This is a genomic window from Viridibacillus arenosi (genome assembly GCF_001955655.1).
In the GTDB taxonomy this organism is placed as follows: Bacteria; Bacillota; Bacilli; order Bacillales_A; family Planococcaceae; genus Viridibacillus; species Viridibacillus arenosi.
In genome coordinates, this window is record NZ_MSPW01000001.1 from 115,344 (window position 1) to 230,686 (window position 115,343).

A 115,343-nucleotide genomic window follows, 5' to 3' on the forward strand; every position below is an offset into this window, starting at 1 on the left:
GCCTATCTATGAATTTAACAATGAATATTGCAAATCGAACAATTGATAAACTTGTAGATGCTTTGTAAGGACACAAGCATTAATACACTCAGATCAAAAATCCTCCCCTCCCCATACAGAAAGCAGAGTTAATTCTGAAACTTATTTTACTATTACAATTTATGTTTCATATTTATTTTATCGGGAATAAGTACAGCATGATTATAGGGAGGTTTACATATGTTTAGTTTTATTTGGTATCTTATTATTGGTGGGATTTTAGGTTGGTTAGCAGGTTTAATTCTTGGTAAGGATATTCCAGGAGGAGTTATAGGTAATATTATCGCAGGTATTATTGGTGCCTGGATAGGAGGAACATTATTAGGACAATGGGGTCCAACATTAAGTGACTTCTATATTATCCCAGCTTTAATTGGGTCTATCATATTAATTTTCTTCGTAAGTTTCATCATTAGATTAATGAATAAATAAAAATAAAGACCTGGGCTCATTGCTCAGGTTTTTATTCTCTCCCGAATATTCATGTCTATAAGAAAAGCACCATAATCAAGCCTTGACTACTTTTTACGTTTAGATGGTTAGTTTATACCGTTTTCGCTTTTCTTTTCTTATTAATATAGAAAGAAAAAAGATATCCAGCAGTCCAACCAAACACCATTAAAATAAACAATTCAAAATTGAATTTACCATAATAAAGCGATTGAACAATTAATACTACCGTTATAAAAATAAGAGATATGAAATAGTTTTTTATTCGAGGCAATTAAAACTACCTCCTTTTAAATTTTATTTAACAATGTACTTTTTAATGATACCAAACTAAATCATACATTGAAAAGACACTTGATGTATGTAATAAAAAAATGATATCCGTAACAACGTGAAATTTTATTAATCAAATAATCAATTAAAAGTGAACTATAGCAGCTCAGAAGATTCATCCAAATCTATTGTAATCTTTTCCACTTCCTTTACAGTATAGTATTTGTGAGCTAATCATAAACTATTTCAATAATCTTTATATTATTATCTCATATAATACTCCCTATATTTTCATCAAAAGTAAGTCTCTCACTCAAACAAAGAATTATATTTTTTTTTAAAAAAAATAAATAATTTCTTTATTTTTAGTCATATTTTCCCTTTGTCTCGAATATATGAATCATATGGTGGTTTTTGAATCATCCTTGCTATGGATAAAGACTGTAGAAAATGAAGCACTTAGGAGGAGTTAAGATGAAAGCAACGATTGAGAAACGTTTAGGTTTGAAGGAATTAGCGGACAAAGTTGTTTCTGCCGAAGAAGCTGCAGCACTAATTTCAGATGGAGATGTAGTTGGGATGAGTGGATTTACTCGTGCAGGAGACGCGAAAGTTGTGCCATTAGCACTAGTAGAACGTGCCAAAAACGAAAAATTCCAAATCGATGTTTATACAGGTGCTTCTCTTGGCCCTGAAGTAGACCGTTATTTAGCTGAAGCTGGCGTTATTCGTAAGCGTGGACCATATCAAGGTGAACCTGCATTACGAAATCTCATTAATAAGGGTGAAGTTCTATATGTAGACGGTCACCTTTCTCATGTTGCTGAATTAGTCCGACAAAATATTTATGGACCTATTAAATTCGCTATCATTGAGGCATGCGCTATTACGAAAGATGGTTATTTAATTCCTACAAATTCGGTTGGAAACTCACCAATCCTTGCAGATTTTGCAGAAAATATTATTGTTGAACTAAACATTTCATGCTCAGAATCTTTCATTGGTATTCATGATATTTATGTGCCTGAAAAGCAAGGTGATCGTGGTCCAATCCCAGTAGTAAGCGCTACTGATCGTATTGGAGAAATTGGCATTAAAATTGATCCTAAAAAAATCAAAGCTATTGTCATTTCAGAAAACACGGATGCCCCTTCTTTAATTGTGCCTCCTGATGAGGAAACAGATATTATGGCCAATAATCTACTTAATTTCTTACGAGATGAAATTAAGGCAGGTAGATTAACTTCTAAACTTGCTCCAATTCAATCTGGTGTTGGCTCAGTAGCAAATGCTGTCTTACAAGGATTCCAAGATTCAGAATTTGAAGATTTAGAAATTTATTCTGAAGTTCTACAAGATGCTGTCTTCCATCTAATTGATGCTGGAAAAGTAACATTTGCATCTGCTACTTCGATTACATTATCTGAGGAATTAGGTAAAGAAGTATTTGAAAATATGGACAAGTACGCTGATAAACTGTGCTTACGACCACAAGAAATAACTAACCAACCTGAAATAATTCGTCGTTTAGGTTTAATCTCAGTCAATGCGGCACTAGAGGCTGATATTTATGGGAATGTCAATTCAACACATGTTTCTGGTACACGAATGATGAATGGAATTGGCGGATCCGGTGACTTTGCCAGAAATGCAAGATTAGGTATTTTCGTAACAAAGTCTTATGCTAAAGGTGGCACTATCTCATCAATTGTTCCCATGGTCTCACACGTAGATCATACCGAACATGATGTAGATGTTTTGATTACTGAGCAAGGTGTAGCTGATCTACGCGGTTTAGCTCCGAAAGAACGCGTGCCTTTAATCATTGAAAACTGTGCACATCCCGATTACAAAGAACAACTATGGGCGTATTATAATGATGCTGTAAAAAAAACAGGTAATAGCCAAACACCTCATAATTTAGAAAAAGTATTTTCTTGGTACGTCAACTACGCTAAAAATGGAACAATGGTTGAGTAATTGTTCCGCTTGGTACACATTTAAACCAATCCTTTAAATAAAGAAAGAGCGCCTTTCCTGTAACAGAATAGTTGTCTTACTTCAACGCCCTTCACGTTAAATCATGAAAAGCTATATATCAATGATGAATGATATTTTCTGTATGGCTATCTCTTTCATTACCGCTCATTGCTAGTGGGGGACTTGGGGGACTATTTGGGGGACCCATAAAATTATAAGGGGTTGGTAAATACAAAGCTGGCAGGCGCGTATACAACTCTAAAAATATATTTAAAAAGAGCGATGGCCTCTAGGCTATCGCTCTTTATTATATTCTAACCCTAGTCGCATTTTTACTTCCTCATTCACTTTATTAAGTAAAGCCACTTTAGAGTAACGCAATTCTTTATCGTTTCCTCGAATTTCAACAGTGTAAGCAACAAAATCAAAACTTACTTTTGGTGTATTAGCATCGCCGGCAATTTGTGGTTCATATTAATTTCCACCAAAACTCAATAATCTATAACTATCTTTACTACTATTATGCATAAGAGCATATTTGCCTTTAGGATTTCTTTGAGTTACTTTTTTAGAAGGAAGAACTTTTTTCCCTTTAGAATTGCCACCTTTTGTGACCGTTAATTTATAATTCTTGGAACTTTTTTTCAGCTTTTTTACTTTTGAATGAAAAGCTTTCGCTTTATTTAAATAATCTTCAATGTTTACTGCTTGTACATACTTATCTTTACCATGTTTTTTATAATGAAACTCGATAGAAGCTGGTGTAGAAACGAATGTTCCTTTATTCCAGTTAGAATATTTATTTTTTTTAACATGATAATACCCTGTTGAACTACCTTTGTTTAAATCACCCTTTTTAGTTCTTGCTGTAATTTCAAATTTATATTTTGTATTTAAAGATCGTACAGGTAAATCAACAAAGGCAATTTGTTTATTTGTCCAAGGTTGAACATTATAAAATGTTTTCACTTTCTTCGTTATCCCTTGATATGAAACTTTCCCGGTTTTTGAATCAATACTTCCGTTAGTTCCATAAGCGGTAATTTTTACAGTCACTTGTTGCATAGCGGAACCTTTTGTTGAAACTCCTATTGAAATCCCTCCAGCCAAGGGATAACTATCTACTGTCAATAAATATGCTTTTGAAGACGAAGTCTTCAATAATTTTGCTTCATCACCATTATGTACTTTTATGTTTATATCCTTTTCTTCTACTAATTCTTTTGCAGATACACCTAAATTATTCGGAATAAGATAAAATAATAAGAACATAGTGAATACAACAAAAAACTTACAAAAAGTATTAATTTTACTTTTATTCAATAATTCCACCTCCAAAGCTTTATATTACTATTTATATAATAAAAAAGCGTTAAAAATAGTGAAATTAGAACATTTTACATAATCCACACACTTATCAGTAAATTCTTATACCTATAAACCTATGAAAAATAAAAGGTATTTACCTGTTTTTAGTTTTTCAATACACTCTAATCCTTTTTGTAAATTAAACAAAATCTCTTGTTTATCATTTATTTCTCCCCATTTATCAAAACGAATGGGTTCCTCTTCCTTTTCAATTGATTGTCGCCATTTTTCCAATGTATCATTTAACAAAGGCACAGACTCTTTCACAAAAATATTAACACCAGCACAAAAATAATGTGTATCCGCCTCTAAAGTATCACTAGGATAACTCGCTGCTGGTACCCTAGCTAATAAATGTTCACCATAATAATCAACTAGTTCATCTGCAATTTTAAAATAATTCATCGAGCCCTCTAAAACCCCACTATGTAAAACTTCTAATGTTTCATTTAATACTTCTTCAGGGTCTTTTTCTATTGGAAAAAGAACAAAATCATAATAATCCATAATCATAATTCCTCTCTTCTATCTTTTCGTTGTAAATCATTTGTTATTGGATATTACAATTTTACTTCAATAATTGTTTTCCCACAAAGTAAATATACAATGATTATATAACCTCTCTTTTATCACTTTAGCTGTATTCTGTTTATGAGGTTGTAAGGAAAGATAATGGATATTAACAATTATATGACTCCAACTGAAGCTGCTTATCGTTGGGGCATATCTTATAACACCTTACAAGAACGATTTAAAGATAGTAGACGAAATGAAGAAGAAATACAGGCATTTATTAATGAAGGTCTATTAAAGTATTTCGTTAAACCTGAAGGAAAACGTGGCGAATGGATAATTTCAACCACAGCTATGGAGAAGTGGTATGGTGAGGAACTCTTTTTAGGATAATTAATTTAAGGCTTTACGAGTCTGTGCAATTTCGAACTGTTTACTATGCAATTCTAAAGAGTTTAGGGATTAATTCGTTCTTGAACTTATGAAGATATTATGTTGTACATGATTTAATTTTGGCTGAAAGCTATCTTATCAACATATTGTTATAGATGGTTCATGATATAACACAAAAAAGGACAAACCTCAATTTGGTTTGTCTTTTTCTCTAAAAATTTTGTGACCCCATCGAACGACTTGTTAAGCCTGTCGGAATTTGATTGTGTTTGATAGCCTTGATATCAAAGGCATTCGCCAAAACAGCATTGCATTAATTGGTCAACCCGGTGTTGGTAAAACGCATTTGTTGATGGCAGTGGCTAACAACTCGATGAAAGCGTCTATGGTATCAATAGTTACCCAAACTTTTTTTAACTCTTATTTTTTCTATTAGCGAATAAGAAAGCATATCCCTCGATTTGTAATGGTTCTTATTTAGATAGTAACGGATAAAATTGTTCGAAAAATGTATTATCTACCGTTCGAATATACGCCGTACTTCCGATGACGCCCATTTGATTCCGCATTTCTGCATATTTATTATCATATAAAATAAACGTCATGATTTCATCGTTTTCATCACTTCTGAAGACAAGTTTGTAATGTTTTTCCGTTTCCTTTATGTCTAGCACAGCAGCTCTAACTTCCATTTGTAATAATTGTTCTAAAAATTGCTGTACTTGCTGTTTATCCCTTGTTTCAAATAAATCCAATGTTGGATACTCCACTAGTAACATGTAATCTAGCGATTGTTCGTCTATAATTCCAGTGTTGAATGTTGAATCTGTGACTTCATACAATGACTTGGTTAGGAATGTGGCATATAATTCACGACTAATATACGCTATGAGCAATACTAAACCAAGACCAACGATTATTTTTTTCACACGAATTCCTCTTTCTGCTTTTTTCTTAACTAAGAGCAAGCGGTTCTTCTTTTATCACAGAAAATTATTAAACAAACTCTATCAATAGTATTTTTGGTTATAGATAGTCAAATATCAACAATGTCATTAAATGGAGCCAATAAAAAAAGAAGAAATGTAATTGAAATAAGACAACAATCTTTGAAGTTATATTACTCTATTACTCATAATGATTAACTCACCATGGCTTCCCATGATTCTATCCCCTTCATCAACAAATCCACATTTTAGATATAAGCTTTGAGCGGCAATATTCTTTACATTTACAGCCAAAACAACCTCTGTTATTTCCGGAAAATTCATTTTCACAAACCTTGGTAGTTCTAATAATGACTGTTTCGCATAGCCTCTTCCTTGGTAGCGATAATCTGTAGAAAATGTTCTAAGTAATATAGCTTTTTGATTATTAGAATAAGGAGTGACCCCTTCATTCATATGTAGAACAAAGTACGACACTATTTCTTCATCATCTAAAACTAAAATCGGATAACGATCCTCATCACTTTTTGCTACGAAGATAGATTCTACTGGTGATCCTGTAAATTGTAATTGTTCATCAGTTAATTGATAACACTCAATTTGTGACATATATCTATCGCTATATCTTTCTAAATAAACGCTCATCTCTACCCCTCCCAATCAAATAGTAACAATAATTGGTATATATTTCTATAAACAAAATCTCTATCTTTGTATGACTATTTTCTTTTTTACTAGTTCATAACAAAAAAAGACCTTTCATATTATCGATTAATCGATAATTGAAAGGTCTTTTTCTACTAATGAAACTTCCCTGTAACTCTAAAGCCGATTTCAGCAACTAAAGTAGCTAATAAGAATGTTCCAGTATAAACAACTAAAGAAATAACAACGATTCTCCAACCAAGCTGTTTAAACTCTTTCAAGTCTTTACCGAAAGACAAACCAGCATAAGCTAGGATTGGTGTTGCTAATGCCATGAAATTAATTTGACTTGTTGCTTTTACAATTGTTTCATTTCCCGGAAAAATTGGTGAAGTCACTAACAAGGCAAGAAATGAAACCCAAATAACTACTGGCAATTTAATTGGTAATATTTTTTCAATTGCAAAACCACAAACCGTAATTGCAACAATAATAAGCATACCAGGTAAGGCATCAATAGGTGATACATCATAGCCTACCCAGTTTCCTATAATTGCAATTGCACCGATGATTATAAATGTATATATTTTATCTAACATGAACATCCGTTCCCCCACTTCTAAAGAACTTAAGCTTTGTTTTCAGCTTTTCTAGATCTTCTACCCAAAATTGGTTCCAATTTTCTGTATAGGTAATTGGTAACTGGTAGTGAAAAGAAGATACATACATAAGTTCCAACAATTGTTGTAATTAAGTTTGCAGCACCAGCAAATAGCGCAATATCATTAGCGGATTCTGGGAAAATAATAGCAAGCGCACCAGTCATTGCAGCCATCATACTTCCTGAACCTACACCGGCACCCATTGCTAGTGAAATTGGATGGAACCAGCCAGAATTAGCTAGAACACTAGCTAAAATAGTTAAATAAATGGCACCAAATAATGTACCACACACATAAACACCTAATGCTCCACGACCTTCAGGAGAATCAGCACCATATTTTTCAGCAATAATTGCAAGGTTTGGTTCACGGTCAATTGAGAAGGTAGCACCTACCGCTTCACGTTTCATCCCCATTAACAATGCAATTGGTAAACCAAACACGATTGTCCCAAAGAAATGCCCTACTTCTTGTAGAGTTAAAGACAATCCAGCATCCATTAGTTGTGGCAATGAAGGTCCCATCAAAGTTCCAAGTTTAGCCACGAATAACATAAATGAAATACCTAAAATGTTAGCTGCGATATTCATATCTTTTTCGCTTAACAACTTCAATTTAGGTAAACTAATAACTGCACCGATTATTAATGCATAAAGCATAGGGAAAAGTGCAACTACTCCAATACCAATGTCAAAGTTCTTAATCCCAATAAATTCAGCTACAACTACAAGTGCTAATACGATTAACTGTATTTTCCAACTTAATAATTTTTTCAAGTTATCCACCTCTATTTCTCTTTTATCACCTTTGAATCTCCACTACTGATAGCCACCGATGCTAATTCTTTCAATGTTTGACAAGCAGCTGTTGCATCTAGATTTCTTTTTACTGTTGTTTTAGCAGATTCATATATTTGAAAGCCGATAGATCCAATAAACGATAGTACTCCTAAAATAGTGTTTTTCTTGTAGTTAACCAGTTATACTTGTGTATTGGTCAAAAACAAATAAAACATTATAATATTTGTTGTTCAAATATCTCCCTGGAATATTTAATACACGGTTAGCTGTGCCTATTATTAACACTTTCGCTACTTTTCCTTGTTCGACTCAAACTGTTTAGTAATAATCTAAGCTTCTACTAAACTATCTTCCTCCGAAGGATTCTCCATATTAAGACAAATTTCGCAATTTACCCATAACTGTTTTCACCTATGTAAAAATTTCTTCACCTAACATAATAGTAAGTGTACCGTTATCTGCACCAGCAGTTTCGCCAATAGTCTGACAATAATAAACCTAATTCATCAGCTGGTATTGCCAAATCGATTGCAGTTTCTGCATCTGTTGTACTCATATCAATAATAATGGAACCTTTTTTCCAAATTTTAAAAACTCCATTTTCCCCTATGTATGATTGACGTACAATATCAGTCGTAGATACTGAAGATACCACAATATTCACTATTTCGGCAATGCTTTTTAAAGTTTCAGAGAGAAAAAAACCTATTTTATGTATTAAAAGAACACTTGATTGTTCGGTTAGTAGACCAAATCACTTTAGCCTACTTTTACAACTTTTTTTGGATACTCCCTTTCTCGTTGTGCTTCAGCGAGAAGTGTAGCTACTTCGTTTTTCAAATCAATAATATTCCTCAATTTTATTTTATCGGTATATAGTTATAGCAGTACCTCTCTGAATACTCTCATTCATTTGAACATATATTTAAATTCGGTTCTTAATTACTTCATGAATGATAGAACTAGTACCTGCCAAAAATAAGTAACATTGGCTTATAAAGATTGTAAATAATGTGTTTTCTACTACCACATCAATTATATTAATTTCCTCAACAATATACCTCCCTTCATCAAAAGATAAAAGGAGGTTTTCACTTCACTAATCAACCGTTATCTTTTTACGATTAACAAATAACGACACTAACCCATATATTGTACCTATCAGAGAAATCCCTGAGATCACTAGATAGTAATGTTGACCTGTTAGAGAGTTATATAGGAAGCCACCTGCATATGATGAGACGATACTTGATATTCCGAAGAATAATAGTGCCAAAACCGTTTGCCCTGTCGCTCTCCACTCTACCGGTACAATACGATATAAATACTGAATCGCTGCTGTATAAAAAATTGGGAAAGTAAGCATTTGTAGTAATTGTACAAGTGCTAACATTTGTGGGTCTGTAATCCACGCTGATACAAAGAATCGTACAAAAAAGAAAAATGCTGCTATCGTTATTATTAGTAGTTCTTTTCCACTACGAAGCCACCAAAAGCTAAGAGCAAAGATGATAATTTCACTTGCCGCAGAGATGAAAAATGCTTGTCCAACTAGTTTTGTACTTCCACCTAATGACAGAATATGTACGCCTAAAAACGTTTCATTCATACGAGCAGGTACCGAACAGATAAATACTAATAATAAAAACGATAATGTTTGTTTATTACTTAAAAAACTCTTCAAACCTGCAATGGTAACTGGTTTAGAAGAAGTTGGAGCATCGGGCATTTTCCATATAATAAGGAATCCAATAATCCCTAATATAACAAAAAGGATACCGACACTGTTATTGCCAAAGTAAGACATAATATATCCGGTAACAAGTGCTAATACCGCATAACCTAATGCTCCATATGTACGAATTGAACCGTAACTAATTTTTGCTGCTTCTGCTACTGTAAAATTCAAACTTTCCATTAACGGGTCGATCGGCATTAAGAAGAAGTAGACGAACATCGCAAATACGACTAATAGCAAGAATCCATCAACGCTAAACAAGAAATAGCCAAATAAACTAGCTAAAAATAATAACAATAATAATATTTTTCTAATCGTCTTCGTCTTATCACTGATGAATCCCCATAATGGCTGCGTAAATATTGTTACAAATCCACCCGTACCTACCACAAGCCCTATCTCACTTGGCGATAAACCTCTCTCACCTAGATAAACTGGTAAAAACGGAACAAATAGCGCAAGCATTCCAAAGAACAAAAAGTTAAATACTTTTAGTCTATGATGTAATTGCATATTTAACATCCTTTCAAATTAAATCTTTGTTTTACTAGGTATTTGAGGCTTATCACTATCGTTCAAAAGATAGGTTCCTTTTACCGAGAAAAGCTATCATATCATATTTATAGTCACGAAGTTATACCTTTTTAAACATTTTTATACAAAAATAGAAAAACTCCTAATCTACAAATTAGGAGTCACAACTTATTTTCAACTTTATAAAGATAATGCACCATATCGCCATTGTAATATTGCTTAATAAACTCTTCTTCAATGTGCATGCCAATTCTCATAGCTACTTTTTGAGAAGCAATATTATCATCTTTTATTATTGAATATACTTCTGGAGCTTTTAAAATATTAAAAGCATATTTTCTACAAGCATCTGCCATTTCAGTTGCATACCCTTTATTCCAAAAATCATGTTTAAATAAATAACCAATTTCTAACACTTCTCTATTTCCAACTTGTTGCATAGTTAATCCAGCTTGTCCAATCACTGTATCTGTTCCTTTTAATAAAATCGCCCATAATCCAAATCCATTTTCTTGATATCTTGATTGCTGTCTAACCAGCCAATTTTGAGTATCTTGATCATTAAATGTATGTTCATATGCATACATGACTCTCTCATCTTGTAAAATATCCGCTAAATCTTGAAAATCATTTTGTACTAGTTCCCTCGCATATAATCTTTCGGTTTCAAGAATAAAAGCTTTATTTTCCAGTCGATTTCTCCTTAATTTCATTCATGTGCTAAGCGTTTTTTTATTACAGTATAGTCTCAAATTGCATACTCTTATTGCAATGCCCGTTTGACTGACTCAATTGCATGAATATTAGTAGTATCAAACAAAGGTATCTTAGTATCCTGTTGTTTTATGAGTAGACCTACTTCTGTACAGCCCAAAATAATGCCTTTTGCTCCTTCTTGGACAAGTCGATCGATGATATCTAAATACTTTTTCTTTGAGGATTCTTTTAAAATCCCTAAACATAATTCATCATATATAATTTGATGGACAATAGCCCGTTCTTCTTCTTCTGGTACAATGACCTGAATATTATATGTCTCCACACGTGACTTATAAAAATCCTGTTCCATCGTAAATTTGGTACCAAGTAGACCAACTTTTTGAATACTATTTGCTTTAATCTGAATTGCAGTTGTATCTGCAATATGTAAAATTGGTATTTGAATCTTTTCTTCTATCAAATCAATGACTTTATGCATTGTATTCGTACATATAACAATAAAGTCAGCTCCTACCTTCTCTAAAGAGATTGCTGCATTTGCTAAAACAAGCCCCGCACTTTTCCAATCCCCTATTGATTGATACCTCTCTATTTCCTCAAAATCAACACTAAATAATATACATTTCGCTGAATGTAAACCACCTAATTGATTCTTTACTTCTTCATTAATGAGCCTATAATATTCTGCTGACGATTCCCAACTCATGCCGCCTATTAATCCAATGATTTTCATATATTACCTCTCCCTCTTTAAGCTATTATTAATCAAGAAATAAAATAAAAGAAGATTGCTCTGCTAAGCATCTACTTTAAATTTTATTACTTTTTTTATCAAAATTACGATAGATCTTCATTTGCATACTTGACCAGTCTTTCATTAAATCTGCTTCCTTCTTGATTTTCCAAGCATTGAAAATGGTTTGTCCTTGTTTATTGAAAAATAGGTTATTGCCAACATAGTACGATGCATGTTGGATTACTTCATCTATATCGACCCATGCGACTACATCACCCGCAATTAGCGTTTCATCCTGTTCATACACCGTATAGCCAAGCTGCTCCAATCCATTTAAAAAGGCTTGCTGGTGGACCCATTCTTGCAATAACCATTCACTTTCTTTATCACATACTGCATATAATGCAGCCGCTAAACAATTGGCACCTGCAGTTGTCGCATATGTATTAGCATAAGGCATTAAATGCGGCGGTAGATCTTCTGGCACTTCTTCGCAAGCACCATCCTCCCACCACTCAGCAACTTTTTTAATTATCATTTTCTTATTGCTTTGAGACATGCCTTCCCACATACTACGTTGTAAAACAACTAAGTCATCTATTATGTAAGCTTCAGGCACTACCGTTAAATCTGCAATAAAGGTTTTTGGCAGCACCATACCTCGTTCTATTTTAACTTGACACTGTAACAAGAACGTCCTAATTTCTTCAGCCACCCCAACAATCCAGTCTGGTTGTGCCACAATCACGTGTGATGCATTTTTTATGTTCCAATATTCATAGCTATTCATTAATTCAATTTGTGTATATGACGTATGATTGAAAAATTCTGTTGATGGCATAATAAGTACATTTCGCAAATGTCCTAGGTGTTTCTCAGTATCACCTTCTGCTATAAAGAATAAGTCTTTTTTAGGTACATAATCTTCAACCCACTGCTGTAAAATTTCATTTGAAGGTACAATAATCAATTTTTTCTCTCCTTTTTTGACCTTTTAATTAAGAGCTGCAATTTAATACATTTACAAGTATCTGTTCTTCAAAGTTGCTTTTTAAAGTTAGTATCAATGATAAACGTTCATATACCTTTATTTCTCCAATTTTAGAGAATTTTTTTTTCATAGAAATTTACGGTTGGGAAATTTTTAGAACCCGTTTGTCACGATTATTGTTTTGATACCTTCTATATTGCATTCAATGAAATCCAATAACATCTTGACAATGCCTTTTCTAAAATATTTAGGGTGTACTATTAATCGATGAATATCCATTTAAGTCATCTATTATGCATGTATTAGGTACTACCGTTAAATCTGCAATAAAGATTTTTGGCAACACCATACGAGAAAAGCGCCCTTTAAACAGGGCGCTTCATTTTTATCTAATGACTAATATTAGCAGTTGGGTATAACGTTGTTCCTCCAATTGAAACCTTTATTTCATTTGTTAATGGAACGTTTTGTTCATTAATAATTGTTCTCCACCATTCCCATGCAAGACCAGTACATTCTCTCGCTACGACTTTTACATTTTTTGAATTCGGTGGAAGCGGTATAACGGTAGAGTAATGAGCCGTTTTGTCTTTGCCGCTTCCATCCCATGTTTTATGTGTTAGTACTTCTTTCCCGTTTTCATCATATGAGAATTCATCCCAAGATACATCAAATTGAGCAACATATGCACCGTAATGATCAAGCGTCATTTTAGCACTTGAATATTCTGTAGTTGTAGTCTCAATATAATCTGTATTGTTATGAACGGCAGCCGTTGCATTATCTTTTAAGAAAGTGCTTGTATATGAAATTGGGTATGCTGGATTTTTAAGACTTAATTCCGCATTATCTTTAATAATATTTCGGATTTCATCAAAATCTTTTGTAACAACCTTGTTATGCTCTTTCGCATCTCCGCCTAATACTACAGCAGTAAAGGTACTTTCTTCAAAAATATCTTTATACTGTCCACTCGTTTCGACGCTATTATTCTTAAGTAAAGCTTTAAAGGCAGCTTGTACATCTTTGCTCTTAGACGTTGTTTCTAATTTCACATAAATTGTTCTACCATACGCTACATTTGACACCATAACAGGCGGGGCCACATTACTTACCCCTTTACGAGTTAACTCATCAAAAGTAACACTATTATCAAAAAGATCGGATGGATTGTTAGGTAGTTCAGCACTTACGGTATAAAATATTTGCTTATATGCCGCAACCATCACTTTTTTCTCTCCATTTGCAACCGCATTAAAATCAATGTTCAGCCCATTATCAAGATATTTAGCGTTAACATTAAGAGCACTTGCGATTTGTGATTTACTATACACCATAGATTCTGTATACTGCATTCTTGCAGGTAACGAATGTGTTGATGCATACTTTTCATTCCAAGTAGATACTAAATCATCTACTGCTCCAGCCACATTGCCGTATGTCGGATTTTGGACAGTTACTGTATTTTCTTTTCTCATGCCAGGTAAGTCTATACTAATAATCAAAGGTTTTCTCTTAGCCACTAATAAACTAGGCTGATTATCTGCAAAAGCTTTATTTGCAAGTTGTACGGCTCCTGGATAAGTGCGATTAGCCACAGAATCAATAATCGAAATATCGACTGGTGAAGTTGTAAGTGATTTTTTCTCACGTTCAACAACTACAAATTTACCATTTGAATTGATACTTTCTTTCGGAACAAAACTCTCTACTTTATCACCATTTACTGCTAAAACCTCTTGATTATTGTACTTTAGATTCGCTATTCCAGTATCAATACCACTAGGATTTTTTGTTGCATCAGCTGAATTATCTGTTAGTGTTTCCGCGGAGGAAATAAATGAATAATTAATAGTGCATAAACTAACTAATAAACATGCTAGTAATTTTATTCCTTTAGCATTTTTTATTATTCCCAAAAAAACCAACTCCTTCCTTAAAAATTATATCATCATATTTAGATTTTTGTATATTGATGAATTTTTTTCACGTACTCAAATTAGATAGTTTTTAAGCTACTTTCATGCACCCGGTCTTTTTTACTTCTTAACATTTTATGCCTATATCATCATTTTGGGGGCTTCATCCCCCCTGGTCTATCATAGTAGTCAATAATTTCAGCCTCTACCTTGTACGAAGAGATTTGAATGTTCACGCAATTTTCAGATTAGTAATATCAATCTTTTTTATCATTACATTACCTCGTTTTATTATTTCTCTAATTCATACTTTTCTCACAATCGTCTCGCATTTTATCCATATAATCTAAATTACATGGATACAATTATAAGTCCTACCATTAAAACACCAATTCGATATAACATATAATACCATTTGTGCAAATTTCAATAAAAATGACTTACTATTCTCATTGAGAAATATATAGCCCATCAAAATCTAAAGTAGATGCTATGCCGTTTAGATAATAAGTCATATGTTGATCTGCTTCTTCAAAAGACATCCATTTAATTTGTTGTATCTCATCTGGAAAATTCACCACTATCTCCCCGCTATATGCTTTTACTTTAAACGTAAATAACAATGCATGATGATTCCGATCTTCAAAAAACTTTTCTCTTACATCGATGAGTGTACCCATTTCAACCTGTAGATTCGTTTCTTCATATACTTCACGAATTAGTGCCTGCTCAAGTGTTTCGTTTTGTTCAACTGCACCACCTGGTAATGTCCATATCATATTTTCATTTTGTACCATTAATATTTCATCGGTTTCCTCTTTACAGATTGCGGCATATACAACATCTACTCTTTTCATTGATATTCCCCCTTATTCATCCTCAATTACTGTATTCACTTCAGTTTTCTTATAAATACGTCGATAATCTAATAATCTAGCTTCCCTTGAGCATCCATATGGATATTTGTAAATGGACTATCATCAGAAACGTACAGCCAATGCTTTCGATGAGTCAAAAACTTCAATACATTTTCCCTTTTTAATATCGCTTCTATTTGGAAATATAAATTTAGTTGAGATTCTTCATTTGACTGTACCTTAATATCATTCATTATTCTTGAGTCAAAATCGGATTTATTAGACAGCCCCTTTATTTTTTGGTTGTTTTACAAGTGAATAATTTATAATTTATTTCGCCGTTATCTATCAATCATTCTTATACAACTCATATCAAAAATTATGCCTCAATTTCTTTCGCTAAAGCCGTCAACTTGTTCATCGTTTTCCAATTACGTATTGTTACTGGAACACCAAGCTTTTGCACATTGATCGCCAGCTTGGAATTACGAATGCTTTTTCTTAATAAGAGATACACTTCACGGCCTTCAACTTGAAAGTCTTCATATTCGGTTCTAAAGGCACTCAGCCTTTCAATTTTTTCCTGTGAAGGAACTTCGAGTAGTAAAGCAACATAAAGACTCTCCCCTTCTGACGATGCTTCCGCAGCCATAATCGCTTCTTTCGAAAAAGGACATTCCTCAGTAATCCGTTCCAACTCGCTGAAAGTCCTTAAAACAACACTAATTGCAAACCCAAAAACCGCCTTAATTTCATGCTCAATGTGCTCGTGTATAAATTGTTCTTTCTCATCCGATTCGAAAAGGACATTGCCACTTTGTATATACGTTTTTACTCGTTTGAATCCCATTTTCTCAAACATTTGCTTTAGTTCCGCCATTTTAATCTTATTGTGGCCACCTACATTAATACCTCTTAAAAAAGCAATATAAATTGTCATCCCTATCCCCTTCTATCTTGCTTCAAAGTATAATTTGAACCATTCATTACTAATTAGTATATTCGCTAAATTAACTTGAAATAAATAATCTCAGGATCCCCATCATCTAAATTTTCAACGTAGCCACTACGTACAAATCCATTAAATTCAAACACCTTTTGCATATTGGTATTTGATTGGTTTGTTGAGGAAAATATTTTTTGAGTTGGTGCAATGTTTTCAAAAGAGCTGATTAAAGCTGTTGCATATCCCTTTCTTCTTGCCGACTTAGAAACAATGATTAACGATATAAAACTACATTCAAAAAAATTTGTATCAAATAGTAAAAACGCTTGAACTTCGTCTTCCTCTTTAATAATTAAGCAACGGCCTTCTCCTACGATTTTTTCGATATGTTTCCTTCTACTCATATTGCCTATGATTTCGCAATCGAGCTTTACTATTCCCTCTATATTTTCTAAATTTGCTGTGGTAACAGAGTTCAAGTAATCACTCCTTTTTGACAAGGTACATGACTGCAATGTTGCTTCTTATCACATTTATTTAAAAACTCATCAATTTGTTGAAAGTGATGTAAATCATGTACTATCAGACCTTTAAAATATGCAGTAACAGTTAATATACTTGTGCCTATATTCAATTCTTTATTAATTTCACTTGCAGGAATCTTTATTATCTCATTTACTAATTTTAATCTTGTCAGTATACATTTTTTAATACCTTCATCTTTAGATATATTCAGACTCTCTAACGCTGCAATTTGATTCATCTCTAGAACATTTGGGCTTTCTAATTCTTGTTTTAGATTTAGCAAGTAAGGTAATCTTTTTTCCATTACGAACTTGTCCCATGGCACTAAATGCCCTACAATTTCACAAACTGACCATTTACTTTCTGCAATAGGTGTAAGCCAACAATCATCAGTTAACCTTGTTAATTTCGCAATATACTGGATTGAATTTTCATAGTGGTTCAAAATCAATTTTTTTGATTCTATTGCACTCATCTCCATAAAAAATATTTCCATCTAAGTATTGCTGGAGCTCACAAAATGAATTGCCTCACCCAATATCATCGTAGCCAATTCATGATCATCAATGATATAAGGAATTTCAGATGGCTCTACCCATATACGTGCAATACCTTCATTTTCACGTAAAAATGGATAGCATTCTTTAACATTCATTCTGTAAAAAGATTGATAGCCTATCATTGGGTATTTACCACCCGGGACAAATGATTGGTTCTCGTCATGATTGACTTCAATTGCACCTAGGTATGTAATATCACCTTTAACATAAGCTTCTTCATACACTTCACGATGTATCGCTTCTTCAGTAGATTCGCCACTTTCAATATGACCACCTGGATAGCTAAATCCTCTGTCTTTAATTTTAGAAAGTAGCACTTTGTTATCTTGGAAACAGATTGCATGGACACTAGTTACGATGCACAACTCATCTAGTTGAAAATTTGGTTTCCATGTGAGTTTCACTCTATGACCGTTCCAATAAACTATAACTGTCTTCATAGGAGCCTCCTATATTATTGAGATACTATAACTCTTTAAAGTTTACCTAGGAATTCGGTTGGCAATTGTTTCTCTACAACTTTATTTTCAAGTATGACTTGATACGCTTTTGCTTTAGGTCTTGAGCTAACAATTTTAGCTATTTCGTCATCAATGTAATGTATCGCCACACCGTCATCAGCTGCTATGCCTGCTTTGATGAGTTGTGATTTAATTAAATGATGGTAAGATGGTCTTCTATCTTTTTCTCCATCATAATGTGGGCAATGACTTCCATTTAAAAATCCTAAACATTGAATTGGTTCAAGGCCATCTCCATACGAATCTGTAATGCTTTCTTCAAACCAGCAAATAGCTCCTGCACTAATACCAGCAAGAACAATACCCTTTTCCCATGCTTTTTTTAAGATTTTATCTAGACCCCATTCTCTCCATAGAACCAATAGGTTTTTTGTATTTCCTCCACCTACGTAAATAATATCTTGCTTTAATATGAAGTCTTCTAAATCTCTAGTTGGTGGATTAAACAAAGATAAATGAGTTGGTTTGCAATTTTGAGTTTTAAAAAAATCATAAAACCTTGCTATGTAATTGTCAGCATCACCACTTGCTGTAGGTATAAAGCAAATTTTCGGATTATCCTCTTTCGACTGACTAAGAATATAAGAATCTAATAATGGGTTTTCAGGCTCCATTGAAAATCCGCCGCCCCCAAGTGCAATTATCTGTTTCATAGTTTTCATCCTCCATTCAACTATTGTTAGTAACCTCTAGGGGTAGCAAATTTCATCCTGCACATTGAGAAACTTAATGTCGAATGTAGAATTTCATCATGAAGTTCCCACAGACTTTCTGCCGTTTTTAGTTCTACATTTCGTTTAGAAAGCGCTTCAATCAAATCGGTTATTTCCATACAGTTAATCGGAACTTGTTTCTTTTCGCTAACATAATATCCTGCATTTTCATCAAGTAAGTTAAATTCCATTGAATCAAATTCATATAAATATAGCTTTGTATCTCTCATTTTTTGTAGCCATTTGTTTTCAACAACTACTACATGATTGCTGGAGCTAGATGAAAGATATCGAGTTTTATCTTCTTTTGTTGTTTCTGCATTAATATGAAAACAAACACGGGGGCAATTCCTTGGCGTCAAGAAATTTGGTAGACATTTTTCATTAATTGCCCAAACGAGCCCTTTTGTCTGATCTAAATCCTGACGGGAAGGTATTCTAGGCTCAAAAACTCCGATACTTCTTTCTTCACTTACATGAAAAAGTCTCATATTAACCTCCATTAAATTTTAGTAAAAATATTCTATTTAGCCCTATTATTAGAATATCATAATATGGGGGTGAATGAGTTGGGATATGATGCCCAGTCGAAAAAAGTAAAAATTTCTACAGATCGCGAGATTAGAATTCCTGAAGAGTTTTATGAAGAATTTTCATTAATTGATGAGGTTCAAATTTCTAAGGTGAATGGTGCACTAATAATTACGCCCATTATTGATCCTGTTTTCGAGAAATATAAAACGCTCATTATGGAGCAACTGACAAAAGCAGGTTATACCGGTCAAGAGTTAACGGATAAGTTCAACGAGTTACGAAAGCAAGTACAAGTGAATGATGGATTTACTCTTTTTATGAACGTTAAGCCAGACTTTAAAAAGCAAGAATAAGTAAAATCAGGTAGCTTTATTCATACAAGTTCCATTTTATCGCTTATTTCATCAAAAAAACGTAGCAAGATAGGTATGTTTTCTATCCTATCTTGCTACGTTTTTACTTGGTTTTGTTAGTACCTACCCTCGACTTCATACGACTAAAGTATTACAAACAGGTTGCTACTAATTAAAAAAATATCAACTGAATGCAAATAGTAAAGACTAAACCATTTTGGCTTAGTCTTTTTCATTATCTACTATTAACTTTTTAGTTAAATGTATTAATAATTATATTTCCTCACATTTCATATACCCAGGAAACGGAGGTAGAACAGAGGATAACAACTTTTTAGAAACAGGATTTGCTAATTGTTCAAGCTGCTCCATATCATCTAGCCTTTCAACAATCTCGCCTTGATGCATCACAACTAAACAGTCAGCTATGTAATTGACCGCCTGTAAATCATGAGAAATAAAAAGATATGAAAGTTGAAATTCTTCCTTTAATTGTGCCAAAAGATTTAATATCTGTATTTGAACGAGGGCATCTAATGCACTTACAGCCTCATCAAGTATGATTAACTTTGGTTTAAGGGCAATTGCTCTAGCAATATTGATTCTTTGTAGCTGCCCTCCGCTGAACTGAGAAGGGTATTTATGTATGTCTTCCCGCCTTAACCCGACCTTCTTCAAAAGCTCCAGCACTTGCTTTTCCTCTTCTGCCGACGAGAGCCTTTTGTAATTTCTTAATGGCTCAGCAATACTTTCACCTATAGTAAGTCTTGGATTAACCGCACTATAACAATCCTGAAAGACCACTTGGAGATTTTGGCGTAACTCTTTTAATTCTTTTGAGTTCAAATTATGTAGATTCTTCCCTAAAAAACAGACTTCTCCCTGATCCGGCTTTTCAAGTCCTAAAATAATCTTTCCTAATGTACTTTTGCCTGACCCGCTTTCTCCGACAATTCCTAAGCAAACTCCCTGTTCCAAAGTAAGTGAGATATCCTTAACCGCTTCTATCGATCTACGTTTCTCAAAAACCGAGTTCTTGAGAAAGAATGATTTTTTTATATTTTTCAATACTAGTAAACTCATTCTTCAATTACCTACACTTTCATGTATCTTTACACAGCGTACAAAATGATCTTTTTCATACTCTCTATACTCAAGATTGTAACTTGTACACGAATGATTTGCTTCTTCACACCTATCTAGAAATGGACATTTTTTATCGTTATTTTTTGAATATGTACTTAAAGGGCTAACACTTTGTATCTTTTTTCGTGTTAATCCAAGCCTTGACTCTAACAAGACTCGAGTATATGGGTGCATTGGTTGATTGAATAACTTCAACACTGGTGCCTTCTCAACGATATAGCCACCATACATCACAGCTACTTCATCGGCCAATTGAGCAATCACCCCTAAATCGTGGGTTACTAATAAAATACCTGTATTATATTCTTTCTTTAACTTATCCAATTGTTTCAAAACTTGAAGTTGATTTGTCGCATCTAAGGCAGTAGTCGGTTCATCTGCAATGAGGATAGATGGTTTTAAAGACATGGTAATCGCAATCATTACTCGTTGCAGCATTCCACCACTTAACTGAAATGGATATTGCTTTAATACTGCCTTTGGATTAGGAAGGTCCGTTTTTTCAAGATATTCTACAGCTACTTTTCTCGCTAGTCGCTTTGTAATAGGTAAATGCGTTCTAATTGTTTCAATAAAATGACTTTCAATTGTTCTTACAGGATTAAAGGCGATCATAGGATTTTGCATGATCATAGCAATATCATTTCCCCGTACTTTCCTAATGTCTTCTGCTGAACATTCTAAAAGGTTTTGATTTCTATAATTAATACTTCCAAACTCAACTTTTACATTTTCAGGTAAAAGTCTTAATAAAGACATACACGTTAACGTTTTCCCTGATCCACTTTCTCCAACAATACCTAACACTTTCCCGGACTGGAGCGCAAAATTAACATCACGTACCGGATGAACCACTTCAAGAGGTGTTGAAACAGATATATTCAAATTATTTACAGTCAAAATCGGTTGATGCCTCATTCTACGCCCCCTCCAGCCCTTTTCATGTCTAAAGCATCTTTCAAAGCTTCACCAAACAAATTAAAGGCAATAACTACAATGAAGATCATTATCCCAGGGTACAACATCAAGGAAGGATAATTTCTAAAAAATGACTTACTATCATTAATCATCATGCCCCACTCTGCCTCTGGTGGTTGAATTCCAAGACCTAAAAATGAAAGACTAGAAATAGCTAAAATAACTCCTCCAATGTCCATAAAAACTAAAACAACAACTTGAGAAATGATAGCGGGTAAAATATGTTTCATTATAATAACAAACTTTGGTGTACCGCATATTTTGGCTGCTACTATATAGTTTTGTTCCCTAACACTGAGTACCATTCCTCGAATGACACGAGCATAAAAAACCCATTGAACAAGAACCATTGCTAAGATCAAATTAAAAAGACCTGGTCCCAAAATCCCTACTAATGCCAATGAAAGCAGAAAACTTGGGAATGCCATTAGAATGTCACAGATTCTCATAAATAGATAATCTACCTTACCACCTATAAAGCCCGCAATTATGCCAAGTGGAACACTAATAATCATCATGAATCCCATAACAAGGATAGCTGTACCCAGAGAGGTCTGAGTTCCAAAGATTAATCGCGATAATATACATCTCCCTAGATGATCCGTTCCTAAGGGAAACTGAGATGAAGGACCATGTAGTTTTTGAGCGATATCAACAAGGTTTGGGTCATTAGGAGCCAAAAAAGAAGCAAAGAGTGCAACCCCAATCATACCTAAAATAATGATACTACTAATTATCATGAGCTTATGATTTAGTAGCGTTCGTTGCATCTTTATATTTAATTTCATTTCCCTTCCTCCAATCGTATACGTGGATCCAGGAAGGAATAAGTAACATCCACAAGGAGATTACAGAACACGAAAATTACACTCATAAACAATACACAGCCCTGAATCATAGGATAATCCTGATTTAAAATAGAGGAGACGAACAATTGTCCCATGCCTGGCCAAGCGAAAATCGTTTCAACAATTACTGCTCCGCCTAACATATTCCCAAAACTCATACCAAGTGCGGTTACTACAGGTAGGATGGATTTTTTTAAAACATGCCTACTAATAATTTGCCTTTGCCGCAAACCTCTCGCTCTAGCATATACAACAAACGGCTCATTCAAATTTTCTAGCATACTAGCTCGAAGTAATCGTATATACGTGCCGATATAGCCAAAAGCGAGTGTTAAGGAAGGAAGGACTAAATGCGCTAGTGTCCCCCTACCCAAAACAGGGAAAAAGTCTAACTTTACGGATAAAAAATAAATCAAGAGAAAACCAAACCAAAATGTAGGCATTGAAACACTAACAAAAGCTATTATTCTACTAAATTGATCTATCCATTTTCCTTTGTAGATAGCCGAAAGCACTCCAATTGGTAAGCTAATAACTACAATAAAGAAAAGCGCAGTAACTGTTAGCTGAATTGTAGGTACTAGATGCAACAAAATTTCGTCCGAGACTGCATTTTTGGACAGATAAGAGATCCCCAAATCCAGTTGAATCACCTTTACCAACCAATCAAAATACTGAATATATAAAGGGTTATCTAATCCGAGTTCGAGTCGCAAGTCAGTCACAGCCACGTCGGTTGGGGGAATATTCGACAATCTTAAATAAGCTACTGCTGGGTCTCCAGGAATTAAGTGCAATAAAATAAAAGTAATAATGGAGATTCCTAATAATATTGGAATTAGACTTGAGAGACGTTTAACTATAAACCAACTCATGTAGCACTCCTTAAGTTATTATTAATAATTCTTGCTTCATTTAACATCAATTGTAGTTAAAGGTACCTCAGCTTCTTGAGGTAAAAAATCTAATCCGCTAATATTCTTGTGATATACAGCTACATTTGATTGGTACGATATCGGTAAGTATACTGCTTGATCATGTAATGTTGATAAAATATCTGTATACATCATTTTTCTTTCTTTTTCATCTGTAGTTAAAAGTACTTTTTTAATCTTCTCGTCTATTTCCTTCTTTTCTGGTAATCCCAATAATGCAGTATAATCTGGACCACCATTTTCCGAATCTGTAGTAATTGAGGCTAAATAAGAATGCGGGTCAAAAGGTACGGCCCATGTTGATGTAAATAATATATCGTAATTACCTTGGAATGCAGTTGTCCAGAAAGTATTCGTTTCCTGACTAGTTAACTTAATATCAATTCCTAGTTTTCTAAAATCACCTTGTACAAATTCAGCAATCGACTTTTGGATGTTATCAGTACTATTAAATAAGAATTCCAGTTGCAGCTCTTTTCCATCTTTTTCTCTAAATGCTTTACCCTCTACTTTTTTCCAGCCTGCTTCATCTAATAACTGTTCTGCTTTCGCAATATCATAGTCATATGGATTTATATCAATCTTTGTGTAATCCAATACAGGTGGGAACAGTGTATCTGCCTTTTTTTCCATACCATAAAAAATATTATCGATTACTGCCTGTTTATTGAAAGCATAATTGAGTGCTAAACGCACTTTATGATCTTTAGTTGCTTCTTTGTTTGTGTTAAATAGTAACGTTCTTGTAGCAGTAGGCTCTGATAATTTAGTTTCATATTTCCCTGAATCCTTTAAAAACTGGAAAGAATCCTGACTAATGACTCCATTACCAAAAATAAAATCAAGTTCGTTTTTCTCAAAAGCTAATACTCTAGATTCTCCGTCTGTAATGACTTTGACAACTACCTTTTCTACTTTAGGTTTAGTACCCCAATACTTTTCATTTCTTTTAAAAACCGCATACTCATTCTTCTTATATTCGCTAAGTACCCACGGACCTGTACCAATCTGAGATTTAAGTCCATCTTTAAATGTGTCTTGGCTGTCAGGAAAAGCAGCTTCTCCAACAAACCTCAAAGGTCTTATGTAAGTTAATTCTTGAAGCGTTGGATAATAAGAATTGTTCAATGTAAGTTTAAAAGTATATTCATCCAATGCTTCTGTGTTTTTGATTTGGTTGATTAACTCTACCCATTCATGTTGTTTGCGATTATCTAAAATTGTATCGAAGTTTTTCTTTACAATTGCTGCATTAAACTTCGAACCATCAGAAAACTCAACATCTTTTCTCAGATGGAATACATATTCTTTGCCATCTTTCGAAATATCCCAGCTTTCTGCTAACCAAGGTTGAATTCCCCCTCCCTTCCCGTAGTAAACAAGTGATTCATATACCATAGCTTGGGAGAAAAACTCATTTGGAAAATATGTATGTGGATTTAAGTCGCCTATATCTCCAGTCATGGAAAATGTAACAACTTTTGATTGATCTTTAACAGACGCATTATCTTGTTCTTTTGCTTTGTTACTACACCCAGTAATAAAACTCGCGAAAATTACTAGTAGAACAAGAAAATTCCGTAGTATCTTACTTTGTTTAATAAACATGTTTAATCACCTTCATTTTTAGAATTTAAACTATTAAAAATACTGAAATACAAAAAAAGCATTCCTAACCCAATTAAAAAGGTTAGAAATGCTCATAGTTTTAGATCAAATTTATCTCCTAGCACTCCAACACCTCCCTATCTCCCGTAGGTTAACAGCATTTTTAGAACAGGCAGGTCTTCTGACTTAGGTTCATCGCTCCAATGCGTCTTCCCGGATATTCCAGTGACTTATTTGCATGAGGCTCACCCTTACAGCGGCGGGACCATGTCGGATTTTCACCGACTTCCCTATTAAGTATTCGCTATTAAACGAACACACCTATTCCAATACTATATGTAATTTTTTTGTGGAAATAAAAAAAGTTTTCCTAATATAAAGTATATTCGTTATTACTACTTAAAGCTATATCAATTTAAAGACTTAATTTTATACAAAAGTTTTACCACAAAAATTTGCACGTTTTTTTTTTATATCGTTGCTGGTTGTAAACGTTACATTGCCATACACCTAAAGTGAAAAATTCCAAATTTATGCTTAACAATAAAAAATAACCTGATTATAAATAACTGGTTCGCTTTTAGAGTACTAAAACTAATTAGAGTATCAATTTTGGATTCAAAAGTGACACGATAACGTATAGCGAATAAACGAAGTGCCGATTTCTATTAAAGTGAAATTAGCACTTCGTTTATTTTATCATTTCAATTCAAATAAAATTGAAAAATTAAGTAACTCAAATTTAAAGACAGAGATTGTCCAAAATGCAAATCATTCCTTGGATATTGAAGAATTCGATACAACAAATTCAATATTAGCTTTATCAAGGGTAGTGGAAAAACTTCAGGAAGCATTAAAGACAATTCAGTGCAATAATGAGATTATCAAAAGACAACCAATTTAGGTCTAATTTAATCGCTAAAACAGATGATAAAGAGGTGCTAATTGCACCCCTTTTTTAATGGTTATTTACATTTTTGCTCCTCAATTCCGAACCCGTTAATAACCCAACAGACCGTTTACATTTGAATCGTTTGAAGTTTCTTTTTATCAATTTTCCCTACATGTGTTTTTGGTAGTTCAGGGATAAAATAAATATTCCGAGGGATTTTATAACTACCTAGATGACTTCTACAAAGGTCTTGAATTTCTTTAACATTATTAAATGCATCATCAGATACGATAAAAGCCGTAACGATTTCACCCCAGTGACAATCAGCAATTCCTATAACTGCGACCTCTTTCACCTTTGGATGAGTAATAATACATTGTTCCACCTCTTGAGGATAGACATTTTCCCCCCCTGAAATAATCATTTCTTTTACTCGTCCTACGATATAAATATCTCCGTCCAGATCCATCTTCGCTAAATCACCAGTACGAAGCCATCCATTAATAATAGTTTTAGCTGTCTCTTGTGGATTCTTCCAATATTCGCTGAACATATGCTTTCCTTTAATATATAGTTCTCCTACTTCATCACGTCCGCATTCTCTACCATTCGGAGCTTGAATTTTAACTTCATTAAATTGCATACACTTTCCAACAGATCCTAGTTTTATTGCGGCCTCCTCTGGTTGAATAACAAAATTATTGGGACCAGCTTCGGTTAATCCATAACCCTCTTTAAATGGTACTCCCTTTTGTAAGAAGGTTTTATGCACAGTGATGGGACATGGAGCTCCACCTGATAAAAATACTTTTATACTAGGAAAACTTGTTTTCTTGAATTCTTCTGTATCAATCATAGATTGATACATTGTCGGGACAAATAACGAAATTGTTGTGCTGTAAGTATTCAATGACTGGATTGCTTCTTGAGGATTGAATTTATTTCCTATTACAACTGTACCTCCAGCCATTAATATCGGAATTGATAATGCATTCAAGCCTCCCGTATGAAATAATGGCATATAATTTAATGTGCAATCATCACTACTAATATTCCAACTAATAATAGTATTGAAGGCATTCCAATTTACCGCATCATATGATAAGATTACACCCTTTGGCTTTCCAGTTGTCCCACCAGTATATATCATTAACCATGCGTCTTTCGAATTCCAATTATTTGTTGGTACATCGAAGTGCTCTGCTAAAATCTCTATTGTAATTGGGTATGCTTTCATATGTGGGTTATTAGCAATAAGCTTCATAAATTGATCTTCATATAGTATTAAGGCTGGTGTACAATCGTCAAGAATATAGTCAAGTTCTGAATGACTTAATCTCCAGTTTAAGGGAACATAGATGTAACCACCGATGGCACATGCAAAAAGAATGGCAAATAGATCAATTCTATTTTCCGCAATCACGGCGACCCGATCACCTTTTTGTAGACTGCAGTTTTTTAGAAACATAACCCACTTTTTCACTTCATAGCCCAATTGTTTATAGGACCAGCTTCTGTTGGTAGCAATATCAATCAACGATGTTTTTTTGGGGGTAATGGCAGCTCTTTTTAATATCCATGATTGCTCACTATGCATAACTTCTCCCCCCTTACATCATAATTCCACCATCAACCTGTAATACATGGCCTGTAATATAGCTTGCTTCTTCTGAAGCTAAAAATAGGTAAGCATTGGCAATATCTTCTGGAGCCGCTAAACGTTGTAAAGAAACGATGGATTCCATTTTCTCTAATACTTTAGATGGCATTTTTTCAACCATTGGTGTTCTAGTAAAACCTGGTGCAACTGCATTGACATTAATTCCTTTTCTACCTAGTTCTTTTGCCCAAGTTTTAGTCATCCCAACAATAGCTGCTTTTGTAGCTGCATAATTTGTTTGACCAACATTGCCGTAGACACCGCTGACCGATGATGTGTTAATAATTTTCCCATAGCCTTGTGCTACCATAGATGGCGTAACTGCTTGAGTACAATTGAAAACACCTTTTAAATTTACATCGATTACTTGATCAAACTGTTCTTCCGTCATTTTTGAAAGCATTGCATCATTTGTAATACCCGCATTATTTACTAAAATATCAATCTTATTATATTTGTTAATCACTTTTGCAATTACATTATTGACACTCTCACGTTTAGTTACATTGATAGGATAGAAAGCTACATCATAGTCATTTTCAAGGTATTTCGCTTCAACTTTATATCCGGCTTCTTCGTTGTAATCCGCAATAATAACTATTGCTCCTTCTTCTGCAAATCGTTTTACTGCTGCTAAACCAATTCCACTAGCTCCACCCGTAATCATTGCCACTTTATTTTGTAATCTCATTCCAATTCCTCCATTATATAAATAGTTCAATCTGATTAACTAGTTGTGTTAAATCATCTATTAATGGTGAATGACCACTGTCGTTCAGTTTTACTACTTTTGCACGTCCCTCAAAATCTTCTATTATCTCTTTTGTCATAGTCTCAGGTACTACGTAATCACGATCACCATAAATAATTAGTGTAGGTATTTGGATTTTCGCTACTTCGTTTTGTCCATGACTTACTTCATTCTTCTTAGAACTAATATTGAACGTATTTAACACATGATATACATCTGCAAGATTACGCTGTGTCAACATATCATCTATATAGGCTTCATACTGCAGTTCTGATGGTTGCTCATGCGTATAAATAAGCGCATTCCAAACTGCTTTTAATCCCTCACGATTCCCACTATCATATAAATTTTGCATAGGTACAGTTTTTACAGAATCTTTTTCAACTTCTTCTAGAGTAAGTAATCTCTTTAATAGATTAGGTGAACCATCCGGATTCGACGCATAAAATGCATAACCTCTTGTTGAAGCGGAAGCAAGTAGGACTAATTTATTACATAATCCGAGATAATCTGCACAAAATTGCATTGCAACAGCCCCCCCAGTAGACCAACCTACTAAAGTAAAATCTTTTAACCCGAGAGCATCTACCCATAGCTTTAAGTCTTCGCTAAAGTCACGAATATGTGACACTCGTTTATTATAAGATGATTGACCGAATCCTCTTAAATCTGGTGATAGAATTGTAAATCGTCCATCAAGTTCTTCCATTAATACATCCCAATGTTTTGAAGATGTCATATTGCCGTGAACAAGAATTATAAGCTCATCTCCACCAGCTCTTTCACGATAAGCTATCGTTTCTCCGTTAGATAACAGCACTTTTTTTAATACGTCTTGTTGCAATGTCATACAATCTCCTCCTCATGAGTTCCCCATTGAATTGTTACTGCCCCCCATGCATAACCAATACCTGCGCTAACAAGCGTGATAATATCTCCGTTTTTTATTATCCCTTTTTCTAAAGCTAACTCTAATGATAAAATTTGATCAATCTGACCAATATGTCCGTAATGTGATAAATAAATTGACTGTGATTCGTCTAGCCCTAGTGAATGAAGTACATAATCATGTGCTGACTTTTTCATATGAAGCATAGCAATATAATCCAATTGAGATTCGTCATATCCACTCTTCGATAAAGATTGGCGGATTACCTTTAAAAAGTTACTCAATGACTTTTGCTCAAGACGTGTCTTCATGCCTTCAGGGTCTAGCACATCTAATTTATATGCACCTGCTTGTAGTAATTCAGGGGTCAATGGTTTTTTTGTTCCACCAACAGGTACAACTACATCTTCTGAAAAAGATCCGTCCGTTATCAAATCACTTTCAAGAACGATATTTTCTTTCACATCTTTTTGTAGAATCATAGCTCCTCCACCAGCGCCTAAGTTATACATGAACCGTGTTCGATCATTTGTATAATCGATGAAATCATGATTTCTATATCCTCCTGCAAGTAAGATAGTACGAACATCTTCATTAGCTAGCATTAAGCTTTTTGCAACTTTCATCGCCATTATCGTCGTTCCACATCGAAGCTGTACATCAAATGACCATGCATTTAAAGCACCAATTTCTTCTTGGATTTTAATAGCTGCTGTCCACAGTGGATATTCTTTATGCTCCTCACCGATATAAATAATGACATCAATATCTCGAGGGGATAAATTTGTCTTTTCTAAGGCTCTTTTGGCAGCCCAAACTGCCATTTGCACTGTATGATCTTCGTGTCCAGCAATCGTCTTTTCAATAATCCCCAATTTTGTTTTAATAATATCAACTGGAATATTCGATTTTTGACTAATCTCTTCAAAGGTCATACGATTTTTAGGTAAATAGATTCCGGTACTTACAATCCCTATATTCATTCAAATCGCTCCTTATCCTTGACCAAAGGTACAGATTGCGTAGGCAGTTGGGGTTTGGCTTTCTTCGATTTCCAAGTCAAATATTTCACATATACAGTACCAACAATGCCTTTTGGGAAGAAGATGACTGCTAAAATATAGAGCATCCCAAAGAAGATAATCCAGCGTTCAAAAATTGGGTAGTCATTAGCTAAACCTGATAGATAATGTTGAGCAGTTTCAATCACTAGACTGCCAACAATTGGCCCGATAAGTGTGCCAACACCACCAATTATCGTCATTAACAATGCATCTAATGTTATATCCATTGACATTACACTTGTATTGACGAAGCGGAGAGATATTGCATAGAGTGATCCTGACAGACTAGCAACAACACCAGCTACAACTGAAGCCGTCACCTTATAGTGTAATGTTCTAAATCCTAGTGATCGTGTCCTTTGTTCGTTTTCACGAACTGCAATTAGTACTTTTCCTAATGGAGAATTTACAAATCGTCTAAGTACAAGGAATACGACAACAAGACAGACTAAGACGAAGAAATAAAAGATAACACGATCTCTGAATACATCCGGAGCTCTGAAAGTAAAGCCGTCATTCCCCTTTGTAACAGTACGCCATTTCTCCGCTACAACTAAAAACAAACCTGAAATCGCCAATGTCAACATGGCAAAGAAATGGCTCTTTAAACGCAGTGTCAGGAGCCCAACTAGGAAACTAACAATACCAGCAAAAATCATACCTACAATAATGGAAATGAGGAAAATCATCATAGTATTGTTATAAGTACTAAGTAAAATGGCCGTTGTATAAGCGCCTATTCCAAAAAACATAGCATGCCCAAACGACACAATTCCTGTATAACCGAGTAAAATATCATAACTCATGGCTAATATACTGAAAATAAATATTTGGGTCATTAGTATCGTTAACGTTCTAGAATCTGCAACATAGGGAAAGAAAATGAGAGCTATTATAATTATCAAAAATGTCAAATTTTTAAAAGAAAAGTATTTTTCATGTCTCATTTTTAGCCCTCCTTCGCATTTGTGAATAAGCCTTGTGGACGGAAGATTAATACAATAGCCATCAAAATCATATTGACCGCTAATGATAAATATGGAACATAGTACGCCATGAAACTACCCGCAAGCCCCACTAAAATTGCTGCCATTAATGAACCAGAGAAACTTCCCATCCCACCTATTACTACTACGATAAATCCTAAAATGGCATATTCCATTCCCATCTCTGCGTATATTACGCCCGAGTACGGAGCCATAAGCATTCCGCCGAATGCTGCCATTGCTGAACCGGTCATGAAAACGAATAAAAAAACACGTTTAATATTAATACCCAATACTTGCACCATTTCTTTATCCATCACACCAGCACGTACGATTAAACCGATTTTTGTTTTCTTTAATACATATTGAAATATTCCGAAAATAATAAGCCCAATAACGATAATAAAAATACGATATTTAATCACAATTACTTCACCGATTTCCCAGCTACCTGCTAAATATGAAGGTACATCTACAGGAATACTATTAGGTCCAAAAACAACCTTAATACATTCTGATAGTACTAACATAAATCCAAGCGTTATTAAAATTTGTTGTACATGATTGCCATATACGGGTGTGATGATTAATTTTTCCGTGATCCACCCTAGGACAAACCCTGTTACAATCGCACCTAGTATTCCGACTATAAAACTGCCTGACCATGTATAAACGAAGATTCCAGAATAAGCTCCCCAAACAAAAAGTCCCCCATGGGCAAAGTTCAAGACGTCCATTAATCCGAAAATAAGTGTCAATCCAGCCGCTAATAAAAAAATCAACATACCTGTGGCTAAACCATTTATAAATAAACTGATAAATAAATCCATACTCGATTCCCCCTAACCAATTCCTAAGTATTTCCGTTTCAATTCTTCATCTCCAATCAATTCAGCCATAGATCCTGAATGAACAGTTTTTCCATCATCTATTAATGTATAGGTATCACCAATCCGACTGGCCATAATAAAATTTTGTTCAACAAGAATAATCGTTGTTTTCTTTTTCATTTCTGTAATAGCTTCCATTACTTTTTCTACAACGATTGGAGCTAATCCCTTTGAAGGCTCATCTATCAATAAGAGTTTACTGTCATTTACAAATGCTCTTGCCATAGACAGCATTTGCTTCTGCCCCCCAGATAAATGCCCCCCAGCCTTTTTCCAAAACTTTTTCAAATCGGGAAATAACTCTAATATATATGCCTGTTTTTCATATACTTCATCTGTCTCTTTACGGATTGCAACTTTCATATTTTCTTCCACTGTTAAGTCCTTAAAAATACCTTGATCTTCTGGAACATAACCAATACCTAGATTGGCAATATCATAAGGCTTTCGTTTTGTAATGTCTTGCCCATCATAAATAACGTTTCCGTGGGAAGCAGGTGTCAAACCCATTATGGTTTTTAAAGTAGTTGTTTTACCCGCTCCATTTCTACCAAGCAATACCGATACTTTCCCTTCTATTGCTTCAAATTGAATCCCTTGTAAAATATGATATTGTCCAATATGTGTTTGAAGCTGATCAAGGTTTAATAAGCTGTTCATCATATAGCCCTCCTAAATACGCGTTTTGTACAGTTTCATTGTCCATAATTTCTGAAGGCGTTCCATCTGCTAAAAGCTTCCCATTAAAGAGCACCATGATTGAATCTGAAAGATCTAAAATCATATCCATCTTATGCTCAATGAGCAGTATGGTTTTGTCTCCTTGTTCTTTTATTGAACGTATTACCTCTAAGATAGCCGGTACTTCCTCTAAAGACATACCAGCAGTTGGTTCATCCAATAGTAAAATTTCAGTATTTAGAGCTAGTAACATTGCAATTTCTAGTTTACGTTTTTCACCATGAGATAGTTGACTTGCAACTGCATTCACTTTGTTATCAAGCAATACTTGACCCAATATTTCTACTGCTTCGTTGGTAATCGATTTATACTGCAAATAGTGTTTATAAAAATTAAACCTTACCTTTTCACGAGATTGCACTGCAAGTCTAACATTCTCCAAGACTGTAAGATTTGGAAAGACATTTGTGATTTGAAAAGAGCGACCAAGTCCTTTTCGTGTACGTTCGATAGACGAATCATCTGCTAACGATTCCCCTTTCAAAAAAATTTCTCCCTCTGTTGGTTTCAATTCACCACTTAGTAGGTTGAAAAAAGTAGTCTTTCCTGCACCATTTGGACCAATAATTGATTTGAAATGCTTTGCCTGCATTTGAAAATTCACGCCATCAACTGCACGATGCCCCCCAAATTGAATACTTAAATTTTCTGTCCTAATGATAGGTTCCATCCTCATTCCTCCTAAGTCTAGCTCTCTTAAAAACTTCTTATGTAAAAAGTTTTTAAGAGAGCCAGGCCAAATTTATGGTCTGAACTCTCGTATATTTATTTTTTATTTTGAATTGGCGGAGCTGTTTCGTCAGGTGTTAGTTCACGAATTAATACCGGAACAGGGTAGTCAACACCTTTTTGTTCTTCAAGTTTAATAGAATACATAGGCTGTAATGCTTGGTGATCCTCTTTACGGAACGTCATTTTTCCTTTCGGTGTCTCAAAAGACATACCTTCCATTAATGGAATAAGCGTATTACCATCTGCATTACCATCTGATTTTTTTAACGCCTCAACAATAGATACAGCAGATGAAAATCCACCTGGTGTAAATAAGTCTGGCACTTCATTGTTAAAACGTTTTTTATGCTCTTCTACTAACCAATCATTCACTTTGTTTTTTGGTAATGTATGATAATATACTGAGAATCCTTCCATGCCTACAAGGGGCTTCATCAATTGAAGAGCGGTAATGTCAGGTGCACCTGTCGAAATTTTTATACCTTTTTCTGTTAACTTAAGATCTGCAATTTGATTCCAAGGTGAATTTGTACCAGCCCATACAACAAATAGATATTCAGGTTTTGCCTTCACAACTTTCTGTAAGTTAGATGTGAAGTCTGTTGCAGCTGGATCAGCATATTCTTCTAAAATAACTTCTGCTCCTAACTTTTCTGCAGCTGCTTTAAAAGCCTTAACTCCATCCCAACCGAAAGAATAATCCGGTGCAAATGTTGCAATTTTTGTTCCTTTTTTAGCAATCGCCGCTGCTGCTGCATAAGCGTCTTGAGAAGAATTTCTTGCTGTACGGAAGATAAATGGGTTGAACTCAGCGCCAGTAATACTATCTGCAACAGCTGGTTCTACAATCATAATTTTCTCGTATTCTTCAGCTAGTGGTAAGACAGCTAATGTATCTCCAGAACTAGATGAACCTACTAAGAAATCTACCCCATCATCTTCTAATAACTTTGTTGCTTTTTGCACTGCTACTTCTGGTTTAGTTTCAGTATCCTCCCAAACAACTTCAATTTTCTTACCTGCAACTTCCATCTTTCCATTTGTTGCATAATCTAGCCCTAGTTCAAAGCCTTGTTTTGTTTGTTTTCCATAAGACTCTAATGCACCAGATAAAGAGGCCAATACACCAACTTTAATTGTCCCTCCTTCTTTTTCACCCTTTTCCGAAGAGGATCCACTTGTTTTCTTGTCACTTCCACATGCAGCGAGTAAAAGCGTTACTGCTACTAATAGAATCGCCAACCATTTTTTCATTTAAATACCTCCCTCTTATTTTTTAAAGCGCTTTCATCTTGCTGTAGAAGTATCATAACTAATCCTAGTTACAAATTAGTTACAAAGAAAAAGGACCCTACGTTTTCACAGAGGGCATGCACTCCAATCAACTAGCTTATGGAGCTTCGAAAAGCGAGAACGAATAAAAAAGACGTAGGTAAAAATCAAACACAAACGTATTACTTTGACATAGAAAAATGTAAGGTTTGTCCATTACAAGATGGCTGTTATAAAGACGGTGCCAAAAGCAAACGGAATCAGTTTCCATAAAATCAACCGAACATGAAGAGCAAGCAGCTTTTCAAGAAACGGAAAGATTCAAAGACTTAGCAAAAAAGCGCTATAAAATTGAAGCGAAGAATAGTGAGTTAAAATCCGCATGTCTACAATACGGCAAAATCGACGGGTTTATTTGGCCTGGAAGTCCAAGGAGCTACAACAATATTTGCAGTGAATTTGAAACGTATCTGGAAGCTATTAAATGAAGAATAAGGAAATACCAAAAAAACACCGGCTTTCTGTTCAAAATCGAACAAAAAGTGCCGGTGTTTACTATTGAAGAACATTACATTTTAAAAACGTAAGTTTTTCAGTGCCCTCCGTTTTCACATAAGGTCATTTTAAAATCATCTCATACATCTGTATGGTTGTTTCCATTGGTTCAATATTCAATTCGTCTTTTAATACTTGTTCACATTTTTCAAACCATCTGACAGCCTGAGTACGATTTTGAAGTTGAAAATATCCATACATGATTAGGCGATATCCTTCTTCCCAAGTATTATCTTGCTTCAACAAGTGCTCTGCCCAATACACTGTTTTGCTAAATTCTTTTAATCGGACATAATTCTGTGCTAAGCGTTCAATTCCTTCCATATAAATATATTTCAATTCTTCTCGTATATCTTGAAGCCATTCTGATTGTTTCTTATCCGCGATAAAATCACCTGTGTATATTCGGATTCCTCTTAAAAGCCATTCATTCGAAAGATTAGGATTTTTCTGTTGCATGCCCAAAGATATAAATTGTCTGAAAAAATATAAATCACTTTTCATACACTGCTGTGTAATGAGCTTGTACATTGATTGCTTTCGAACAACGTATGCACTTTCTATTCTGGGAAGACGATTTGGTTCTAGCACTTTTAATAATGCATTATAGGCAACTTTGAAATCTCTTGTCATCGTTTCCTCAGTAGCTTTTGGCCATAGTACATTAATTATTTCTTCTTTGGAAACAAATCTCGTACGATTTAGATATAGGTAAATGAATAATTCCTTTGCCTTTTCTCGTTGCCACTCTTTTTCTACTATTACTTCACCATCGCGATATAGAGTTATAGCTCCAAATAGCTGAATAGTATACATATGCGCTGGTACAGGTATATCAGCATCTATTTCTATCAATTTATAAAAGTGTTTTGTTTTAACAGCTGATTTTTTTAATGTATTCCAATGATGCATCATTTGCCACCATACTAAATTATGTTGAGGACCAAAGATATGTTGGTCTCTTACAAAGAAATCATATTTTTTCTCTACAATAGTTGCCATACATAATTCAAAATTTGAAGTAAATTCAACTTCATCATTTTGCATATAAGCGATATAAGCACGCCAAAAGCTAACAATTGTCAGTCCAAAATAATCTTTTGAGTTTTTAAACTTACTTTCTGCGCTCTTAATAGCTTCTTTTGCCTCTAGGTAATGTGCATGTTCCACATAAACTATTGATAAGGCTACATAAAGTAAAGCCGAAACCCAATGATCATGCACTTTTTCCGTTTCTTTTAACCCTAATTTTATATTGAAAAGTGCTTGCTCAAGTTGTTGCTGTCTACTTTTTACAATTGCTAGTCCCATATAGGACTCGGCTTTTGCACGTTTCACATCCATACTATCCATTATTTCGATGGTCTTTTCATAATATTGTTCCGCTTCACCAATATCTGCCGGATTCAAAACCAATAATGTATGTCCTTTACGAAGATAGGCTACTGCTAGAATGTACTGTGCATGTTCATTTTCCTTTTTCAAGATGCTTTTATTTGCTGATTCTAGTGCTGTTACATAATCACCTAATAAGATTAAAATAAATGAATATAAAACATCGGTCTCACGATAAGTATCTGAAATAAGACTATATGAATCTAAACGATTTTCTAATAAGCTTCTTGCTTCCTGAAGTTTGCCTTGCCTTAATAATATTCTTGCATCCAAATTTCCTTGCCTAACTACACGAGAAGAAAGACCCACATCCGAAACCCACTTTTCTGCTTCATACGGTTTGCCTAAGTTCACTAGATTTTCTGCATATTGTTTTTGTATAAATTGCAGATAATCTTCTTCTAACTTCGCTTGTTCCACCAATTCAAGTGCTTCTTGTAAATAAGTTTCAGCAAGTGACGGTTGAATAGTATCCAAATAGATATGTGCAATCCCAGCCTTGGCTCTTAATAAATAATCATAAGACAAGCATTCTTTTGCGCATATAATACATTTTTCATACGCTTTTTTTGCTTTTTCATACTGTGCACGATATCTTTGACTTTCACCTTCATAATAATAAAGTTGAAAATGGTTTGCCATTGTACTAGCTGATAGTTCACGAATACGTTCGATAAACCAATCGAATTTTCCTTCTTCTATAAACTGATTTGCAAAATAAGCTAAAGTAGATGCAATCAAATCTTCATTTTTTGTTTTCATCGCATGATGAACGGCTTTTACAGGGTTTCTTTGTTGAGTAAAATATTTTGTAGCCTTTAAATGCAACGAGTGATAAGTATCTAAATCCTGTTCCATCAGTTTCAATTCTAAAAATTGCTGAAATAACACATGATATCGAAACTCTGTGTATCCACTTAATGGCTGGATAAAAACATGTTTATTGACTAGAATTTTAAGCTGCTCTTCAAAAACCTCCCCGTAGAATACTTCTATTAATTCATACGAAAATGTTTCAAAAATGCTAAATTTCATAATTGCATCCTGTTCGAAATCATTTAGCCCCTCAAATACTTCATACGATAAATAAGTAAAAAAGTCATTTGACGAAAGATTCTGTAATTTATCTATAGATTTCTCTAAATCAATAGATTGAGTGGCGAGAAATAAAATAGCAATAGCCCAACCTTCTGTTGTCCGGAGAATCTTGGCCACTTGTTCCTTTGTTATATAATGTTGAAAGTAATCTTCAAAGAATACCTGGATTTCTTCTGCAGAAAAGACAAAATCTTCTTCTACACATTCAACCAATTGATGATTTAACCTTAAATTCCGTATACACCCCCAAGAAGGATATGTTCTTGAAGAAATAATTAGATGAACATTTGGTGGTAAATGTAATATCAGTTTCTCCATGATGTAATGAATATGAAAAATATGATCCACTAAATAGTAATCATCTAATATTACAAAAAATGGTTCTCGCATCTTGCAAAACTCATTTACAAACATAGTAAAAAGCTTATTTAACTCTTCAACTTTAGGAAACATTGAAAGCTGATCCCAACCAATCATTGTTTCTCCAAAAGAAGGATATACTTTCCGCACACTATAAAACAAGTGACGTAAAAATGGCAAAACATCGTCATCATCTTCTGTCACTTGATACCAAGAGAAAGCATTGGATTGATCTGCTAAAAATTGTGCCAATGCGGAACTTTTACCAAAACCTGCTCCACCATGTAAAATAGTAAGCTTTGTATGATGACTTCGTGCTAACTTTTTCATGACCTTTGCTCGTCTCATATAATGTATAGCAGGTTCTGGTGGAATAAGCTTAGATATCAATATGTTGTCTTCCATATTGTACCCCTTTCTCATTCTCATTGATTTACATTTCTATATTAAAAGTGCTTTACTCCATTGATGATAAAACACACTAATCGTTTCAAAACGATGTGAGGGATTATTTTCTAATGCTTTTGAGCAAATATTATATAGATCTATTGAAGCCTCCCACATTTCGAAACTTTTATCACTTCGTCCTCCTATAAACGCATATGCTAAACCTGCTAAAGTATATACATTTGTAGCACTTGTAATTTCAGCGTTTAATCGATATTCTTCAGGTGCTTTATACCGACTAGAACCCCAAAAATCCTCACCAATATCATTAAAGACAGGTGCTTTTTTAAAAAAATCAATGTCGCAAATATGCAATTTATTATTTTTGAAATTATATAGTATGCTACCATCATAGAAATCAACCATCACATATCCTTTATCTTCTACAAAAACCGCAAATTCATATATTTGGTTCAATATCGAAATACGTTCTTTTAAAGATAAACTCCTTAATTTCACAAAAGGAGAATCAGGAGAATTGTACTTTTCAAAAGGCGTAAAATCCCAATGATTATGCATACATTCTCCTTCTACCCATTTAAATTTCAATCCGTAACCATTTTCTGTCTGAAATGTCCCTATGCATTGAATTAATAAGGGGTGATCAATATGTTGATAAACTTTCTTTGCTTCTTTTAGGCGTTTAATCGCTGACTTTATATCTCCAGTATATTCTAAATTTCTTGCACCTGCATATTTAATGAAATAACGTTCGTCATTTTCTATAATTCCAAAACAAATGTTTCCTGAATCCTGCTGATCAAAAATAGTAAATACTTTTACTGCTTTAAGCCAATTAAAATCATGATATTCTCTTAACTCTAATAATAATTTATTGCTTCCAATGCATACTTTAACCAAATTTTGCTCCTTCATTGAGCTTACGTAGTTTATAGAGGGGTGATACGTTTACTCAAAATTGATATACCTCTAAAATGTTTGGCGAATTTTTCATATAACATCATACCTTTCAATATATTTCCATTTAGTAAAGTATTCGAAAACCGAATATTCTTATATTAATTGTACAGTAATTACTAAAAGCCTACACTAATAAATTCTTTGCAAGAGTACGTAGTATTTATGTTTAGTTTTTTGGCACACTTACGGAGACGTGAGCAAGATTGGTTATATGTTATTCAATAAAAGGACAGTGAGATTTAAAAGGGGGGTTTAGGAATTTGCGAGAATACATAAAACTATACATGAAAATGCTTTACTTGTTCCCGTAGCTTCGCATGAGGTAAATGAGAAGAAGGCATAAGAACACTACTATGTTATTAATTAAGCTTTTTCTTAAATAGCCATCCACCACCAACAGAGATTATAATTCCACAAATAAAAGCAGAGCAAACGAACATATCAATCTTCCCAATCGCAAACAACAGAATAGGACAAATCAACAAGAAAATCCTCCAACTAATAACAAGCTTTTTTAATATTCTTCCCCCATCACAACCTTAAATATATACGCTAGCAGTTTGTTAAATATCACTATAATGATTAATTATTTTCTTTTTATTGTTAATTAATAGGAGGTGCTGATTTTCGAATACGCCCATTTTATTAAGTTATAGAAAATCAACAGTAAAATAGCCAAAAATAAAAAAATGTATGCAACTGAAATTACTTAGTAATGTAATTCATTCATAATATGTGTAACATATTATGAATGAATTATCATGTACAATTACTTGTCTTTAGTGTTACAGAGTAGAAGGTCTCTTTTCCCCATGTAAATCACTTTGACGCAAGTTGAATTTTTTCAGTGTTTTGTATGAACTCATTGTAGGTATTATTAATTCGAATAATCGTTTCAGAAGTATTAACTGCTTTGTTTGTTAGAAGTGCTTTTTTGTTAGCTTCACTTAGCTTATTGTACGTAATATCGTATTGTGAGCCTGGACCACTGTTTTTCCAAGCCATAAACTGAATCGTTCTCCCCACAGTAACAAAAGTATTGTTTTTAAATGTTGGGTTAATTGCGCCACTAGCTAAAATCCCACGAGTACTAGCATTACCATTCGCTACATTCCGGATTAAATTTTTTTCAATAACAGAATTCGTCCAATTCATGACACGAATAGCATCCAAGCGTGTTTTGTCAATTTGATTATTACGAATGATAACTTTATCATGATACATTTTACCTGAATATTTATGGGTACCTATAGCTCGATCAAGATTCTTAAATTTATTGTTTTCAATTGTTATATTTTGATTTGGCGTTTTATCATACTTGCTCCATTTTTGACTCCACCCTGCTGTCGTTTTATCCGGTGTATCAATATTAATGGCTTCTTTGTTCTTGTTTGCTGATGCTTTGGAATTTGTAAACGTATTTTTTCGTATAACAACATTCTTAGAAGCATCTAGTTCGATAAAATGTCCAGAATACATATTCTTAAATTGAATATTTTCCACTTTTACATTTTGGTTATGCCCCATGATCAAGGCAATGCTATCTTTCTCGTAATTCATATCAATTGTTACTTTACCTTCACCTATAAAGGAAATATTCTTTTCACCATTATATTTGCCATATACACCCGATTTATTGGCTTTTGATGGTTTGATTAATTGAAAAATTGATTTTGAAGCTTTAAATTTGCTTGTACCCGTTTTCTGACCTTTAACAATACTTACGCCATCCTTCATTTTTATTGTTACATTCGATGGAACATATAGCGTATTACTAATTATGTAAGTTCCTTTTTTTAATACGAGCGTTCCGCCACCTTTTTTCTCCAATTTCTCTAGATAGGAACGTAGAACATAATAATGCTTAGTATTACTATTATATGTAGTGTATTTCAACATCTTTTTATCTACAGGTACTGTTTTTGGTGAAATTGTATAAACACTCTTTGTGGCAGCTTCTACAGAATTAGGTGTAACCCCTATCCAAATACTCAGCATCAACACAGTAGCAGCCAATAATGAGCCCATTCTCTTTAATTGCATAATCATGTTGTAAAATTCTCCTTCTCAAAAAATGATAATAATATGGACAGATTTTCATATACTTTTTTGCAAAACCTCTTATCACCCTATTCCAATACGTATTCACTATACATTGTTTTTTATACGAACTCTACATGGAATGTTACAACTTAATGTAGAATATTATATTCATATTAAGTTATTAGAAACATTTTCTGTTTTCACACCACTTGGAAAGGAAATTGATAAAAAAATGAAACTTTTCTCATTGAATTTCAATCTTACTTAAAAAATGAAAGATAAATGAAATTTCCCAAAAGAAATTCTTTGTTAAAATAAAAAGCAACAATACTAAAAAGTGTTGTCACATGAAGAAAAATGTATTCTTCAAGATATAGTGGAGGAAAAAATGAGATTAGAAAAACAATTAATCAAAAAGATATATTATGAAACATTCCTAATAGACAATGAAACACATCCACCTCTTCAAGTACTTGGGGAAGCTTATTTAAACGAACAAAAAAATGAGATTTCCGATGGATCTTATATTCGTTTTGCACAAGGTGAATTTTATTATCACCATCAAGATTTTGAATCAGCTATTTTTAAATGGGAGAAAGTTAGTAATGAATTAGCACCATGGGCACAAAAGAATATTGCGGATGCTTACTTCGAACTTAACCAATTATCAGTTGCTGAAAATGTTTATACCTCCATTACTACTGATAACAAAATACTTATGACTGAAATTGTACTGCAATTACTATCTCTTTACATCGAGCAAAATAATCTTGATTCAGCTTTCGCTGCTATTAAAGAAGCGGTTTCTTTAAATCCCGATTATCCAAATGTTACAAAAATTGCACGTTCCTTTTATGAAGAACAGCGAGATTTTGACAGTGCAGTAGAGCTTGCTGTGAATGAGTTAATTCGAACAGAATCTTCTCCTTGGTTTGAGGTTCTAAAAGAATATATCAATAATGGATTTACTAAAAATATTTCACCAGACTATTTTTATGAAGTATTAGTTACATTAAATAATGTTGATCAAGTACAATTTACCCAAATTGTTTCATCACTTTGGCACAGCTATAAAAATGAACAAAATTACTTATTATGGCTCAAAACAATAAATGAATTTTTCTTACTAATCGAAATCCATTCTTCCGATATATGGGACAACATTTCTTCTCTTTACGAAGAAACGTACTTTGAATTAATCCAAGGTCAATATATGCTCAGAGAATTACACGATATCATTCCAAATCTTTTAACAAATTGGTTAAAGGTAGCCAATCCGTCTCATTCTGTATTTCCATCTGCTGCAGTTTTGGCATGGGATGAGATTTTCCCTTCCGAAATAGATTCAGCAAATATAAAACATGCGGAAAACCTACTGTCATATTCTATTAATCATGTGAATGGCTTAGAGTATAGTTTACATCTTTTTGAATCTATTACACAGTGGGCACAAAAACATGATTTAGAAATAGGTCATCGATTTAGATGGTTAGTTAGCGAGCTTGCAGATTTAAGAACAAATCGCCTTTTAGTGACTGGAACTTCAGGAAACGGAAAAGCTTCATTTATTAACTCTATACTTGGTGAAAATATATTAGAAAACTCAGTCTCAAATGTAGTTGTCTTTAATAATGAAGCTCATACAGAAATTAACGCGATATCAGATTCAGCAATTACAACAACTGAGAATTTCTCAGATTACCATAACATGATGTCTCTGCACCCTCAATCAGATAGAGATAGAGCATATGTTGAATTTAAATTACCATGCAGATTTTTAAGTAAAAATAAACTTACTTTGGTTGTTACACCAAGCTTTAATAGGAACAACGACACTAGAGATGAGACATTTGAATATTTAAATTCTGTAGACGAATTATTATTCGTATTGAATGCGGATTCACCTTTTACTGACAAAGAACGTGATATTCTATTAAGTATTCAAGAACATACACCAAATCTACAAATTCATTTCTTATTAAATAAAATCGATAACATTTACAGTGAAGCAGAAGCAAAAAGAGTTTTAGATGATACGCAAGTGAGAATAAACGCATATTTCCCGCATGCGCGAATTTTCCCTTACTCTTCGTTATATACAAATAGTCAACAACTAAACAAATTATCTGAGTTTATTCATTCTAACTTTAACCATAAAAATATCGATGCAGAACGTACTGAAAAGCTATTGTTTTTCATTCGAAAAACAATTTCATATCTTTTGGATAAACGCATCGAGATGGAAAATAACCTAGTGGATTCTATTAATTGGAATGAAGATATGTTAGTTAAACTAAATGGTTTTATTAATAACCTTACTGCTTTTGAGAAGGAAAAAATTCATTTAATTACAGAATCATATCGGACAATGAAATACGAAATTGCTAATGATCTTACAGAACATATTCCGAAACTATTACAGAGTTGTTCTGATTTAATTAGTGAAGAAAGCGATTTTGGGCACATTGACATTGAACTAAATACAGCGATGAACGAAAGAGTTCAAAAATATCTAGAAAAAACTGTGTTACCTAATCTTGCTCGCTCTATGCAAAATTGGATTGCAACTTCTAATAATGAGTTCCTTCAAAGTCAATCGTACTTAGAAGAAATCAGTGAAGAACTTAATTCTTTATATGGAGAAAATCGAATACAGCTAGAATGTGACTTTAAAGTGCTTGATGACTGGCGGAGAGATACCGATAGAATGACAACTAGAATACAAATGGAAGAAGTAAATATCTTGCGCAGATTTACACCAGCACAATTTTTACTGAAAAGTGCCGGTAAATTGTTTGGCGTTCTTCCTAAAAATAAAGCTATGTTATATAACAAATACAAACAGTATTTAGAAAATGAAGATTATACTGATGTAACGGATTCTATTATGAACAAATTTTTCTTGCAATTTGAGCTATTTGAAAACGCTCAAGCGCGGGATATTAATATATTCTTTAGAAGTCCATTTGGCGAGTTGGAACAAGCTGTAGAAAACACTCATATAGAAATACAAGAAAAACAAGATACACTGCATAAAATGAAATCAAATCCTGAAGTTTATCATGATCCTATAACGCTCTTTGAATTAAGATTACGTCAATGTGAAGTCATCTTAAATAAAGGTGAGGATTATTCCTATACAGATTTAACTTTAGAAACAAACATAGAGTAAAAATAATATAACTCCAAAATCAACAATAAAAGTTGATTTTGGAGTTATTATTTGTTAGCTTCACTTTTTTTCGGTACCTTGCAACTAGAACTAGATGGTGTTGACCACGGTAAAATTTTATCAATTCCCTCTTTATTTATTGAAGTGCACCGTTTAAAATCTGCAATAACTTGTTTATCCGGAGGACTAATCACTGAAGGTAATGAATCCATTTTAAAAAATTTCAATTCCATAACTTCCGATAGATCTTCTTTTAATTCACCACTATATTCATCACAAATATATGTACTAGTAACATTATAAACCTCGTCACCATGCGGATATTTATAGTAAAGATTTTCTCCAGAATAAACATTAAATAATTGCAGTTTTTTTGTAATTAGTCCTGTTTCTTCTGCTAATTCCCGTCTTGCTGCATCTTCTAATTTTTCTCCTAATTCTAATGACCCGCCAGGTAATCCCCAACATTGGTTATCTGTTCTTAGTTGAAGTAATAGTTGTTTATCTTTATTTACGACCAGTACACTGGCGCCTACCATTAATAGTGGCCTAGTGCCTACTATCTTTCTCAAATCCATAATATATCCCAAGTCTATCACTCCTATATTTCCATTGCCTTATCATTATTCTTTATCAACTATCTTATACTTCAATCGATTTATCATCTAACATTAATATCTCTTCGCATAGTAAACCATAGTTAAAAATACGGATGATATATATACCGTCATCATGATTGAGAGTAGATTGTATGCTTCTATTTGTAAGTTACTAACTGGATTAAAGACTATCATTAATATTACAACTACTGCTATAAGGATAAAATAATTCACATAAATGGATCGCTCTCTTATTTTTTGTGCTCGTTCATCTTTTGCAGCAAGATGTTGCACTAAGAAAGCTAAGCAGAAACACATAATGCTAATAGCAATTAACATTAGTGAAGATGGAAATTTATTTACACTTAATGAAACACCATTCATAAATAAAGCCAGAACACCAAATATAATGCCCATAATGATATAGCCCATCTGTGTTTGTTTCATTCGTCTTCATTCCTTCCAATTTAAAATTAAAGTCTATTGGGATTCTCAATGTTTAATGCAATTGCTAATAAAAAATTGGTTATATTAACCATAATACCCATCATTATATTGTAAAGCAAGCTTTACAATTGAATATTCCGTAACTTATATATTCAAAACTGAAATACTGCTTGCTCTTTCATAAATACCGTAATACTTCTATCAATATAATTTTCACTCAACAAAATTTCACTTTAATTGATCCGTAATGACTTAAAGCGTGTCAGTATTAGTGCTTTCCATCAATAATTATAAAAACAATACTAAACGCCTTAATTAATGAACAAACAAAAAGAGTATGTTTTAAATTTCACTTAAAACATACTCTTTTCTTTTAAGTTTATTATTTCTTTTTTAATTTGCCATCAGCTTTCTTTTTATTCTCAGCAGCTCTGAATTTAACTATCTCACTTACTAATTCATAAGGAATCGGCTTTTCTAGTGGAAACTGCACTGCTCCCTTTGAACTTTTATAATCCGATAATTCATGTTCAAAAGCAACAATCCCGCTAGAAGTTGGATAAAATCCTATATGTTTTTTATAGGCAGCAAAATGTACCAGATTGCCATGTAAAGCAAAGGTAGGCATTTGATAACTAATTTTTTCTTCTGCCTCCGGTACTGCATCTTTTATAACTTTTCTTATCGTTTTTAGTTTTTCCTGAACCTCATGAGGAAATTGTAAAATGTATTCATCAATTGAATTAGACTTATTGTTCCCCTCCATGATTTCTCCTTTCATACTCAGCTATCCTTAAAATCAACTTTGTACTCTTTTATATATTTTAAAAAATTAGATGTTACTATTATATTACAAACACTGTTAGATTAAAGGTTCATTGACAGGCGATTTATTAAAAATTTAGTAGCCTTTCGCGTAATGCAGTATAATTTTGCTTAAATATTTTCATTCCCTCTCCTCCTTTATTATTATTGTAAAGAAGGAGAGGTATAAATTAAATTTATAAAAAACTAATGATACTCGTTGGTTTTGCTTATGACACTTGAATAAATTGAAATTAGTTACCCAAGGTCATACTCACTATTATTCAAAGATTTGTTTTCAATGCAATTCTTAATTTTAGAAATAAAATCATCAAGCTGGACTTCCAATGAATTCTCCTGACCATATTGTCTTAAGTTAACAGATTTATTTTCCATCTCATTATCCCCCACAATAAGTATAAATGGAATTTTCTTCATTTGAGCTTCACGTATTTTATACCCTAATTTTTCTTCACGTAAATCAAGATTGACTCTGATTTCCTCTTGTTTTAAGCGCCTAGTAACTTCTTCAACATACTCTTTATGCATTGAGTTTGATACGGGTATCACTTGAACTTGAATAGGTGATAGCCAAATAGGGAATGCACCACCAAAGTGTTCAATCAATATTCCAAGGAAACGATCAATTGATCCAAATACTGCTCGGTGAATCACGACTGGCCTTACCTTCTGATTTTGTTCATCAATATATGTTAAATCAAACTTCTCTGGTAGTTGGAAATCAAGTTGAACTGTTGCACATTGATGGCTACGTTTAATCGCATCTTTAATATGAATATCAATCTTAGGTCCATAAAACGCACCGTCTCCCTCATTGATTTTGTATGGATAGCCAAGGTTTTTTAATACTCTTTCAAGAGATGCTTCTGCCTGATCCCATAATTGCACACTTCCCATAAAATCTTCTGGACGTGTTGATAATTCAATGTCATATTCAAAACCAAATGTTTTGTATACACGATCAATTAAACGTAAGGCTAGTAAAATTTCATTTTCAATTTGATCCGGTCTGACAAAAATATGTGCATCATCTTGGCAGAATGTTCGAACACGTAATAAACCATTTAATGCTCCACTAAATTCATGTCGATGCACTTGACCAAATTCAGCCATTCGAATCGGAAGTTCACGATATGACCGACGTTTATCTTTGAAAATCAGCATATGTCCCGGACAATTCATTGGTTTCAAAGCAAATTCTTGATCATCTACCTCTGTAAAATACATGTTTTCTTTGTAATGATCCCAATGTCCGGATTGCTCCCATAATCTTTTATTCATCATAAATGGCGTGCGTACTTCTTGATAATCATATTGATGCTGAAGCTTACGTAAAAACACTTCTAATTCATTTCGAATAATTTGCCCATTAGCAAGGTAAAATGGCATACCTGGTGCTTCCTCAGAGAACATAAATAACTCTAATTCATTCCCTAGTTTACGATGATTTCTTTTTTGCGCTTCCTCTACAAAATGAAAATATTCTTCCATCTTTTCTTTTGTAGCAAAGGCCACACCATATATACGTTGTAGTACTTTATTGTTACTATCCCCTCGCCAATATGCCCCTGAAATATGTGTTAATTTAAATGCTTTAATAAATCGAGTTGCTGGTAAATGCGGACCTCGACACAAATCTACAAATTCTCCTTGGCGATATACTGTTACTATTTCATCTTGAGAAATGTCTTCTAATAGCTCTAGCTTTAATGGATCTTTTTGAAAAAGTTTTTTCGCCTCTTCACGTGACAATTCAACACGTGCAATCTCTATGTTTTCAGCGATTATTTTAGACATTTCTTTCTCTATTTTCGCTAAATCCTGCACTGTAATAATACATTCCATATCAACATCATAATAAAAACCATTGTCAATCACTGGCCCTACTCCTAAGTTCACATCACCATACAATCGTCTAATTGCTTGAGCTAATACATGAGCTGAAGTATGCCTCATAATCTCTATACCAGCTGTTGACTCTAAATCAAATAACTCCACTTCTGCATCATGTGTAATATTACGATTCAAATCATATCGTGTGCCATTGACTTCTCCCGCCACCGATTTCTTTTTTAGACTAGAACTAATAGAACTAGCAATTTCACCTAATGATACTCCCTGCACATACTGCTTTTGATGTCCATCTGGAAACTTAATCAAAACTTCCTTTTGACTCATAACACTTCACTCCTATTTTTTTATAAAATAAAAACACGCACACATCCCTATATAAAGGGACGAGTGCGTGTCATATACCCGTGGTTCCACCCAAATTCCCATCTCATAACTCAATAAGTTACATATTGATGGCTTTGTGTAAGCTTTATCGTTGCTTCTACGGTACTGATTACTCTTTTTCACCAATACTGCTCCAAGGTGGTAAATAATTCATCCGCATTAGGAAGTTTTCAGCCTTGCCTTCCCTCTCTGTAAAGCGGTTAGAATTACTCGTGTCCTTATCATTGCATTCTATATTTTTTTTAAAAAACAAAAAACACACTCATCCCTCATGAAGGGACGAGTGTGTATAATACCCGTGGTTCCACCCAAATTTCCATCTCATAACTCAATAAGTTACATATTGATGGCTTTGTGTAAGCATTATCGTTGCTTCTACGGTACTGATTACTCTTTTTTCACCAATACTGCTCCAAGGTGGTAAATAATTCATCCGTATTAGGAAGTTTCCAGCCTAGCCTTCCCTCTCTATAAACCGTTATGAAATACTCATATCCTTGTCATTGCATTCATTATTATAATTTTTACCAATATATAGTATTATTTCCCATTAGTCAATAGAAATTTATTTATTTTTCACGAATTTTTCAATAAAATCCATCGGTTATTTAATCAAAAAGTGGTAATTCTTCTAAGAAAATAATATCCTCGCGTTTAGCCGCATCTCCTTCTGCTAAGATGGCCGCTTTTGCTACTACATTTCCTCCAGCTAATTCAACAAGTTCTTCTAATGCTCTTAAAGACTCCCCGGTGCTAATCACATCATCAATAATCGCAACGCGTTTTCCCTTAATCTCTAGCGCGTCTTTTTGATCAAAGCACAATGTTTGTTTTGCTTGTGTTGTAATCGAATGCACTTCATTCATCAATGGATTTTGCATATATGGTTTAACTGTTTTTCGTGCAACATAATAAGCTGATAATCCTAATTGATTAGTAACTTCATAAGCTAATGGAATCCCCTTTGCTTCAGCTGTTACAATAACATCCACCTCAGGAAGCTTGTCTACTAATAATGGTGAAGCTTCTCTTAAAAGTTCTGCATCACCTAAAATAACAAAGCTAGCAATACTTAAATTTTCTGTTAATCGAATGATTGGTAAATCTCTTTCTAAACCTGCTACTTGTAAAGTGTATGTGTTCGTCATTTTAATAGCTCCTTATATTAAAATATAGATAATAAAAATTCAATAATCAATCCTGAAAGCATACCTAAAAACGGATCAGATATGGCTGTAACAACCATCGTCATACCACCAACAATAGCAGAATCCCCGCCACCAGCAAATGCAGCTGTCGCATTACCTGGTAAAGTGACAATTGCACCTAGAACGAATAAAAAGCCAGCAATTGTTGAACTCGGAATAAAACGGCCAATTTTCGGCAGTAGACCACATAATAAAATAACACCCATCATAACCATCATCAAAACACCTGCAAACACCGCATGTGGCGCACTTGCAGTAGCAGAAATTACAACTTCAACTGGTGCCCCGCCAAATAAGGCAGATACCATATCTGCAACGCTACTAATAACCGTTAAATGATCGACATTAACCTCTTGATTTGCTAATGCACCATTAATTTTACCAAATGCGATATTGGCACCAATATTTAACGTAACCATCGCAAGTGCTCCGCGAATAACTGAAACATTAAGCGTTAACTTTTGTAAAACGAATTTTTCTTTCACTGGTTGTTGTGTTGTCTTTTCCTGTTGCGTAAAATGACCAACAACACTTGAAATAATAACTGAGAAAAGAATGGTATAGACTAGATCTTTTGTAACCATATATGTAATGATTGCAACGACAAAAGAAGAGATCCCAACTGCTTTATGATTTTTCGTCATATCAAGGGATACTTTCACGAGCATGATGCCAACACCAGCCATCATACCATTTGTTATAACTGGTCCGATAAAATCAACAATTTTTTCTAGAAAACCAAATAATCCAATAACAGTCATTAAAGCTGCTCCGAAGAAGATCATCGATAAGCGCTCGCGCATATTTTTCCCCATAGTTCCAGCTACAGTAATCGTCTCTGCCTGATAAGATATTACTGGAATAGAGCCTGTAGCCGAGTTACCAATTGCTCCGATAAAGAATGCCAAGGCTGTTGGTACAGATGCAAAACCAAATGATAATGCAAGTAATCCTTGCGGTAAACCGTTTAGCAACACACCTAATGCTGCTAGAATATCCTTCATAAAATCCACTTTTTTCACCTTTTCCGATAAAAATTTCCAACAAAAAAGGTATTCAGTAAAATTCCGCTTACTAAATACCTGCCCAGACGTACGACGAATTTCTATATGCTCCCTCATGGTAATCCATGCTACGCCAGTTACATATAGATTGGAATATCCATTATTTTATCGCTAACACACGAATAATACAACATATTTTATTATGAAATAAATGTAATTACCATTAAATCACGAACGTTATTCAACATTTATATTATTAATTATACAAAACACGAACGTTTTAATATAATAATCCTTTTTTTGGATATTAACCGTATTTTTCATTATAACTAATCATTTAATCCATTATCCTCTAAGTAACCCTCTTTACTACCATACACTTTGACAATATGTTCCTCGCCCCAATTACAAAGTGAAGTCAGTATAGGTTCTAAACTTTTACCGTAATCGCTTAGCTCATATTCTACTTTTGGTGGTAGTTCATGATATAGAATACGGTTAATGACACCATCATTTTCTAATTCACGTAATTGCTGAGTTAACATTTTTTGCGAAATATTTGGCATCAGTCGTTTCAATTCACTTGTACGTTTTTTTCCATGAGTGAGATGACATAAAATCACACATTTCCATTTTCCTCCGATAACTTCAAGTGTTGCTTCAACTGATATATTGTATTTTTTCTTCGTTTCCATCATTAATAACCTCTTTTCATTTAAAAGAACATTCGTTCGCAGTTACTAAAAGGTTCCTATATAACAAAAAAGTACGTACTTCCCTTTCTGTTCTGCATGCTCCATAATAACATTTGTTCCGGAACATTTGGCAAGTAATTGCACACTGATTAAAAGAAGGAGATTCTATGAAAGAACAGCAACAAAATAATACAAAGGCTCTGCTTGCACTGGCAGTGACTGCTTTTGCCATTGGGACAACAGAATTTATAAGCGTTGGTTTACTACCAATGATTGCAGCCGATTTACAAACTTCACTTCAAGTAACTGGTTTGACCGTGTCTATTTATGCGATTGGTGTAATGATCGGGGCGCCTGTACTGACATCTCTACTAGCCCATATTCCTCGAAAGAAACTTTTACTAGGGATTATGCTAATTTTCATCATTGGCAATAGTATAGCCATGTTTTCTACAACTATCGGCATATTACTTGTAGCGAGACTAGTTTCTGCTTTAGCTCATGGTGTATTTATGTCAATTGGATCTACAATTGCTGCTAGTCTTGTACCAGCAAATCGTCGAGCAAGTGCGATAGCGATTATGTTCACTGGATTAACTGTAGCTACAATAACAGGTGTTCCTTTCGGTACATTAATTGGACAACAATTCGGATGGCGCATGGCATTTGCATTTATAGTCGTTATTGGTATTCTCGCACTAATTGCCAATATGGTTTTAATACCTTCTTCTATCCAAAAAGGTACCAAAATCGGTTTTGGTGAACAACTTAAGCTAGTAAAAAACGGCCGATTATTGCTAGTGTTCATCATTACTGCACTAGGTTACGGTGGTACATTTGTCGTCTTTACGTATCTATCACCATTATTGCAAGAAGTGAGTGGTTTTTCGGCAAAAACCGTGACTCTAATTATTTTATTCTATGGTGTTACAGTTGCCATTGGTAATACTATTGGTGGTAAACTAGCTAATAACAATCCAATTCGTGCATTATTTTATATGTTCGTGATTCAAGCGATTGTGTTATTTGTTCTTTACTTTACCGTACCATTTAAAATAGCTGGTCTAATTACGATTTTATTTATGGGGCTCTTTGCATTTATGAATGTCCCAGGGCTTCAAACTTATGTCGTGATATTGGCTGAGCGTTTTGTCCCTAGCGCTGTAGATGTCGCTTCTGCTATTAATATTGCTGCTTTCAATGCTGGAATTGCGATTGGATCATATGCAGGAGGCGTTATCGCCAAGTCAATGGGATTAATCCATACAACATGGATTGCAGGAATTATGGTAACAGGAGCTGTCATTTTAGCAGCAATCTGTGTCAAACAAGAAAAAACTGAGGAGAGTGTTCAAAATGAACTTACAAACAACAACATTAAATAATGGAATCAAAATGCCAGTCTTAGGCTACGGTGTTTTCCGTGTAGAAAATGGTGCAGAACTTGCAGAAGCTGTTAAAACAGCTATAAAAAAAGGCTACCGTAGTATTGATACTGCACAAATTTATGGCAATGAAGAAATGGTAGGACAAGGTATTAAAGAGGCAATTGCTGAGGGTTTAGTTACTCGTGAGGAATTATTTATCACATCAAAAGTTTGGAATGCTGGCTTAAATTATGAAGCTGCACTTGCTGCATACGATGACAGTTTATCAAAAATGGGATTAGATTATTTAGATTTATACTTAATCCACTGGCCTGGTCATGATCAATATTTGGATGCATATAAAGCACTTGAAACGATCTATAAAGAGGGTCGAGTTCGTTCAATCGGCGTAAGTAACTTCCAAGTTCACCACTTAGAAAATCTACTTAAAGAAACAGAAATCAAACCAGTTATCAATCAAATTGAATTCCACCCACGTCTTACACAACAAGAGGTGCGTAATTATTGCATGGAGCACGATATCCAAGTTGAAGCATGGTCTCCACTAATGAACGGAGAACTGTTAAAAGATGAAACTATACAAAGTATTGCTGCTAAACATAATAAAACAGCTGCTCAAATCGTCTTAAAATGGGATTTACAACATCAAGTTGTAACAATTCCAAAAACAATGACTGAGTCACGTATGGAAGAAAATATTAATGTCTTTGACTTTGAACTAACTACTGAAGAAATGGCTCAAATTGATGGATTAAATGAGAATTTCCGCTGTGGTCCAAACCCAGATGAATTTAATTTTTAATATAGGCTAATCATATATAACCCCAGACGAGTATTTATACTCATCTGGGGTTGTTTTTTTATTAAGACTGTTAGTGATCTACTTTTTTATTACCAATCAATTTATATTAAAAGATTATATTTTTGCATTATTCCCTATTCAATTTGCTAGAAAATTCACCTATAAACTAATACTGAAATTTGACTCTTAATGACGCACTTATTGTAATTTGCCCTTGTTCGATTGGGGTGGAGATATTCTGCTCAGCCATGGCAACAGTTTTATATAATACAGGGCCCGCATTACTCTCTTCTACAATCTCTATCGGTTGTGGAAGCATTGGTAATCGCATGGTCTCGGCTATTGTTTTTGCTTTCATTTGGGCATCATGGAGAGCTATACTTAGCGCTTGTTGATAATAAAATTCTCCATTTTCAATTTTAAACTGAATTCCTGAAACGCGATTTGCACCATTTTTTACAGCTGTATCAATGACAGTGCCCACTTGACTTGTATCTTTTACTTTAACATTAAGAGCATTAGTCACTTCATAACCTCTAAAAACCTGTTTTCCTTCGATGTAATCATAGTTTGGCACAATATTATAGGCAGCAGTTTGAATATTCTCCCTTGGAATGTTAAGTGACAAAATAGATTGTATTACACGATTCATGATATTTGCATTTTCCTGTTGCGCTTTACTTACATCTTTTCCTTCTGTGATCACTTCTATTTGAAGTTCCACATAACTTGGTTGAACGGCAACTTTCCCGTTACCCGTGACTGTTATAACACGAAATGAGTTACATGATAGTTGATGAGCATTTGGATTAAACACTGAATTCCACCTTCCGTTTTGTTCATATTATTAATCCTATGCTTTGTACATTGAAAACTTGTTAATCGAATTCAAATAGATAACTTGAAGTAGGTTCTATTATATTTTTTAATGCTACAGTAAAAGGTAGACATAATTAACAATTTCACTTCACTCAAGAAATCTTTTAATCTAAAAGAAAATACTAATCACTTAAGTAGTAGAAAAAAGACCATTTGAATAGTCCCTATCAAATGGCCAATTAGAATCGATATACAATTAATACTCATCATATTCTATACTAAATCTCTCAACATTATGATTTTCTAATTTAAAGAATATATCTTGAGATACTTCTAATTTTAAAGCTTGGGTTTTTTCTAAATTGGTGTATACTCCTCTTAATATTCTACCTGTTAACCCATGTGATACAGCGATAATTTTCTCACGACCTTCAATACTTTTTAGCCAATCTGCTACTCTTTCCTCAACAGAAGTATAACTTTCTCCATTAGGTGAATTAAAAAACCAATTGTAGTGATCTGTATGTTTTAGAAGTTTCGGCCATTTTTCTTCAATTTCTTTCATTGTTAAGCCCGCCCAAGAGCCAACAGATACCTCCCTTAAGCGATTATCCTTCTCTACCTTAGTTACATCAAATCCTAATGTATTACAGATAATCTCAGAACTTTGCATAGCTCTACCTAAAGGGCTCGATATAATAGCCCACTTTTTTGGATCTCCAATATACATCTTTAACAATCTAGCAATACTATTTACTTGGGCAATTCCATCATCTGTTAATGGTGAATCCAGTTCACCTTGATACCTACCTTGCGAATTAAAGACAGTTTCTCCATGTCGGAGTAAATAAATCGTTTGATTCAAAGTATGATCACCCCTTAGTTATAATAAATGTCAGTTTTAATTAATATACTACTAGATAGTTCTAGTATTTAGAAAAACCTCTCAGTTGTGTATTTCATAGATCTGCTTCTCAATAATTTTTGAATTTACCAAAACTATCTATTCTATTTCTAAGATAAAAAACACAATACTTTCATTGCGGAATTCATCATTTTCAATATGATAAGTATAAGCTCAACATGCTCTATACCATGGTTTGTTAATGAACTTAACATTTTAAACTGATATTAACCAATTTAACTTAGTCCAACCTATTGACATTATATCAGACAATTCGTATTATTTAGCATACTAATCTCATCACTGTCTTTATGTAGCATTTCATATTTTTTTATATAAAACTGATAATTCTATGGTTATTAACTAGAAATGAGTTGAAGTTCTTAATGAAAAAGGTTCACTATAGCTGGATTATTCTACCAGTTACATTCTTATCTATTATTGTTGCAGGTATCATTAGATCCTCATCAGGTGTTTTTATAGATCCTTTTGAGCTTGAGTTTGGCTGGAGTCGCCCTGCCATTTCCTTTGCCTTCGCAGTGAGCTTATTTTTATATGGCTTCTCGGGACCTTTTATGGCAGCGTTTGTAGAGGTTTTTGGTTTAAAACGAATGATGCTCTATTCAATGCTAACATTGTCAACTGGTCTTGCATTGACTTTCGTTATGCAATCACAATGGCAATTAATACTGATTTGGGGTGTCATGATCGGTATTGGTTCTGGATTATTCTTAACCGTACTCAGTACACAAATTGCAAATCGCTGGTTTGTGAAACACCGTGGTCTCGCAGTTGGCATTTTAACGGCAAGTACAGCAACTGGACAATTAATATTATTACCTGTATTAGCTACAATCATTGACCAATATTCTTGGCGTTACGCCACAGGACTTATCTTTATTCTTAGTCTATTAATCTTATTATTAATCCTTCTGTTTATGAAGGACTTCCCCCAAGACAAGGGACTTCTACCGTATGGGCAGGAGGGTAATGATCAATCTGCTGAACAACCTATTCTTAGGCAAAATCCATTTAAATTAGCACTAGGTACACTTATGGAAGGCTTGAAACTAAAAGAATTTTGGCTACTTGCAGGAAGTTTCTTCATATGTGGTTTATCTACTAGCGGTTTAATTGGAACTCATTTCATCTCCTATTGCATAGGGTTTGGAATCCCTGTTGTAACAGCCGCGGCAATGCTCTCATTTATGGGGGTATTCGACTTAGTGGGAACAACCTTATCTGGCTGGTTATCTGATCGAATTGATAATCGTTGGCTGCTATTTTGGTATTACGTGCTTCGTGGAATATCCCTACTGTTTTTACCGTTTGCTTTAGCTCAAGGTTCTTACTTATGGCTAGTTATTTTTTCTATTTTCTATGGTTTAGATTGGATTGCCACTGTCCCACCTACTATTGGATTGGCAAGACGGGAATTTGGTCTTAAGAAAAGCACCTTAATGTATGGCTGGATCATGGCTGCTCATCAAGTTGGCGCAGGGGTTGCAGCATTTGGTGGTGGAGTTATTTTCAAAGTATTTGGTTCCTATCAATGGGCTTTTATTTTAGCTGGTAGTATGTGTGTGTTAGCTAGTTTATTCGTCATCATGTTGAAAAAACATCAACCTAAATTAGAAGAGATATAACCCGTTATACAGCATATTTTTTCATATTTCAATTAAAGTTCAATGCCATAAAAGTGTCTTAGAGGGATAGAGACTGTCCCTAAGATATAGACAAATAAAAAAGCATCTTCGATTGAATTCAGGTATAGATACCAAAATTCATTTCGGAGGTGCTTTTTCTATGATCACAAAAGTGAGTTATTCATACAAAGTGAATATGTAAGCTATTGAGATTGTGCGCTAATAGACATGATCTCTAAGCTAACTATATTGATTGTAATTTATTAAGATAGTTATAGCTTAAGAAGTATCCCCCCAATTTATAGCTATCAGGGGGATACATTATATTAATTGGTTAACCTAACATGAAATTCATAATTTTGCCGATTGGTATTAAATCACTTTGCAATATCTACAATTCGTCCTTCTGTAGTTGGGTTAATTTCTTTTAGTGATGTTAACTGCTCCGCTAAGTTTTCCCAATCCGAAAGACCTAGGTCTGTTACTCGACCTTCTGCATATGCTTTGGCAAAAATGTCGTAGCCGTCTCCACCTTTGGCAGTAAAGGCATTAGTTGCTACAGTGTAGTTTTCACCGTCTTGAATTGCAATGTAATTGCCGCTTGCATCTTTGTATTTAATGGAAACTACACGTTGACCAACTGGCTTGCTTGAGTCAAATTCTACTTTAGCACCAGATACATGAAGGAAGCCGCCACTTTCTGCTGGATATTCTTTAAAACTCGTTTCGAATCCTAGTTTTAAATCTGCACCTGTTAAAGTCATTGTTGCTAATGTATTACCAAATGGTAGTACTGTAATCACTTCGCCGACAGTAATTTCACCTGCATCAATACCAGCTCGAATACCACCACCGTTTTGAAGCGCCATAATAACATCTTTATTCTTAGTCTTAGCTTTACTTAGCATACCGTCAGTAATGATGTTACCAAGTGCAGTTTCATTGCTACGTACACTAATCTTATCAGTTGCTGAATTATCTTTTCTTGGGTTTTCTAGTGCACTTTTTGCTACTGCTCCGATAGCTTTACTGTTTACTTCTGCAACTTTATCAGAATATGGTTTTAATATAGCAACCGCTTCTGGATCATCTGTTAAAGTTTTTAATGCAATAAGCTCGCCATCAGATTTCACTACTGTACCTTTAGTATCAAACTCTACATCCAACGTACCTAAAAAATCGCTATATTGGTATGCTTGGACGATAACAGTTGGATCTTTTTTCTGCTTGTTGCTATCTTGGTCTACAATAACTGGTTTCTTTAATTCTGTATGGCTATGTCCACCAACGATAACGTCAATGCCTTTTACAGTTGCAGCTAATGTTAAATCATTGTCTACCGCTGCATTATCATCATATCCAATATGTGAAAGCGCAATAACTTTATCAACGCCTTGACCTTCAAAGGCTTTTACTGCTTTTTCAGCCTCTGTAATATAATTTTCAAACGCTATACTTCCTGGACTCGCAATATCTACTGTTTCTTCAGTTGTTAATCCAAAAATGCCGACTTTTTCGCCATTTATTACTTTAACAATACCATTGTAAATCTTTCCTTTTTCAGGTTCACTTGAAATTAAATCTGTAAATAGACCTGTAAAACGCGCATCTGCTGAGAAATTTACATTGGCACTAATGAATGGGAAGTTTGCTCCTTTAATAAAATCTGCTAAAGCTTGATGCCCTTCTGGACTTGAACCTAAATCGAACTCGTGATTTCCAAAAGTCATAGCATCATAGCCCATTAAATTCATCAGTTTTAAGTCTGCTTGTCCTCTGAATTCATTGAAATATAGAGTTCCACTAAATACATCACCTGCGTCTAGTAATAATGCATCTGGATTTTTTGCTCTAATATTTTTGATAGCTGTTGTTCTTTTTGCCGCATTGTCTAAATGAGCATGCGTATCATTCGTGTGCATGATTGATAATGCAAAATTCTTCTCTACGCCATCAACTACATTAATTTCTTTGCCATCCGGAGTTGTGATTTTACCGTTCGCAATTGTAGAATCTTTGTACCAAACGTTATTGTATTGAATGACCCCTGTATTTAACTTTTCACCGTTGAATAATTTTCCATTATAAAGTGCTAAACCCACATTTAACTTACCTTTTACAAAGTAACGACCTGTTTTTTCTGAGATACCTGTAAACGCTTTTCCTTTTACATAATAAGAACGTTTTGCTCCATCACCATACCAACCTGTGCTGAGTTTACCATTTTTAAAGTATCGACCTGTATTGGCACCGATTCCTGTAAATGGTTTTCCTTTCACATAATAGATGTGAGCACTATCTTTTCCATACCATCCTGTCGCTACTTTCCCATTTTTATAATAGGTATTGCTTTTCACCCCTGTAAAAGCCTTCCCCTTTGAATAATAGACACCTTTATATTTAGCAGTGCCCTTCTTTCCGTTTTTATAATAAATACCGCCTTTTAATCCTGTATAAAGTTTGCCATCTTTGTAGAGTTTACTATTAAATTGCTTATACCCTTTTACAGTTTTACCTGTTTTCTTGACTACTAATTTACTATTAGAAACTTGATATTTTGAAGACGCAGCATCTACTGATTCCGACGTAGCAAGAGATCCTATTAAAACTGTTGCTCCTAATATTAATGATGCAGCCGGTTTTACAAACTTATAATTACGTTTTTCCATTTAAACATCCCCTTAAATTATCCTTATATTGGTTTTGTGCAATCCAAAATAGATGACTCTACCTTCTATCATTATATATAAATTCATATAATTCTGTTACCTAAAATACATAATATTCTTAAATTTTTATCAAATTTACATTTTTCTATAAAATATGACTTTTAATATGACAACTTTGTTCATATAAGTTCAAACATAAGATACCAAATTGCAGCTCTTTTTTAAATTAGTAGTTTAATAATTCGCTAAGTAGTATTAGTATTATTTTTTCTTAAAGGTTGTTTAACTGCTCCATTTAGGAACAAACTATCAAAAATCATTCGAATATATCAGAAACTAAACAACCAGTCGCCGGTACAATACCGACAACTGGTTGGGTGAATGCTTTTATATTTCAGTCTTATATACTGGGTCAGTTCCGTAACAACTACTATTCAAGACACTTTTTAATTTTTTTCTTAAATTGATCTAACTTTCTCTTTGATTTATAAGAGCACCAGCTGTAATCGGTTCTAATAGACGAGTATTAATAAATTTAATCATCGATTTTAATCTCGAGGTAGATTGGTTTAAATCATCACTTTGATCTTTGGTAGACTCCTTATCCGAACTACAAGCAACCATGTTTAACAACCAAATTTCTCCCCCCTTAGTCCACCTTTGGAATTTGTCTATATCCGCATTTAATCCTTACAATTGTTCCTTCTTCATCTCTTTTAAAACGCAGTATCATATTCGAGTCTTTTATGTGTACTAAAAAGGTATCTTCAGCAATTAATTTTATTATTGTTTGAATTCCATCTACATTTATATGAAGTTTTCCTTCTTCAATATGAAGTTTCACTTTCGAACCTTCACCAGATACAAATTCACCCTCAAACTCATTTAACTTTTCAGCTGATACGTCAATTTCTTTCAAGCTAAAATGACTATCATGTATAGATCTACCTAGTTGTTCTGCAAATGCACTATATAATAGTTGCGTAGAAGGCACTCCTGCTAAGTTAGTAAATGATACTCCTGCTAAACCTAATTCTGGAATCATATTCAATTGAGCAGCTACTCCTTTAATGGAGCCTCCATGTTCTATCAATCGATAGCCAAAATAGTCAGGTGTTATCATTAAACCGTATCCGTAATATTTCTCATGATCACATTGGATATAAGGTGTTGTCATTAATTCAACGCTCTTTGGAGTCAGTATTTGTACTGAACCTACTTTTCCATTGTTTCTAAAAATTTCAGAATATTTAATCATATCATTTATAGTAGATTTCAAGAATCCTGCGGCACGCATAGCCGGCGCATCCCAAGGATTATTAGATTCAAACACTATCGTTTCTTCTTCTTTTTTTCGTGAATTATAAATGGTAGCAACATCCTCGTGTCCTTTTAATTCTTCATAATGAAATACACTTCGGTGCATACCTGCTGGGCCTAAAATATATTCTTTCATATACTGTTCGTAACTGATTCCACTGACTCGTTCGATAATAGTACCTAAAAGGGCATAACAATCATTTGAATAGCTAAACTCTGTACCTGGAGCACCTAGTAGTGTAAAATCTGCATTCGCGATATCTTTCATTAGTTCCTCATATGTTTCAATAGAAGGTATCTTTGATAAATCCATTGCTGGCTTTCCCTCTTCTTCAAATGTTGGATCCAGCAACATACTCGTACGCATTGCACCTATTAATGCGGCTAAAGGTGGTATTCCTGCAGAATGAGTCATAAAGTGATGAATCGTCATTTGTTTCGTATATTCTTCATTATTAGTTTTAAATTCTGGTAAATATTGCACAACAGCATCGTGAACAGACAGCTTTCCAGCCTCTTGTAGCTGGAGAATAGCCACGCATGTAAATGATTTCGTTACTGAACCAATTCCAAATACAGTATCAGATGATAGAGGAAGCTCTTTTTCTATATTTCGATAACCAAAATCATTTTCATAAAATAATTGACCCTCTTTCGCTAAGCCCATTGCAAAGCCTGGAATTTGATATTTCTTCGTAATTTCACCTGCATACTGATTGAATTCCTTCATCATTGTTTCTTGTTTCATATCGTCCATCTCTCCATTTCTGAATTTCCTGATTTTTAAAACTAAAAAATATATCTATTAAAATTTATCTTAAGAATAATTGCAATACTTAAATCTAATCATTCGTTTTATCCTTTAAAGATTCGAAGGAAATTCCCTCCTAATAATGCTTCAATCTCATTTCCTTTATAGCCTCGATCTATAAGTCCTTCGATAAATAGAGGAATCTCTTGATGACCTGAAATGACATCGAATGGCTTACGTGGTATATTCGCCAAATCAGCTGGTGACATATATTTAATTAAACCTTCACAAAGATCTAACCCGATTCCAACATGCTGAATACCTGCAACTTTTACTAGATGATCGACATGATTGATGAGATACTCTATATTACAATTGGTATCCTCATCAGCAACTAGTAAGCTAGCTGCATTTACTCCAATCACACCATTTTTTGAGGCTATAGCTAGAATCTGTTCGTCCGTTAGATTTCGCATCGTCGAACAAAGTGAGCGAGCATTTGAATGTGATGCAATGATTGGTTTTTTGCTTATTTCCATCACATCCCAGAATCCTTCATCATTTAAATGTGATACATCAATTGTTATACCTAGTTTTTCTGCTTCTTCAATCACCTTAACTCCAAAACTTGTGATGCCTCCTTTTCTTCCTTCACGAATTGGCTGAAAGAAACTCCCATCCCCAACGGCATTTCTTCTACTCCAAACTAACCCGAGATTCCGTACACCTAATTCGTAAAATACTCTTAATAGACTAAGATCCGTTCCTATTGGCTCTGCCCCTTCAATAGCCAATAAGAAACCGATTTTCCCCATTTGTTTAGCTCGTTCCATATCCTCTCCGTTATAGCAAATCATCAATTTTTCTGGAGATTCTTGCACCTCTTCATATAAGTAACTTATCTGCCCCAGCGCTTTTCGAAGGCCCATTTCTGGAAGAAAACTACTGTCAACATATAGAGCAGCTACAATGATATTTACTCCACCCGCTGCTAAACGTTCATAATAATCCGTTTCAATAACCTTTCTTCTACCTTTTTCACGTTGAATCTGTACATCAGATAATAAATCAGAATGTCCATCAATAACTAACGGACTATTCTGATTTTTTTGCACAAAAAATTGATTCTCCATTTTTCTCACCCCCAATAATCATTGATTCATTTACAGTAAATTATATTTCTGTTGTTTTCTGATTAATGTATTGATTTAGAACTATCGAATCTTGTCATAAGTTCTTTACTTTTTAAAAAGCATAATGAGAATAAACATATTTATTTTGTTTTAAATGACGAGAGGTATATCCTACAACTATTTGCAAAATTGTTGTTTTGGGGGATTACAGCCCGACATCAATGATTTATGACTTCAACGAAACCTTATTGCTTTTCGTAACTATTTTCTTGTCTACCCGGTACGATTCAAGAACTTCACGATTTAATTCATAGCCTATACCTGGCCTATCTGGTATCGTGATAATGCCATTTTCGACGATGACTTCTGGCTCAATGATATCCTTTTCCCAATATCTATCTGAAGATGCTGTATCACCTGGTAAAACAAATTGAGATAGACTTGTTAGCGCAATATTATGGGCCCGGCCAATACCAGATTCAAGCATTCCTCCACACCAAACAGGGATTCCTTTCTCAAGACAATAGTTGTGGATTTTTAACGATTCAGTTAATCCTCCAACACGGCCGATTTTAATATTAATAATCTTACAACTACCTAACTCTATAGCTTTTCTAGCATCCTCTAATGAATGAATACTTTCATCCAAACAAATAGGAGTGGATAACTGCGATTGTAATTTTGCATGATCGATAATGTCATCATGCTCTAACGGCTGTTCAATCATCATTAAATCTAATTCATCAAGTCTTTTTAACAGTTCCATATCCTTCAGCGTATAAGCTGAATTTGCATCTGCCATCATATCTAAATCAGGAAAATGTTTTCTAACTTCTTTCAAAACGTCGTAATCCCAACCAGGCTTTATTTTAATTTTGATTCGTTTATAACCTTCATCTACATGATTACTTATAATTTCTAAAAGCTCTTTTACAGAGGATTGAATGCCTATACTGATTCCAACTTCTATCTGCTTCTTTTCTCCACCAAGGGCATTTGCCAATGTTAGATTGCTACGTTTCGCAAATAAATCCCAAACCGCTCCCTCTAATGCAGATTTCGCCATATTATTTCTTCGAATAGCCCCAAACCTCTCTGATACTTCATCTGGATGAGCGATAGGATCCTTAAAAAGCAAGGGAATTAGAATATCTCTCATCATGTGTTCATTTGTTTTTACAGTCTCCTCACTATACCAAGGACTTGCAAAAGCGACGGATTCACCAAAACCAGAGAGGCCATGTTCATCAACCATTTCGATGACAAAAAATTCTCTCTCCTGAAATGTACCAAAGCTTGTGGTAAATGGTTCCTTTAATTTCATTACAAGTCGATGTAGGCAAACTTCTTGAATATCAATTGGACTATAGATCATAATTTTCCCTCCTCATTTCCCACTAAAGATAAACTATTACGTTTTCGAAACACATAATAACTCACCTTTTCTTTTGAATTACGTTTTACATCCACTGCTACGTAGTCATTCAAACACAATTCTTGAAACCATTTTCTCGTTTTATAGCGCCAATCCAATGCAAGACTTGGCTGTTGTTGCTTCATTTGTTGGAAATTCTCTGGTATTGGAATTAAGATTATATCTTTCTTTTTATTTTTTATTGGCTCTATCTCAGAGCTAATAATCGGAAACTGCCTCTTATTGAGCTCTGTTTCAATCAACGGTTCATAGCTTTGGACTTCATCATTCTTTTGTTCACCCTGGATGTGATCACTACGAATCCACCACTCTACTAAAAATCTGTCAGTAGGAATTCCTTTATTAAGAGGATCTTCCATCATTCCGTAATGATTTTCCAAATAGGAGGCTGCAATCCCTTTTAACTTATGTAGATTCAAGTAAGCATTCACGCTTTCTAGAGGGTCGTATGTCCAAACAATTAATGAATAGCCCATTTCAAGTGCCCATTCCTTCTGAGCAGCTTTTAGTTTTTCTCCTAATCCACCTTTTTGATAAGTAGGTAAAACACCGAGCATATGAGAGCATAAATATGCTTTGCCATTCTTAAATCCTGGGAAGCTATATTGATAGCCTACTAATTCATCATTATCATAAGCGCCTAGGATCATTCCACCATTCTTCGATGCTGTATACGTTTGGTGTATTGGTATAACTGGCATTTTCCAAACCTTCTCTTCAATTTGCTGTGTGGCTCTTATCTCTTCGATATCTACTAATCTCTTAATCTGTAACATTCTACACCTCACCTATTTTTCTATATAAACACCAGCAAAGTTTTGTATCATTCTCCAAAAAAACGGTTTAATTGTAGCTCTTCGTATACTTTAGTTCTTTTTGCAAACTGTTCTGAATTTTTCACTGCTACAGCACCAACTATAGCGTTCATCAGCGAAAACACTGCCGGTGCGACATCTAATGTAGATTTAATTGGTAGTTGTACAGTAAATAAGATATCCGCATGTTCTCGAATTGGGGCAACCTCTGAATCAGTAATACCAATTACAAACGCACCTTGACGCTTTGCTTCTTTCGCCATATTGATTGTTTCCAAAGCATAACGATGAAATGAAAATGCAACAAACGTGCTTCTCTCATTCATTTCACTAATACGTAACATAATATCATCTGTATCAGGTCGGAATAATCTTACATTTCCACGCATTAAATCGAGAGTAAACGAAAACCACTGTGCCATTGCATGAGATGATCGAACACCTGATACAAGAACTCTTTCTGATTGAGCTAAATGGTCTACTACTTTTGTAAAATCACCTACATTTAGCCTTTCAGCTGTTTGCAATATCAACTCAGCATCTTTTATCATTATTTTCTTTGAAAATTCTTGATCCATCTCAGTGGAATTTTTCATAAAGTGGAATTCAAATAAACTACTTTTTTTATTGAGCAGTTGTTCTTGAACATCCTTTTGCAAAGCGCTGTATCCACTATATCCAAGTGCGTGACAAAATCGAATAACCGTAGTTTCACTGACATTAATCTCCTGTCCTACTTGAACACCTGAGTTCATCGCAAACGCCTCTGGATTTGCAAAAAAATGCTTTGCTACCATCTTTAAACCTTTTGAAAATTCATCATATTTTGATTGAACCTTAGACTTTAATTCATCCATTTATCTATCTCCTGTTTCTCGAAGGATTTCCTTTTTTTTCATCATAATGAAGTTTATTCTTCTTTTCAATTAAAATTACAATAAATTCCGAAAATTACAAATTAATTTACCCATTGATTTAGAAATGATTTATTTCAATCGTATACAAATTTATCTTCATCCATCTTAAAACATACAATGCATTCAAGGTTTCATTTGAAATAGAGATTTACGGCTAAATAAAATAAAAAATTGAACGTATTCATAAAAAAAGTGTCTATAAAAGGAATGACCTTCCTTCTAAAGACACTTTAATTTATCATGTTCAATTACATCGCGAGGTTTTCCTGAAGAATACAGATGTTTAATAATATTGCTGGCATTAAAATTTAACACGTCTGTATTTTTTCCTCTATTCAAAAATTAAAAGCAATTACCTCTTATCATTTTAAATGATTCACTGAGATAATTGCTTCTATATTTAATAACTCTTATCCACGGTGGAACATCCCTATAACTTCTTTTGTCTCTGTGATGTTCACAAATGCATTTGGATCAACTTCAGTAATCATTTCTTTAACTTCTGATAATTGATAACGAGTGATAACAGTAATAAGGACTTTTCTACCTTCACCAGTATAAGCTCCCTCACCATCCATAATTGTAACTCCGCGATATAGATTCGCAAGTAATTTCTCTTTCACTTCGTCACCTTTACCCGTAATAATCATCAGAGTTAGTTTAATGTGATTCGTATGAATCGTATCAATAACTTTACCCGTCGCATAAATCGCTACAAGCGTGTATAAAGCTGCATCCCAGCTAAATACAAAGCCAGAAATCACTACAACGATCGCGTTCATCGCAGAAATCATCGCCCCAAGAGGAAAATCTCTTTTCTTATTTAGAAGCATCGCAATAATATCAAAGCCACCTGATGATCCTGAAGCTTTAAAAATTATCCCAATACCAATTCCTGTAATAACTCCACCAAACAGTGATGCAAGAAGGGGCTCATGTGTTACTTGATAAACAGGAATTACATACAAACTAACTGAAAGTACTAGTACTGAAAGAATCGTATATCCAATAAACCGTTTACCTAATTTCATTACACCTATAATAAGTAAAGGAAGATTTAATAAAAAGTTTAAAATACCTGTATTGAAAGGCGTTACTAGACCAAGCATGATAGCAATTCCACTTAATCCACTGCTAAGAATTTCATGAGGAATCAACAAAAAGTTATAAGCAAATCCCACTAAAATAGAACCTATTGTAATTATAAAAATATTGCGCATAGCTACTCTCCCTACCAAATAATCCTGTGCTACTATTTTTTTATTCTTTTTTAAAAATTCACACAACATCTCATACTAACGCTTCCGAATCTTAACTCGGTGACCATGTCATAAGCACAATTGAATTATATTATAGTTGAGTTTTAACGATTAAAAAATTTAATAGTTTTTTCTGAAAAATAGGAATAACTATAACCCAGCAGTAACAACATGAATTATTCACAAATATAAATATATGAACAATTCATGTATAGCCTTCATTACTCTTCTACACTTGTTTGATCGGCAACTTTATAAATTCTTTCTAACATTGGAGGATGCGTATATCGGAACCATTTCACAAGTAAAGGCGGATTTACTTCACTTAATCCAGATTTTGTGAGTTTTTGAAACGCCGTCACCGCTGCCTCTTTATCCCCCATTAACTCTATTGCATACTGGTCAGCTCTTGATTCCTGATATCTAGAGACATAATTCGAGATTGGACTTGAAGCGAATAATAACATCGAAGTAATTAGTAAAAACAATGGGAGCGAACTAATGTCACTAATCTTCTTTAGTTTTAATACCCTTCCATGTCTTGCAATAATCCAAGTCATAATCCTCGACGTTAACCAAAGTCCAATAAGCGTCATGAAGATATAACCAACCAGGCCAAAATAAATATGTTTCTCTACATAATGTCCCATTTCATGTGCCATTATGAATAAAATTTCTTTATCTGATAAACGATTTAATGTAGTATCCCAAAGCACAATCCTCGAATTACTACCAACACCAGTAACATAAGCATTTAGAGCATTCGTCTTTTCCGCCATGTTCACTTCAAACACATGCTCAGCTGGAATATTTGCCTGTTCGGCTAACGACAAAATCTTTGTCTCTAATTCTTTATTTTTCAACGGGTAAAAATCGTTATATAACGGGGCAATTACTACCGGTTGGATAAACATGATAAAAATAGAGAAAGGGATTGTTAATAGCCAGGCATATAGCCACCATCTCTTGGTACTTTTTTTTATGAGCCAATAAAGAACCAACACAACTATTACAGTCATGCCTAAGTTAACCCAAAAGTCTATCACACCATCCCTCATCCAAGAAGAAAAGCTTTGGGTACTAATTCCATACTTTTTACTTAAGGTAAAGCTATAATAGTCCATTGGAAATAATACAATATACGTAAGTAGTGATAACAAAAATAGATAGATTACATTTTTTACGATTGTCCATTTGGAAAGTGCTGCTGACCATTTTTCTAACATAAAAGATAGCCCTACAAGCAATATTAAGAAGTAGACGAGCCATTCAAACGGAGTCGCTACAAAAAAGAGGAAATTCCTAATTTTCGAGTACTCTCCACTTAATAGTAATTCGTGCTCGGACATAAACATCGCTGGATCAGCGACAGTTCCCTTTAAAGCAGCTGGTATAGTGCCACCACCACTATGAAAAATATAAAAATACATCGCTAAAGCATACACACCAAATATCAATAGAGCTGATATTCCCCATTTTTTTGCTATGTCGTTCACTCCCTTGTTCAGTTCGTCCTACAATAAGTGTAATCTAAAACGACAAAGATAGAACAGATTTCTATGTTAAAGCTTTATTAAGATTAGCTAAGCACAGATACAAATAAAAATCGGCAACGAACATTATTCTTTTTGAAAAAATCTATAAGAATATTCTTCCCCAATACGGGCAAAATCATGTTTTTAATTGTTGGTATTAGAAATGAGCAAGTAATTCTATTAATTTCCCAAAGCTTTAACGATTTTATATATCTACTTTTTTTATTTTATTTAGACTTTGTTAGTCTTTATTGTTGTTTTTGGTGGATTCGCATTCTTTACTAATTTACCTCCATCAAAATGACGACCATATTTTTTTACAAATGTAGTTATTTCATCTGTTGAAGAAAGGTGCCCTATGTGTCCCCACGTTAAAAAATAGGACTGTACTTTCCCACTATAAAATACCCAACTAAAAAATCTTCGTGCAAAGTTGTGGGAGCCACTCTTCCTAAATTCATTCATACGGTTACCATCTCTCCAAACTGTTATCGTTTGCCCTATTCCTCCTTGTATTTGTCCAGTCAGCTCAGCATATAGTAGGTTTTCATTTTTTGTCAGTGCTTTCATTATGAATTGATTTAGCATCCCATTTATGATCAAGCGTGGAATATTGAACAGTTCTCCTCTTGTTACAGATATCACTGCACCTGGCGGCAACATAATATTTCTATCGCCCAAAGTAAACTTGGCACCGTACTTATTATTGGGGTCTTCAAGTTTCATCCATGTTTTCATAAGAGCCTCCTGATTTCATATAGAATAAGACATATATATTCTACATAAATTCACAATAACCCTGTATTTAATTTACAGATTTTTTCTTTATTCAATTAATCTGCCCGTTAGCTTATCAACTACAAATCAACATTAAGCTTTAACAGTTCTTTTATTTATTATATTTTAAATATTAAAAATACTTTGATTTACACAAATGTTAAAGGTTATTATTAAGTTACAAATTAGAATATAGGGAGATGTGTTGCCTGTATGACCGTTAATTACGACTTTTTATTGCATCATCAACAAACTATTAAAGAAGATCTTTTAAATCTCGTACAAGCTGAGTCACCCAGTTATGATAAGAATCTCGTAGATTTAACAGGAAATCTGATTAAGGTTATTATCCAAAAACGTCTTGGTAAAGATTACATCTGTACGGAATATATGAACAACCAATATGGAAATCACCTCCTGTTCGAGAAAGAACATTCCGCAAAACCTCGTGTCCTATTCCTTTGCCACTTTGACACTGTTTGGCCAAAAGGTGAATTACCAATTCATTTTGAAAATGACGTGTTTTATGGCCCAGGAGTGTTTGATATGAAAGCAGGATTATTGTCATCTATTTGGGCGATTTCTTCATTAGAAAACACTTTAGAAACGTTACCAATATCTCCTGTATTTTTACTTACTTCAGATGAAGAAATCGGTAGTATATCCTCTAGAGAATTGATTGAAGAGGTGGCAAAAACATGTGAGGCGGTTTTTGTGATGGAGCCCCCTGAGGCCCAAACGAGTAACCTGAAAACAGCTAGAAAAGGTATGGGAATGTATCAATTAGAAGTACAAGGAATAAGTACACACGCTGGAAATAACCATGAAGATGGTGTCAACGCTATATTAGAGATATCTTACTTAGTACAACAACTCCAAGAGCTAACTGATTATGGCAAAGGGACAACAGTGAACGTAGGTGTGATTCGTGGTGGTACAACGATAAATGTAGTGCCAGAATACGCATCTATTGACGTAGACTTTCGAATTTCTACATTGCTTGAAGCGGAAAGAATTATGCAAGCAATCGAACAACTTACTCCGAAAAATCCATTGGCAAAACTGAGCATAACTGGTGAGTTGAATCGACCACCGCTTGAGAGAAGCGAAGCCAATCAACAATTATTTAAAATTGCTCAAGAAGCAGGTAAAAAACTGAACATTGAAGTTAATGAATCTAGTGTAGGAGGAGCAAGTGATGGCAACTTCACTTCTGCTTTAGGTATTTCAACTATTGATGGACTAGGTATTCCAGGAGATGGAGCACATGCAAGACATGAACATATTCAATTCGATATGTTTGCAAAACGTTGTGCCCTAGTTGCAGAGCTATGTATCGCCTTTGGAGATAAATTTGTAAACGACTATACTATAAATAACAATAAAGAAGAACATATAACAAAGTAACAAATAGCCAAAATGAACTTAATAATAATGTGAGGTATCGGGCTAAGAAGAGATTCATAGACTGATACTTTTTTGTGACTATCACTAGAAGTGAAACTTTGCATTCACATATTCGTATTACTAGTATTCAAAGTATGAGGAGATAAAATGAGTGAATGATTCTAAGGAATGGTTAACAGAAGAATTTAACAAGGTAGAAGCATGGGAAAAGGATCAAAATGATCTATGGTTTTTCGAGAAAATTGGGCGGTTGCCATTTAAAATCATCGATAAATGGACACCTAAGTTCATTCAAGATAAAATCGGCATTCTACTGGACGAGCTTGGCCAATACGTTCAAACAGGTGGAAACTATCTAAGTTCAGTATCTAAAATCCCTTCGTATTATCCTAAGCTTGAAGTACAAACAATTGAGGATGTGAAAATGCTGCCTGTCTCTAAGATGGATCATGCAGTTGATGGGCTGACTAAAAACAGAAAAAATTTAGCAACACTACAAGGCGCAGGTACCGGAATCGGAGGTATATTTACATTATCAATCGATATCCCTCTCCTTTTAGGGTTACAGTTAAAAACTATACAGGACATTGCAATTTGCTATGGCTATGACCCAAATGAAAAAAAAGAACGTTTATTTATCGTAAAATGTCTTCAATTTATCTCCTCTGACATTATCGGTAAGGAAGCAATCCTTTCCCAATTATCCATGTTTGATAACCAAGATGAGACAGTAAAACGAGAGGTTATATCCGAAATGCAAGGTTGGCGTGAAGTCGTGTATTCTTACCGAGATCAATTTGGCTGGAAGAAACTGTTTCAAATGATTCCGATTGCTGGTCTCTTATTCGGTGCATTCATTAATCGGTCAGCAGTCCATGATATAGCGGAAGCGAGCAAAATGCTATACAGAAAGAGAAGGATAATTGAAAAGTTGCAGTATCATGAGTTTGATTAAATCATCATTAAAAACAAATATGACCTTACCCATTATTGGATAAGGTCTCTCATACCAGTATATATAATCTATCTAAAATTCTTAGTTACGTTTTTAATCTGCCCAATTATAAAAACATGCCTGCTATGGCAGCGCTTAATAATGAAGCCAACATCCCTGAGGCGACAGCTCTAAATCCTAAGCGTGCAACATCTTCGCGACGGCTTGGTGCCATCGAACCTAAACCGCCTAACAACATCGCCATCGAGCTTAAGTTTGCAAATCCACATAATGCGAAGCTTACTACAATTACTGTTTTTGGAGATAATGATGCAATTTCAGGTGCAAAAGCAGAATAAGCAACGAATTCGTTTAGCACTAACTTTTGACCTATAAAAGATCCTGCCTGGACTGCTTCTGACCAAGGAACTCCTATAACAAATGCAAGTGGTGAAAAAACAAATCCTAAAATCCCCTCAAGTGTTAACTCCTTAAATCCAAAAATACTTCCTATTCCACCTAGTAGTCCATTAAGAAGTGCGATAATTGCAATAAATGCAAGTAGCATCGCACCTACATTTAACGCAAGTTTTAATCCATCACTAGCACCACGTGCAGCTGCATCAACTACGTTGACAGATGAATCATCTTTTTCCATAGTGAAGTTTTCTTCATTCACGACTTCCGTTTCAGGAATCATAATTTTAGCTAAAATTAATCCTGCTGGAGCAGCCATAAAGCTTGCAGCAACCAAATATTCTAATGGAACTCCTAATAATGCATACCCTACTAAAACTGACCCTGAAACCGAAGCAAGTCCTCCGGTCATAATAGCAAAAAGCTCTGATTTTGTCATATTCGCAATAAATGGTCGTATAACAAGAGGTGCCTCCGTCTGTCCTACAAAAATATTTGCAGCAGCCGAAACAGATTCTGCCTTACTTGTTCCCAAAAGCTTTGAAAGAGCTCCACCAAGAATTCGAATAAAGAACTGCATAATTCCTAAATAATATAAAACAGAAATTAGAGAAGAGAAGAAAATGATAACGGTCAATACTTGAAAAGCAAAAACAAAACCGAAATTTTTAGTATCCGCTGCAGGACCAAATACGAAGGAAATCCCTTCACTTGCATAAGAGATTAAATTTTGTATACCATTTGAAAAAGCTAGGAGACCTTCACGCCCTGTTTCCCATTTTAAAACGATAAAAGCAAACAAAATTTGAATTACTAATCCTCCAACAACTGTTCGCAAATTGATTGATTTTTTGGAACTTGACAATAAAAAAGCTATACCAAGAATAGCTATTATACCGCAAATCCCCCATAATACGTTCATATTAGACACCTTCTTTGTATGTAGTAGAAAAACAATCCCTTTTATCAAATCCCTTAATTAGACATCTGACAACAGACAACCTTAGAGCATCTTAACAAATAGCACTAAGGATGTAAATTGAAATATTATTCTATATTTTCATTCTTTTTTAATCATTCAAAATAATTGTTCCTCTTTAGAAACTGACTTGAAATAGTAATTCCCTAAATCTAAAAAATTATCACATTCTATTGTTAAAATATTGACTCCGTACTTAATTCAATAAAAAAAGTTCTAATGCCATACTTAGCACTAGAACTTTTACCGAATCTATATTGAAATTTATACTTACATATTTTAATGGCTTTGACTTCTCCTCTTGTACAAGAGTTATAGATTATTGCGTTTAGTAATTTGACTAATTTAGCTTTTCTTTTTTATGAATGAAAGTAACTTATTTAGGACTTTTAATTATAAGCTACTAATAACTAAGAAAAATAATTTATCCTATTATCAATATAAAATTAATTATATTGATATTGATATTGATAAATTCGTTCAATTGTTTCTAACCACGTGTTTAGAATGATTGGAAATACCGCTTCATCAATATCAAATTTTTCATGATGATGACCAGCTGCTAACGTTGTACCAAAAATTGCATATGTGGCAAGTCCCCCTTGTCGCTGAACTTGGTCCATCATATAAGTTGCATCTTCTGAACCACCCGCAAACTTACTTCTCAATAGTACTTCCTCTACACCATTAATATCTTTTGCTGCAAGGCCAACTAAATCTATTAATTCCTCTGAAGAAGCACACGTTTTAGCTTCACCAACTATTTCATAAGTAAGCTCTGTTCCATACATTTTAGAGGCTCCTTCTAAAACAGATAGTGCTTGCTCATGTACATAAGTATGTACCGAGTTATTTTCACCACGTGTTTCTAATTTTAATGAGGCATGAGCTGGTACAATATTACGTCCATCTCCTGATATACAAGTTCCAACATTGATACGTGATGCACCATCACTATGTTGTGTAATTGTATGAAGACCCAATATTGCCGAAGCTGCAGCAAGTAAAGCATTTTTCCCCTTTTCAGGTTCAGCCCCTGCATGTGCAGCTTTCCCAGTAAATTTTGCATCTATTTTAGTTGTAGCTAAAAACCCATCTGCACCAGCTATTACTGTACCCAATGGTACATTTATTCCTACATGCATACCTAAAAAATAATCCACATCATCTACAACTCCAGCAGCGACCATTGACTTTGCTCCGCGAACACCTTCTTCAGCTGGTTGAAAAATAATTTTAATAGTACCTTCAATTTGATCCACATTATTTGCAAGGACTTGTGCTAAGCCTATACCAATTGCGCTATGGGCATCATGTCCACAAGCATGCATTTTCCCTGCATATTTTGAGCGAAAATCAAATTGTTTCGGAAAATGTGTAATTTCATCATTTTCAAGTATATCTAGCGCATCCATATCAAAACGGAAAGCAATGGAAGGTCCTGTTTTTTTTCCTTTAATTGTAGCAACAACACCTGTATATCCCCCAACCATCTTTTCCATATATTTTACGTAGCCACCGTTACTTTTTGCATTCTCATAGTAAACTGCTAACTCGTCATCAGAGGGGACGCCCATCCTTTCTTCTGACACAACCTCTTTTCCTATTTGTACATGTAAACCTAATTTGTGCAATTCATGTGCGATTATTGAAGCTGTACGAAATTCCGTCCAGCCTGTCTCAGGGTACTGATGGAAATCTCTTCTCCACGCAACCATTTGTTCAATTAAATTTGAAGTAGTTGTAAATAGTTTCATAAAACACACTCCTTAGATTAATAATTAGATACTTGTCTTACTAGACAAACTGTTGAAAAAAAGAAAACAGAAAAAACATACCTGCAACACGACTATCTAATATTTGTGTTATTAAGACTTAAAATTGACTTCCTGTACCTTTAAAAACTTTTGCATGAATTGAACTATTTCCGTATTCATTTTAATATGATTTTCGATTTTTTCTGTTTGGTGACCTTCGTCCTCAAAAATAATAAGATCTACTTGCTTTCCTTGCTCTTTTAAATCTGCCGTTAGCTGTTCGGCTTCACTAACAGGGACTCGTGTATCGTTTCTACCGTGGAAAATAAGTAAAGGTACTTTTATTTTATCGGAATGATTTAATGGTGCGATTTCTTCAAAGAAATCAACATCATCTTTTAATGATCCATATTCATATTCACGTAATTTTCTGCGCCATGCCCCTGTGTTTTCTAAGAATGATTTGAAATGGGATATCCCTACAATATCCACTCCTGCCGCCCATATATCAGCATAATGTGTTAGGGCAGCTAAAACCATAAATCCACCATAGCTACGTCCCATAATACCGATTCGTTCGGAGTCGGCTCCATGCGTATGTACTAAATCATTTGCTAGCCATTTTAAATCAGCTACAGAATCCATACGCTTTCGTACATCATCCAATTTCACGTATTTTCGTCCATACCCCATACTTCCTCGCACATTCGGTGCCGCTACTGCAAAGCCATTCGCTGCTAGATACTGAATCACAGGGTTATACTCAGCTCGTAGTTGATACTCGGGTCCACCGTGAACATACACTACTACCGGCTGAGCTTCTTCCTTTTTACCATATAGAAAGTAAGGTACTTCCAAACCATCAAAAGAAGAAAATGTACAAAGCTCTGGTTGCTGCCACAAGTGTTGTACTTCCTTAGCCTCGCCTATGAATGTGACACGTTCTACTTTGTTGTCATTCAAAGATACTCTCCAAATATCACCAGGAAGTATGGGGCTTTTTAGTCCAAAGTAAAGTTCATTATCATTTAGCCAAGTTAGAGATTCCACTACCCCGCTTGGAACACCTTCGATATAATGATGCTTCTGTTTTATTAAATCATAAATTCCAAGAAGAGAGACTCCACCCTCGTTTGTAGTAAATGCTAGGATAGAATTGTCTGGAGATAATTTAATTTCTTCAATATCCCATTTGTCGAATGTAAGTAGTTCCTGTAGTTGAGAAGATTCTTTAAAATTAAATTTATGGATGCCTAAAGTATCTTGACCAACATCAGTCAGGATGAATCCACTCTCTCCATTATTACTCTGCTGAAGTGACTGATATCTAGATAAAGGATTTCCTTCGAATAATTTACAAAGCTCTTTCTTGTTTAAGTTTAGTATGTAGTAAGATTGATCAATATTTGTTTCAGGCATGCTAATGATTAAATGCTCTCCATCTTTTGTCCAACCAATAGGAGTACAATTGCCATCTACCTGATAAACAACTTCCTCTGTTTTTGTTTCCACATCTAGGATAAATATATCGAAGTAACCCGGATGACGACGATTACTTGTGAAAGCAATTTTACTTTCGTCTGAAGACCATCCGCCAAATTGGTGAAAATGTTCTTTTGATACTACAAGTTCCTTTGCATACGAATCTTTTTCTCTCAATAAGTGAAATTGCTGTTTTTCATTTCCTTTTTCATCTATTCCTACAATCATTTGCTTTCCTGATGGAGAATGGTATACAGCTAGAACTCGGTCTGGCAGGTCTGAGTATTGTTGAATTTCAGCTGTTGTTACATCCCACTTCCAAACTTGTGGAATACCAGTTTCTTTAGAAATAAAAGTAATAGCTTGTTGATTTGGGATCACTTGTGGCTGGAATCCCCCACGTACATTTAAGTACTCAGATAAAACTTGATCCGAATTTATCATTATTTTCAGTCTCCTTTTAATAGATAGTATCTACATTTATGTATTTCTACTAATAGTAAAATATTAATCCAATAATACTTACAAAAATTGAAGAAGCAGCTAAACTAGAAATCGAGAAAAACAATACTTGGGCTATCTTTTGTTTAAATTGATTTAAATTTGCATCATTAGCGAGCTGCTGATTTGCACGTTCTAGTGATCTAGACTTGTTCATAGGAATGATAAAATGCCCTAGTGATCGAAATCCTCTAGTAAACACACTGAAAAATCTAGTTTGCCAAATATTAATACAAGCAGATATTATTGCAGCGGTTAAACCGAAAAGAAATGTGTAGTTAATCCATTCAACTAGTGTCCAATTTAAGAGCAGCATGATGCCTACCCAAAGCATGGCCAGAGCACTTGTAAGTAAAAAAAATCTTTTCATTCTATCACCTCTTATTAATTTGAATCAGTTATAGCTATAAGTAAAAAAGATAAAGACCCTTACAATTCCATGTCTTCTTAGAAAAGCTTACGCTCTCTTCGGTAAACTGCTGGCCAAGGGACTTTATCAATTTACAACTCACAATTTATGAATAAAACGTTTTATTTCGTTTTTTCTGCCCATTTAAATTGAGGGAAACGATTCACATAATAAGCGATGTTTTCAAAATCAGGATTTGTTAAGTAATTATATTTATAGAAATTCACAGGCATAAACGGCATATCCGTCATCAAAATTTTCTCCGCTTGATGCAAAAGCTCATAGCGTTTATTTACATCTTGCTCTACTTTAGACTTAGCAATAATAGAATCATATTCTTTATTTACCCATCCTGTACGGTTGTTAGGACTATCACCTAGGTAGTAGTCAAGATTAACAACAGGATCAACAAAAATACCAATCCATCCCATACGAGCCATTTGGAAGTTTCCTTGTTTTGTTGTTTCTAGATAAGTACCCCACTCTTGGTTACTTAGTTTAAGTTTGACACCTAAGTTTTGATCAATCATTTCTTGTACTGCTTCTGCAATTTTTTTATGATTTTCAGCCGTGTTATAAAGTAATGTTACTTCTGGAAGCTTGCTCCAGCCCTCTTCGGCCATACCTTCTGCTAACAGCTTTTTGGCTTCCTTAGCATTTTCTTCAAAGTAATCGCCACCAACTTTACGGAAATCTCCTTCTGGTGTTTCTGCGCCTTCAGGAACCATTGCATATGCTGGTGTTTCTCCACCTAACGTTACATTTTCTGTCAATGCTTTACGGTCAATTGACATTGCGAAAGCTTTACGAACTTTTGCATTTGTAAATGGTTCTTTCTTAACATTGAACATGTACATATATGTTCCGTAGTAAGGTTCTTCACGATAATCTTCATTATCTTTTTCAGTTGCAAGAACATCACTTGGTAATGTACTGATTAAATCTAATTCTCCTGTTTTGAACATTTGATAATAAGTTGTAGCTTCATTTACTATTTTGAAAGTCACTTTATCTAATTTCACTACGTCTTTATCGTAGTATTCATTGTTCTTTTCAATCACTACATTACTTTCATGCTTCCATTCCGTCATCTTAAATGGACCATTACTAATGTATGTGTTTGCATCTGCAGCCCAGTTCTCATTACTTTCAACCAGCTTTTGTTGAACTGGATAGAATGTCCACAATGTAAGTAAGCTATCAAAGTAACCTAATGGCGCATTCAATTGAACTTCAAGTGTTTTATCATCTACAGCAGTTACCCCAACATCCTCCACTTTACCTTTACCTTTGTTGTATTCTTCTGCACCTTTAATATAGTAAAGGTAAAATGAAAACGCACTTCCAGTTTCGGGATTTAATACCCTTTTCCATGCATATTCAAAGTCACCCGCAGTAACTTGAGACCCATCAGACCATTTTACGTCGTCACGAAGAGTAAATGTATAAGTTTTTCCATCATCAGATGTCTTCACATCTTTAGCTGCACCTAAAACCGGCTTCCCATCCTTATCACGAGTATATAGACCTTCAAAAATATGATCTAGTACCCAACCAGAAGTTGTATCTGTTGCCTTAGCAGGGTCAATTGCTGGAGGTTCACTACTCGCATTTACGACAATCTCTTGTTTAATGTTACCTTTGTCCGTTTTATCTCCTTTGGATGATTCATCTTCTCCTCCACCATAACATCCTGCCAAAGCAGAGCCTGTTACTAGCACTAAAAGTAATGACAATAACCATTTTTTCATTTTATTTCCTCCTTCTTTCTATTCATATTAATATAAGTGACAAGCCGTCCAATGCTCTTTCTCTACCTCTTTCCACTGAGGCTCTTGCAATGCGCATACCTCCATTGCATGAGGGCATCTCGTTCGGAATCGACAACCACTTGGTGGATTGGTCGGGCTTGGTGGATCACCAGCAAGGACAATTCGTTCTCTTTTTGCATCACGTGGATTTGTTTTCGGTATAGCTGATAATAATGCCTGGGTATATGGATGTAATGGATTCGTGAACATGTCATCACTATTACTTAATTCCATCATCTTACCTAAGTACATCACACCGATTCGATCACTAATATGTTTTACCATTCCAAGGTCATGTGCGATAAATAGGTACGTTAAATCTTCAGATGTCTTTAAATCTTCCAATAGATTAATAACCTGTGCTTGAATAGATACATCTAGTGCTGAAATAGGCTCGTCCGCAACGATAAATTTTGGTTCTACTGCCAATGCACGTGCTATGCCAATTCTTTGTCTTTGCCCACCGCTAAATTCATGAGGATAGCGTTTAGCATGTTGTGGACTCAAACCAACACGCTCTAATAATTCATAAATTCGATTGGTACGCTCTTTGCCACTAAATAGCTTATAGGCATCGATTCCTTCAGCGATAATGTCGCCCACTCGCATTCTAGGATTCAGTGATGCATGTGGATCTTGGAAAATAATCTGCATTTCTTTATTCACATTTCTTTTCATTTCTTTATTTAATTGTTTAATATTCTGACCATCGTATATTATATCTCCATCCGATGCCGCTTGGAGTCCAACGAGCGTTTTCCCTAAAGTAGACTTCCCACTCCCACTTTCTCCAACAAGACCAAACGTTTCCCCTTTTCGGATGTAGAATGAGATATCATCAACTGATTTAACAGTAACATCGGATTTAATTTTAAAATATTTTTTTAAAGATTGGATTTCTACTAAATTCTTAGTCAATACTCTCACCCCCAACTGTAACTGTTTTATCCTTTTCTAATGCAAAAGGCATTTCCATTTTGGGTGCTCGAGTATCATTTAGCCAGCATCGTGCAGAATGCGATTCATCAATTTGATAGTCTCCTGGCATTTCTTCTAAACATATATCCATTGCATACTTGCATCGCGGTGCAAATGGGCAACCCTTAGGTGGAGAAAAAAGATCAGGTGGAGAGCCTTCAATAGGTATTAATTGTTTCTTTTCTGTTCCTTCTAAGTTCGGAATCGAGTTCAACAATCCCCATGTATACGGGTGTTTTGGATTTTCAAATAAATCGAAAACGGTTGCACTTTCAACCATGATACCTCCATACATCACCATTACTCGTTGAGCAGTTTCTGCTACAACACCTAAATCATGAGTAATGAGAATAATCGCTGTTTGAGTGTCCTTTTGCAATTTCTTCATTAACTCTAAGACTTGTGCTTGTATAGTAACATCTAGGGCTGTGGTGGGTTCATCTGCAATAAGTAATTCCGGATTACAAGCAAGTGCGATTGCAATCATTACACGTTGTCTCATCCCCCCACTAAACTCGTGTGGGAATTGGTTGTAACGCTCCTCTGGATTTGGAATTCCTACCTGCTTAATCATTTCTATCGCTTTCTTTTTGGCTTCTTGTTTAGATAATTTTTGATGAGTGATGAGTCCTTCAGCAATTTGCTTACCAACGATCATTGTTGGATTTAATGACGTCATCGGATCTTGAAATATCATGCCGATTTTAGACCCTTTTACTTTTCGCATTTCCCTTTTTGAAGCCCTTAGTAGTTCTTTTCCTTGGAATTTAATACTGCCGCCTTTAATAATGCCTGGAGGAGTTGGAATTAGCCCCATAATAGATTGGACAGTGACACTTTTTCCACTGCCACTTTCACCAACAATGGCAACTACTTCCCCTTTATCAACATGGAAGGAGACGTCTCTTACTGCCTTTACTTCCCCGCCGTATGTTTTGAAATTTATCTCTAAATTATTAACTTCTAGTAAATGATTCATTGTTTTGTACCTCCTACTTACGAGCTCTTGGATCGAGTGCATCTTGTATTCCATCACCAAAGGCGTTAAATGCAAACATCGTCAGTGCGATCATGAATCCAGGGAAAAACAATCTCCACCAATGTCCACTTAAAATAACACCAAGTGAATCATTAGCCATCGTTCCCCAACTTGCAAATGGAGCTTGTACCCCAAGACCTAAGAAGCTCAAAAAGGCCTCTGCGAAAATAGCTGTAGGAATCGTAAATGTTAAATTAATAATGATAATCCCCATTGTATTTGGTAATAAGTGACGTGTAATAATTTTGACATGAGAAGTACCTAGTTTTTCAGCAGCTAAAACATACTCCTGAGATTTTAGAAGTAAAATTTGTCCTCTTATAATTCTCGCCATTCCAACCCAACCAGTAATAGATAAAGCTATTATTATTGTAGTTATACCTGGCTCCATGATAACCATTAATAGAATTACTACTAGCAAATAAGGGATTCCGTATAGAATTTCTACAATTCTCATTAGCAAACTATCAACGCGGTCTCCTAATTTACCTCTTCCTGCCATGTATCCAGATATACCACCGACTACTACTCCTAAAACTAAATCTACAATCGCTGCTATAAAGCCAATAGTTAAAGATACACGTGCACCTTGCCATGTACGACTCCACATATCACGACCTAAGTTATCTGTTCCAAACCAATGTTCTCCTGACGGTGCTTTATTGACATTCGTTAGATTTTGTTGGGAGCCACTATATGGAACCATCGATGGTCCAAAAATTGCTAAAAAGATAATTACAACTAAAAGGAAAAGTCCTATTATAGCTAATTTGTTTTTAAGGATACTAAGAAGAGTTTCTTTAAAAACTCCTAAGCTAGGACGTTGGATTTCATCTGTCTGCAGCTTACTTGGATCTACTGGACGAAACATAGAATCGTTCAATACTTTTACCATCTGCTAATCCCCCTTGCTAGTCAGCTTAATTCTTGGATCAATAAAACGGTAAGAAATATCGATTAAAAATAAAGTGACAACTAAGATTGTACTGAAGAACACGGTTGTCCCCATGATGACGGGATAATCACGATTAAATATACTATCCACGAAGTATTTACCTATACCTGGTACTGCGAATATTTTTTCGATAACAAATGTACCTGTAATTAGCGAGACGAATAGTGGACCAATGAAGGATACAACCGGTAAAATCGCATTTCGAACTCCGTGATTTAGCACAATTTTAAAGGTAGATAACCCTTTTGCATCCGCCGTTTTAATATAGTTCTGATTCATAACCTCCAGCATACTAGAACGCATATATCTAGCAACAACCGCTAACGGTGTAGTTGCAAGTGCTAAAGTAGGTAGGACAGAATGTTGCCATGTTCCCCAAGAAGCTACAGGAAGTATTCCAAATTTCACTGCAAAGATATTGATCAGTAATGGCGATAATATAAAACTAGGTACCGATATACCAATGATGGCAAAAATCATAGCCGCATTATCGAGTAATCTATTATGATTTAATGCAGCAACGATCCCTAGTAAGAGCCCAAAGACGAGCGCTACAATTATCGCTTGAATTCCGAGCGTTGCAGAGGCTGGAAACCCTGAAGTTATAATGTCATTTACGGTACGGGATTCTGATTTAATAGATGGTCCTAAATCCAACATAACTAAATTTTTTAAATACAAGACATATTGCACCGGTACCGGTTCGTCTAAGTTATATTTAGCTCTCATATTTTCTACTACCTCTTTAGGTAGTACATCAGCATCTGATGCAAATGGATCTCCAGGAATCATATTCATGATAAAAAATGTTAATGAAGCTATGACCCAGATGGTAAGAATCATTGTCATAAATCTTTTTACAATATACATACCTATCTACACCCCCGTTCTAAATACGTCAACTTATTATGTATTGACACTTCCTAAAACTCCGTTTGTTGCCGCCATCGCAATAATTACACAGCCCCACATATGTTTATAAGCTGTAATCATGTCATCACAAGTAAAGCGTATTTTCTTTGATCCAATTAATTCCACACTAGGAATAGTTGTTGTCATTTTTGCTTGCTGTGACCCTTTAAATTCGATTTCAAATGTAATAGGTCCCGATAATACAACTGGTTTTTGGTCAGCAGAATTTTTTACTGCCACTTCGACTTGTTGTCGAATCTGTTGACGCGCTATCTCAGGATGAATTAACTCTGCAGCAAAGCGATCTACTGCACGTTTAGTAATAGCTGCTTCAACATTAGGTAATGTTTCTAGTACCTCGTTCACATACGCGTCATCTCCACTAATGAACAAAGGTGGAACACCAAATGCACCTGCTACATAAGTATTCATCTCTGTTTCACCGACTACCTGACCATTAATTGTCATTTCATTCACACAAATCCCTGCTAGTGTATGGCTAATAACTGCTACATCAGAGCCCCCTTCACGTCCATGATGTCCGACAAACAAAATACCATCGAAAGAGTCATCCAAACCTTCTAACTGGCACATTACTCTGTTGTTTCCAGAGATCAATCTAGCCCGTATGTCTAAGTCTTCAATTAGGATATTGGACATGTTACCGTGGCCATCTGCTACTACTACTTCTGTAGCTCCTCCATTAATGGCTCCTTCAATCGCTGCATTTACATCTGCTGTCATCAACTTTCGAAAACGTTGATATTCAAAAGGAGTTTTCAATTGTTGGTTAGTCGCTACACCTGAAATCCCTTCCATATCAGCCGAAATAAAAATTTTCATTATTGCCTACCCCCTTACATTGTTCTATAAAAAAGCCGAAGCTTTATTATTCTCACATCATAAAATACTGATTATTCTGAAAAATTTATTCAGATTTTTAGAAAATATATTCAAATGTATTTTTATGTACCTCAAGCTGAATGATCGTATTGACTTCAGTAATGCATTCGATTTTATTGACTTCACGTAGGATTTCCGTGATTCTTATTTGATCTTTCACCGTTATTTGAAAAAGAATTGGATATTCCCCCGACGTCACAGTGATAAAACGAATTTCTCTAATCTCCTTTAAATCTTCAATTACCTTTGAGATTGAATTTGCTTTCACCTTGACTTGAATAATCGCTCCCGCTTTAAGTCCTACTGCTAAAGGATTTACTACTCCTACTACTTCAAGGAACCCTTTGTCTAATAAATTCTTATAGCGTAGACGAATAGTTTTTTCTGTCACTTGCAGACGTATCGATAATTCAGTAAAGGATAAACGACCGTCTTTAGATAGATGCTTAATAATGCCGTGATCTAACTCATCGACTTCATATTTCAAGTGATCCCTTCTCTCTTTCTTTTTCTCTTCACTACTGGAATCAGGATTATTTTAGCGTTTTATACCGCTTTACAATATTCAGAAAAAATTATATTATCTGAAAAAGGAATATTAGAGATTAGTTTATATTAACTATTTTTATATTGCAAACCTTTTTTTATAAAAATTGGGGGTTTTGGAATGATAGCAATTAAGAATGCAATAATTTGGAATGGTAATGGTGAGTCTCTAGAAAATCACGTCATTTTCGTAAAAAATGGCGTTTTTGAAAGAATTGAGTCTGAGGAGAAAATAACAGAAGCCTATGCAGTAATTGATGCAAAAGGAAAAATAATTACACCTGGTTTAATAGATGTACATACTCATCTTGGAGTTTCTGAAGAGGGTGTTGGTATTGAAGGAGCTGATTTCAATGAAACTAGTCATCCGGTAACACCACAAATACGTGCTTTAGATGGTATTAATCCTATGGAAATTGGATTTGCAGATGCTCGTAAAGCTGGGGTAACAACAGTTCAAGTAATGCCTGGAAGTGCTAATGTAATCGGAGGAGAGATGGTTGTTTTAAAAACAGCTGGTACCATTGTCGATGAGATGGTTATTAAATCACCTTCTGGTATGAAAGCAGCAACTGGGGAAAATCCTAAAAGATTTCATGGAGCTAAGGGGAAAATGCCTGTTACTAGAATGGGTGTTGCTGCCTTAATACGCGAGAAATTAATTGAGGCACAAAATTATATCAACTCTGAGAAAAAGGATAGAAAGCTAGATTTAGAAAATATGGCTAAAGTTTTAAATAAAGAGATTCCTTTGCGCGTTCATGCACATAGAGCAGATGATATTTTAACAATACTTCGCATTAAACGTGAATTTGATATTAATGTGACGATCGAGCATTGTACTGAAGGGCATCATATTGCTGATTATATTGCAAAACACGATGTGCGAGTTTCTGTAGGACCAACTATGTCCACACGTTCAAAAGTGGAGTTAAAAGATAAAAAATGGTCTACAATCAAAACACTTTTAGATGCAGGAGTTCCATGTTCTATTACTACAGATCATCCAGTCGTTGGTATTGAATATCTAGTAACAAGTGCTATACATGCAATTAAAAACGGAATAACCGAACAACAAGCCTTGCAAGCTATTACATTAAACGCTGCTAAGCATCTTGGAGTTGACGATCGCGTCGGGTCGATTTTACCGAATAAAGATGCTGACTTTGTTATCTGGAGTGGTAACCCATTCGATCTTAACAGTAAGGTTGAAAAAGTATTTATTAATGGTGAAATTGTTAATTGATTATATTAATTCTGTGTTAAGAAGAGTTTTCTACACTTAGGTTCTCAAATTACTATTCATTATCTTATTTGATAGTCAAAGGTTAATCGCACAATAAATATTGAGATAGTGCTTTAGACTTTAGTGTAAGACCAGATTAAGGTACTACTTAAAAAATAATTGAGCCTTACCTCGATAATTAATGAGGTAAGGCTCGCTATTTTGATTATTGGTTTTTAATAATGGTAAAATTCAGATACACATTGTAATTGCCAATGTACCCCTCTATTATTAGCTTAGATAATTTCATCAAACATGGTTAGAAATAATTTGTTTTAACTTCTCTTGTAATTTAGGTAAATCTTGTACCGTGATTGATAGTCTAATATGACTTTCATCCATTTCCATTGCTTCTGCTAAAAATCCTCCAAAACCTCTTGCTTTTCGATCCACTTGCATAAGAATTTCCGCAGATTGTTCAGTTTGTGTAAGGAATAAAATTTCTAGTTCATCTAGCTTTCCTCTATAAACTCCGTTTGTTGGAATAAACTCAAATTCTTGCACAAACGGATAATTACTACGAATTTTAGAAGAAGCTTGCTCACATTCCACTTTGCGTAGTTTGAATCCTAGTTGATCTATCGCCTCTAAAATTTGCACCACAAGTCTAGTTGGACGAATAGCTATAAAATCCTTATCTGTAGGATCTACACTATTTTTAATATCTAATCCTGTACTAACCCAAACTTGTGTATTTCCATATGTTATTGGCGTATCAGTTGGGAGATTGATTTCAAATGGAATTACTTTTGTTTCATTAACTCCAATAGTAAACGGAGCAGTGATTTTATACTGTTTCACTGTCGCAGAATCTGTATACTTTTTATCATCAGACTCTCGGATATAAGTAGTATTTACAGTCAAATAAATGGAATCAATTTGTTGCTCCAGATTCCCTCCATACACTTCAACTTCTCCTCGCATTATTTCACCAGCGACATACTCCGCTTTTTCCAGCTTCGTATCAACCTTTGCTCCGCCTACTCCAAAACTCGCTAGTATTTTATTAAAAAATGACATCAATAAATCCCCCTACATCAAATTAATTACAAATACTATACGAATACTACAATTAATAAGTTTCAAATTTTTATTTCATTCCGCAAACAAAAGAATAGTTTAAGTTTTGTGTGATGGAAATCAATTAATAATATTGGATGGCAGAACAAATATAGCCAAAATTAAAAGGATCGTAATCGATCCTCTTTATTTCTAAAGTGTCTTATTTAATTCAGTTTGATTCAACATTCTTACGATCTTGCGTGGCGTGTAATTTAACCATCGCAAATCGTGCAATGGGTTGAATTACTAAACTCTCAGCGATTAATACAATAACTAAGTTTCTTGGCCAGTTTGATAAAAAACGGCTGAAAATTTCAGTACTAAAACCATTTCCTACAATATCACCGATTAATGTCATAGCGATGGACATACCAAATACAGTGAAGATAATTCGGAATAAAATTTTAGAATTAAAGCTATCTGTTGGCAGTGTAAATTTGGACACTAGGTTTTCAGCAATACGGCCTATTACAGAAGGTTCAATTATCATAACGATAACCCACATAATCGGTAAGGCTTTAATAATTTGCAAAAATACTTGTCCACTACTTAAATCTTCTGGCACATTTAAAATAATATTGATAGATGTCATTAAAATAACTGTCAATGTAGAGATAATCGTACCGTACAATAGTCCTTCTTTAGCATTCCTAGGTAATCTTGTTTCATATTGCATTTTTGCATTTTGCATAGCTACTACTTGTTGCATAGTCTCTTCCTTCCAAAAGTGATGCTGATTAAATTATTCAACTACTTTTAATGTATTTGGTAATAAACTTGCGATTGTTTGAAGTGGTTCACTTGTTTTTTTCGTTAAACAAAGCATTATACCACCTTCAATTGTGGCAGTCATCATAAGAGCAAATGAATTAGCTTCTTCTTTCGAATAACCATCTGCCATTAATTTAGCCGAATAAATTTCTTGAATTTTTGTAAAAGAGTCCTCGCAAGCTTCTCTAACTCGCTCACTCACTGATCCTATTTCACTAACAATACTGTTAAATGTATAACCAATAATTGTTTCGTCCCTATCAAATTGAATTATTAATTCTTCCAGCATTGCCTGAATAGCTGCTTGTGTAGTTTGATAACGTCCAAAAATTTCTTTTATATCCTGCGTAATAACTTCATTCATCGAATTTAGACAGGTGATGAGTAATTCTTCTTTTCCATTTGGAAAGTGGTGATAAAACCCACCTTTTGAAAGATTACATTCTGTTAAGATTTCGCTTATCCCAACACCTAAATAGCCTTTTTTTCGAAAAAGATTTGTCGCAGTTTGAACTATCAATTCTTTTTTATCTAATCCCATAATAGTCTTAACCTCCAAACCGACCGGTCTGTTTATTAATATATCAAATCCACATTTTATAAGTCAAGAAATTTATCTTTTCGTAAAAAATATTGAAGGAAAGTTAAAACGTTCATTCTTTCTGAAAGACATACTAATAAAATGAGTGTCAACCAAATGAGATTTAACACAAAGAGAATCTCAAATCGCGCCACATATGAGCCTGTGCTTGTAATAGTCAGTTTAGAATCTATATTTAGTAACAAAAAAACCTGAGCAAATGCTCAGGTTCTAATCTTTATTCATTAACTTCAAAATAAAACTAACGATGAGTATCAATATTATCGAACCAAGTAAGGCAGGGAATATATAGAAATCACTTAACGTTGGGCCCCACTGACCCAATAATTTTCCGCCTATCCAGGCTCCAATAATACCTGCAATAATATTACCTATAATTCCACCAGGGATGTCCTTACCTATAATCATGCTCGCTACCCATCCTAGAATACCACCTATTATTAGGAACCAAAGAAAACTAAACATGACAAAACCTCCTTTCTAAACTTGATATAATGTTACCTAAATAACTAAAAGTAAAACGCGTAATTCGCTTCAAATTTAATGAGTATGAGTCCTATGTAAGAACTCATGATTAATATCAAATCAGATTAATTATTTAAATCATATAATCCAGGACTATGCTCATTGGGCATATCAGGTAACTGAGGAACTGGGAAACCCTTTGGTGGTTCTGTTACCTCAAGGTTTCCTTGATTTCTGCTAGGCGTTGTACCTTGGAAAATCTCGCCTATTCTAGTTGGGTCTAGTCTAAAATTAAACTGTGCATTATGATATCCTAAATCAATAAATTTTCGACATTCAGGGTATTTGTTAATATCGTAATTGGGGACTGGGAAGAGTTTACCCCAATCAACTCCTAAAGTTTCTAATGCTTTAGCAAAAGCATTTTGATGTGCATTATCACGAACAATTAAGAAACCGAGTGTTTCTCGGAAAGTTTTATTTGAGCTCATTTCATAAAGACGCGTTTTTTGAAGAACTCCAGTTGATTCAAGGACTAAATTATTGAGCAAATCAGCTACTAAATTTCCATGTGCATAAACCCAAGATCCATTCCATGGGTTACCTGCTGCATCAACTGGTAATGAAGCTTGAGCACCAATTATATAGTGATGGGGATTGGCATGTTTTATTACGTCATCTAAGGGTGCATGATCCTCTCCGCCATTTCCAGGCTCTAATGATTCGCCAGAGTCATTTAATAATTGATTAATTGTATTTTGCGCTAGTTCAACATGCGCAATTTCTTCAAGGAATACTCCACGAAGTAAATCCCGATATTGTGTCTCTTTCCCCCGGAAATTTGAGCTTTGGAAAAAATATTGCATCATTGTTCTCATTTCACCATAATGACCGCCTAATATTTCTTGTAAAACACGTGCAGCTTCTGGGTCTGGTTTATCCGGTGTTATTATGTTTATTAATTCTTCTTTGTAGTAGTACATGTATATTCCTCCTACACTATTCAATCTTATCACTCTATATAGCATGAGTAATAAAAGGAGAAATATTCGAATTAACTTATGACAAATATTTACCTTTAATAGGTATTGATATTTGTTCAAATTAATCAGCAAGTCCCACTTAAATAATTTTAACTATCTGTAATGTATAACAGAACAAATATGGAAGTACTTCTATTCCTTTTCCACTATTTACAGACGTAGCCGAGATATATTTATTATCCTCACCGTAAAATAAGTCATTGTCCCAAAAAACAACGCTTTAACTATTTATTCATTTTTATGTTGTTTCAACCTCTCTTTTATATACTAAAAAATTTCATATATAGAATTGGTAAAATCTCCATAACCATTATTTAATGTATTAAAAATTATTAGTAATACAAAATATGAAGGAATAAATAATACCTTAAGGAGTGTGTTGATTAATGGGCGTTATGGATAATAATTCAAAAAAAGAACCTATGCATTATGGTGAAGTAATGGGTTCCTGGTCATTTGTTGCAGCAAACAATGGACTAATAAGTGGGTATGAGACATTTGTTAATCATGTTGGAGATAAAGACTTGAAAAAGCTACTCACACAAGTTATAGAAATGATGCAATCGCATAATAAAGAGGTTGTGGAACTATTAAAAAATAACGGTATTGTTCCTCCACCTGCATTACCAAGTCGCCCGAAAGCAACGACTGAAGATATTCCTGTTGGTGCAAGATTTGAGGATATCGAAATTAGTGCCACAGTTGCTGTAAATGTTGGACAGGGTTTAGTTTCTTGTAGCCAAGTAATGGGGCAATGTTTACGTGAGGATATTGCAAGGATGTTTGGTAAATTCCATACAGAATGGGCACTATTTGGAGCGAAACTTTTAAAACTAAACAAAGAAAAAGGATGGATTGTTCCACCACCTCTTCACACAGATGTGCCGGAATAATAACGTAACTGTAATTTGAATGGTAAAGGGACCTATTAGAAGGTCCCTTTTCTTGTTATTTTTATTTAAGTTTTCATTATAATTTTAATACATTCATCTTATATTCGTTAATAATAATTTATAAGCTTCACTTGTTTACTTAAGTGGTAATTTATGTATATCTGTATAATGATTTTCGTTAGGTCAAATTCTCCAGCCAATATTTTTTTATATAAATATTTCTTTCAAATAGAAATCCCATAGGAAACTGATTGTACTTAGCACCATATACGCAATACGGCGCCAGTCATTTGAATACTTCCTTTTTTACGTACAGCACCCATTGCAATTTTACTTATTGTTCCAACTTGTATTCAAGCATCATACCTAATTGGTATAATAAATGCCAATATTCTTCTCTCTTCTTTAGTAGATAATTGGTTGAGCAATGAAAAGTAACCTAAGTAAATGTTTAGGTAGTTTAGGTAAGCTTACTCATAATCTTACCAACGCAATTCTTCCTACTATAAAAAGTTTGTCATTTGTCATAATCTAGAACTCAAAAAAACTAACTGGCTCATTGAGTCAGTTAGTTTTTTTTGGTACATCGTTATTTTTCAAAAATTTCGTGGAGCACTTCGTTTGCACTGCTGTTATTTAGGTTTTTGTGAATGCAGCTAGCTGGTTTTTCGCGTAAGGTTTCAGCGAAAGCCTTTGCCATTTCAATTTCTCCGGCCACATGTATCTCCTTCCAGCCACGCTCTTTCTTCAATCGCTCAACAATCTCGCCCATTCCTTTAAAGAATCGGCCCAAATTTTCTTTCAGCCGAGGCTCTAAAGCACCCGCATTGCTGCTTCCAATGCCCGGATGATTGTCAGGCGTCACTTTTTTTCGATTGCCCCATTCTTCCAGATTCGGTTCGAAATCGTAAATAAGTTCATCATTCAAGAAGCCCATTGCTGTATCTAGAATACGTACCTCCCCAAAGCTCGGTAAAATAATTCCTGCATCTGGGTAAGCCTTATACATGTATTCCATTTCTTCAAGTACTGGATGATTCTCCCAGTGGAAGCTCGTTTTCACCTGTACTTGGACATAGTGGACCGACCACAAACTTGGATTGTCCGAAGCAAAAATAACGACTCCTTTTCGTAACTCATTCGAATGGTCATCTATTTCTTTAACGACTTTATCTTTCACTTTTTTAAATGCTTTTAGTTCATCTTCATTTTTAGAAGCAGTTATATACTCTTCCATTCGCTTTAAACCACTTTTCAAATGAATTTTCCATGCACCTTTCAGCTGGTCCGGATCAGCTGGATTTGTATTTAAATACACACTCAACACACAACGATCGTTACATTGAAATTCTTTTAGGGCTTTAAGCTCTTTACTTATTGACATAAATTCAGTAACCTCCTTAAGTTTTACATCCATATAAGCTTACCCAATTAACATACCCACACACGCTAATTCTAAAACGAATCAGAAACTACATTAATGGAATTGCAAAAGATAATTTAGATTGAGAAAAATTATATTCTTATTCTGATTAAATTGGAGACATTTTATTGCGCAGAAATGAAATATAAAAAAGGTGTAATGTCAGTGAATACGCTAGTGGTTGCAGTTTAATTAGTGAAAAATAAATCGAGCTTCAAAAAACTTTTCTTCTGATAAAAAATAGCTGTAAATAAAAATTTTTCAAACTAAATACAAAAAGAAAAAAGTACTGCAAGAAAGAGAAAATCTCTCCCTTAGCAGTACCCCTTTTCATCTAAAAATATTATGGTTGTATAAATAATCGTAGGAAATATCAATAAATAGGTATTCATTCACACTGACAGGTATAGAGAATGTACGTGTCATTTCCCCTGTGTCGATATCGCTATATAGGTCAGATAACACACCACTTTGGTCATTACGCATTTCAATAATCGTTTTTAAGAAGTATGGACGCCAGCTCCAGTTTTTATTAACTGCTTCTTCTTGTATATGCCATTTCTTATCGATACACATGATATTAGGTGATGTTTGAAATCCCTCACCATCACATATATAAAGTCGGAAGGAATATGCATCGAGTTCTTTAGCAAGCGCTAGAAGTTGGTCCGTATTATTGCTTGAAGGCTTCATTCGTTGTACGAATTTCTCTAATGCATTTTGCAAAGTTTTCAATGCATTGTAATTATCCTCCAACAATCGCTTTTCTGTTAAGATAAACTGCTGACAGCGCTCTTTAAAACTTTTTTTCAGTTGATCTCGTGGAATTGTTCCTGTATGTACATCAGCTAGATATTTCCCTTGATAATAACGTCCTCCATTTTTCCACGCAAATTGAAGTTTATATTCTTTATCAATACCTTCAAATAACATATTTGCACCAATTTTACGAGCTAATTTACCAAGTGATGTGAACAAATCATTTTGCTCACCCCAAGATTGATAACTCAATTGCCCTATATCCAACTTCAAAATATTAGGAGACAATGTTTTAATATAATCCCAATGACTTTCAGAACCAACTTGATTAATTGCAATCTTCATACCATATGTTTGGAAATAACGAATGATATTATTAAGCTGTCTGAATTCACCATTAAAATTATGCTCTGAAATTACAAGAACAATTCGACTTAGCTCTTCCTCGGGGATATATTTTTTTATTATTTCGAAAAAACTTTCCCCATAGTCAAGTACTAACAAGTTTGCATTGCATGGTAAGTAAATATCGAAATCCTTAGATTCCTTCGCTAGTTGGGCAAGAGCTAAATGCAAAATTTTATGCTCCACTTCCACTCGATACTCTTCTGGAATATCATCATCGTAGGCGAATGTATTTAAACTAATAAGCTCTTCATTGTCTATAAGCTTGCCAGAGACTTCATATGCAATAACAACATGTTCGTCTGCACTAAAAATGGGTTGGAAGTGCGCTTTCAACTTCTCTAGGTTTGTTAATACATCAATTGCGTCCATCCCATAAACCTCCTTAACCGATTGACCATAAGACAATCTTTAAATCATGAAACAATTATCTCCATTTTCATGATATGCCGTCATACGTGATTATGCAAATGAACTCAATTGAACTTTCACCAAAATTAAACAAAACAAAATCCAATAAATTCACTTCACCAATAATAGGTAGATCATTTGATACTAACTCATATTTAAGTTAAATTCCGCATGAAGTAAAGCCTACACCATTTTCTTCTACACTCTTTATTTACAGTGCATTTTGGACAAGTTACACCTGCATAAGATTATCATACACTATATAAAGAATTTAAATTTTAAAAGAGCATTCGTTGTGTACTTATGATGATTGGTCTTTATTTTTTTTAGATAATTTAATTAAAAATGATATGTTGTATGCATCGTTTAAAATTAATATTAAATATAAGAGTAGGAAAAATTAATATGTAAACATTCAAATCTAATTTTTTTATAAACTTACCTTTTCTTCGATATTATACATTCATTATTAGCATGTCACTCATACCGCAAAATAACTAATTGAATAATTCCTTTATTTAAGGCGAAAATATATTCAAACTAGTTGAAAGTGGTGTGTGCATGAATTTCCCTATTATCCATACAAATTTTTGGGATGCTGTTATTGCCATTCCAATTATTATGATTATTACTCAACTATTTAAAATCATTTATCATACCCCTTCAAAATTTGTTCCTACAATCTCATTATTCTTTGGATTATTTATTTCAATTTTCATTAGCCACCGACACGATTTTTTCGCTGGTATATTTATGGGCTGGTTTTACGGATATGCAGCTGTAGGAAATTATGCTGCTTTAAAATGTACTCTTATTAGTTACAGGAATCCAGAGAAATAAGAAATTACAAACGAAAAGATGAAGTTATTTTACTATTTAAAATCTACAATAATTGATATCTCGTTAATTTATTTTATTGGAACTATTGTTTTATCTGAAGGAGGGTAAAGCATTGAAGAAGAATAACGTGAATATAGATTTAGATGAATTAAGTTCTGCATTACCCGGAACAAAAAATTCCGCCAAAATTGAGGTTCTTGCAGCTACTGTTACAATAATAGCGGATGCTTTATCCGCTCTAGCCATTGTAGAGGAGATAAATGAAATTCAAGCAGAAGAACAGTTAAACACAAAGAACCAATCAAATAATAATCGCCAATTAAAAAACATGCAAAAGCAACTAGATTTTATCGTAGATCAATTAGCTAGAATAGAACGAAAAATTGATAGAAGATAACGGTTTACATTTATCACTTAAACTTGAATAAAAAAAGCCAAGCATGAATTAAAACCAGCTTGACAATTTTTACTATCTATTAAAATCTAATTAAATTTTCTGCTTCAGTTTATTCTATAGATTAGATTATATGAAATCACTGTTTTACTGTCCTCCAACTAATTGCTGGAACGCCAAAATGTCTTTTTATATTTCTTTCGACGTTCAAAAATGTTGCATCAAGTGGATCATTATTAGTGCCTTTTATACAACGTGATGTGAACATATGGCAATTGTTTCTAATAAGATGATAACCATTGTGCGTATTTCTTGCTGCTATCGCTCTTTTAGCAATTGCTGGGTCATGCAAAACATTACCATTCATATCGCAAGCTACATATAGTTCTGTTCCAGAGCGTACAGATGAACCATTTAAAAAATTATAGTAACCTACTTCGATAATTTTTTCGTTACCATTTAATTCTATTATTCTTCTATTACCAACATATATGCCAGTATGATCTGGAGACCCAATTATTGTATTGGGCAGTCCTAGTAATTTACAATAGACTATACTACCTGCAATAGGTTCCACGTGTTTTAGTAAGTGAGCACTTATGAACCTTCTCCAACTTGGATTATTAAATGCCATTAAATTTACCTCCCTTCGAACCAAGATGAGGCATTTAAAATCAATTAGCTTTTCATTTGAGGGATTAAAGTTTTTTCACATATTTGGAGCTCGCTGTCACATATGTTCCGCTAACAGTCTTATACATCGCAGAACCATCTACAAGTACTTTTTTTTCAATAGTTAACCTTTCTCCTTTTTTTACTGTACCAGTGGGTTTTGACCACCGTGGGCCATCGTAGTAATTCAATACGTTTGCTAATACTTGAATCTGGAAAGTCTTGTTTGTTTTTGGCTTTGAAACTGTAGTAATTTTGATTGTTGTAACTAATTTACGGAATGTAGACCAAGTAAAAGCCGCTTTACCACTTCTCATTTTAGATGGACAGTTTTTACCACTCCAATGATTGTGTTGAACAACATTACTAATAGGAATCTTTTCATCTTTCATAATTTTAGCTACTAAAATGGCAGTATTTTCTACTGCTTTTTTGTAATTTCCATCTTCATTCACACAAATTTCAATGTGAATAGAGTTTGCATTACCATCGCCATTTCCATCCCCCGCAGCCCAACACTTTACGCTATGATTAAATGATTGTACAGCTTCCTTATCGTCTACTGTCCAGTGCCAAGAAGCAGCACGGCTATTTCCCATTGCTTGTAAACGAGCATGTGCATTTGCACTAGCGGTTTTTCTTGTATTATCTGTCTCGTGGATAGTAATCCATTTGCGACCGTTTCCTGTCCCACTTGTTACTTTATTCGTGATTGATTGTGAAACTAAGTGTTTTCTAATTTTGACCACTTGTTTTTCACCTCCTTCTATACCTATTCTTGTCCTTAATAAAAACTCAATAACAGTGTCATTACTAACTAATAAATGCTGAACCTACTACTTTTGTGAAAAATATGAGTTTAAAGCCTATTTTTCACATCATGATAGAAAACATACTGAAAAAAACAGGTTACAACCTAGATAGATGCCATTGTAAAGCATATTTCATAGTCCAGACATTTCGTCAGCATGATAAGTCACGATGTAGCATTATCCTCCTTTACTTGTTACATAGTCTTTATAAACTTAAAGAAAGCGTTTTTTCGTAAAAAAAAAACCAGATGCAAGGAAGCATCTGGTTTTTCTTATGAATGCAATAACTCTAAATTATATACGGTAAGATCTTTATCATCTGATTTTAATATTTTATTCAAGTTTTCTACCTTTTGCTCTTCTATCATTTCACCAGTTATAAGATCGTATTTTTCTAAAAAATAAACGTCTTTTTTCCGGTTATTTAAATAAAATAGTGCTTGTCCTCTAAAATCTACTTGCTCAAATTCCGGATGAAATTTACCATTAGGTCGATTAAGTCGGAACTTTTTTTGGATGACATCATTTGATGTATTGTATGAATATACTTCCCCTAACCCGTTAATATAATATAATTCCTTATTATGAAGATGGGTCGAATTATCAAAGTTGTAAGGCAAAGAATCCGATACAATTTCTTCACTACGATACTCAGCGAGGTTTTTAACATCTAAAGTAAATGTTAGTTTATTTATAGTAGCGAGCAAAATGTCTTCTTTGGCATCGTTTTCAAAATAAGATAAAACAAAATAATAATTTTCCTTATCTTCTAAGATGGATGAGATTGGATCCAATTCCTCAGCGTGTGGTAACGGTACTGATGCTAATTGTTTTATATTGACCTTGTTTTTTAAAGTAACAGATTTCAAATCAAAGCTTCCTTTGACTAGATCTTGAGTTAAAACAATTATTTGATTTTTCATCGTACCTGCTGTTGCTACATAAAACGGTAAAGAAGCTGTTTTAAAGCCTGATGTATTGCCATATCGCACACCAGTGTCATAATCTTTATTTTCACTAAAACCGGTGTTATACAAGCTAAAAAAGATTGCTTCTGAAGAAAGGTATCCAGATAACGTATTACGAATTTCATCACGTTTCATCGGAAACTGCTGTGCGTTTTTACCTAATAGATAAACACTTTTCTTAGCATCCAAGTACAATTGCTCACCATTGTACTTACTCGCTCCAAATTCCATTCCGTCCATTTCCATTGCAGTGGCAGATCCTTTTTTATCGATAAATATCGCCATACTTTTTCCAGTTTCTTTTTCTAGCTGTTCTGTTGGTGATGATGCATAAAGAATGGCTCTTTTATCTGCTAAGAATTTTGGTTCTTCCATTGTTTGTTGTTTGATGAATATGGACTTCTTTTGATTCGTGGCCGACACATGAAGAAATGCATATAGCCCTACACCAATCACAATTAAACTCGTGATGGCTATGATCAACTGCTTTTTCATTGGGACCTCCTGTTTTGCTATGTATGAATCGAATAAATGTAGCATTATAATAGCTGTATTTTACATAGTTAATCATACTAAATTTCCACACTTTTTACTATTAACAGTGGATTTTATTCATAAGACGCATTTTATACATCTATGCTATTGTGAAATAGGAATTTATTTAGACTAGAACATTATTAGTAACTAGAATAAAAACACATATACCTGCTATTCTATACCTATTAGAAATCAACTTAAACATTGTAATTCATTTCAATGTAAAATAAAGTGAATAAAGACGTATTGAAGGTGAGGAACCTATATGAGAACACTTTATACAATTGGAGAAGTTTTAATAGATTTCATCCCACAACAGCAAGGAATCATGTTAAAAGACGTTGGGACATTTGAAAGAATGGCAGGTGGGGCCCCAGCAAATGTAGCAGCTACTGCAGCAAAACTCGGGGGAAATGCATCTTTAATTAGCCAAGTAGGAGCAGATGCTTTCGGTCAATTCTTAATCCAAGAATTACAGCAATTAGAGGTAAACACAAGATTAATAAAAATAACAAAAGAGGCAAACACAGCTCTTGCATTTGTGTCTTTAACTACCGATGGGGAACGAGATTTTTCCTTTTATAGAAATCCTTCTGCAGATTTGTTATATAAAGAAGAATACATAAAATCAGAATGGTTCACACAAGGTGATATATTGCATTTTTGTTCGGTCGATTTAGTTGAAAGTCCAATGAAAGAGGCACATAAAAAAGCGATTTCCATTGCACGTGAAAATGCTACTTTGATTAGTTTTGATCCAAATGTTCGACTGCCTTTATGGGATTCAAAAGAAAATTGTAGAGAAACTATATTAAAATTTTTACCTCATACAGATATAGTGAAAATTTCAGATGAAGAATTAGCTTTCATCACTGGTATAGAAGAAGTAGAAACTGCAATTGCATCTTTGTTTACAGGTTATGTAAAAATCGTGATTTATACAAGAGGTGCTAGTGGTGCTACTCTTTTCACAAAGAATGCATCCTTCAGCGTTCCTGGTTGTGATATTAACGTACAAGATACCACTGGGGCTGGTGATGCTTTTATTGGTGCATTCTTATATCAACTATTAACAAGTAACGTTGAGTTGAATGAATTAGTTAATTATTGTATAGAGTTCGCTGACGAATTACTATCCTTTGCCAATCATTGTGGAGCTTTAACGACTACTAAAAAAGGAGCATTTGCTGCTCTACCGACATTAGAGGACATTCAAAAACGCTTAAATAAATAAGATTTGTGTAAAAAGATGCGGTTTAAGTGTTTCAAAAAATCACTTTAACATCACCTATTTTAATCTTTTCTCTAACTCTATTTGAGGATTAATATTTTTTAAGTACGTTATAAGTCCACTGTTATCCTTGGGAGAAACAAGTGCCATGTCATAGTGCTCTCCATAACTAAATTCAATTCGGTCTAATGACAATGCGGAAGAAGCTAATGGATTCTTTGTTCTGGATATTTTTTTAATATCCTTTATTGGAATCTTCTTTTTTAGCAGTCCACTTTGGAATATAAGTAGATCATTAGAGATACTATATCCCGTAGTAAACCAACTCCATCCTAGAAACAATGCTAGTGGAATAGTAAAAAATAGAGCTTCATAATCTTTTTTAATGATTAATGGTAGAAAACAAGAAAATATAACACCCCAATTGATAATACCTATCCAAACATCTTTTTTTGATGGATAATACATTCGACTCACCACCCTTCTTTAATTATTCTATGGGTGATATGAAGTATTAGTTTCAAAAAAGTCTAATCGTCGCTTAATATTCTTATTCTATATCTTTTTTAAATAAAAAAAACGACTCCTGCTTTTAGGGTTCGTTTTTTAGCTATTCGCAACTTTACCGTAATAATCCTTTTGGAACCATTTTAAGAAATCGTCTCGCTTAATGACATTTAAGACACATGGTGTTTTTTCTTGACGCTCCATTTTTATTAGTTCTTCCGGAAATTCTTCTTCAACTGACAATGACATATAAGGAAGTTTGGCTTGGGCTTTTTGAGAGCGAATGTTTTCTACTCTAGCACCAGCAAATACATAATCTAAATCGAACTGATTAAACGCTATTAATAATATCTTTTCTTTTGCTTGCTCATTATACCCCAGCCCCCAAAAAGGATCCGCAATCCACGTACCTATATGACATAACTTCTTTTCATGGTCAATTTCTTTTAGTGTTGTAACACCTATAATTTCAAAAGCAGAATTTATTATAACACGAGATAATTGTTGATTTTCTCTTTCAGCAAGTTGCATGCCACGTATAAAATTGAGTACTCCATTAACTGATGTTTGACAATCATCCATACCTAGTGCATTTTTCACTAATTCCGAACTGATTAATGATGATATTTTATCAGCATACCGGACATCATGAGGTACAAGTTTAATTTTGTCCATAGACGATCTCCTTTCTACATATATTTGATTTGTTATATTTACGATTATTCTTAAATAGAGCTAGCTGAGAGAATTCTTTTATCATTTATGCTATACATTTTTTATTAGTACAATTATAAACAAATGTTCACAAATATTTCAATATTTTTTTCGAATTTCTATTGATATTCCGAAAAACATTTTCCGTTGATCATTAGATTGGGACTTTAAAGGTTTCCCAATTCTTCTTGTAGGATTTGAAAAAAGACTTTCCTTTTGTTCATTAAGATTTCCACAATTAATTTTTCATAGTTCGTGTATAGAAATATTGCGATATGAGAAAAATACATTAAGAATCAGATTCTGTATCTAAAAGGAGTTTTCTTGATGAAAGATCTCAATACAGCTGTCTTCTTCATTGTTCTAGGCATTTCCCTTTTTATATTTTCTATCGTAGCACCTATTCAAAGTTCTGTTGTTAGAGTTATCTTATTTCTGTTGTGTATACAATTTATCTATCGAAGCTTGCGGATATTCTCAGCAATTGAACATAAAAAACGAAATGTACTAAACTAAAAATCATTAACACTAAAAGGACTTCCAGTTTCAGAAGTCCTTTTACATTTACATATGAATTCTTTTATTAAATCTCTTCAAATGAAATATTATGTATACCTTGTAAATGATTGTTTTCTGTTGCATATCGTTGCAGCTCCATTCTAATAGAAGGCGCTATCCATACATCGCAGTCACAAAGGGATGCTGGTATATTTTGAATATGTAGTTCTCCACTGTTAAGTTTGAAACTTTGCACAACTAAAGCTGTTTTTTTTTCACAATCGCATTTTCCACAAATCATACAATCTCTCCTGTTCTTAATTCTACTACTCAGTAATCTATCAATCGTTTTTCTACTTCTTATTACATAACTAATTCATTATACTATAGAGAGACAAAAGTCACACTATAATTATTAAACAAAATATAAAGGAACTACTTTTCAGGAATTATTGTTGATAATAATAACTTTCTTTGTATTTTTCAATTATCTTTTTAAAAATCGATAACTATTCTTCTCATAGTTAATAAAAAGACAGCATAGGATTTTAATCCCAGCTGTCTTTTTATTATATTTTCAACCTCTTTTTGTAGCACGCGCTTCTGTCATCTGTTTCCAAACAGAACCCTTTGCTTCTTCGCCTTGTGAAATACGAGCAATAGCCATTTTCACTTGTAGTTTAACTTCAAACTCACTGTCATCACTTGCTTCTTCAAGAGCTTTAAGAGAGGCTTCTGTACCCGTTTCATACAAGTACATTGCAGCACGCCAACGTACAAGCTTGTTGCGGTCTTTAAGAGACTCCATCATTGCAGATTCAAACTCTACAAAACCTAGATCACTGATGCAATCCCCTGCAGTTCGGCGTACTGAAGAGCTCTTATCATTTAAAGCTTGTACTAACAAAGGTACAACTGCCACATCTTCGATCATACCTAAATAAATAGTTGCTAGACGACGAATAGACATCTTTTCATCTTGTAACGCTTTTTCAAGTAAGGGTAAATCTTCAATTTCCGGATCTGCCATTTGATCTAACAGTTGGAATCGAATTTCCCAATCATCTACTAAAAATTCTTCTAAAGAAACTTTTCGTTTACGCGTTTCAACAACGTCTTTTTTCTCTTTACTTGCCAAGATCAATTCATCAATACGTTGTTGAGGGAAAGAAGCTTCAAGTTCTGCAACAACGCTATCACCTATCTCCTGTTTGTCACCGTAACGGACACCATAGTCTACCCATTTACGTTCATAAATGTAGTTTTCATCTGTACTCATCGCCTCATTAAAAGCATTAATAAATCGTGCTGCTAGTCCAAAACGATTTTCTGCAATACTATCGAAAACTTTGACTTGTAAAGGGATACCTTTAAACATTTGAACATGTACGTATACTTCTCCAAAATGTTCATCCATTTGCTGTTCACTTTTCTTTGTTTGTTCATCTTCACCAAATGCAATGCGAACAGCTGCTAATATACTTTCCCAATCATACTTTGCAATACGTTCTACTGCTAGGAAATCTGCTACGTGATAGACCCCTTTGACGCCTTCGATTGCTAGTATGTCCTGTATTTCTTTTGTCGCATCCGTTTTATTGGCTTCGTTATAATTATGTGCTTTCCCAAATGGTAATTCATGATCTAGAACGATTTTCATTGTATTTGGACTAGGTGTTGGTTCTATAGTTAAAATTTTCATTTAATATCCCCCTCTTATTGGTTCACAATGTCCTGTAAGTATTCCCATCGTTCAATAAGGTGCTCATAGTTTGCATTTAGTTCTTCCAGTTCAGCAGTTAATTGTTGAAGTTTTGTGAAGTCCGAACCTGCTTTAGATACACCTTCTTCTGCATCCATAATCGCTTCTTCTAATTTCGCAATATCAGCTTCTATTGTTTCCCATTCTTTTTGTTCTTTGAATGAAAGTTTTTTCTTTTGAGTTTTCACTTTTTGTTCTTTTGGTTTATCAACTTTTTCTTCTTTCACAGGTGCCGGTGTAGCTCCAAGTGCAGCTAAATATTCACTGTAGATATCGAGACTTTCGTCAACTCCACCTTGTCCATCTAATATCCATAGCTTTTTCGCAATACGATCTAAGAAGAAACGGTCATGGGAGATAGTTACTACAACACCTGGAAATTGTTCAATAAAGTCTTCTAAAACAGAAAGCGTTTCAATATCTAAATCATTTGTAGGTTCATCTAGTAAAAGTACATTAGGTTGTTCCATTAATAATTTCAATAGATAAAGACGTTTACGTTCTCCACCAGAAAGCTTTCCAATTGGCGTTCCATGTGTATGCAATGGGAATAAAAAACGTTCTAACATCGATGCAGCCGAATGATGTTCTCCTTCTGAATCTTGAATATCATTAGCTGACTCACGTATATACTCAATCATACGTTGATTATCATTCATTTGTGGTAATTGTTGTGTAAAATGAGCAATACGGACCGTTGAACCTACTTCGATTCGACCTTGATCAGGTGTGATTTCACCAGCAAGCATTTTCAATAGTGTACTTTTCCCTGCTCCATTTGCACCGATAATACCAATGCGATCACCTTGCTGTAAAAGGAATGAAAAGTCTTTAATTATATGACGTTCACCAAAAGATTTTGTGACACTCTCTGCCTCCAACACTTTTTTCCCTAGTCTTGATGTTGCTAAACCAAGCTCCAGACCACCATCATCTGAATTGCGATCAATATTATCAGATAGTTCTTCAAAGCGCTGGATACGGGCTTTTTGCTTAGTTGAACGGGCTTGTGCTCCACGACGAATCCATTTTAACTCTGAGCGATAACGGTTGCGCATTTTCGCTTGAGTAGCAACAGCCATTTCTTCACGAATCGCTTTGGATTCTAAATAGTCACCATAATTACCTTTATGCTTGTACAATGTTTGATCTGCGAGTTCATATATATGCGTCGAAATTTCATCAAGGAAATAACGATCATGGGTGATAAAAATGACTGCACCTTTTAAACGTAGTACCATCTCTTGTAGCCATTCAGTTGATTGCACATCCAAATGGTTAGTTGGCTCGTCTAATAAATATAAATCTGCAGGTTCAATTAGTACTTTCGCTAAAGCTACACGCTTTTGTTGACCACCAGATAGATTGGTTACTTGTTCATCAAACATTTCAATGCCAAGCTTTGTCAGAGCTGTTTTCGCTAATGCATTAACATCCCATGCTTGCTGTGTATCCATTTCTTGCTGCAAACGGAATAGTTGCGTCTGTAATTGTGATGATTCTGGATTTTTTCCGAGCAAAGAGAGTGTATCTTCATAATCACGGTTTAATTTTAAAATCGGTGAATCGCCTGAGAAGACAGCTTGTAATACTGTTTCATCTTGAGCAAATTCTGGATTTTGGGGTAAATGTGCGATGCGGTATTTGTTTGGATGATCTTTGTCAATTTGGTCTGCATCTAAATCTCCAGCCAGTATAGACATCAGGGTAGATTTACCGGTGCCGTTGATGCCAATTAAACCTGCACGTTCACCGCTATAAATAGTGAAGTCAATATTTTTAAATAGAGTTTTATCTCCGACCGTCTTTGTTAAGTTAGATATAATTAAATGGCTCATAATTCCCCGTCTCTTTCATTTTTAAGCTGTTTTAAAAAGCATACCATAAATTCATGCCGTTCTTTAGCCATCTGTTTGCCTTTTTCTGTTGTCATTAAATCCTTAAGTAACAATAGCTTTTCATAAAAGTGTGTAACAGAAGCTGTTTGTTTATTGCGATAGTCTTCAACCGACATATTATGGCGTGCTTCTTCTTGGTCATCATAGAGTTTGCGACCTTTCGCTCCTCCGAATGCAAATGTTCTTGCAATACCAACCGCTCCAATGGCATCTAAGCGATCTGCATCACGCACGATTTGCGCTTCAATGGATGTAGCTTCTAATTGGTTGCCTCCATTGTAAGAAACTGAAGCAATGATTTCTCGAATTATTTGTTGTTTTTTTTCAGATATATTAAGCTGTTGTAAAATTCGTTGTTCATTTTCTTTTGAATCTGTATATTTCGAATCACTTACATCATGTAATAAAACTGCGAGTTCTACTATTTTAGTATCTGCTGAGGGTTCCGTTTGTAAAATTGCTTTTGCATTTTGCATTACCCGTTCAATATGTTGCCAATCATGACTTGCATCAAACTGATTATAAATATCTTTTACCATTTGCTCACATTGTTCTACTATTTTCAATTTTGTTCCTCCTAAATAAACAGCTACCCTCTATTATAAAGGTAGCCAATCACTTTGTTTCTATTTATTTTATTATAATGCTTGTTCTAAGTCTTCTAGTAAATCTTCTACATCTTCAATACCTATTGAAATACGTACAAGTCCATCTACTATCCCAAGTTCTGCACGACGTTTTGCAGGAATAGAAGCATGGGTCATACGAGCTGGGATGGATATCAAGCTTTCTACTGCGCCAAGACTTTCTGCTAATGTAAAATAACGTAACTTCGAGAGCATTTCTTCTGCTTTTTTTTCACTTCCTACATCAAAAGAAATCATACCGCCAAAGCCAGTTGCTTGTGTCTTTTGTAATTCATGACCTGGGTGATTTTTTAATCCTGGGTAATATACTTTTCCTACCTTACTGTTTTGTTCCAAAAATTCTGCGATCCTCTGTGTATTTGAATTTACTTCTTCTACTCGAATTGGCAAAGTTTTTATTCCTCGCATTAGTAACCAAGAATCCTGAGGTCCTAAAATTGCACCTACAGAGTTTTGAACAAAATGTAATTGTTCTGCTAATTCTGCATTATTTACAACGACAAGACCTGCTATTACATCACTATGTCCACCAATATACTTTGTTGCACTATGCAGAACAATATCCGCTCCAAGTGTAATTGGCTGTTGCAAATAAGGGGTTAAAAAAGTGTTATCGACAATTGTTAGTAGTTGGTACTGTTTTGCTAAAGTACTTATCTGCTTTATATCTGTTATTTTCAACAATGGGTTTGTTGGAGTTTCAATATAGATAGCTTTTGTATTAGATTGTATTGCATCTTCTACAGCCTGATTATTAGCTGTATCAACAAAAGTTGCCTCAATACCAAATCGATTTAAAACTTTTGTAAAAACTCTAAAAGTCCCTCCGTAGACATCATCAGTAACAATAATATGATCACCTTGTTTTAAGAGCATAACTACTGAGCTTATAGCAGCCATTCCTGAACTAAAAGCAAATCCGGCATGTCCATTTTCAAGTTCACTAATTAAAACTTCTAATGCATGGCGTGTTGGATTTCCTGTTCGAGAGTATTCATACCCACGAAATTTACCAACAGCATCTTGTTTATAAGTGCTTACTTGATAAATAGGGGTTGATACTGCACCAGTTGTTTCATCGCCAACAATACCAGCATGAATGAATTTTGTTTTTGCTCTCATTTAAACAGACCCCTCTTCAAATAATTCGTATATTGATTGACTTAAATAGCGTTCACTCGAATCAGCAAAAATGGTAACAATATTACTTCTTGGTTTTGCCACTTGAGCTTCAAGTAGAGCGGCGTGGAAAGCGGCTCCAGCAGAACTCCCTACAAGCAGACCTTCTTTCTTAGCTAACTCTTTTAATGCGTGGAAAGCATCTTTATCTTGTATAGTATGGATGGCATCAAAATACGATTTTTCCATATAATCCGGTAAAAACTCCATTCCAATACCTTCCGTAACATGGGATGCTGCCTTTCCCCCATTTAAAATGGAGCCAACTGGTTCTACAATTACTGTTTTTAACGTGGCTTTTTGGCTTTTTAAGTAACGAGCCGTTCCCATGAAAGTCCCACCAGAACCTGCCCCTGCTACAAACACATCAAGGTTCCCCTCTAAATCTTTCCAAATCTCAGGACCAAGTGTATATTCATATGTTGCAGGATTTACAGGATTGGAGAACTGTGACGGTGAAAAAGAATCAGGAATTTCTTCAAGAAGTTCATTTACCTTTTTTATAGCACCATGCATTCCAAATGCAGTTGGTGTATTGATTATTTCTGCACCTAAAGCTTTCATTAATGTTTGTTTTTCTTGACTGAATTTTTCAGGAACAACGAATTTTACATGATAATTTTTTCCTATTGCTGCAAGTGCTAAACCGATTCCCGTATTGCCAGCAGTCGCCTCAATTATCGTACTGCCTTGGCGTATTACACCCCGATTCTCCGCGTCCTCCAATAATGAAATACCAAGACGATCTTTGACACTTCCACCAGGATTTAAATACTCTAATTTCGCAAATATTCGACAATTATTAGGGATTTTAATATGTGTAATCTCCATTAATGGTGTATTGCCTATTAATTGTCGAACATTATTATACAAAGCCATATTTAATCCACCTTTTAAACACTATTTATAAATCATTTTTTACTTGTCTTAATTGCTTCCATATACCAAACATAATCGTTTAATTGTTCAAACTTAACTTCAAAACTTGCTTGTTGAAACATTATTTCTAGTTTTGGAATTGTTGTATAATACTCACGTTCTAGATCATCAGCGACTTCATGAAAGCCACGAGCTCTCTCCTTAGTTATCATTGCTTGTTTATGCTCTTCAGTTGCAAATGCTGTATCTGCAAAAATTATTTTCCCCCCAGGTTGTAATAACTTGGAATAGGTTATTAAAGCTTCTAGTTTTTCCTCATCCGTTAAATGATGAAACACGTAGGTGCTTACAATTGAATCTATATGTTTAATTTCTATTTCGAAGTTTTGTAAATCACCGTTGATAAGCTGAACATTGGGACATCTTTTCCTCGTAATATCAAGCATAGTCTCATGTGGTTCAATGCCAATGACTTTTCTTCCAGCAGCCTCCAACTTAAGCGTCAAATTACCTGTGCCCGTTCCAAATTCAATTACTGTACCTGTTGAAGCGTTTGCAACTTTATCTAATATACTTTCATATCCTTCGAAAACATCACGATATTCCTTATGCTGACCAGTTACTGATGCTTCATATGACTTCGCCCATTCATCGAAAAGATAAATAAACTCCCTCCCCATTCTTACAGCCCCCTACCTTTATTATTCTTATATAAATACTTGGTATTTAGTTTTAGTTTGACTTTTTAATAAGTCATAACACTTTTCTCCACTATATGACTCACTAAGCTTATTGGTGAAAACTTTTTTTAATGGAACACAAATAAAAAAGAGTTATCTAAAGTTGATTTTAAATCAAAAATTAGACAACTCTTCATTCAATTCAATACTTAAAATAGTCCAACAGCATTACCTTCTGCATCGACATCCATTTTCAATGCTGCTGGAGATTTTGGTAAACCAGGCATAGTCATAATATCTCCTGTTAAACAAACGAGGAACTTAGCACCTAGTTTAGGGATAATCTCTCTTACTGTTACTGTAAAGTTTTCTGGACGACCTAATAAGGTTGGTTGGTCAGATAAAGAATACTGTGTTTTTGCCATACAAATCGGTAGAGCATCCCAACCGAATTTTTCGATTTGTGCTATTTGTTTTAGTGCTTTATCTGTAAAGTGAACATCCATTCCCCCGTATACCTTTTGAACAATTGTGCGGACTTTTTCTTCAATTGGCGCTGAGACATCGTAAAGTGGAGTAAAGTTATTTTCTTCGTTAATAACAGATAGTACTCGTTTAGCTAATTCAATACCACCTTTACCGCCTTCTTCCCAGACATTCGTAAGGGCTATTTTCACATTATTTTCTCTACACCAATTTAAAATAGCAGAAAGCTCTTCTTCGGTATCTGTGATGAAGCGATTTAATGCGATGATAGGTTCAACACCGAAGTTACGAATTGTATCCACATGCTTAGCTAAATTTTCAATTCCTTTAGTAATAGCTTCTACATTTTCTGCTTTCAATTCGGTTTTCAGTGCTCCTCCGTGCATTTTCAATGCGCGAGCTGTCGCAACAATTACAACCGTACTAGGTTTGAATCCACCTTGCATTGCTTTAATATTCATAAATTTCTCAGCACCTAAATCTGCGCCAAATCCCGCTTCCGTCACAACGATATCCGCTAACTTACGTGCTGTATTTGTTGCTGCTATCGAATTACATCCATGTGCAATATTAGCAAATGGACCACCATGAATAATAGCTGGGGTCCCTTCTATTGTTTGAACCAAATTAGGTTTAAACGCATCTCTTAACAATAGTGTTAGTGCACCCTCTACTCCTAAATCGCGAACAAACACTGGTTCACGCTGATATGTGTAACCAATGACAATATCAGAAATACGTTTTTTTAAATCTTGTAAATCTTTTGCTAAACAGAAGATAGCCATAATTTCTGAAGCTACAGTAATATCAAAGCCATCTTCTCGTGGTGTTCCTTGCACAGGACCACCTAAACCAATAACAATATTACGAAGTGCTCGATCATTCATATCTAAGCATCTTTTCCAAATAATACGTCGTGGGTCTATTTGCAACACGTTACCTTGCTGGATATGATTATCTATTAATGCAGCAAGGGCATTATTTGCAGTAGTAATTGCATGGATGTCCCCAGTGAAATGAAGATTGATATCATCCATTGGCAATACTTGAGCGTAGCCACCACCAGTTGCCCCGCCTTTCATACCCATAATCGGTCCTAGTGAAGGTTCTCGTAATGCAACGATGACTTTTTCATTTAGTTGGTTAAGTGCATCAGCAAGTCCTACGGTCACAGTTGATTTACCTTCGCCAGCAGGTGTAGGGCTGATCGCTGTTACGAGAACGACTTTTGCTGAAGATGTGGTATTGTTCAGTTTTAATGGATTGATTTTAGCTTTATAGTTTCCGTAAAGTTCCAGTGCTTCTTGTGGAATACCTGCTATTTCTGCAATCTCCGTAATAGGACGCATTGTAGCATTTTGTGAAATTTCTAAATCTGATAAAGGTTGAGTGGTTTTAGACACAGCAGATCCCTCTTTCGTTTATATTATTCATTTTCTAGTGTTGAAGGTAATGAGATGCAATCTTTATAATTTTCTATCTAATACTATTATAATGTACTTTCCCCAACAAAACATTTGCTTATTCGACAATCAATTGACAATTTTATCTTATCATGTATAGTTCACCCATCATTTCATGTAACACATAATATAATTTGTGGTGTTTGGATATAATTTGATCACGCGTCAAACTTATCTTTACCGTAATATTTGCTAAAAAATATATTGTAATAATTCTAAGTACATTTATTTTCGGCACCACAATTGTTTAAGATAAAAACCCTAAAGTGTAAAACAAAAAGAGTGACGGCCATCATCGGCTATCACTCTTTATCATTTGAATACCTCATCTTATTATTTTTTAGATTTCAATAAAGCATCCACAGAAAGTTGTGTTGGTGTTGCAAAAACAAAGTACACTGACATTGCCAGTAAAGCTAACTCAAATTCATAGCCAGCGATACCATCAGCTCCTAACAAGCCTAAAGACCATTTTGCTGTCATGATGGCACCTAACATAATGAATGCAAATAATGCCCCGATAATTCTGCTACCTAGGCCCAATATCATGGCTACTCCCCCAACGAGTTCAACGATTGCAACAAAATATGCTATAAAGCCTGGAATACTTAAGCTATCAAAGTATCCGACTATATTTGAAATGCCTCCTTGGAATTTCATAAAACCATGGATGGCAAATAACCCGCCTAAAATCACTCGTAAAAAAACTTGTCCAATCTGTTGCATAATTTAAATCCTCCATATCTCTTTTACTTACTTTTCGTAACTTAGTATATTTTAATTATCTGGTTATGTCAAGTAAGTTTATAAATATTAAAAACATACTAATATTAGTAGAAGTGAAGGAAGGTCGCACAGCTTGTTTATCTTAACTAAGGCATCAAAATGCCATCACAAATTTCAAAGATAAAAACCCAAATAATACAAAAAGAGCGAAGGCCATTGTTTATCATTTGGCTATCGCTCTTTATTATTTTCTACCCTAGTCGCATTTTACTTCGTCATTCACTTTATTGCATAAAGCCACTTTAGAGTAACATAGTTCTTAATCATTTCCTCAAGTTTTAACAGTATACGCAATAAAATATTCGTCAATATCTTTTGTACCTTCCAATACCCTCATGCCTAATCTACGGCTCATATCTTCCTTACAAAAAATGTATTATGTATTTATTTTGTTTTTTTACGACTTAATCATTTTTGAACTGCTTTTTTAAAAATGTAACAACTTTATTGTTCGTTAACGCCCAACCTACAAACGTTCCTACCAAGGCACCCATTATACTGTAACGAAGTATAGAAACGATGTAATCGTAAACGGGTACATACTCTGTTGTATAACCACCGTCAAAATGAAAATTTACTTTGTAATCCACAAATAAGATTAATACAGCCAAGGTTATTAAAAATCCATTCAATAATACACGTTCATTATAGTATTTCATTAACCTTCCCTGTTAGTTGAAGTACATTTCTTCACAAGCTTAACATTAATTTCAACATAAATATCCATAAAAAAATCACCTCAAAGAATAACTTAAGAGGTGGTTTCTATCAAACTTTATTATAAACGATCAATCTTTTTTACAAAGCTACAGCTGTTTCAACATAGAAACAGAGTTAATCTACAAAATGTGTAGATTCTACTCTGTTTTTTGTTTTGATATTTGTAAATCGAATTTTTAACAAAAGTACACAGTAGTTGAAGAATAAAATTAAAGCCTTTCCCCAGGTTATCCATTCTCAAGTTCAATTATAGCCGTCTATGCAAAATTTACACTCTTAGCGAGCCACGGAAGCCCCTTGCAGCATAGTAGGATTCTGCTCCATTGTGGTACACAAAGACAGTATCGTAGCGATGATCACAAAAGATGGCCCCGCCGAGTTTTCTAATATTAGCAGGTGTTTGCACCCAGCTCGACGTTTTCATATCGAAATTTTCAAGTTTCTGCAGCTCTCGGTATTTTTCTTCCGTTAAAAGTTCAATACCCATGGCAGTTGCCATATCAATAGCGTTATTTTCTGGTTTGTGTTTTTTTCTTGACTCCAGTGCTTCACGGTCGTAACAAACACTTCTGCGACCTTTAGGACTTTCCGCTGAACAATCAGAAAAAATGTATTCGCCCGTCTTGTTATCATGGCCAACAACATCCGGTTCACCGCCAGTTTCTTCCATTTCATTAAGCGACCACAGTTTTTCTGTAGAAGCTTCGAGCTTTTCTTGTACTTTAGCCCATTCAAGACCTTTATGGCGTTTCATGTTTTTCTCAAAACGGGCTTTCAAAGTTCTGAGTAGTTCCTCACATTGTTCTAGTGACAAATCCTTATTTCTCGTTGTCATATTCGTTTCCCCCTTATTGTTTTTACTCATTATGGTTTAAGTACTAAACTACTGCGTTATATAAAAAGCGTCGTCTATGCAGTTCATTGACCTTAAACTAAAGCGCCCGTTAGTTTAAGTACATTCTTTCACAAACTTAACTTTTCTATTTTAACTGACTTTAATCCCGAATCCAATCCATCTCCCATCTATATCTTCAATTACAAATTCTTTATTATTGTAATCAGTATTATCTATTGAACGGACTATTTTGACATTGGCTTTGGTAAACTCTTCTTGAAGTTCTTCTTGATTTTTTGTGATAAAGTTAACTCTTTTTCCCAAGGAATAATCACTTCGTTCAGTAATGAGTATCATTTTGCTGTAGAAATGAAATTACTTTAGTATTATTCAGCGGAAACCCTCTTCATTAAACGCTTTAATTTATTTTCTGTTTCTGTTTCCTCTACTGGTGTATAGACACTGCACCGTAAATCCATATCACCTTGAACTTGAAGAGAAGTTAAATTAAACAACATTTTGCCTGCCTTTGCATGTCTGAATTCAATTATCATTTCTGGAGCCTTACTCACTTGACTTTCTTGCCATAAATCCTGGAATTCCGAATGTAAGTGATTCATTTCTTCAATAAATTGGTTGTACCATTCATCGCCTAAATAATGTCCATAATAGGTACGGAAAATAGCTAGAAAACCTTTCGCAAAATGTTCCCAATTGACGGCCAATGCTTTAAATTCTTTTCTAGTGAACACTAAACGAATCAAATTTCTTTGATTATTCGGTATTTGTTCAAAATCTAAAAAAACATGAGCAGCTGCAGGATTCCAACCCACAATATGGCAATGTCGGTCGGTAATGATAGTCGGACAATATGTTAATTCAGCTAATATTCGTTTTAAAGAAGGGCTAAGCTCTGATTGATTCTTTTTTAGGTTTGTAATTTCCGATTTTACTTCTAATGCCAAATCGTATAAGTAGTCTTTTTCATCAATACTTAATTGCAAAGCTGTAGAAATACAATCAAGTACGCTTGAAGAGACTTTAATATCTCTTCCTTGCTCTAGCCATGTATACCAAGTGGTACTTACACCTGCTAATTGTGCAACCTCTTCTCTTCGTAACCCAGGTGTCCTTCTCCGGGTTCCGGCAGGTAAACCAATAGACTCTGGCTTAATTTGGGCTCGCTTAGCTTTTAAGAATGTCGACAAAGCTAAAAGCCTAGTTTTATCATTCATTTTTAAAACTCCTCATCTTATCAATTTAACCTAGTATTCATTATACCAGGATAAACAATCACTTGTAATAGGATAATAAGGATGTAAAATACAAGTATATTATTGACTTGGAGGAATGAAAATTGGAAAGAGTTGTAATTACCGGTATGGGCGTTGTTTCTCCTATAGGAAACAACATCAAAACATTTTGGAACAATCTGATTAACGGGGAATCTGGTATATCCTCTATTAATACATTTGATGTTACTGATCATAAGACAAAAATTGCAGGTATCGTACAAGATTTTAATGCAGACGAAGTTTTAGGAAAGAAAGAAGCAATACGCTTAGATCGTTTTTCTCAATTTGCTTTGGTTGCAGCTGAACAAGCCTGGGCAGATTCTAAGTTAGACCTCGATCTTATAGATGTAGAAAGGCTAGGCGTATACGTAGGTTCAGGGATAGGAGGAATTGAAACCTTGATTGAAAATATTGATGCGCTTAGGCAGAAAGGGCCAAGAAGAGTCAGCCCAACTCTAGTACCTGCTATGATTTCTAATGCTGCAGCAGCACAAATTAGTATCAAGTGGAAAGCGATGGGCCCTTCTATGTCGCCTGTTTCTGCTTGTGCAATCGGAAATACAGCTATCGGAGAAGCCTTTAGACTAATTCGTTCTGGAGAAGTTGACGTTATGTTTGCGGGTGGAACAGAGGCAGCTATAACAGACTTATCAATAGCAAGCTTTGGTAATGCTACAGCATTATCAACAAGAAACGATGATCCCACTATAGCTAGTCGTCCATTTGATGAGAATCGAGATGGATTTGTCATGTCAGAAGGAGCTGGAATTCTAATCTTAGAATCTTTATCTCATGCTTTATGTAGAGAGGCAAAGATATATGCAGAAGTTATTGGATATGGTGCAAGTTCTGACGCACACCATATCGTGGCTACACATCCGGAAGGTAAAGGTGCCTATCTTGCAATGAGAACAGCTTTAAAAAATGCCAATATATCGCCTGAAGAAATTGATGTTATAAGTGCTCATGCAACAAGTACAAAAGTGGGGGACATCTCTGAAACGATGGCTATTAAGCAGTTGTTTGGAAAACAAGCTTATCAAATACCAGTTACAGCTAATAAATCTATGCTTGGTCATATGTTAGGGGCAGCTGGTGGAGTTGAA

Annotated in this window: 109 protein-coding genes, 2 pseudogenes, 2 riboswitches and 1 other annotated feature (1 of these 114 only partly in view); of the genes and pseudogenes, 18 read left to right on the forward strand and 93 right to left on the reverse strand. The window is 34.4% G+C overall.

Annotation, left to right across the window (positions count from 1 at the left end; genetic code table 11):
* The first annotated feature begins 219 nt into the window (after positions 1-219).
* A complete protein-coding gene (locus BK137_RS00520; protein ID WP_038190041.1) occupies positions 220-471 on the forward strand; it encodes a GlsB/YeaQ/YmgE family stress response membrane protein in 252 nt (83 codons plus the stop codon).
* A gap of 112 nt (positions 472-583) precedes the next feature.
* Here the strand turns inward: BK137_RS00520 and BK137_RS00525 are convergent, their stop codons facing one another.
* A complete protein-coding gene (locus BK137_RS00525; protein WP_038190043.1) occupies positions 584-763 on the reverse strand; it encodes a hypothetical protein in 180 nt (59 codons plus the stop codon).
* A 473-nt stretch (positions 764-1,236) separates the two neighbouring features.
* On the opposite strand from BK137_RS00525, the gene BK137_RS00530 reads away from it, so the two are divergent.
* Positions 1,237-2,742 (forward strand): succinyl-CoA:acetate CoA-transferase ScpC, encoded by a 1,506-nt coding sequence (locus BK137_RS00530; protein WP_038190047.1) that lies wholly within the window; start codon positions 1,237-1,239, stop codon positions 2,740-2,742.
* A gap of 474 nt (positions 2,743-3,216) precedes the next feature.
* Here BK137_RS00530 and BK137_RS00535 read toward each other — a convergent pair whose 3' ends face one another.
* Complete coding sequence (locus BK137_RS00535) at positions 3,217-4,065, reverse strand: hypothetical protein (RefSeq protein WP_038190051.1); 849 nt, start codon at positions 4,063-4,065, stop codon at positions 3,217-3,219.
* Positions 4,066-4,176: 111 nt separating this feature from the next.
* Positions 4,177-4,617 (reverse strand): hypothetical protein, encoded by a 441-nt coding sequence (locus BK137_RS00540; protein ID WP_143690968.1) that lies wholly within the window; start codon positions 4,615-4,617, stop codon positions 4,177-4,179.
* A 165-nt stretch (positions 4,618-4,782) separates the two neighbouring features.
* On the opposite strand from BK137_RS00540, the gene BK137_RS00545 reads away from it, so the two are divergent.
* The gene (locus tag BK137_RS00545; protein ID WP_412104700.1) at positions 4,783-5,016 is read left to right on the forward strand and encodes a helix-turn-helix domain-containing protein; all 234 of its coding nucleotides are present in this window, start codon (positions 4,783-4,785) and stop codon (positions 5,014-5,016) included.
* 265 nt (positions 5,017-5,281) lie between these two features.
* Entirely contained in the window at positions 5,282-5,452 is a 171-nt protein-coding gene (locus BK137_RS22770) for an AAA family ATPase (RefSeq protein WP_412104701.1), read from the forward strand.
* A gap of 37 nt (positions 5,453-5,489) precedes the next feature.
* Here the strand turns inward: BK137_RS22770 and BK137_RS00550 are convergent, their stop codons facing one another.
* From BK137_RS00550 to BK137_RS00635, 17 genes are all read right to left on the reverse strand, one after another.
* The gene (locus tag BK137_RS00550; RefSeq protein ID WP_076065123.1) at positions 5,490-5,945 is read right to left on the reverse strand and encodes a hypothetical protein; all 456 of its coding nucleotides are present in this window, start codon (positions 5,943-5,945) and stop codon (positions 5,490-5,492) included.
* A gap of 186 nt (positions 5,946-6,131) precedes the next feature.
* On the reverse strand, positions 6,132-6,608 hold the full coding sequence (locus BK137_RS00555) for a GNAT family N-acetyltransferase (protein ID WP_038190061.1): 477 nt from the start codon (positions 6,606-6,608) through the stop codon (positions 6,132-6,134).
* Positions 6,609-6,763: 155 nt separating this feature from the next.
* A complete protein-coding gene (locus BK137_RS00560; protein ID WP_038191098.1) occupies positions 6,764-7,207 on the reverse strand; it encodes a hypothetical protein in 444 nt (147 codons plus the stop codon).
* Positions 7,208-7,236: 29 nt separating this feature from the next.
* Complete coding sequence (locus BK137_RS00565) at positions 7,237-8,046, reverse strand: DUF3100 domain-containing protein (protein WP_038190064.1); 810 nt, start codon at positions 8,044-8,046, stop codon at positions 7,237-7,239.
* A 478-nt stretch (positions 8,047-8,524) separates the two neighbouring features.
* Positions 8,525-8,788: an NAD(P)-binding domain-containing protein gene (locus tag BK137_RS00570; RefSeq protein ID WP_081730147.1), complete on the reverse strand. Its 264-nt coding sequence runs from the start codon at positions 8,786-8,788 to the stop codon at positions 8,525-8,527.
* Between the two features lie 381 nt (positions 8,789-9,169).
* Positions 9,170-10,321 (reverse strand): MFS transporter, encoded by a 1,152-nt coding sequence (locus BK137_RS00575; RefSeq protein WP_038190083.1) that lies wholly within the window; start codon positions 10,319-10,321, stop codon positions 9,170-9,172.
* A gap of 182 nt (positions 10,322-10,503) precedes the next feature.
* Positions 10,504-11,055: a GNAT family N-acetyltransferase gene (locus tag BK137_RS00580; protein WP_051448837.1), complete on the reverse strand. Its 552-nt coding sequence runs from the start codon at positions 11,053-11,055 to the stop codon at positions 10,504-10,506.
* Between the two features lie 50 nt (positions 11,056-11,105).
* Entirely contained in the window at positions 11,106-11,795 is a 690-nt protein-coding gene (locus BK137_RS00585) for an aspartate/glutamate racemase family protein (RefSeq protein ID WP_038190088.1), read from the reverse strand.
* A gap of 76 nt (positions 11,796-11,871) precedes the next feature.
* Positions 11,872-12,768: a hypothetical protein gene (locus BK137_RS00590; protein WP_038190092.1), complete on the reverse strand. Its 897-nt coding sequence runs from the start codon at positions 12,766-12,768 to the stop codon at positions 11,872-11,874.
* 410 nt (positions 12,769-13,178) lie between these two features.
* Positions 13,179-14,717, reverse strand: coding sequence for a thiol-activated cytolysin family protein (locus BK137_RS00595; RefSeq protein ID WP_038190104.1), 1,539 nt, complete (start codon positions 14,715-14,717; stop codon positions 13,179-13,181).
* A 440-nt stretch (positions 14,718-15,157) separates the two neighbouring features.
* Positions 15,158-15,565, reverse strand: coding sequence for an NUDIX hydrolase (locus BK137_RS00600; RefSeq protein ID WP_038190108.1), 408 nt, complete (start codon positions 15,563-15,565; stop codon positions 15,158-15,160).
* Positions 15,566-15,944: 379 nt separating this feature from the next.
* The gene (locus BK137_RS00610) at positions 15,945-16,505 is read right to left on the reverse strand and encodes a DUF1697 domain-containing protein (protein ID WP_038190114.1); all 561 of its coding nucleotides are present in this window, start codon (positions 16,503-16,505) and stop codon (positions 15,945-15,947) included.
* A gap of 65 nt (positions 16,506-16,570) precedes the next feature.
* Positions 16,571-16,990, reverse strand: a complete 420-nt coding sequence (locus BK137_RS00615; protein ID WP_038190117.1) for a GNAT family N-acetyltransferase — start codon at positions 16,988-16,990, stop codon at positions 16,571-16,573.
* Positions 16,987-17,517, reverse strand: coding sequence for a DinB family protein (locus BK137_RS00620; protein ID WP_143691491.1), 531 nt, complete (start codon positions 17,515-17,517; stop codon positions 16,987-16,989). Before BK137_RS00620 ends, BK137_RS00615 begins: the two co-directional genes overlap by 4 nt.
* A gap of 15 nt (positions 17,518-17,532) precedes the next feature.
* The gene (locus BK137_RS00625; protein WP_038190120.1) at positions 17,533-18,036 is read right to left on the reverse strand and encodes an NUDIX domain-containing protein; all 504 of its coding nucleotides are present in this window, start codon (positions 18,034-18,036) and stop codon (positions 17,533-17,535) included.
* 35 nt (positions 18,037-18,071) lie between these two features.
* Positions 18,072-18,770, reverse strand: coding sequence for a Type 1 glutamine amidotransferase-like domain-containing protein (locus BK137_RS00630; protein WP_038190123.1), 699 nt, complete (start codon positions 18,768-18,770; stop codon positions 18,072-18,074).
* 26 nt (positions 18,771-18,796) lie between these two features.
* A complete protein-coding gene (locus BK137_RS00635) occupies positions 18,797-19,321 on the reverse strand; it encodes a DUF6886 family protein (protein WP_038190126.1) in 525 nt (174 codons plus the stop codon).
* A gap of 78 nt (positions 19,322-19,399) precedes the next feature.
* Here BK137_RS00635 and BK137_RS00640 point away from each other — a divergent pair, with 78 nt between their 5' ends.
* The gene (locus BK137_RS00640; protein WP_038190129.1) at positions 19,400-19,717 is read left to right on the forward strand and encodes a hypothetical protein; all 318 of its coding nucleotides are present in this window, start codon (positions 19,400-19,402) and stop codon (positions 19,715-19,717) included.
* 273 nt (positions 19,718-19,990) lie between these two features.
* Here the strand turns inward: BK137_RS00640 and BK137_RS00645 are convergent, their stop codons facing one another.
* The 14 genes from BK137_RS00645 to BK137_RS00715 form a co-directional block, all read right to left on the reverse strand.
* On the reverse strand, positions 19,991-20,800 hold the full coding sequence (locus tag BK137_RS00645; RefSeq protein WP_038190133.1) for an ABC transporter ATP-binding protein: 810 nt from the start codon (positions 20,798-20,800) through the stop codon (positions 19,991-19,993).
* 3 nt (positions 20,801-20,803) lie between these two features.
* Positions 20,804-21,781 (reverse strand): ABC transporter ATP-binding protein, encoded by a 978-nt coding sequence (locus BK137_RS00650; RefSeq protein ID WP_038190136.1) that lies wholly within the window; start codon positions 21,779-21,781, stop codon positions 20,804-20,806.
* A complete protein-coding gene (gene nikC / locus BK137_RS00655; RefSeq protein WP_038190151.1) occupies positions 21,778-22,629 on the reverse strand; it encodes a nickel transporter permease in 852 nt (283 codons plus the stop codon). Before nikC ends, BK137_RS00650 begins: the two co-directional genes overlap by 4 nt.
* The gene (gene nikB, locus BK137_RS00660; protein ID WP_038190153.1) at positions 22,626-23,564 is read right to left on the reverse strand and encodes a nickel ABC transporter permease; all 939 of its coding nucleotides are present in this window, start codon (positions 23,562-23,564) and stop codon (positions 22,626-22,628) included. The genes nikC and nikB overlap by 4 nt, the downstream gene beginning before the upstream one ends.
* A 36-nt stretch (positions 23,565-23,600) precedes the next feature.
* Positions 23,601-25,232 carry a nickel ABC transporter substrate-binding protein gene (gene nikA, locus BK137_RS00665; RefSeq protein WP_038190155.1) on the reverse strand — a complete coding sequence of 544 codons (1,632 nt, stop codon included), beginning with the start codon at positions 25,230-25,232 and terminating at the stop codon, positions 23,601-23,603.
* Between the two features lie 154 nt (positions 25,233-25,386).
* A riboswitch (cobalamin riboswitch) is annotated at positions 25,387-25,572 on the reverse strand.
* A 679-nt stretch (positions 25,573-26,251) separates the two neighbouring features.
* Positions 26,252-27,721 (reverse strand): class I adenylate-forming enzyme family protein, encoded by a 1,470-nt coding sequence (locus BK137_RS00675; RefSeq protein WP_038190164.1) that lies wholly within the window; start codon positions 27,719-27,721, stop codon positions 26,252-26,254.
* A gap of 13 nt (positions 27,722-27,734) precedes the next feature.
* A complete protein-coding gene (gene fabG, locus BK137_RS00680) occupies positions 27,735-28,475 on the reverse strand; it encodes a 3-oxoacyl-ACP reductase FabG (protein ID WP_038190166.1) in 741 nt (246 codons plus the stop codon).
* A gap of 13 nt (positions 28,476-28,488) precedes the next feature.
* Entirely contained in the window at positions 28,489-29,385 is an 897-nt protein-coding gene (gene phaZ, locus BK137_RS00685; RefSeq protein WP_038190168.1) for an intracellular short-chain-length polyhydroxyalkanoate depolymerase, read from the reverse strand.
* Complete coding sequence (locus BK137_RS00690; protein ID WP_038190171.1) at positions 29,382-30,407, reverse strand: 3-oxoacyl-ACP synthase; 1,026 nt, start codon at positions 30,405-30,407, stop codon at positions 29,382-29,384. Before BK137_RS00690 ends, phaZ begins: the two co-directional genes overlap by 4 nt.
* Positions 30,404-31,435, reverse strand: a complete 1,032-nt coding sequence (locus BK137_RS00695; RefSeq protein ID WP_038190174.1) for a branched-chain amino acid ABC transporter permease — start codon at positions 31,433-31,435, stop codon at positions 30,404-30,406. Before BK137_RS00695 ends, BK137_RS00690 begins: the two co-directional genes overlap by 4 nt.
* 2 nt (positions 31,436-31,437) lie before the next feature.
* Positions 31,438-32,304, reverse strand: coding sequence for a branched-chain amino acid ABC transporter permease (locus tag BK137_RS00700; protein ID WP_038190178.1), 867 nt, complete (start codon positions 32,302-32,304; stop codon positions 31,438-31,440).
* A gap of 12 nt (positions 32,305-32,316) precedes the next feature.
* Positions 32,317-33,024, reverse strand: a complete 708-nt coding sequence (locus BK137_RS00705; protein WP_038190180.1) for an ABC transporter ATP-binding protein — start codon at positions 33,022-33,024, stop codon at positions 32,317-32,319.
* On the reverse strand, positions 33,002-33,775 hold the full coding sequence (locus BK137_RS00710) for an ABC transporter ATP-binding protein (RefSeq protein WP_038190185.1): 774 nt from the start codon (positions 33,773-33,775) through the stop codon (positions 33,002-33,004). Before BK137_RS00710 ends, BK137_RS00705 begins: the two co-directional genes overlap by 23 nt.
* A gap of 95 nt (positions 33,776-33,870) precedes the next feature.
* Entirely contained in the window at positions 33,871-35,091 is a 1,221-nt protein-coding gene (locus BK137_RS00715) for a substrate-binding domain-containing protein (RefSeq protein WP_038190190.1), read from the reverse strand.
* A gap of 138 nt (positions 35,092-35,229) precedes the next feature.
* On the opposite strand from BK137_RS00715, the pseudogene BK137_RS22555 reads away from it, so the two are divergent.
* Positions 35,230-35,604: pseudogene (locus BK137_RS22555) on the forward strand (transposase); the annotation flags it as partial.
* Between the two features lie 123 nt (positions 35,605-35,727).
* Here BK137_RS22555 and BK137_RS00725 read toward each other — a convergent pair.
* The 3 genes from BK137_RS00725 to BK137_RS00735 form a co-directional block, all read right to left on the reverse strand.
* Positions 35,728-38,922 carry an AfsR/SARP family transcriptional regulator gene (locus BK137_RS00725; RefSeq protein ID WP_038190194.1) on the reverse strand — a complete coding sequence of 1,065 codons (3,195 nt, stop codon included), beginning with the start codon at positions 38,920-38,922 and terminating at the stop codon, positions 35,728-35,730.
* Positions 38,923-38,958: 36 nt separating this feature from the next.
* Positions 38,959-39,825: a serine/threonine protein kinase gene (locus BK137_RS00730; protein ID WP_038190199.1), complete on the reverse strand. Its 867-nt coding sequence runs from the start codon at positions 39,823-39,825 to the stop codon at positions 38,959-38,961.
* 879 nt (positions 39,826-40,704) lie between these two features.
* Positions 40,705-41,934: a glycoside hydrolase family protein gene (locus tag BK137_RS00735; RefSeq protein WP_081730149.1), complete on the reverse strand. Its 1,230-nt coding sequence runs from the start codon at positions 41,932-41,934 to the stop codon at positions 40,705-40,707.
* Positions 41,935-42,316: 382 nt separating this feature from the next.
* On the opposite strand from BK137_RS00735, the gene BK137_RS00740 reads away from it, so the two are divergent.
* Positions 42,317-45,100 carry a dynamin family protein gene (locus BK137_RS00740; protein WP_038190201.1) on the forward strand — a complete coding sequence of 928 codons (2,784 nt, stop codon included), beginning with the start codon at positions 42,317-42,319 and terminating at the stop codon, positions 45,098-45,100.
* Positions 45,101-45,147: 47 nt separating this feature from the next.
* Here the strand turns inward: BK137_RS00740 and BK137_RS00745 are convergent, their stop codons facing one another.
* The 7 genes from BK137_RS00745 to BK137_RS00775 form a co-directional block, all read right to left on the reverse strand.
* Positions 45,148-45,690 carry an NUDIX hydrolase gene (locus tag BK137_RS00745; RefSeq protein ID WP_076033937.1) on the reverse strand — a complete coding sequence of 181 codons (543 nt, stop codon included), beginning with the start codon at positions 45,688-45,690 and terminating at the stop codon, positions 45,148-45,150.
* Between the two features lie 81 nt (positions 45,691-45,771).
* On the reverse strand, positions 45,772-46,146 hold the full coding sequence (locus BK137_RS00750) for a hypothetical protein (RefSeq protein ID WP_038190204.1): 375 nt from the start codon (positions 46,144-46,146) through the stop codon (positions 45,772-45,774).
* 382 nt (positions 46,147-46,528) lie between these two features.
* Positions 46,529-46,912 (reverse strand): iron chaperone, encoded by a 384-nt coding sequence (locus BK137_RS00755; RefSeq protein ID WP_038191111.1) that lies wholly within the window; start codon positions 46,910-46,912, stop codon positions 46,529-46,531.
* 296 nt (positions 46,913-47,208) lie between these two features.
* Positions 47,209-49,149 (reverse strand): threonine--tRNA ligase, encoded by a 1,941-nt coding sequence (thrS, locus tag BK137_RS00760; protein WP_038190208.1) that lies wholly within the window; start codon positions 49,147-49,149, stop codon positions 47,209-47,211.
* A gap of 332 nt (positions 49,150-49,481) precedes the next feature.
* Positions 49,482-49,722, reverse strand: a binding site (T-box leader).
* 95 nt (positions 49,723-49,817) lie between these two features.
* On the reverse strand, positions 49,818-50,357 hold the full coding sequence (locus BK137_RS00765; RefSeq protein ID WP_038190213.1) for a phosphoribosyltransferase family protein: 540 nt from the start codon (positions 50,355-50,357) through the stop codon (positions 49,818-49,820).
* Between the two features lie 17 nt (positions 50,358-50,374).
* Positions 50,375-51,421, reverse strand: a complete 1,047-nt coding sequence (locus tag BK137_RS00770) for a solute carrier family 23 protein (protein ID WP_038191113.1) — start codon at positions 51,419-51,421, stop codon at positions 50,375-50,377.
* 73 nt (positions 51,422-51,494) lie between these two features.
* A riboswitch (ZMP/ZTP riboswitch) is annotated at positions 51,495-51,572 on the reverse strand.
* Positions 51,573-51,750: 178 nt separating this feature from the next.
* Positions 51,751-52,116, reverse strand: a complete 366-nt coding sequence (locus tag BK137_RS00775) for a winged helix-turn-helix transcriptional regulator (RefSeq protein ID WP_038191115.1) — start codon at positions 52,114-52,116, stop codon at positions 51,751-51,753.
* A gap of 167 nt (positions 52,117-52,283) precedes the next feature.
* Between BK137_RS00775 and BK137_RS00780 the strand changes: the two genes are divergently transcribed.
* Positions 52,284-53,501, forward strand: coding sequence for an MFS transporter (locus tag BK137_RS00780; RefSeq protein WP_051448839.1), 1,218 nt, complete (start codon positions 52,284-52,286; stop codon positions 53,499-53,501).
* Positions 53,473-54,306 (forward strand): aldo/keto reductase, encoded by an 834-nt coding sequence (locus BK137_RS00785; RefSeq protein WP_038190214.1) that lies wholly within the window; start codon positions 53,473-53,475, stop codon positions 54,304-54,306. The genes BK137_RS00780 and BK137_RS00785 overlap by 29 nt, the downstream gene beginning before the upstream one ends.
* A 166-nt stretch (positions 54,307-54,472) precedes the next feature.
* On the opposite strand, the gene BK137_RS00790 is transcribed toward BK137_RS00785, so the two are convergent.
* Both BK137_RS00790 and BK137_RS00795 read right to left on the reverse strand, forming a co-directional pair.
* A complete protein-coding gene (locus BK137_RS00790; protein WP_038190217.1) occupies positions 54,473-55,123 on the reverse strand; it encodes an SIMPL domain-containing protein in 651 nt (216 codons plus the stop codon).
* A 258-nt stretch (positions 55,124-55,381) separates the two neighbouring features.
* On the reverse strand, positions 55,382-55,990 hold the full coding sequence (locus BK137_RS00795) for a histidine phosphatase family protein (protein WP_038190220.1): 609 nt from the start codon (positions 55,988-55,990) through the stop codon (positions 55,382-55,384).
* Positions 55,991-56,415: 425 nt separating this feature from the next.
* Between BK137_RS00795 and BK137_RS00800 the strand changes: the two genes are divergently transcribed.
* Positions 56,416-57,675 carry an MFS transporter gene (locus tag BK137_RS00800; protein ID WP_038190221.1) on the forward strand — a complete coding sequence of 420 codons (1,260 nt, stop codon included), beginning with the start codon at positions 56,416-56,418 and terminating at the stop codon, positions 57,673-57,675.
* A gap of 377 nt (positions 57,676-58,052) precedes the next feature.
* Here the strand turns inward: BK137_RS00800 and BK137_RS00805 are convergent, their stop codons facing one another.
* From BK137_RS00805 to BK137_RS00845, 10 genes are all read right to left on the reverse strand, one after another.
* Positions 58,053-60,344, reverse strand: a complete 2,292-nt coding sequence (locus BK137_RS00805) for a 5'-nucleotidase C-terminal domain-containing protein (RefSeq protein WP_051448840.1) — start codon at positions 60,342-60,344, stop codon at positions 58,053-58,055.
* Positions 60,345-60,812: 468 nt separating this feature from the next.
* Positions 60,813-60,977 (reverse strand): hypothetical protein, encoded by a 165-nt coding sequence (locus tag BK137_RS22100; protein ID WP_155981205.1) that lies wholly within the window; start codon positions 60,975-60,977, stop codon positions 60,813-60,815.
* A 16-nt stretch (positions 60,978-60,993) separates the two neighbouring features.
* The gene (locus tag BK137_RS00810) at positions 60,994-62,412 is read right to left on the reverse strand and encodes a serine hydrolase domain-containing protein (protein WP_038190223.1); all 1,419 of its coding nucleotides are present in this window, start codon (positions 62,410-62,412) and stop codon (positions 60,994-60,996) included.
* A 107-nt stretch (positions 62,413-62,519) separates the two neighbouring features.
* Positions 62,520-63,548 carry a dipeptidase gene (locus BK137_RS00815; protein WP_051448841.1) on the reverse strand — a complete coding sequence of 343 codons (1,029 nt, stop codon included), beginning with the start codon at positions 63,546-63,548 and terminating at the stop codon, positions 62,520-62,522.
* Between the two features lie 226 nt (positions 63,549-63,774).
* Positions 63,775-64,923, reverse strand: a complete 1,149-nt coding sequence (menC, locus tag BK137_RS00820; protein WP_412104702.1) for an o-succinylbenzoate synthase — start codon at positions 64,921-64,923, stop codon at positions 63,775-63,777.
* Positions 64,920-65,759 carry a GNAT family N-acetyltransferase gene (locus tag BK137_RS00825; RefSeq protein WP_038190226.1) on the reverse strand — a complete coding sequence of 280 codons (840 nt, stop codon included), beginning with the start codon at positions 65,757-65,759 and terminating at the stop codon, positions 64,920-64,922. Before BK137_RS00825 ends, menC begins: the two co-directional genes overlap by 4 nt.
* 47 nt (positions 65,760-65,806) lie before the next feature.
* Positions 65,807-66,655 (reverse strand): MurR/RpiR family transcriptional regulator, encoded by an 849-nt coding sequence (locus BK137_RS00830; RefSeq protein WP_038190229.1) that lies wholly within the window; start codon positions 66,653-66,655, stop codon positions 65,807-65,809.
* A gap of 470 nt (positions 66,656-67,125) precedes the next feature.
* A complete protein-coding gene (locus BK137_RS00835; protein WP_038190232.1) occupies positions 67,126-67,935 on the reverse strand; it encodes a YitT family protein in 810 nt (269 codons plus the stop codon).
* 260 nt (positions 67,936-68,195) lie between these two features.
* On the reverse strand, positions 68,196-69,461 hold the full coding sequence (locus BK137_RS00840; protein WP_038191142.1) for a M48 family metallopeptidase: 1,266 nt from the start codon (positions 69,459-69,461) through the stop codon (positions 68,196-68,198).
* A 279-nt stretch (positions 69,462-69,740) separates the two neighbouring features.
* Positions 69,741-70,247 carry a hypothetical protein gene (locus tag BK137_RS00845; RefSeq protein WP_038190238.1) on the reverse strand — a complete coding sequence of 169 codons (507 nt, stop codon included), beginning with the start codon at positions 70,245-70,247 and terminating at the stop codon, positions 69,741-69,743.
* Positions 70,248-70,499: 252 nt separating this feature from the next.
* Between BK137_RS00845 and BK137_RS00850 the strand changes: the two genes are divergently transcribed.
* Together BK137_RS00850 and BK137_RS00855 are read left to right on the forward strand one after the other, a co-directional pair.
* A complete protein-coding gene (locus BK137_RS00850) occupies positions 70,500-71,693 on the forward strand; it encodes a M20 family metallopeptidase (protein ID WP_038190242.1) in 1,194 nt (397 codons plus the stop codon).
* 151 nt (positions 71,694-71,844) lie between these two features.
* Complete coding sequence (locus tag BK137_RS00855; protein WP_038190246.1) at positions 71,845-72,648, forward strand: EcsC family protein; 804 nt, start codon at positions 71,845-71,847, stop codon at positions 72,646-72,648.
* A gap of 106 nt (positions 72,649-72,754) precedes the next feature.
* On the opposite strand, the gene BK137_RS00860 is transcribed toward BK137_RS00855, so the two are convergent.
* The 11 genes from BK137_RS00860 to BK137_RS00910 all read right to left on the reverse strand — a co-directional run bounded on the left by BK137_RS00860 (position 72,755) and on the right by BK137_RS00910 (position 85,257).
* On the reverse strand, positions 72,755-73,966 hold the full coding sequence (locus BK137_RS00860) for a NupC/NupG family nucleoside CNT transporter (RefSeq protein WP_038190249.1): 1,212 nt from the start codon (positions 73,964-73,966) through the stop codon (positions 72,755-72,757).
* Between the two features lie 503 nt (positions 73,967-74,469).
* Positions 74,470-75,780, reverse strand: a complete 1,311-nt coding sequence (locus BK137_RS00865) for an amidohydrolase (RefSeq protein ID WP_038190252.1) — start codon at positions 75,778-75,780, stop codon at positions 74,470-74,472.
* A gap of 111 nt (positions 75,781-75,891) precedes the next feature.
* Positions 75,892-77,706, reverse strand: a complete 1,815-nt coding sequence (locus BK137_RS00870; RefSeq protein ID WP_038190263.1) for a S9 family peptidase — start codon at positions 77,704-77,706, stop codon at positions 75,892-75,894.
* A 49-nt stretch (positions 77,707-77,755) separates the two neighbouring features.
* Positions 77,756-78,133: a DUF3899 domain-containing protein gene (locus tag BK137_RS00875; RefSeq protein ID WP_038190266.1), complete on the reverse strand. Its 378-nt coding sequence runs from the start codon at positions 78,131-78,133 to the stop codon at positions 77,756-77,758.
* 161 nt (positions 78,134-78,294) lie between these two features.
* On the reverse strand, positions 78,295-79,923 hold the full coding sequence (locus tag BK137_RS00880; RefSeq protein ID WP_038190271.1) for a peptide ABC transporter substrate-binding protein: 1,629 nt from the start codon (positions 79,921-79,923) through the stop codon (positions 78,295-78,297).
* A 27-nt stretch (positions 79,924-79,950) separates the two neighbouring features.
* Complete coding sequence (locus BK137_RS00885) at positions 79,951-80,901, reverse strand: ABC transporter ATP-binding protein (RefSeq protein WP_038190276.1); 951 nt, start codon at positions 80,899-80,901, stop codon at positions 79,951-79,953.
* Positions 80,894-81,940 carry an ABC transporter ATP-binding protein gene (locus BK137_RS00890; RefSeq protein WP_038190287.1) on the reverse strand — a complete coding sequence of 349 codons (1,047 nt, stop codon included), beginning with the start codon at positions 81,938-81,940 and terminating at the stop codon, positions 80,894-80,896. The genes BK137_RS00885 and BK137_RS00890 overlap by 8 nt, the downstream gene beginning before the upstream one ends.
* 13 nt (positions 81,941-81,953) lie before the next feature.
* The gene (locus tag BK137_RS00895; protein WP_038190289.1) at positions 81,954-82,895 is read right to left on the reverse strand and encodes an ABC transporter permease; all 942 of its coding nucleotides are present in this window, start codon (positions 82,893-82,895) and stop codon (positions 81,954-81,956) included.
* Positions 82,896-82,898: 3 nt separating this feature from the next.
* Positions 82,899-83,825 (reverse strand): ABC transporter permease, encoded by a 927-nt coding sequence (locus tag BK137_RS00900; protein WP_038190292.1) that lies wholly within the window; start codon positions 83,823-83,825, stop codon positions 82,899-82,901.
* 36 nt (positions 83,826-83,861) lie between these two features.
* A complete protein-coding gene (locus tag BK137_RS00905) occupies positions 83,862-84,710 on the reverse strand; it encodes a M55 family metallopeptidase (protein WP_038190296.1) in 849 nt (282 codons plus the stop codon).
* 97 nt (positions 84,711-84,807) lie between these two features.
* Positions 84,808-85,257 carry an Lrp/AsnC family transcriptional regulator gene (locus tag BK137_RS00910; RefSeq protein WP_038190298.1) on the reverse strand — a complete coding sequence of 150 codons (450 nt, stop codon included), beginning with the start codon at positions 85,255-85,257 and terminating at the stop codon, positions 84,808-84,810.
* A gap of 180 nt (positions 85,258-85,437) precedes the next feature.
* Here BK137_RS00910 and BK137_RS00915 point away from each other — a divergent pair, with 180 nt between their 5' ends.
* Complete coding sequence (locus BK137_RS00915; RefSeq protein ID WP_038190301.1) at positions 85,438-86,562, forward strand: amidohydrolase; 1,125 nt, start codon at positions 85,438-85,440, stop codon at positions 86,560-86,562.
* A gap of 288 nt (positions 86,563-86,850) precedes the next feature.
* Here the strand turns inward: BK137_RS00915 and BK137_RS00920 are convergent, their stop codons facing one another.
* From BK137_RS00920 to BK137_RS00940, 5 genes are all read right to left on the reverse strand, one after another.
* Positions 86,851-87,621 carry a sporulation protein gene (locus BK137_RS00920; RefSeq protein WP_038190304.1) on the reverse strand — a complete coding sequence of 257 codons (771 nt, stop codon included), beginning with the start codon at positions 87,619-87,621 and terminating at the stop codon, positions 86,851-86,853.
* A gap of 211 nt (positions 87,622-87,832) precedes the next feature.
* A complete protein-coding gene (locus BK137_RS00925; RefSeq protein WP_200866444.1) occupies positions 87,833-88,372 on the reverse strand; it encodes a DUF2798 domain-containing protein in 540 nt (179 codons plus the stop codon).
* 33 nt (positions 88,373-88,405) lie between these two features.
* Complete coding sequence (locus tag BK137_RS00930; protein WP_038190306.1) at positions 88,406-88,975, reverse strand: TetR/AcrR family transcriptional regulator; 570 nt, start codon at positions 88,973-88,975, stop codon at positions 88,406-88,408.
* 270 nt (positions 88,976-89,245) lie between these two features.
* Entirely contained in the window at positions 89,246-89,500 is a 255-nt protein-coding gene (locus BK137_RS00935; protein ID WP_038190308.1) for a GlsB/YeaQ/YmgE family stress response membrane protein, read from the reverse strand.
* A gap of 125 nt (positions 89,501-89,625) precedes the next feature.
* Entirely contained in the window at positions 89,626-90,483 is an 858-nt protein-coding gene (locus BK137_RS00940) for a manganese catalase family protein (RefSeq protein WP_038190311.1), read from the reverse strand.
* Between the two features lie 446 nt (positions 90,484-90,929).
* Here BK137_RS00940 and BK137_RS00945 point away from each other — a divergent pair, with 446 nt between their 5' ends.
* Complete coding sequence (locus BK137_RS00945; RefSeq protein ID WP_038190314.1) at positions 90,930-91,436, forward strand: DUF3231 family protein; 507 nt, start codon at positions 90,930-90,932, stop codon at positions 91,434-91,436.
* A 205-nt stretch (positions 91,437-91,641) separates the two neighbouring features.
* Here the strand turns inward: BK137_RS00945 and BK137_RS22925 are convergent.
* The 3 genes and pseudogenes from BK137_RS22925 to BK137_RS00955 all read right to left on the reverse strand — a co-directional run.
* Positions 91,642-91,789, reverse strand: a pseudogene (locus BK137_RS22925) (glutathione-dependent formaldehyde dehydrogenase); the annotation flags it as partial.
* A 236-nt stretch (positions 91,790-92,025) separates the two neighbouring features.
* Positions 92,026-92,820: a VLRF1 family aeRF1-type release factor gene (locus tag BK137_RS00950; RefSeq protein WP_038190323.1), complete on the reverse strand. Its 795-nt coding sequence runs from the start codon at positions 92,818-92,820 to the stop codon at positions 92,026-92,028.
* A 369-nt stretch (positions 92,821-93,189) separates the two neighbouring features.
* Positions 93,190-94,395, reverse strand: coding sequence for an EAL domain-containing protein (locus BK137_RS00955; RefSeq protein WP_038190326.1), 1,206 nt, complete (start codon positions 94,393-94,395; stop codon positions 93,190-93,192).
* A 600-nt stretch (positions 94,396-94,995) separates the two neighbouring features.
* On the opposite strand from BK137_RS00955, the gene BK137_RS00960 reads away from it, so the two are divergent.
* On the forward strand, positions 94,996-95,274 hold the full coding sequence (locus tag BK137_RS00960) for a hypothetical protein (protein WP_038190329.1): 279 nt from the start codon (positions 94,996-94,998) through the stop codon (positions 95,272-95,274).
* 112 nt (positions 95,275-95,386) lie between these two features.
* Entirely contained in the window at positions 95,387-95,671 is a 285-nt protein-coding gene (locus BK137_RS00965) for a hypothetical protein (RefSeq protein ID WP_038190332.1), read from the forward strand.
* A 136-nt stretch (positions 95,672-95,807) separates the two neighbouring features.
* Here the strand turns inward: BK137_RS00965 and BK137_RS00970 are convergent, their stop codons facing one another.
* The 3 genes from BK137_RS00970 to BK137_RS00980 all read right to left on the reverse strand — a co-directional run bounded on the left by BK137_RS00970 (position 95,808) and on the right by BK137_RS00980 (position 98,615).
* Entirely contained in the window at positions 95,808-96,302 is a 495-nt protein-coding gene (locus BK137_RS00970) for a hypothetical protein (protein ID WP_038190334.1), read from the reverse strand.
* 64 nt (positions 96,303-96,366) lie between these two features.
* A complete protein-coding gene (locus BK137_RS00975) occupies positions 96,367-97,089 on the reverse strand; it encodes an N-acetylmuramoyl-L-alanine amidase (protein WP_051448842.1) in 723 nt (240 codons plus the stop codon).
* Between the two features lie 335 nt (positions 97,090-97,424).
* Positions 97,425-98,615: a hypothetical protein gene (locus BK137_RS00980; RefSeq protein ID WP_038190336.1), complete on the reverse strand. Its 1,191-nt coding sequence runs from the start codon at positions 98,613-98,615 to the stop codon at positions 97,425-97,427.
* 307 nt (positions 98,616-98,922) lie between these two features.
* Here BK137_RS00980 and BK137_RS00985 point away from each other — a divergent pair, with 307 nt between their 5' ends.
* The gene (locus BK137_RS00985; RefSeq protein ID WP_038190340.1) at positions 98,923-99,891 is read left to right on the forward strand and encodes a carbohydrate kinase family protein; all 969 of its coding nucleotides are present in this window, start codon (positions 98,923-98,925) and stop codon (positions 99,889-99,891) included.
* Positions 99,892-99,945: 54 nt separating this feature from the next.
* On the opposite strand, the gene BK137_RS00990 is transcribed toward BK137_RS00985, so the two are convergent.
* The 15 genes from BK137_RS00990 to BK137_RS01060 all read right to left on the reverse strand — a co-directional run bounded on the left by BK137_RS00990 (position 99,946) and on the right by BK137_RS01060 (position 114,177).
* Positions 99,946-100,356 (reverse strand): PH domain-containing protein, encoded by a 411-nt coding sequence (locus tag BK137_RS00990; RefSeq protein ID WP_038190344.1) that lies wholly within the window; start codon positions 100,354-100,356, stop codon positions 99,946-99,948.
* Positions 100,357-100,494: 138 nt separating this feature from the next.
* On the reverse strand, positions 100,495-101,070 hold the full coding sequence (locus BK137_RS00995) for a GNAT family N-acetyltransferase (protein ID WP_038190358.1): 576 nt from the start codon (positions 101,068-101,070) through the stop codon (positions 100,495-100,497).
* Between the two features lie 622 nt (positions 101,071-101,692).
* Positions 101,693-101,908, reverse strand: coding sequence for a hypothetical protein (locus BK137_RS01000; protein WP_038190365.1), 216 nt, complete (start codon positions 101,906-101,908; stop codon positions 101,693-101,695).
* 276 nt (positions 101,909-102,184) lie between these two features.
* Positions 102,185-103,309, reverse strand: coding sequence for a conserved virulence factor C family protein (locus tag BK137_RS01005; protein ID WP_038190368.1), 1,125 nt, complete (start codon positions 103,307-103,309; stop codon positions 102,185-102,187).
* A 14-nt stretch (positions 103,310-103,323) separates the two neighbouring features.
* A complete protein-coding gene (locus BK137_RS01010) occupies positions 103,324-105,207 on the reverse strand; it encodes an ABC-F family ATP-binding cassette domain-containing protein (protein ID WP_038190371.1) in 1,884 nt (627 codons plus the stop codon).
* Entirely contained in the window at positions 105,204-105,806 is a 603-nt protein-coding gene (locus BK137_RS01015; protein ID WP_038191163.1) for an HD domain-containing protein, read from the reverse strand. The genes BK137_RS01010 and BK137_RS01015 overlap by 4 nt, the downstream gene beginning before the upstream one ends.
* Positions 105,807-105,905: 99 nt before the next feature.
* Complete coding sequence (locus BK137_RS01020; RefSeq protein ID WP_038190373.1) at positions 105,906-107,036, reverse strand: bifunctional cystathionine gamma-lyase/homocysteine desulfhydrase; 1,131 nt, start codon at positions 107,034-107,036, stop codon at positions 105,906-105,908.
* A complete protein-coding gene (locus BK137_RS01025) occupies positions 107,037-107,972 on the reverse strand; it encodes a PLP-dependent cysteine synthase family protein (RefSeq protein ID WP_038190374.1) in 936 nt (311 codons plus the stop codon). It abuts the gene before it with no gap.
* Positions 107,973-108,004: 32 nt separating this feature from the next.
* The gene (locus tag BK137_RS01030; protein WP_038190375.1) at positions 108,005-108,652 is read right to left on the reverse strand and encodes a class I SAM-dependent DNA methyltransferase; all 648 of its coding nucleotides are present in this window, start codon (positions 108,650-108,652) and stop codon (positions 108,005-108,007) included.
* A 209-nt stretch (positions 108,653-108,861) separates the two neighbouring features.
* Positions 108,862-110,541, reverse strand: coding sequence for a formate--tetrahydrofolate ligase (locus tag BK137_RS01035; RefSeq protein WP_038190380.1), 1,680 nt, complete (start codon positions 110,539-110,541; stop codon positions 108,862-108,864).
* Positions 110,542-110,934: 393 nt separating this feature from the next.
* Positions 110,935-111,327, reverse strand: coding sequence for a DoxX family protein (locus BK137_RS01040; RefSeq protein ID WP_038190382.1), 393 nt, complete (start codon positions 111,325-111,327; stop codon positions 110,935-110,937).
* A gap of 464 nt (positions 111,328-111,791) precedes the next feature.
* Positions 111,792-112,046, reverse strand: coding sequence for a hypothetical protein (locus tag BK137_RS01045; RefSeq protein WP_038190383.1), 255 nt, complete (start codon positions 112,044-112,046; stop codon positions 111,792-111,794).
* A 329-nt stretch (positions 112,047-112,375) separates the two neighbouring features.
* Entirely contained in the window at positions 112,376-112,942 is a 567-nt protein-coding gene (locus BK137_RS01050) for a DUF4256 domain-containing protein (protein ID WP_038190384.1), read from the reverse strand.
* A gap of 150 nt (positions 112,943-113,092) precedes the next feature.
* Positions 113,093-113,266 (reverse strand): hypothetical protein, encoded by a 174-nt coding sequence (locus BK137_RS01055; RefSeq protein ID WP_235175775.1) that lies wholly within the window; start codon positions 113,264-113,266, stop codon positions 113,093-113,095.
* Between the two features lie 62 nt (positions 113,267-113,328).
* Positions 113,329-114,177, reverse strand: a complete 849-nt coding sequence (locus BK137_RS01060; protein ID WP_038190386.1) for a helix-turn-helix transcriptional regulator — start codon at positions 114,175-114,177, stop codon at positions 113,329-113,331.
* A gap of 122 nt (positions 114,178-114,299) precedes the next feature.
* On the opposite strand from BK137_RS01060, the gene fabF reads away from it, so the two are divergent.
* A protein-coding gene (fabF, locus tag BK137_RS01065) for a beta-ketoacyl-ACP synthase II (protein WP_038190389.1) crosses the window boundary here: on the forward strand, positions 114,300-115,343 show its 5' portion. It continues 192 nt past the right edge of the window; 1,044 of the gene's 1,236 nt are visible here — the first part of the coding sequence; it begins with the start codon at positions 114,300-114,302; its stop codon lies beyond the right edge, outside the window.

Coding starts and splice junctions, on each gene's coding strand:
- thrS (WP_038190208.1), bottom strand. CDS start 49,149: ATGAGTCAAAAGGAAGTTTTGATTAAGTTTCCAGATGGACATCAAAAG.
- BK137_RS00770 (WP_038191113.1), bottom strand. CDS start 51,421: ATGAAGGATATTCTAGCAGCATTAGGTGTGTTGCTAAACGGTTTACCG.
- BK137_RS00600 (WP_038190108.1), bottom strand. CDS start 15,565: ATGAAAAGAGTAGATGTTGTATATGCCGCAATCTGTAAAGAGGAAACC.
- BK137_RS00520 (WP_038190041.1), top strand. CDS start 220: ATGTTTAGTTTTATTTGGTATCTTATTATTGGTGGGATTTTAGGTTGG.
- BK137_RS01045 (WP_038190383.1), bottom strand. CDS start 112,046: ATGAAATACTATAATGAACGTGTATTATTGAATGGATTTTTAATAACC.
- BK137_RS00990 (WP_038190344.1), bottom strand. CDS start 100,356: ATGTATTATCCATCAAAAAAAGATGTTTGGATAGGTATTATCAATTGG.
- BK137_RS00650 (WP_038190136.1), bottom strand. CDS start 21,781: ATGAGGCATCAACCGATTTTGACTGTAAATAATTTGAATATATCTGTT.
- BK137_RS00925 (WP_200866444.1), bottom strand. CDS start 88,372: ATGCAACAAGTAGTAGCTATGCAAAATGCAAAAATGCAATATGAAACA.
- BK137_RS00950 (WP_038190323.1), bottom strand. CDS start 92,820: ATGTCAATAAGTAAAGAGCTTAAAGCCCTAAAAGAATTTCAATGTAAC.
- BK137_RS00755 (WP_038191111.1), bottom strand. CDS start 46,912: ATGGAGGGGAACAATAAGTCTAATTCAATTGATGAATACATTTTACAA.
- BK137_RS00860 (WP_038190249.1), bottom strand. CDS start 73,966: ATGAACGTATTATGGGGGATTTGCGGTATAATAGCTATTCTTGGTATA.
- BK137_RS00955 (WP_038190326.1), bottom strand. CDS start 94,395: ATGGACGCAATTGATGTATTAACAAACCTAGAGAAGTTGAAAGCGCAC.
- BK137_RS00905 (WP_038190296.1), bottom strand. CDS start 84,710: ATGAAAATTTTTATTTCGGCTGATATGGAAGGGATTTCAGGTGTAGCG.
- BK137_RS00625 (WP_038190120.1), bottom strand. CDS start 18,036: ATGAAGACAGTTATAGTTTATTGGAACGGTCATAGAGTGAAACTCACA.
- BK137_RS00690 (WP_038190171.1), bottom strand. CDS start 30,407: ATGAATATAGGGATTGTAAGTACCGGAATCTATTTACCTAAAAATCGT.
- BK137_RS00785 (WP_038190214.1), top strand. CDS start 53,473: ATGAACTTACAAACAACAACATTAAATAATGGAATCAAAATGCCAGTC.
- BK137_RS01010 (WP_038190371.1), bottom strand. CDS start 105,207: ATGAGCCATTTAATTATATCTAACTTAACAAAGACGGTCGGAGATAAA.
- BK137_RS00920 (WP_038190304.1), bottom strand. CDS start 87,621: ATGTCATTTTTTAATAAAATACTAGCGAGTTTTGGAGTAGGCGGAGCA.
- BK137_RS00585 (WP_038190088.1), bottom strand. CDS start 11,795: ATGAAAATCATTGGATTAATAGGCGGCATGAGTTGGGAATCGTCAGCA.
- BK137_RS00960 (WP_038190329.1), top strand. CDS start 94,996: ATGAATTTCCCTATTATCCATACAAATTTTTGGGATGCTGTTATTGCC.
- nikA (WP_038190155.1), bottom strand. CDS start 25,232: ATGTTTATTAAACAAAGTAAGATACTACGGAATTTTCTTGTTCTACTA.
- BK137_RS00970 (WP_038190334.1), bottom strand. CDS start 96,302: ATGGCATTTAATAATCCAAGTTGGAGAAGGTTCATAAGTGCTCACTTA.
- BK137_RS00830 (WP_038190229.1), bottom strand. CDS start 66,655: ATGGATGAATTAAAGTCTAAGGTTCAATCAAAATATGATGAATTTTCA.
- BK137_RS01030 (WP_038190375.1), bottom strand. CDS start 108,652: ATGGGGAGGGAGTTTATTTATCTTTTCGATGAATGGGCGAAGTCATAT.
- BK137_RS01015 (WP_038191163.1), bottom strand. CDS start 105,806: ATGGTAAAAGATATTTATAATCAGTTTGATGCAAGTCATGATTGGCAA.
- phaZ (WP_038190168.1), bottom strand. CDS start 29,385: ATGACATTGCAACAAGACGTATTAAAAAAAGTGCTGTTATCTAACGGA.
- BK137_RS00930 (WP_038190306.1), bottom strand. CDS start 88,975: ATGGGATTAGATAAAAAAGAATTGATAGTTCAAACTGCGACAAATCTT.
- BK137_RS01005 (WP_038190368.1), bottom strand. CDS start 103,309: ATGAAAATTTTAACTATAGAACCAACACCTAGTCCAAATACAATGAAA.
- BK137_RS00645 (WP_038190133.1), bottom strand. CDS start 20,800: ATGAGTTTACTAGTATTGAAAAATATAAAAAAATCATTCTTTCTCAAG.
- BK137_RS01050 (WP_038190384.1), bottom strand. CDS start 112,942: ATGACAACGAGAAATAAGGATTTGTCACTAGAACAATGTGAGGAACTA.
- BK137_RS00805 (WP_051448840.1), bottom strand. CDS start 60,344: ATGGAAAAACGTAATTATAAGTTTGTAAAACCGGCTGCATCATTAATA.
- BK137_RS00630 (WP_038190123.1), bottom strand. CDS start 18,770: ATGAAACAGATAATTGCACTTGGGGGCGGCGGATTTTCAATGGAGCCT.
- BK137_RS00845 (WP_038190238.1), bottom strand. CDS start 70,247: ATGAAAACATGGATGAAACTTGAAGACCCCAATAATAAGTACGGTGCC.
- BK137_RS00835 (WP_038190232.1), bottom strand. CDS start 67,935: ATGCGCAATATTTTTATAATTACAATAGGTTCTATTTTAGTGGGATTT.
- nikB (WP_038190153.1), bottom strand. CDS start 23,564: ATGAGTTGGTTTATAGTTAAACGTCTCTCAAGTCTAATTCCAATATTA.
- BK137_RS00765 (WP_038190213.1), bottom strand. CDS start 50,357: ATGACGAACACATACACTTTACAAGTAGCAGGTTTAGAAAGAGATTTA.
- BK137_RS00735 (WP_081730149.1), bottom strand. CDS start 41,934: ATGATTATGCAATTAAAGAGAATGGGCTCATTATTGGCTGCTACTGTG.
- BK137_RS00695 (WP_038190174.1), bottom strand. CDS start 31,435: ATGAGACATGAAAAATACTTTTCTTTTAAAAATTTGACATTTTTGATA.
- BK137_RS01040 (WP_038190382.1), bottom strand. CDS start 111,327: ATGCAACAGATTGGACAAGTTTTTTTACGAGTGATTTTAGGCGGGTTA.
- BK137_RS00675 (WP_038190164.1), bottom strand. CDS start 27,721: ATGCATAGTGAGCAATCATGGATATTAAAAAGAGCTGCCATTACCCCC.
- BK137_RS00575 (WP_038190083.1), bottom strand. CDS start 10,321: ATGCAATTACATCATAGACTAAAAGTATTTAACTTTTTGTTCTTTGGA.
- BK137_RS00775 (WP_038191115.1), bottom strand. CDS start 52,116: ATGGAAACGAAGAAAAAATACAATATATCAGTTGAAGCAACACTTGAA.
- BK137_RS00780 (WP_051448839.1), top strand. CDS start 52,284: ATGAAAGAACAGCAACAAAATAATACAAAGGCTCTGCTTGCACTGGCA.
- BK137_RS01000 (WP_038190365.1), bottom strand. CDS start 101,908: ATGATTTGTGGAAAATGCGATTGTGAAAAAAAAACAGCTTTAGTTGTG.
- BK137_RS00635 (WP_038190126.1), bottom strand. CDS start 19,321: ATGAGACTTTTTCATGTAAGTGAAGAAAGAAGTATCGGAGTTTTTGAG.
- fabG (WP_038190166.1), bottom strand. CDS start 28,475: ATGAGATTACAAAATAAAGTGGCAATGATTACGGGTGGAGCTAGTGGA.
- BK137_RS00705 (WP_038190180.1), bottom strand. CDS start 33,024: ATGAACAGCTTATTAAACCTTGATCAGCTTCAAACACATATTGGACAA.
- BK137_RS00945 (WP_038190314.1), top strand. CDS start 90,930: ATGGGCGTTATGGATAATAATTCAAAAAAAGAACCTATGCATTATGGT.
- BK137_RS00725 (WP_038190194.1), bottom strand. CDS start 38,922: ATGGAAGACAACATATTGATATCTAAGCTTATTCCACCAGAACCTGCT.
- BK137_RS00800 (WP_038190221.1), top strand. CDS start 56,416: ATGAAAAAGGTTCACTATAGCTGGATTATTCTACCAGTTACATTCTTA.
- BK137_RS00880 (WP_038190271.1), bottom strand. CDS start 79,923: ATGAAAAAATGGTTATTGTCATTACTTTTAGTGCTAGTAACAGGCTCT.
- BK137_RS00895 (WP_038190289.1), bottom strand. CDS start 82,895: ATGGTAAAAGTATTGAACGATTCTATGTTTCGTCCAGTAGATCCAAGT.
- BK137_RS00610 (WP_038190114.1), bottom strand. CDS start 16,505: ATGACAATTTATATTGCTTTTTTAAGAGGTATTAATGTAGGTGGCCAC.
- BK137_RS00580 (WP_051448837.1), bottom strand. CDS start 11,055: ATGAAATTAAGGAGAAATCGACTGGAAAATAAAGCTTTTATTCTTGAA.
- BK137_RS00850 (WP_038190242.1), top strand. CDS start 70,500: ATGACCGTTAATTACGACTTTTTATTGCATCATCAACAAACTATTAAA.
- BK137_RS01060 (WP_038190386.1), bottom strand. CDS start 114,177: ATGAATGATAAAACTAGGCTTTTAGCTTTGTCGACATTCTTAAAAGCT.
- BK137_RS00750 (WP_038190204.1), bottom strand. CDS start 46,146: ATGAAACAAACACAGATGGGCTATATCATTATGGGCATTATATTTGGT.
- nikC (WP_038190151.1), bottom strand. CDS start 22,629: ATGAAATTAAATATAAAGATGCAACGAACGCTACTAAATCATAAGCTC.
- BK137_RS00865 (WP_038190252.1), bottom strand. CDS start 75,780: ATGAAACTATTTACAACTACTTCAAATTTAATTGAACAAATGGTTGCG.
- BK137_RS00890 (WP_038190287.1), bottom strand. CDS start 81,940: ATGAATCATTTACTAGAAGTTAATAATTTAGAGATAAATTTCAAAACA.
- BK137_RS00715 (WP_038190190.1), bottom strand. CDS start 35,091: ATGAAAAAATGGTTGGCGATTCTATTAGTAGCAGTAACGCTTTTACTC.
- BK137_RS01020 (WP_038190373.1), bottom strand. CDS start 107,036: ATGAGAGCAAAAACAAAATTCATTCATGCTGGTATTGTTGGCGATGAA.
- BK137_RS00710 (WP_038190185.1), bottom strand. CDS start 33,775: ATGGAACCTATCATTAGGACAGAAAATTTAAGTATTCAATTTGGGGGG.
- BK137_RS01025 (WP_038190374.1), bottom strand. CDS start 107,972: ATGGCTTTGTATAATAATGTTCGACAATTAATAGGCAATACACCATTA.
- BK137_RS00530 (WP_038190047.1), top strand. CDS start 1,237: ATGAAAGCAACGATTGAGAAACGTTTAGGTTTGAAGGAATTAGCGGAC.
- BK137_RS00815 (WP_051448841.1), bottom strand. CDS start 63,548: ATGGAGAATCAATTTTTTGTGCAAAAAAATCAGAATAGTCCGTTAGTT.
- BK137_RS00995 (WP_038190358.1), bottom strand. CDS start 101,070: ATGGACAAAATTAAACTTGTACCTCATGATGTCCGGTATGCTGATAAA.
- BK137_RS00985 (WP_038190340.1), top strand. CDS start 98,923: ATGAGAACACTTTATACAATTGGAGAAGTTTTAATAGATTTCATCCCA.
- BK137_RS00900 (WP_038190292.1), bottom strand. CDS start 83,825: ATGTATATTGTAAAAAGATTTATGACAATGATTCTTACCATCTGGGTC.
- BK137_RS00555 (WP_038190061.1), bottom strand. CDS start 6,608: ATGAGCGTTTATTTAGAAAGATATAGCGATAGATATATGTCACAAATT.
- BK137_RS00980 (WP_038190336.1), bottom strand. CDS start 98,615: ATGAAAAAGCAGTTGATCATAGCCATCACGAGTTTAATTGTGATTGGT.
- BK137_RS00740 (WP_038190201.1), top strand. CDS start 42,317: ATGAGATTAGAAAAACAATTAATCAAAAAGATATATTATGAAACATTC.
- BK137_RS00620 (WP_143691491.1), bottom strand. CDS start 17,517: ATGGAGATGAGTGCAATAGAATCAAAAAAATTGATTTTGAACCACTAT.
- menC (WP_412104702.1), bottom strand. CDS start 64,923: ATGATCTATAGTCCAATTGATATTCAAGAAGTTTGCCTACATCGACTT.
- BK137_RS00940 (WP_038190311.1), bottom strand. CDS start 90,483: ATGTACTACTACAAAGAAGAATTAATAAACATAATAACACCGGATAAA.
- BK137_RS00935 (WP_038190308.1), bottom strand. CDS start 89,500: ATGTTTAGTTTTCTTTGGTTCCTAATAATAGGTGGTATTCTAGGATGG.
- BK137_RS00915 (WP_038190301.1), top strand. CDS start 85,438: ATGATAGCAATTAAGAATGCAATAATTTGGAATGGTAATGGTGAGTCT.
- BK137_RS00810 (WP_038190223.1), bottom strand. CDS start 62,412: ATGAAACAAGAAACAATGATGAAGGAATTCAATCAGTATGCAGGTGAA.
- BK137_RS00875 (WP_038190266.1), bottom strand. CDS start 78,133: ATGAAAAGATTTTTTTTACTTACAAGTGCTCTGGCCATGCTTTGGGTA.
- BK137_RS00700 (WP_038190178.1), bottom strand. CDS start 32,304: ATGGATTTATTTATCAGTTTATTTATAAATGGTTTAGCCACAGGTATG.
- BK137_RS00540 (WP_143690968.1), bottom strand. CDS start 4,617: ATGGATTATTATGATTTTGTTCTTTTTCCAATAGAAAAAGACCCTGAA.
- BK137_RS00870 (WP_038190263.1), bottom strand. CDS start 77,706: ATGATAAATTCGGATCAAGTTTTATCTGAGTACTTAAATGTACGTGGG.
- BK137_RS00825 (WP_038190226.1), bottom strand. CDS start 65,759: ATGTTACAGATTAAGAGATTAGTAGATATCGAAGAGATAAGAGCCACA.
- BK137_RS00545 (WP_412104700.1), top strand. CDS start 4,783: ATGGATATTAACAATTATATGACTCCAACTGAAGCTGCTTATCGTTGG.
- BK137_RS00560 (WP_038191098.1), bottom strand. CDS start 7,207: ATGTTAGATAAAATATATACATTTATAATCATCGGTGCAATTGCAATT.